Origin of the sequence: Acidaminobacter sp. (genome assembly GCF_030247605.1) — a bacterium.
Classification (GTDB): Bacteria; Bacillota; Clostridia; order Peptostreptococcales; family Acidaminobacteraceae; genus Acidaminobacter.
The window spans coordinates 1-115,343 of record NZ_JAOTSB010000007.1; the positions used below are offsets into that span (position 1 = coordinate 1).

Sequence of the window (115,343 nt, forward strand, 5' to 3'; positions counted from 1 at the left end):
TAGCTTCTCATGGTTTAACATATCAGCACCATCCTTTACCTATTATAGAGGATAGCCTGATTATACCATCTTTTCAAATTGAGTTACTTGCGCAACGCTGTTACCCACTTAATTTAGCGAGGCGCCTTATAAAAGCAGAAAGGAAAAAGTCAGTGCCATTTGGCCTTTGGCCAAGCGCACTGACTTTTTCATGTGTTGTGCTATGCAGTGTGAATTGTTATAATTCTACTGTGTTGAATTTAGACAAATTTTTTTTAGAATAGAGGATAATAAAAATGATTCAAGTAGAAAATCTTTCCTATGCTTTTCCTGCAAAAGACTTATATAAAGACGTTTCGTTTACACTGAAAATGGGCCAGCATTGCGCTTTTATTGGAAGCAACGGCGCCGGAAAATCAACTCTGGTTGATATGATAATTCATCCTGATAAGTACTTGTATGATGGCAGGATCATCAAACACGAAAGCTGCCGTATTGGTTATGCCAGCCAGTTTGCCGTGAGAGATAAGGCGCAGGAATGCACAGTTTTTGAATATCTAAGTGAAAGATTCGTGGAGAATCAGAAAGCGACAGTGGCTGTATGTGAAGAAATGGCAGTGGCTGAGGATGTGGAACCTTTAATTGAGCGATATCAGTCTCTTTTAGATGCCTTTGAGGCCATGGATGGAGATCATTATGAAAACAATATCCGCAAACAGCTGTACGTAGCCGGTATGCGTGAATCAGAAGAAACAAAATTATCACAACTAAGTGGTGGAGAGTATAAATTAATTCAGATTATGAGAGAAATGTTATTAGCTCAAAATCTTCTTGTTTTGGATGAACCGGATGTGTTTCTTGATTTTTCCAACTTGAATAGACTCTGTCAGTTGATTAATGGTTATAAGGGCACATTGTTGGTTATTACTCATAACAGATATTTATTGAATCATTGCTTTGACAAAATTTTGCATTTGGAGAACGGTGATCTTCAGGAATATGAGGGAAATTATACAGAATACCGTTGTTCCCAGCTAAGGGAGAAATTGAAACTCAAACTTCAGAGTATTGAAGAACAGGAAGAAATTGAGCGTACTGAGAAAATGGTTGATATACTTCGCACAAGAGCTTCATTACTCGCCAATCCTGTTATAGGAAGTGCTGTAAATGCAAAGCAAACGCAGCTTGACAGGCTTCGTGCCAGACAAATTAAGGCACCTTTTATTGAACTTCGAGAGCCAAAGATTGAATTGCAGGCGGTAGAAGTTGAAACAAAGCATACTGTCTTAAGCATTACAAATTATAATGTATCATTTGATGAAAGTTTATTGGAAAATATCAATTTTGAATTGCGAGCCGGCGAAAAAATAGCTATCGTTGGTGCAAATGGTACAGGAAAAACTATTTTAATGCGCGATATTTTAAAAAACAACCATCCTTCCATCCATATCAATGAAAATACGAGTTATGCATGTTTATCTCAGCTTCAGGGCGAGAATTTTGATGAAACAAAAACGGTATACGAGGTTATGGAAAACTTAGGTTTTAAATCAAGTGACAGGATTCGTGAGTATCTGGGGAACTATTGTTTGGAAGGTGATACCTTAAAGCAGAAGGTAAGTCAGCTATCCGGCGGAGAAAAGAATTTGCTCCAAATTGCAATGATTGCAAATACGAAGGCAGAACTTCTTATTCTTGATGAACCGACCAGCCATTTAGATATTTACGCACAAATGGCTATGGAAAAGGCCATTTTCGAATACAAAGGGGCTGTACTCATGGTAAGCCATGATTTTTATCTTGTCGCTAATTGTGCAGATTACGTGTTGCTAGTAGATGACAATACGATTCGACGTATGCGTACACGTTCTTTCCGTAAAATGGTATATGATAAATATTTCGATCATAAGTATTTGGAAATTGACAAGAAAAAGCAAGAACTAGAAACCAAAATTACGTTAGCCTTTAAAAAAAATGAGCTGACCAATGTTGAAAAACTTTGCAGCCAGTTAGAAGCACTTAGCGCAAATTAGCGAATAGTATGGAGGAAAAATGACTGAATTATTAGCTCCGGCAGGAAGTATGGAAGCTTTAAAAGCTGCAATTTCTAATGGTTGTGATGCAATATATTTAGGAATGCAAAAATTTGGAGCACGCGCATACTCATCTAACTTTGATCTGGAATCGTTAAAAGAGGCTGTTCAGTATGCGCACCTGAGGAATGTTAAAATCTATGTTACAATGAATACCATCGTTTTCGAGAACGAAGTTGTAGAGATGAAAGCACAGATGAACGAATTAAATGAAATTGGTGTTGATGGCATTATCGTCCAGGACCTGGCTGCTTTAGATTATATAGTTAAAAACTTTCTTGATATGGAATCCCATTGTTCAACTCAAATGGGCATAGACGATTTAGATGGAACTTTATTATTTAAAGAACTTGGTGCCAAGAGGGTTGTTCTGTCCCGTGAGGTTGAGATTGAAAAAGTTAAAGAGATCAAACGGCTAGCTAAAATACCTATAGAAATTTTTGTTCACGGTGCTTTATGTGTCTCTTATTCCGGAAACTGTCTAATGTCCGGATTGATCGGCTATCGAAGCGGAAATCGCGGAAGATGTGTTGGTTCATGTCGTAAGGCTTATGAACTAATTGATAAGACAACCGATACCGCTTTAGGGATAAGCTATATTCTATCTACTAAGGACTTAAACACAATCGATTATATCAATGATTTAAAAGAACTTGATTCTTTAAAAATTGAAGGTCGAATGAAAGAACCTGCTTACGTTGCTAACGTAGTATCAAAATATCGCATGGCCTTAGATCATAAAATTACTGAAGAAGATAAAGAAAATTTGAGCAAAACATTCAATAGAACATTTACTAAAGGATATTTGTTTCACGAAGATATGAAAGATATTACAAACATTTTAAGACCTAATAACGTTGGTTATGAAATTGGCAGAATCAGCAAGATTGTTAAGGACATGTATGAAATAACACTGACGCGACCTTTAAATCAAAACGATATTATCAGGATAAGTCATAACAATGAAGATGTCATTTTAACTGTTGTTAAACTTTACGATAAAGAGGGCAATTTAATCAACAAAGCTGATGATGTCTGCTATATCAAAATCAAAGAAAAGATATCCAAGGGTGATTTAGTCTATATAACTAAGGATAATCTCTATTACAACGAGTTGGAATCATCACTGGATAAAGAATTCAGGCGTTTTAACCTGGATCTTAGGGTGTATGCCTATCCAGATTCAAAGCTGATCATAGATGCGGAGGGCCTAGGCTTTAATTATCTATTTGAGAGCGAGGAAATCCTGGGTGAAGCAATTAATAATCCAACAACAAAAGAGCAGGTCATAAAGCAATTTTCAAGATTAAACGATACTATATTCGAACTTAACCATGTAGATTTTGAGGAGTGCAATGCATTTATTCCGGCTAAATTATTAAATGCAGCAAGAAGAGATATTGTACAAGGCTTATATGACTTAAAGCTCAACAGCCAAAAGAAAAGAACCAAGGCTTTGAAAGCAAAAGAAAAAATAAGCTTTCCCCCCAAAACACCATACCTTACAGCCTCTGTAACAACTAAAGAGCAGTATGATGCTTGTGTGAGCTGTGGCATTGAGGAAATCTATTTCGAAAACGTTGTCAGAAGAAACCAAAACAATTACAAAGAAAAAGACGGTCCGCTGCTAATCGGAGGATATGGCGGAATACATCACTACAGAAAAACTAATCCTTTTGTTGCGGATTATTCTTTAAATGTTGTGAATTCTGCCAGTTGCTATGAATTATATAGATTAGGCGCAAAACGAGTCACGTTATCTTATGAAATGAACAAGAGACAAATTGAAGATTTAATTAATGCCTATTATGAAGAAAACGAAGGCTATCCTGCGCTAGAAATGATTGTATACGGTCGAGCGCCTTTGATGTTTACGAAATATTGTCCCCTTAAAAAAATGAATCAATGCGGTATTTGCAGAACAAAGAACTACGAGATTAAAGATGAGCACGGAACGTTCCCTATTCTATCTCATGATGATTGTTCAACGACAATCCTTAATGGGAAGACCCTTAATCTGTTAGATGAGCTGCAAAGCATAAAAGGGATCGAGGCATTCAGACTAAGCTTCACAATTGAATCAAATGAGCAGGTTGCAAAAACTATCAATATGGCCTTAAGCAAATTAAATGGCAGAGTGAATAAAGCTGTCTTTAATCAGGAAACAGACACAAGAGGACATTTTAATAAAGAGATTTTGTAGGGAAGTTCCAGTTCAAATCTGGGTGTCGCCTCTAAAAATCAACTCCTCAGATCCATTAAAAGTTAAAGCGCTCCTTTGGGTGGTCAAACAAATCCAAAGGAGCGCTTTTCACGTTTTTAGTTTAACTTAGCCTCTCAGTTCGAAAGCTGTACTTATAACCACATGACTGAAATTTGCAAGGTGCCCCATTGATTATAAACCTCTCCTAATGTTCACGACCATACTTCTTAAGGACTTCAACCACAAATTCATAGACGCGCTCGGTCGAAGCCATGTCCAAGCGTTCCTTAGGCGTGTGAACGTCCGACAGGTTCGCGCCTATGGAAACAAAGTCGATTGGTCCGAGCTTTTCTTTCAAAATACCGCATTCGAGACCTGCATGAATGGCGGATACCGTCATTTCCTTTCCGTAAAGCTCTCGGTAAACTGCCATCATGGTATCTCGCATTTGAGACTTAGGCGCATAAGCCCACTCCGGATAATCAGACTGAAGTCTGAGCTCTGCCTCAGTCAGGGTACAGACAATCAGCATTCGATCAATAATCTCCGCTTTCAGTGACCTTACAGAGCTTCGAATCGCACTGTCGATCTCAATATATTCTGCGCCTGTAGTCAGAACTCCAATGTTGTTGGAGCTTTCAACCAATCCCGGAATTCCTGCGCTCATGGTCTGAACGCCATTTGGAAGCAGCCTCAGCAAAGCTGCAGCATTTTCGGCCGTTTCAAGAGAAAAAACATTCTGAATTGGATCAGAAGTATCTTCAAGTGACAATACCAATTTAAGTTCAGGATCCGCCAATTCAAACTCATTTCGAAACCTGGATTCCCAAGCCAGAACGGTTTTTTGAACTTCTTCGAGCCAATCACGTTTGAAACTAAGACGGGCGGTTGCCTTATTGGCAATGGCATTCATTTTCTCACCGCCTTGAATCTGGCTGATTTGAACACCCATCCCAAGAAGATCTCTCATGACCCTTCCAAGGAGGACAATTGCATTCGCACGTCCTTTGTCTATCTCTACGCCGGAATGCCCACCTTTAAGGCCAGTAATGGTCAACCGCGCTCCCTGGCCGTCCTGAACAGGAACCTCCCACTCAATTGGCAAATGAACACTTGCACGAACGCCGCCTGCACAGGAAGCCAGAATGACGCCTTCCTCTTCCGAATCCAGATTGATCAGAGCCTGACCGGATAAATGAGCTGGATTCAGCCTGACAGCGCCGTCCATGCCCGTTTCTTCGGCGACCGTAATCAGCACCTCAAGGGTTGGATGCTCCAGGTTCTGATCCTCCAGTATGGCCAGTGCCATAGCAACAGCAATGCCATTATCTGCACCAAGGGAAGTTTCAGCCGCGGTTAAAAAGTCTCCGTCGACTTTAAGTTGGACAGGATCCTTTGAAAAATCATGCTGACTGTCTTCTGCCCTAACACAAACCATGTCCATGTGACCTTGAAGAATGACAGCCGGTGAACCTTCATAGCCTTTTGATGCCGGCTTTTTGAGAATAATATTCCCACAAGGCTCTTGAATAGCTTCAAGTCCATTCTTCTCTCCAAAGACCATCAGCCAGTCGCTGATGCGTTTCTCGTCACCTGAGCACCTCGGAATCTGATTCATGGCCTCAAACAGCTCCCAGACCCGCTTATACGCTCCATCCCATTGATGCATTGTTATATCCTCCCACTTAATTAGAATTTATTTTTAACTTCCTCGTTCTTTGTAAAAGTGTTGTAAGCCTTGAAGCCTGCGCCGCAAGCTCCAGCCAAATTGCCTAGCTGCGCCTTCTTAAGCTTTGGCTGTGAAATCGCCTTAAAATTGGCCTGATGAAGCGCCATAACTTCCAGCCGCGGCAGCCAATAATCGCCGGCACCTGAAAGCCCACCACCAAACACTATAACTTCAGGATCGTAAAGCATCCTGATATTGTGAACGCCAACCGCCAGTCTCTGAAGCCAGTCGTGGACTACGTTTTCGCAGAAGGGATCGCCGGACTCTGCGCCATCCATGATGATCTTGGCGTCAAATGGCACTCTGGCGGCCAGCCATCCGGAACTTCCCTGTGCTGTCAGCCTGTTGTGGGCGTCCGCCACCAATGCTGTCGCGGATGTTAGGGTCTCAAAACATCCATTTCTGCCACAGGCACAGCGATACATCCCGGTGTCCGAAATGGTCATGTGACCTATTTCCATAGCGAGGCCATGTTGCCCCTCGTAGAGCTTCCCGCCCAGAATGACACCGCCGCCGACACCTGTCCCCAGGGTAATGAGAACCCCCCTATCAATGCCTTTAAGCGCCCCAGACACATGCTCTCCATAAGTCGCTGCCGAGGCGTCATTCATAAAGAGGACATCAAAACCCGCGGCCTTTTTAAGATCTTTTGACAAGTCAACAGCAGCCCATCCCAGGTTGACAACTTCGGATACCTTGCCACTGGTTGGATCCACCGGCCCAGGGATTCCTATTCCAATCCCATTGATGTCCGCAGCTTCCTGCGCTCGTCGAATTAGCTCAAGCAATTTGTCTTTTACTGCATTGTAGCCCTGTTCAGCTTCAGTTTGAACCCGTTCATGCCAAAGGACTCTTTTGCTGCGCCCCACCACAACTGCATCAATGGTAGTACCGCCTATATCGATTCCAATTGCCGCCTTTGCTTTCATGGCACAGGCCTCCTCCTAAAGACGTTTCAATGCCGCCTCGAGCGTTTGTCTGTGAGCCTCGTAGCCCGGTTTGCCCAGGAGGGCGAACATATTTTTCTTGTATGCCTCAACACCTGGCTGATCAAAAGGATTGACGCCCAATAAATACCCGCTGATGCCGCAGGCTTTCATAAAGAAGTAAAGAAGCTGCCCAATATGATAGGCATCAATTTTCTCAAGCTCAATGACCAAATTTGGCGTACCTCCTGCGACATGAGCCAGAAGCGTCCCCTCAAAAGCCTTAAAATTGATCTCCTTAAGAGATTTTCCGGCCAAGAAATTTAGTCCGTCAAGATTTTGCCCATCTTCATTGACTTTGAGACTGCCGTTTTGATCGGTCTCAAGAAGGACGGTTTCAAAAATCATGCGTCTGCCATCCTGTATGTATTGGCCCATGGAATGCAGATCTGAACTGAATTGTACAGAGGCAGGAAAAATTCCTCGCCCATCCTTGCCTTCACTTTCACCATAGAGCTGCTTCCACCATTCAGAAATATATTGCAGCGCTGGATTGTAGTTTGCCAGAATTTCGACAACCTTGCCCTGATCCTGGAGAATTGTTCTCGCAGCTGCATACTTGAAGCAATTGTTTGTCTCAAGCTCAGGATTCAAATACTCCTCATACGCTGCCTTAGCGCCTTCCATCAATGCCCTTATATCCACGCCTGAAACGGCAAGCGGCAACAGGCCAACCGGTGTCAGAACGGAATAGCGCCCGCCAATGTCATCTTCAATGACAAAGGTTTCATACCCCTTCTCATCTGCCAGGGTTCTAAGCGCGCCTCTGGCTTTATCCGTGGTTGCGACGATTCTTTCTTTGGCGCCATCCACGCCATAACGTTTTTCCATATAACTTTTCAGCATTCTGAAGGCAATTGCCGGCTCTGTGGTAGTCCCGGATTTGGATATGACATTGACACAGACTTCCAGCTCATCAATGGCACCAAGCAGCTGTTCCATATATCGCTCTTCAAGATGGTGCCCCGCATATATAATCGTAGGATTTTCCCGGCTGCAAAAGCGTCTGAGGGGTTCCATTGGGTCTTTCAGTGCTTCAGACACTGCGCGTGTTCCCAGATAAGAGCCGCCTATGCCAACGACCACCAGCACATCACATTTCTCTTTTAATCTGGCCGCACAGGCTTCCACCTGATCCATCAAAGCCATGTCAAAAGTTTGAGGCAAGTGGACCCAGCCCGTAAAATCTGATCCTGCACCTGCGCCATTTTCAAGCAGTTGCTGAGCTGCGCGAACCATTTCCTTCATATTATTGAGCTGCGAATCCTGGATCCCCGAATAATTCAAATTTAAATTTAATCCAGCCATAACAATTCCTCCCAAGGATGCAATCTGTCATATCTGATGCTGACGCTTTTTAGGCCTATGTTATTCATACGATAATCTTAACCCATTTAAACAAGCAGATGCAGACTTTTTTGATAATTGTTGGCGGAAAACAACAAAGAAGACACCATGCACCAGAGAGCAAGCTCTCTTATGCATGGGATCCCAATTTTCATCTCACATGCACAGACGTGCACCTCGCTCCGCAATCCCCCTCGCTGCGCTCAGTGTATTGCTGCGCTTCGGTCGCGGGCTGCGCCCTATATAAACAAAGAAGACACCATGCACCAGAGAGCAAGCTCTCTTATGCATGGTGTCTTCTTTGTTTATGCACGTCTTTAGCCTAGCGCGTATGGACTCAGGCAGCGATTCAATATACCTGTTGCATACGCCAACAGCACACCGTAGTTTGTAATAGGCGTGCCCGCTTCCTCACACAGTCGAATCCTGGTCAGCATACTCTTCCGGTTCATCATGCAGGAGCCGCAGTGCACCACCAGGTCGTAAACACTGAGATCCTTTGGCAAGTCATGGCCGGCTTTAAATTCTATAGCCACCCGGCCGCCAAGTTTTTTGTTCAGCATCGCCGGGATTTTGACCCGTCCAATATCCTCGTGGGAGTGATTATGAGTACAGCTTTCCGTGATCAGGATTCTTGCTATGGGCTCACTTCCCGTCACAGACTCTTTCTGACGGCTGAGTGCCCTGGCTTCAAGGGCTTTCACCGCTTGAATCCCCGAGACAAAGACTCGAAGATCCCCTTTATTCCTCGCAAAGACCATGGAAAAGGATGTCAAAGGGATGGTTTCAGGCACCATGTCGGAAACCGCCGCAAACGCCTGGGAATCCGTAATGACCAAATCCACGGACTTCAGCTCAGAAAGCGCTTCAACCAGCTCCGTATCCCTGACCACATGCACTTTCAGCCCGTGATCCAGCGCATCCCGAATCACCTGAACCTGTGGCAGGATCAACCGGCCTTTAGGTGCTTCCGAGTCAATGGGGACCACCAAAACAATGGTGCCCCCCGCCGGCACCAGATCCCCCACCAGCGTCTCATCCTCGGCTTCTCCGCGCAGCGCTTCAATCAGACGGGCTTTGAGATGGTGAATGTCCCCCGGGGTCTGAGCGCTCACCCAGACCGCACCAGGCCATGCCTCTTTTAATTGCTTTAGCTTCAGATGACCATCGGCCTCAGCCATCACTAAATCTACCTTGTTGAACACCAGAAGCTTGGGAATTGAAAATTTCTCAAAATGAGACTGAAGCCGCGCCACCTCGTGAGTCAGCCACTCAGGATTATTCGAAGCTTCCATGGCATCGATGACATGTACAGCAAAATCCGTCCTTTCCAAAATCTTAAGACTCTTAGCCACCCGAAGAGAACCCAGGACATCGTCGTCATCATCAAGACCAGCAGTGTCAATGAAGACAACCGGTCCATAGGGAAGCAGCTCCATGGCTTTGCTCACGGGATCCGTCGTCGTGCCCCGAACTTCTGACACTATGGATAACTCCTGCCCGAGAATCGCGTTCATCAAAGACGACTTGCCCGCGTTCCGGTTGCCAAAGAAAGCAATATGCTTCCGGTTGGCGCTGGGTGTCGAGGACAGGGTGTTCTCAGTCGCCCTCGATCCTGCTTTCGGCATAGGATCTGGTGTTTTCAATGTGTGAGGTTTAGTAGCATGCATAGTCTTCATTTCCCCTTCTAGAGGTACAGGTCGCGTTCGCCGCCGCGAATCCGCTCGAGGTTGCCCGCCAGTAAGTTTTTGATATCCGGGCGTTCAATGGCAGCCAATTCCTTCTCTATCAACTGCTCGCTCTCAACCTTAAGGGCCACGTCACCATAATCCAGAACGAATTCCTGAAGGGTCATCAAAGCATTCGGGGTGCAGACGTTGTGGATCTGACCGGCTTTGGCAAGCTGCATGAATCGGTCCCCGGTACGGCCGGAGCGGTAGCAGGCGGTGCAGTAGGATGGAATGAGACCATCGGCCACCAGTTCTTTGAGCACTTCCAGCGGGGTGCGCTGATCCGAAGCCTCGAACTGATTGATTGTGCCGCTTTTACGATCGCTCTCCTTGTAACCGCCAACGCCGGTGCAGGAGCCCGCTGAAATCTGGGAAACGCCGGCGCGGATCATATCGCGGCGCATCTGTGCACTTTCGCGAGTGGACATGATAATCCCGGTAAAAGGTACAGCGACGCGGAGAATCGCGACAATCTTCTTGAAGGTCTGGTCGTCGATCTGATTGCTGAACTGATCCAGAGTCATGCCTTCCGCTTTCTTGATGCGCGGCACGGAAATGGTGTGGAAGCCCACGCCAAATTTCTCCTCCAGATGCGCATTGTGCATCATGAGAGCCAGCACTTCAAACTTATAATCCGCAAGGCCAAAGAGAACCCCCGCGCCCACGTCGTCCAGCCCCGCCTCCATGGCGCGGTCAAAGGCGGTGAGGTGATAGAGGTAATTTCCCTTGACAGACTTAGGGTGCATCAGGTCATAGGTCGGCTTGTGGTAGGTCTCCTGAAACAGAATGTAGGTGCCAATGCTGGCTTCTTTCAGCTTTTTGTAATTCTCAACCGTTGTGGCGGCTATGTTGACGTTGATGCGGCGGATGGTGCCGTTGTCATTTTTCGTCGTATAGATCGCGTCAATAGCGTCCACCACATAATCAATTGGGCAGTTGACCGGGTCCTCTCCCACTTCCAGGGCAAGGCGCTTATGCCCCATCTTCTCGAGGAGCATGACCTCTTCCTGGATCTCTTCACGGCTCAGTCGTCGGCGCGGAAAGTCGTTGCTGTGCTTATAGCCGCAGTAAGTGCAGTTGTTGACGCAGTAATCGCTAATGTAGAGCGGCGCGAAGACGACAATGCGGTTGCCGTAAATGCGGTCCTTGATGGCCCCGGCAATGCCCATGAGGCGTCCCATATGTTGCTCCGACTTAATTTCCAGCAGCGTCGCAATGTCCAGCTGATCCAGCGGACTTCCAAGCTCTGCCTTAGCCAGGACGGCGTCTATAGCCGCGTCATTGGCACCTGCGGCGAGTTTCAAAGCAGTTTCAATAGCGGCGTGATCGATAAACATTTTAATTCCTCCAGTCTGGGTGATCGCCGCGGGCCATGTCGACCGTAAAACCGGCGTTTTCAATTCGTTTTTGTATGCACTGGCGGCACTCCGCCGCCTCATCGCCCGTACAAATCTTGCCGTCGTACAGGTCGTATTTTTCTCTGACTTCAAGTGGGGACAAGTTTGGCATGACCACATTCGCACCAGCGCGAATCCCAAGCTCCCGGCCTACGGGATTCAGGCTGCCCAGGGCTGTTGTCGCAGGCAGGAGTACCTTTGGAATCATCAGACGCAGAATGGCAAGGAGAACCACCGTCTTTTCCACCGAGCCTGAAGGCTGGTCCGCCAGCGGCGTCTCGTGGTGTGGGATGAACGGCCCAATGCCTATCATATGGGGATCCAGTGTCTTCAAAAACCTCAAATCCTTGACGAGGTGCTGGTTACTCTGACCGGGAAGTCCAACCATAAAACCTGCGCCGACCTGGTAGCCAATAGCTTTCAGGTCTTCAAGACATGCCTTTCGGACGCTGAGGGCCATACCGGGATGAAAACCGGCGTAAAAGCCGTCATCCGCAGTTTCATGTCTTAGCAGATAGCGGTCCGCACCGGCATTGTAGAGGGCCTGATAGCTCTCCCGGCTCCGTTCGCCCAGGGAGAGAGTAATGGCGCAGTCCGGATAAGCCGTTCTGATCTCATGGATGAGTCCCGTCAGGAACGCATCCGTATGCGCATGATCCTCGCCGCCCTGCATGACAAAGGTTCTGTAACCGAGCTCATAGCCAATGCGACAGGATTCCAGTACCTGCTCCAGCGTCAGCCTGTACCGCTCAGCACCGGGATTACCGGCTCTGATCCCGCAATAAACACAGTTTCTCTTACAATAATTTGAGATCTCGATCAATCCCCTGAGAAAAACCCGGTTGCCATAGATCTCCATACGTTTTTGATGGGCCTTTTGAATCAGGTGGTGTCTGACCCTGCCGTCTTGGTCTTGATCCGGGTGATCCAGGTAGTCCAGAAGCTGACACAGCGCGCTGTCACTGAGGTCACTTTCCAGTGCCAGCTGATCCACCAAAGCCATAAACAACTGCGCTTCAGCCGATGGTTCCCCATCCCCAAACGCCGCGTCAGCCTGCAATGTGGTTTGAATGTTCCCTTGAGGCGCAACATTTTTTTTCGTTACATCCTTAACGTGACTCAAGCTTACACTTCCTTTTTTGAAATCGAAGTCTTTACGAAAACATGCTCAATATTGCCGAGCTTACCCGTCAGGGCATTGATCTCATCCGGCTCCCCTATCAAAGTGATGGAAATGACCGAAATCCCGTGCTCATCCATGGGAATCCCCATTCGACCTTTAATAATCCCCTTGAATGACGCGACCACGTCGTTGAAACGATGCTGACACAGCTCCGGATGCTCCAAAATGGCGCTGATGACCGCCACTTTTGCCATAAAAAAACCTCCCTTTCAATTTGAAAGAGAGGATGGTTTTTTTCCCGTGATGGCTGCACACCAAAAACACAGGTGCAGACAAACTCGCAGCGCGCCACTACAGCGGCTGTGCCTTCGCTCCCTTTCGGTTCAGCAGTCTGATAACTTTACCGTCAGGTGATGTCGATTTTATTGTAATCTCGTCGGGAACACATGAAAAAGGAAGCGCCTCAAGAGCGCAGACCTGAACCAAATGAACTCTGACAGGATTGATTGTTAATAGATTATCAATACAATGAGGGTCTGTCAATGCTTTTATTTTAGAACAATCCCTATCCTCGGGCAAACGTTTCCTGAATGTCCAGCACCACCGCATCAGCCAACTGCATGCCCTGACGGCTCAATCGCCCTAAATTTGAAATCGTCTCTTCTATAGTCCGGCCCACCAAACCATTTCCGGCCGGAACCCGTATGCCGTCTACTGCCAGTGCAGCCGTCTCAACGGCTGTTGAAGCCGCCGTTGCCAGTTTTAGAGCGCAGCCCAGTTTAGCGCCGTCACACACCATCCCACTGAGGTTTGCCATCATGTTTGTCATAGTACTCTCCACAATCTCAGGATCCCGGGTGTCAAGCCACGCGATAGCCGCAGACGCGCCGGTAGCTGCCGCGATGCCGCAGCTGCACAGCGCTGACAGCCTGCCTATCTCCGCTTTTATATAACTGTTTATCAGATGGCTGAGCGCCAAAGCCCTGATCTGATCTGCCCGATCTGTCCCTTTTAACTCAAAATAGGCGACCAGCGGCATTATGGCTGTGATGCCATTATTTCCACTGCCGTTTGAGCTCATGACCGGCAAATCCACACCTGCCATTCTGGCATCAGAAGCGCCTGCAGTCATTGTCATTGCCAGTCTTGCCAGGTCCTTCATCTGACCGTTTTTAGAATACCTTTGCTTCAGAGCAAACGCTGTGCCGAGTCCCACCGGCGACGCCATGCCGACCTCTGCCATAGTTTGATTCATTGCAATGCCATCAAGAAGAAATGCCAAGGGTTCAGGATCGATTTCATCAATCACTGTTACCAGGTCCTTAAGTTTCATAGAATAAAATCTATTGAACCCTGCATTTGATTTCTCAGTCACTGAATTCTTTTCTTCCATTTTTTCAAGACAAACTCCATCCCTGAACACCTCGACAATCCGGTCGTGCCTGCCGCTAATGATTACTCTGGCATGGTGAGCTCTGTCTTCTGACCACTGTTCTGCCTGGATCATCACTTTTTCCTCAGTATCAATCAACTCAATTCGAATTTTTCCCTCTGCCAACCTTTGTCTCGCTATTCGTATTTCTTCCTCAGACAGATGGTTCAGCACGTCCAAGCCCCTCACCGCGCTGGCACGGGCAGAACCTAGCGCCGCAGCAAGATCCAGTCCAGCTTCCATTACACCTGGCAGCATGACAGCAAAGCCGTTCTTATATATATTAGGGCTCACGCCTATGACAAGCTCACTCATGGAATTATTTAGAACCTCTGAAACCTTAGCTGCCGCCAGCGCCACTGCCACTGGCTCTGTACAGCCCGCAGCAGGCTTAACTTCCTCGCGAAGCAGTTCAATAATCCAATGGTTTGTTTCTTGATTGACTGGTGCTATGTAAGTCATCTTATTTTCTGTTAACGTTCTGTTCATTTTGCATCCCCCTCGTCAATGACGGCGCTTCCCAATTTATAATGCTGCTTGACAATGGTATACTGCAAAAGTCATGCCAATAAAAAAACCGCTGTTTCCAACGGTTTTAAATATTTCAGCAAAATTATTCTCATTTTGAGATTAAAATATCTAGTTTAATTCTCATTTTGAGATTATTTTTCCATTACAAATTATAATCCTTAAACTTTCTGTAAAGCGTTGCCCTGCTGATCCCCAAACGCGCTGTCATAGCTTCAATCCCAGCTTTGGACTTGCCATACGCCTGAATAGCTCTGCGAATTTCGGCCGCCTCCAGCGCGTTCAGCGAACGTATGCCAGCCGTCTCAGCTATGCCAGGCTCATCTTCATCGAATCCCCGATCTGCATTGTCGGGCAATCCTGGCGCCTCAAAAGCCCTATCGAGCGCACCCGCCCTGAGACGCTTTGGCAGATCTCCCGAACACAGAAGTTTTCTTGTAGAAACATGCACGGCATATTCAATGGCATTTTCAAGTTCTCTGACATTTCCCGGCCAGGCGTAACTCATCATTACCTTCAAAGCTTCGAGCTCAATCCCCTCAACTTTTTTGCCAATCCGCTGGCTGTGCTTTTTCAGAAAAATACTTGAAAGGCTTTCCAAATCCCCCATCCGATCTCTCAGCGGCGAAATATGGATGGGAATCACGTTGATGCGATAATACAGGTCTTCCCTAAATTCCCCATCCCTGACCATTTCCTCAAGGGGTTTATTGGTGGCGGCGATCAGCCTGACATCCACAGGAATCGCACCACGACCGCCAACCTTGTAAATCTGCTGGTCCTGCAGGACTCGCAATAACTTTGCCTGCAGGTGGAGCGGCAAGTCACCAATTTCATCCAGAAAAAGTGTACCACGGTGGGCTTGCTCGAAGCGCCCAATGCGCCCGCCGGTGACCGCACCTGTAAAAGCGCCTTCCTCATACCCAAAGAGCTCGCTTTCCAGCAGTGCCTCCGGTATGGCCGCGCAGTTTACCGGAATAAATCCACGGTCCTTCCTGTCGCTTTCACTGTGAATGGAACGGGCGAACAGCTCTTTGCCTGTCCCGCTTTCCCCTAATATCAAAACCGTAGATTTGCTCTTTGAAACACGTCTTGCCAAATCAATAGCTTCATTTAGGTTTTGATCTTTACCGAATATGTCTTCAAACTTTGTTGGCTGCTGCTCAGCGAACATTTTATTGAACCGACGGATCACGTCTTTCAAAGGACTTAACTGCAGCACGTACCTGACTGTTTTGTCCGCATGCGTCACCGGATGAACTTGTATGGAGAATCTGCGCTTTAGTCCTGCTTCGAGCTGTGTTCTGCCGCTTTGAATGGCATCCAATACACCACCGCCCAAAACCTCATTGATACCAGCACCTTCCGTCAGCCCATCTATCCATCTGCGCGCAGCATCATTCGCGCCAACTAAAGCCCCTTCAGAGGTCATGGACAATATAGGCGTTTCAATGGCGTCTATCAACACTTCCAGTTCTTTATTCCTACGGTTTTCAGCGACTTTTGAAGCGATCAGATTGCCCATCTTTTCTAGAAAATCGAGCAATGCGCCGCGGTTATTCAGCAGTTTCAGCTTTTCCTCTGAATCAAACGCGATCAGTCCTATGACGCCAACTACAGCACCCTCGACCAAAATGGGCGAGCAGACTTCCGCGCTTTCTCTGCAGCGTTCCCGGTCTGAACATGACAAACAAGCCGCATCAGTGCCAGGGGACTCCACAATGTAGGGTATGCCATTTTGGACCGCTTTTTCAAAAACGGATCCTGCAGCAATTTTTTTGCCCACTTCCATGCCATATTGACCGGTACCAGCGACGCGCAGCCTCTGACGGTCGACAATAGTGGCTTCGACCCCCAGCACGCTGTGTATTGCCTGTACGACGTCCTGCAGCATTGGGGCAATTTCTGAGATCTCTGAATGCAAGGTACATACCCTCCTATTCGCCCATCTCCCGGTCCAGGGCATCGAAAAAGTCTTTCATGAGACTTGCCCGCTCACGTGCCAAAGCCCTTCCCGCCTCTGTAATAAGTCGGTCAGGGATGTATTTGAGTTTGACCATATATTCAACGTTGGGTGCGTGATCTTCCTGATTCTGGATCCTGCCGTTCTCGGTCAAATTTTCAGCGGTGTAAGTATCCAGGTCGACTTTCCTGTACAGTCTTGCACCTTCCTGTCCAGCCATCATAAACGTCCTCGCAATGCCAACTGCCCCTATGGCATCCAGTTTGTCCGCATCATAAAGGATTGCCGCCTCCAGAGATGCCGGACCTTGTCCGCTTCTGTAACGGTGCGTCACTATGGCTTTTTGAATCTCACAGATAACGTCTTCGCGAATTTCCATGTGCTCAAGGATCGCCCTGGCCTTCGCAGCGCCCACAATTGCATGGTCTGTCCTGCCGGTCAGGTCCAGATCCTCCTCTCGTCTGCCAATGTCATGCAAGAGCACCGCTGGAATCAGCACCTCATAATTGACCTCCGGATAATTTCCGGCGATCTGCAGCGCCAGCTTGTAAACGCGCCTGACATGATCAATGTCATGGGCGGAGCAGGATAAAGCTTCTTCCACCATCATCCACAGCAAGTCCTCGTATTGCTGCTCGGTAATGCCTTTGATCTCGGCAGCAGGCAACTGCGCCGTTTTTCGCTGAATAGCTGTCGTTTGATTCATGCCGGTGGTCTCCTAACTCAAAATTGACAAGATGATGGAACTGTTGCTGTAAAAGCAATTTGATGTCCTTATTGCAGATATGCCTCTTCCATGGCATCAAAAATGGCTGTCCGTGCGGCATTGACGCGTTCAGACTGCTTGTAGCCTTCTTCACGGGCGACTTGCTTGAAGGCCTCAAAAGCATTATAAATTGGACTTTCCGAATCAAAGGCATGGGATTCATAAAATGTGATGCGTTCTTCACTCATAGCATTTGTATCATAGGCGTAGACGGGTGTATTATTACCGCCGTAAACCAATGCGTTCATCATCATGATAAAATACTGCTGCAATCTTTGATGAGCATCTTCGAGCTCAAGGGATAATGTTTCTTTTTGAACGCGGAAGAACAGTGATTCCGCCGCAGTAACTCTTTCCCACATTTCATCAAGTGGGATCACCATGGCTGCGTCGCTGAAAGTTTTAGCGGATAACTCTCTCGCCATGACTTTAAGATACTCAGAATACCATTCACTGACTTGTGTCTGATACGCCAAATATTTGTTGTAGTCGACAACCAGATAATACATCCCTTCTTGGGTTTCTATGGTGTAAAAGGCATTCTTGTACCCCTGGATCTCTTCTGTTAATGCTGCGTCACCAATGCTTTGAGGATCATCCATAAGTTTGGTCAAGTCGGCTTTGGCAAAAATTTTATTCTCATAAAGCTTTGCCGCGAGCCCATCACTCACTCCGCCATAGCGCTCATCTTGTTCCAGGGCCTTAATCTGGGCCGTCTCAAACAAACTGAGAAGCCGCTCTGTGAATTCCGGTGAAAGCGACTCAATCTGGTCCTTCAGGATTACAGCAAGCTCATTCATCCCTTCTATGCCTGGGTTCTCGGCAATAGATTGCTTAAAGGCGTCAAGAATTTGCTGCTGCTCTGCCTCACTTGACCCGGCAGGTATTTCATTGGATGGCGTCTCAACCTCACCAGGCGGCGTCTGATCCACGGGCGGCGCCTCAGTGTTTGTTCCGCACGCCGTCAGCGCAGCTGCCGAAAGCACTGCCACTGCTAGGACAGAGACCGTTTTTAGATCAAGGTATTTTTTAAATTTCAACATAGTAAAGCCTCCTTATGACCAAAGTTTACCATGAGAATCTTAAGCAGACCTTGATCTTAGATTACAAAACAGCGCCAAAATTACTCATCTTCATCTTCATCTAAATTGAAATCATAATCACTCATTTCAGCGACCTTTGCCTCAATCTCTTCTTCTGTATAGCCAAGGACTGTCATTTTTCTTAAGCAGAGTGCCACAAACTCATCTAAACCAAGGCGCTCTACGAAGCTTCTGGTTTTTTCGTAAACCTTTAATCCCAGCCATTCCTTCCACGGCATGATTTCGAGTCCAAAAGGCTCGTCAGTGCCTTCTTCAATGCCAAAGACATCAAATGGATAGCGGCCGACATATTCGCTGGTCAACTGCGCCAGGAACAGGTATACCGGCGGCTCGACCGCCTCAGGTTCCAGGGTCATTAAGTGCTGATAGACTAGTCGAAGCTGGTCTACTCCCTTGTCCGGCTCTTTAAAAGTGCCATAAAGCTTTTTCTCCACAGCCCTGAAATCAATTGCTTTTACGCAAGCTTGAAAAGTCTCCGGCACTTGATACGCCGTCGTTAAATCTGTCTCTGCTTCTTCAGTTTCCGATTCCGAGAAAATACCTCTGTCAGCTGCAACGGCTTTAGCGGCTTCCAAGGCCTCCTCCGTATAATCTGCATATTGGATCCAGATCACCTCGCGGAGTTGATCATCTGTCATTTTTTCCATCCGTGCCAAAAAAGGATTTTGCGCCATTGCTAAAACCTCCCGAAATTTTTTGAAACCTTTCTTCTATTATAAACTATGCTGGAGTGTCCAGCAAATTCAAAACTAAAACATATTTATCGAGCAAGTGCCCATACCGGACGTACCCATAAGAAAAAGGGGTCCAATGTCGGACCCCTTTTGCGGGATGATACGGTTTACTACTGTCAGAGTATTTACTTCGCTCTTTTAAGTGCTTTTCTCTTATTGATGGCATCCCAAACTTCTGCATTTTTGATACCAAGTTTCTTTGGATCAAAGGTAGGCTTTACAATACCAGCTTTGAGCTGATCTTCGTAGTCCTTGAGAACGAGAAGTCCAGGCTTGGTCAGGATGATAATGCCGATGATATTGAGCCATGCCATCATACCGACCGCGATGTCACCAAGACCCCATGCAAGGTCTGCAGTACGGATCGTGCCATAGAATGTCATGAAGAGGAAAATGATCATAGCGCCGTGGAAAACGGTCTTCTGATTCATTTTGGAGCCTCTGAACAAATAGGCAATTGCAGATTCTGAGTAGTAATAGTAAGCCATCAAAGTTGTGAAAACGAAGAAGAACAATGCAATGGCTACGAAACCGGACCCGAATCCTGGAATCAGAGTATCAACTGCCATTTGCGTGTACGCAGGACCATATTGTACGCCCGGAATGTTCTCAACAATAAATGTTCCATCCGGTCTGACCGTGTTGTACATGCCAGTGATCAGAATCATAAATGCAGTCGCGGAACAAACGAAGAGTGTGTCGACATAGACAGAGAATGCCTGAACGAGGCCTTGCTCCGCAGGGTGATCAACTTCAGACGCCGCAGCAGCCATAGGACCAGTGCCCTGACCGGCTTCGTTGGAGTAAACGCCGCGCTTGACGCCCCACATGATTGCAGTACCGAGAATAGATCCGAACGCAGCATCCATACCGAAAGCTGAGCGGAAGATAAGAGCAATAACGCCAGGAAGCTGGCCAATATTAACAACGATAATAATAAGAGCGATAATGATGTAGCCGATCGCCATAAAAGGAACGATCAATTCAGCAGTTTTACCAATCCGCTTGACGCCACCGAAGATGATAAGCGCAAGAACCGCAACGAGACCAGCACCTGTTACAGCTGGCGGAATTGCAAACGCCTTGGTCAGAGCTGTTGCGATACTGTTGGATTGAACGCCTGGGAGGAAAAGGCCGCAAGAAACAACGACAGCTACAGCAAAGACCATACCATACCATTTAGCATTGAGACCTTTTTCAAAATAGTATGCAGGGCCGCCGCGATATTCGCCGTTGACTTCTTCTTTCCAAACTTGTGCTAATGCCGCTTCGATAAAAGCTGAGCCGGCGCCGAGGAATGCGATTGCCCACATCCAGAATACTGCGCCAGGACCGCCCATTGCGATTGCAGTTGCAACACCAGCGATGTTACCAGTGCCTACGCGGCCGCCGAGTGCCATTGCGAAGCTCTGGAAGGAAGAAACGCCTGTTTCGGACGCTTCATTGCCAATAAGCAGCTTGACCATACGTTTTACGTGTCGAACTTGAGGAAATCTCATGAGAACTGAAAAATAGACACCTGCGCCGAGGCAAAGATAAACGAGTGCGTTGGACCAGATTATACCATTCGCCGCATTGACTAAAGCCATTAAATCCAAATAAATTCCTCCTTCAGTTTGACAGTTTGTCTGGTTTAGTTCATCCCGCAATTCACTAAACCTGTTATCATGTTATCAAAGCCGTGAAACTGTGTCAATTCAAAGGATTCATCTATCTGAAAATTCACGGAGGATTTCCTCATGTTTTTTAAGTTTTTATGCGTTTTTTTGAAGTTTTTTAAATTTAAAAAGTCTTCATCTTGTAATTAATTCATAATTTTTTAATCATTCTAATAATTTGGTTGACCAAGGTGTTTTTTTATTATTTGTTCCTTTTTTTAGTTTAACCAATTTGTAACCAATAATATTTTAGTCCCAAAACAATTATTTCGCTTTTACAATATATTCTTTCATTTGTTCACCTTGTTATACAATTTGCACCGTTACAATAATTTAATAATTTCGACAAAATTATTGATCTTAGTTAAAGAAATCACACTATATCAGCTCCAACAAGCCAATTATAACATTCGCAAGCCCTAATCCCCAATCTTCCACAGCGCAGCTTCTTTATGAAGACCCGGAATTACTTTTTTTGTACCAATGCAGTCAAAACTAACCCATTCTGAATCAAGATGCTCATCACTTAACAGCACTTTCATGTCCTCACTCTCCAAGACACATAAAAAGGTGATCCCAACTACCTGTGTATCAATATCCCGCCTTGCGTCAAACACATTCAAAGGCCTGAGAACACTGATCTTAAGTCCGGTTTCTTCAAAGACTTCCCTCTTGACCGCGTCCTCATAACACTCACCTAAGTTCATCCGACCACCAGGGAGCTCCCAGAAGCCATATTCCCCCTTACTCGGGCGGCTTCTCAACAGAAGGAGAATTTTACCCTGATGAAAAATTGCCGCTCTAAGCGCAATGCCAAAACCTACCTCATTTTGAGTCTGTGCTTCGTTCATAACGACCTCCTACTATCTGTTTATTTTTTATCAAATAGGGATTTGTACTGGCCATACCCTTCCTGTAGCAACTGATCAGAGGCTATGAACCTGAGTGACGCGGAATTGATGCAGTATCTGGTACCCAGCGGCGGCGGCCCATCATTGAAGACGTGGCCAAGATGAGAATCTGCATGTTTGCTCCTTACTTCAGTCCTTATCATGAAATGCGAACGGTCTGTTTTTTCAATGACATTTTCCGCTTCCAAGGGTTTTGTAAAACTAGGCCATCCGCAGCTGGAGTCAAATTTGTCCAAAGAACTGAACAGTGCCTCGCCTGACACTATATCTACATAGATCCCCTCTTCGAAAAAATTCCAAAACGCGTTGTTGAAAGGGCTTTCCGTTCCGTTTTTCTGGGTGATTTGAAAGACATGGGGATCCAAAGTCTGCTTCTTTTTTTCTAGTTGGACCGGATCAAAGGTAATTTCATTTTTATTCATGGTCTCTCCACTCCTTTGAGTCTGTTTTGTAATTCGGAAAGCGCCTCACTTAATGACATAATATTCTGAATTAGATTGGTTTAGTATATGCCCCAAATTGTACATTCAAAATCATATATAACTATTCTCAAAATGAACATTCCAAACAAAAATGCTATACTGAAATCAGACTTAGGCTATGGAGGGATCCCATTGAAACCGCTTGAAAGCATTGAATTTCAAACAAAGAAACAAATGTACGACTTTATGGCCGTGCGGCTTAAGGCCTATCTGGATGAAGCGCCGGACTGGTGCTCAGCTCTGGGAAACGCTTCTGCACTTTTCAACGCCCTTCTCAAAAATATCAACTGGGCTGGGTTTTATCTTATGAAAAACCAGGAATTGATCCTCGGGCCATTTCAGGGTAAGCCTGCCTGTGTCCGGATTGAAATGGGCAAAGGCGTCTGCGGCACTGCGGCACTGCAGCAGACAACACAACTGGTGCCTGACGTGCATGCATTTGATGGTCACATTGCCTGTGACAGCGCTTCCAACTCAGAGCTGGTCGTTCCAATCATATTGAACAGCAGTACGGTTGCCGTCATAGATCTCGACAGCCCGCTCATTAATCGTTTTGACGAAGAGGATGCGCTCGGTTTTGAAAAAATCGCGAAGCTCCTATCCAGTCAGCTCGACTGGCAAACAGTGTTGAATCGCTGATTCATTAAACGGGGAGGAAAAATCATGTCTGAACCATTAGTCAACGTGATCCGCGGTGGACGCGTCGAGTCCATTCACCGCGGCGACTGGGTCCTGGTGGATGTTTCGGGCCGTATACTGGCCCATAAGGGCGATCCAATGAAGCGGACGTTCTGGAGATCATCGGCTAAACCTTTTCAAGCCCTGCCAACCCTTGAGGCGGGAGCTGCAGAAAAATTTTCCATGACCACTGAAGAAATATCTCTGCTATGCGCCAGCCACAACGGTGAACCGCGCCACGTCGAAACCGCGCTGGGGTTGCTGCACAAAATGGGGCTGGACGAATCCGCTCTTGACTGCGGTACTGCCCAACCTATGCTTCTCGAAGCGGCTTTTGAAACAATTGGCCGCGGGGAATCCTTCACTCAGCTGCAAAACCCATGTTCCGGCAAACACAGCGGCATGCTGGCGCTTTGCCTCTTGAATGGCTGGCCGCTGGAAAACTACATCATGAGGGATCACCCTGTACAGAAGGAAATGCTGAAATCCATAGCCCATGCCGTCTCAATGGAGGAAAAGGACATAGGCATAGCCATTGACGGCTGCGGCGTCCCTGTTTTTGAACTGCCGCTGTACAACATGGCACTGGCTTATGCCCGCCTCAGCCTGCCGGAGGCCTTCTTCGAAGGTGCCGGGTTGAGTGCCGCGAAAACTGTCGCACACGCCATGACAACCGCACCATTCTTTGTCGCAGGCACCAAGCGTCTGGATACAAATCTCATGGAAGCCACCCAAGGCCGCATTCTCGCCAAACTCGGCGCTGAATCCGTCTATTGTGTCAGCCTCATGACAAAAGGCGTTGCTTTAGTCCTAAAAATTGAAGACGGTTCCTACAGAGCTATTGATCCCGTTGTTATTGATTTGCTGTCGCGCATGGGCGAACTTTCGGAATCTGAACTGGAGGCGCTCTCCTATCACCGTAAACCATTGCTGCGCAACCAAAGAAAAGAAATCATTGGTCATTTGGAGTGCGTTGACCCAGAAGTGAATTTTGACTTTGACGCCACTTGGTCACCTAATGTCGACAAGGTCATGCTGTAGACACAGATTGCTCTAAAGACACTGCTGCAAATAAACAACGAAAGACCGCCCCCGGAAGCGGACTGCAGATCGCACATTCTGCAGTCACACTTTCGAGGTGCGGTCTTTTTTAAGTTTCCATATAAAGAAGCAGCAGGGTGATGTCTTCATCCAGCGATAACCGGACTTCTTTCAGCGCTTTTACCGGGCCGCTGAGCCTGAGGTAATCCCCCTGGTTTAAAAGGACATTGCGGGAATCAAAACCAACTTGCAGCGCTGCCTCTTCACCAGCTTGGGCTTTGTCAGCGACGGATGTGCCTTCAGGCCAATAGACCGCAAGATGCCCCAGGTTTTCAGGGCGGCGGTCAGACAGCCACTTCTCGATCAATTTCGGATCTGCTTGCGGACCTATTGACAATGCCAACATATTCCCAACCAAACCCTTGCGCAGCATCAAATTGAAGTCGCGGGCCTCACCAACGGATTTGGTTGGCATCCCCCCGTCAAAGCTGTGTATTTCAAGTGGCTGGAGTTCAAGTCTTTCAAGTTCCTCCGGGCCTGTCTCCTGACCATGTTCCAGCACGACCGGTCCGCTCAGCATGGTGATCCAGCGCTGATAGTCAGGCAGCGCTGTAAACTGTGAGGGACTTTCTTCAATGGTGGCGCTGCTGACCCTGAAAAGAAAATCGCGGGACCCATAAGTTGAGCCCTCGGGAAAAATATCGATTTGGGTGGTAGTTCCACCCGACCATCGACTTGCTGTCATCTGCTGTTTTTTGATCAATAAGGTTTGAATCATAAATCAACGCCCCTAACGCTTCAGGTTTGTGCCGGTCAGTTTCAGCTTGATGCCGCTCAGATCCAGACAACTCGTATTGCCTTGAATGCGGATTGGCTTCGTCTGCTGCAGATGGAAAATCCTATACAAAGCATAACTCTCCGTCACCGGATACTCCGACTTTTCAAGAACGCGCCTCAGGACGTCCGTCAGCTTGACGGTTTTATGGTCAATGGCGCAGGAGATCCAGTGGTCAAAATAGTCCTCATCCGCCTCAATGATCTCACCTTCGCTGAGAAACCTCAGCACACTCCGGGTTTCGACTAGGCGGTCCCAATCCAGCATCAGATCAACGAGTCTCTGATCTGTCATGGCTGTCCTCTGATCCAAAAGCAGGGTGAGCCAGAGCGGATCCAGCTGGGACAGAGCGCTTGGGATGTATTTTCCCCGGCGTGCATCCCGAGTCTCAATAGCCGAGACATCGACTTCATATAAGGAGACGTTTTCCCTGGAGAGTATGGACGCCACATAGCGAAGCGCAACCTGGTCGTTGACATTCATGCCGTGCCAAAGAATAACCGAGGTTTCATTAGGAATAAAATATAGTTTTTCGTGGAATTTGACCATCTGCTCTTCATAGTCCAGATCGTCAAAACCTTCGTAAATCGTGGCATAGTAGCTGCTCATCCACTCGCGGCGATCCATATACCCCTGTATCGTATCCAGTGCGGTGACAGGTCCTACTGAAAAATCCTCTGTCAGACTCAGGATCTTGTCGCACTTGTTAGGCTGCAGCGCTTGTCTCAAACTGGCAGCGGCGGGCTCACTAAAAGTGATATGAATATTCATGCTCATCTGTCCACCCCGTTTCTGCGGCCGCATATCCCAATCTCATTCTGTCAACATTGTCGCGTAATTAGATCACACACTCATATGAATTGTCACAAAATGAACTTTGTTGCCGGTCGCCTTAAGAAAATTTTTAAAATCCTCGCATGCCATATTGAGGGTCATGGTATTGACGTTGGGATGAAAATTCACATAACCTTCATTCATGATCTCCTCATCAATATAGACCACGACCACTTTATTGGCATCATTGATGAGGCCAAAGGGCGATACTGAACCCGGCTGCAGTCCCAGATACTTCTCCATGCGCTCCGGAGAGGCGAAGCTGAGCTTATCCAGACCAAAATGTTCAGAAAACCATTTCATATTCAAAGGCTTGTCCTGCTCCAGGACTATCAGATAGTGCTTTTTGCCCTTTTGATCCCTGACAAACAGATTTTTCGCCTTTGATCCACGAATGTGATCCCAGTGATCCTTAGCTTCCTCCACCGTAGCCACCGGCGGGTGGGAAAACACTTCATACTTGAGATCCATTGCGTCCAAGGCGTCAAATACCTTTTGAGCGCGATCTTCATCCGTCACTTTTATCATCAACCTTTCAGTTAAACTTTAAACCCGGTGCGTGTTTTAGCCGATGGTCATTTAACCCATCACCCTTCAACGCGCCAACCGCTTGATCCTATTTACCCTTCAATATAGATCCGAGGAGCCCTCTCGCCAGCTGCGTACCGAGCGACCTGCCAACAGAGGTCATCATGGACTTAGCCATTTTTTCCATAGGTGTATCCGACGACCTTCTTCGTGCAGTCCCTTGGGACCTCGTCGTTTTACGAGTCGTTCTGCTGCGTCTTTCTTCCTCATCAAAAGCCGCCTTGCGTTCCTCAAGCTCCAGTTCCAGAGCTTCCTTCTGAGCTTCCTCTTCCTTCAGCCGCTGTGCCCGTCTGATCAAAATTTCATAGGCGGACTCCCGGTCCAGAGCATCTTCATATCGCCCATGCAGTGAAGAAGACTCAATCAGCTTCTGAACCTTTTCAGGCAGCGCGGGACCAATCATGCTCTTTGGCGGGAGAATAAAGGCGCGCTGAACTACAGACGGTCGACCCTTTTCATCCAGGAAGGACACCAGCGCTTCGCCGACACCCAGGTCGAGAATTGCCGTTTCCACATCCAGGTCTGGATTGACACGGAAGGTTTGCGCTGCCGCTTTGACAGCCTTCTGATCCCTAGGGGTGAACGCCCTGAGCGCATGCTGAACCCGGTTTCCAAGCTGACCGAGTACCGTATCCGGTATGTCGACAGGATTTTGAGTGATGAAGTAGACCCCTACACCCTTGGAGCGAATCAGACGCACCACCTGCTCAATCTTGTCGAGCAGGATTTTGGGAACATCCTTAAAAAGAAGATGGGCTTCATCAAAGAAAAAAATCATCTTTGGCTTTTCAAGATCTCCAACCTCAGGAAGCTCTTCAAACAGCTCAGACAGCATCCATAGCAAAAAGGTCGAATAAAGCGCAGGGTACTGGTACAGCACATTCGCCGCCAGAATGTTGACCACCCCGCGGCCATCCTGCACCGTCATCATCAGATCCTTGATGTCCAGCGAAGGTTCACCGAAAAAATGCTCCGCGTTCTGCTCTTCCAGAACGAGGATTCCCCTCTGGATTGCGCCTATGCTCGCTTTGCTGATGTTGCCATACTGAGTTGTGAACTCTGATGCATTGTCTCCAACGTATTGCAGCATCGCTCGGAGATCCTTGAGGTCCAGCAGCAGCATCCCGTTGTCATCCGCGATTCTGAAAACCATATTTAGGATGGCGCTTTGCGTATCATTCAGATCGAGAAGTCTGGAGAGCAGCAGAGGCCCCATCTCCGAAACTGTAGCACGAACCGGGTGTCCTTGTTTTCCAAAGACGTCCCAAAATCTTACCGGTGAGGAATGAAATTCAAATCCTTCGATTCCCAGACTCTGAATTCGCTCCGTAATTTTGGGCTTTGCTTCGCCGGATTCGCTCATTCCCGACAAGTCGCCTTTGACGTCGGCAAGGAAAACCGGTACGCCAATTTCGCTGAAAGCTTCTGCCAGCACCATGAGTGTTACGGTTTTTCCCGTTCCTGTGGCACCGGCAATCAAGCCATGCCGGTTTGCCATTTCTGCTCTGAGATGAAGTTCAAGCTCGTTTTTGGCAATCCATAAATTATGCTGTGTCATCAATCCCTCTCCCTTATCTGCGGCTCTGATGCGGGTGACCACCCCAAAGTGCTGGGGCCGCTCACTGTGACGACCATAATTCTCCAATTCTTTCTGTCATTATAGCATAATGGCGCATAAAATAATCGATTGAAAACAATTATCAATGGGTATTTATAGCGTAATTCCAATCAGCTTCAACTGGCTTTCTTATGTGAAACCTGACACACATTTAATACACGGATAGGAGGCGTTGTTATGAAAACCTTAAGGCAAAATCGTACCTGGATGCTGATGGGACTGCTGCTGCTGTCCCTGGTTCTGGTTACCGCCTGTTCTCAGCCTGCGGCAAACTCTGAGGAACCGGCCGCTGAGCCTGTTGAAATGACCGCAGATGAGCTAAGCGCTTTTAACGGCAAAGACGGACAGCCAGCATATATTGCAGTGGATGGTGTCATTTATGATGTCACCGAGGTCTCATTTTGGAAAAATGGGGACCACAACGGCTTTGAAGCCGGTCAGGATCTGACTGAAGAGATCAAGTCCGTTTCCCCTCACGGCGTATCAAAACTGAAGGGTATTCCGGTTGTTGGAACCCTTGTAAATTAACTTTCAGATTTCGGAAACGGATTTTTTATAAAATTTTTGTGGAAGTCCTCTAAATTTTCGGAATTTTTCGTGAATAGCGTTGACTTTTGTCCGATTTCTTGATATTGTACATTTTATAATATTCAAATCGATGACAGAGAACGAAGACGAGAGCCTTCAGTTACAGAGAGCCGGCGGCGCTGAGAGCCGGTACTGATTCCCGTTTGAACATCCCTCTGGAGTGAACAGCTGAAATTTTGAAGAGTAGGCTGATTCCGCTTTCCGGCGTTACAGGAAGCTTGTTTTCGAAGAAAATGAGCATAGAGTGGTACGCGTCAACGCGCGTACTAACAAGGTGGTACCGCGGTAAAACGCCCTTGTGCAGAGATGCGCAGGGGCTTTTTTATTGAATCATGCAGCGCGCAGTCTTGAAAGGCAAACAAAACCCATCAAACAACTACGAGGAGGAAGATTTATGTATCAGGACAGCTTAAATTATGAAGAGTATTCAACCGTGAAGGAAACAAAATCGACAGAAACGGCTTTGACAGAAGCGCAATACCTCTATGAGATGCAAACCACTTTGAATTTCTTTGGCGCAGGCCGCATGGATGATCTTTTTTAATTGTTTCGCTGAAGTACCCAGTACTGATCCCTATGAATTCAATGGCCTAATAGTGTGTTTTAGTACGAATCAGGGAGGTATCCAAAGTGTCAGATCTTCCAGGCGACATTAGCCGCGAGATGCATGACTTAAACGAGTAACGACCTTAAAGCGAGAAGAATGCTTTAAGGTCGTTTGCTTTTTTTGATTGTTTGATGGAAGATGGTGTCTGACACCTTTTCCACTGTTTCAAGACAGAAGACGGGGTCAACAGGCTAAAGCCGCCGACACCGTCCTCCACATCAATTATCCAATCTGCTTAAGCGCCATCTCCAAATTGGGGTAAAAATGTTCCGCTCCAATTTTTTCAATAACGCCTGCTTTTTCAAGCACTGACCACGGCTGCTCGTTGATGCCTATGATATAAAGCGCCACCTTGCGGCGATTGCACATCTGTTTAAAAGATCTGAAAGCGAACAGCGCTGTTGCGTCCATGGCCGGCACCCTGGTCATAATCAGCAGCACCGCTTTGGCATGAGCATCCAGATCTGTCAGGTTGTCCAGAAACTTATCCGCTGCGCCAAAGAAAAACGGTCCGCTGATTTCGTAAGCTATGACACCCTTTGGAAGGGAGAGCCCTTCACGGAAACTGAGCCCCGCTTTTCCCCGGCTCTCTGTATCCTGGTCTGTCTCTTCGCCGGAATCCAAAACCACTGAATTGACTTCAGCGACATCGCTCATACGTTTCATGAACAGGAACGCGGCGAGGACCATGCCAATCTCAATGGCCAGTACAAGATCAAAGATCACCGTGATGAAAAAGGTCGTTAGCAGTACCAAGAGGTCGCTTTTAGGAGCATGAAAATATTCGATAAACTCACGCCAGTCACTCATGTTGTAGGCGACTATAATCAGGATCGCCGCCAGGGCAGCAAGCGGGATCATTTTGGCCAGCGGCATAAAGAGCAGCATAATGAGCAGCAGCACTACCGCATGCACCATACCTGCAACCGGCGTTGAACCGCCATTTTTGATATTGGCCACGGTTCTTGCGATTGCCCCCGTTGCCGGTATGCCGCCAAAAAGCCCGGAAGCAATATTCGCGACCCCCTGAGCTACAAGCTCCATGTTGGACCGGTGCTTAGAACCAATAATGCCATCTGCCACCACTGCCGACAGCAAGGACTCAATAGAACCCAGAATCGCAATTGTAAAGGCAGGTCCAATCAGCATGCGCATCTCTGACAGGGATACAGTTGGAATCTGCGGTGTTGGTATTTTGGAAGACAATTCCCCAAAGGTTGATCCAATAGTCGCGACATCCATCCCCGTTACCTGAACCACCACAGTTGCCACAATCAGCGCGATCAGGCTCCCCGGCACCTTGCGGCTTACTTTGGGCCAGAAGATGAGGATCGCCAGCGACAGCGCGCCAATCAGGACGCTGTTCCAATTTACTGTATCTATATGTTCCGCGTAAACTGAGACTTTCTCAAGAAACTCCGCGGGATTATGTTCTAATTGAAGACCTAAAAAGTCTTTGATTTGCGATGTAAAGATGGTGACTGCAATACCTGTAGTGAATCCTGTCGTTATAGGATAAGGGATAAATTTGATAATGCTTCCAAGTCGTAAGAATCCCATGGCCATCATCATAACGCCTGCCATAAGGGTGGCGGTAATCAAGCCATTCATGCCAAATTCCATGACAATGCCATACACAATGACCATGAACGCGCCGGTCGGGCCGCCAATCTGTACCCTGCTGCCGCCCAGCATTGAAATAAGGAATCCGGCGATTATTGCCGTAAACAAACCCTGCTCAGGTGTAACGCCGGAAGCTATGCCCAGGGCAATGGACAACGGCAGCGCAATGATCGCAACAATCACACCGGCTGTCAAATCCTTGATAAACAATTCCTTGGTATAGCTCTTTAAAGTCGTAAATAATTTGGGTGTAAATACGGACACATTAGGCACCTTCTTTTCAAAATAAAAAATGCGGCTGAAACTCCGACAAGGACTTTCAACCGCATTTCCTGTAAGCCGCTGAAAAGCCGCTCAAGCTATTTATTTAAAATTAACTCAATGTTGTTTTGAATCATGCATTCTATATCATGTATACAGTACAACACTTTTTTAAAAATTATGCCTTGCTGCCAGTCTCGGAAAGGACAGCCCTCTTAGCAGCGCCAAATTTGACAGGCTTTCCAACAGGCAATACCACGCGCTTAAACATGTGGTTGATGACATTTGCCGCCACACCATAGAAGGAAATGAAGGAAATTATAAGTTCGGAGTAAGCTGCAAGATTATGCATTGTATGCTCTGCTATGCCAAGGGTACTGAAGCCGAGACCAATGAAAAGGAGATCAATAAAAATGAAGTCAAGCAAAAGCACTTTGTTGGTTTGCGTTGCGCCAACCGTCATGATCACCGAGAAAATAAGATACCCGAAAAATGCGTAACCTAACTGGTGTGTGTCCACAGCGCCTTTTAAAGTTTCGCCGAAAACGCCGAGATTAATCAGCCAGCTGGATGCTACTGCAAGCCAAAAGAATCCATAAGCGCAAAAAGCTGTGCCGCCAAAAAGGTTGTCTTTTTTATAATCGAAAACACCGGCCATCAACTGCGCAAAGGCACCAAGGAAGATTGCCCAAGGGATAACATAGGAAAGGCCTGTAGTGACACCCATCTTTTGGGTTGATGCTACCAGCGTTACCATTGCGAGGCCAAAAAGACCTAACGCGCTTGGGTCTGCGACCTTAACCATCACTGACTGTACTTCTTGTTTGCTCACTCATTTCCGTTCCATCCGTTTTTCAATCGAATGAAAACGTTCCCTCCTTTATTCGTATACTTTGACAGAAAAAGACGCCTCTCAAGTACAAGAAGCGCGACGAATTCTGCTTCCCTATCATCTCACAATGTTTAAGAAATAACAAGTGAAAACTGCTAAATAACTGTATAAACATTTGCATTTTTTTTGATTTTATAAAAGATTTTTTCGAGCTTAAGGTTACAAATAATAATATTATGTTTCAACTTCCTAAATTTGTAGTAAGAATAAGACAAATACATTTTGGAGGTGTAGTTATGGCATCACTCAGCATCATTGAAGGCGTTGGAGAAGCTTTTGAAGCGAAACTGAAAGCCGCGGGCGTCAGCTCTACTTCAACACTGATGGAAAAAGGCGCTACAAAGAAAGGGAGAGCCGCACTCGCAGCAGAATGTGACATTTCTGAGAAGCTCATTCTAAAATGGGTTAACCATGTGGACCTCATGCGCGTCAAAGGGATTGGCGGCGAATACGCTGAATTGCTCGAAGCCGCTGGCGTTGATACAGTTCCTGAGCTCGCTCAGAGAAAGCCTGAAAATCTCCTCGTTAAAATGACCGAGATCAACGAAGCTAAAAATTTAGTCAGGAAACTACCTGTTCTTAAGCAAGTGGAAGACTGGGTTGCTCAAGCCAAAGAGCTTCCTAAGGTCGTTTCACATTAACTAAAGTGCGAAAAAGGCACTGATAACGGATAAAAACGCCGTTACCGGTGCCTTTTTATTTTGTGACTGAAAGAACAAAACCTGTGTTTTCGCCTAATGGCCTGTTTTTCCGCTCGACATTCAAACCATTTAAGCGCATCAGAAATCATCCAATCCAGGAAACCAAGCCCTGTACCCGCGGCGCCGCTTTGGGTTCTGCACCCGAGGTATATCCCACAGCAACGGCATAGAGCGGATTGTGTCCTTCCGGGATCAGCAGTGCCGACTTCAGTTCTGCCCCATGCTCAGAATCAAACGCCGGTCTGAAGGAGGCAATATAGCATGATCCCAGACCGAGGGCAGTCGCCGCCAGACTGGCGTAGACGGCGGCGTTGGCACAATCTGCCAGGGCATGTTTGGCTTCCGGCGCTGAAATAAATATAACGGCCGGCGCGTTATAGAAATTGCTGAAATTCGGATCTTCCGCACTCGCCTTCAGACGCTCATCTCCGGAAGAAAGTGCAATCTCGCGATTCACACCGCTGATCCGCTTTAAAAGTTCAGCATCTGTCACCACGCTGAAATGCCATGGCTGAGCGCCTCTTGCAGACGGCGCGAAAACTGTGGTTTCCATGATGCGCTCGAGTACATTCTTGGGTACCGGATCAGGTCTGTAACTTCGTACAGATCGCCGGTTCATCAGCATTTGAAATGCATAATTCATTGCTCAACCTCCCCGATTCATAAGATGAGTTCATAATAGGCAACTATTCATCGCTATAAATAAATACCCGGATAGAAACCTCTAAATCAGAAAGTCCGTTAAGATTTAGTCGATCTCGTCTAGATTATATGGCGTTTCTTGATAGACGAAATAGTTCAGCCAGTTGGAAAAGAAAAGGTGGGCGTGACTCCGCCACCGGACAACCGGTGCTCGAGAAGGGTCGTCATCCGGAAAATAATTGGCAGGCGTTCGGATGTCCATGCCTTTATTCACATCTCGAAAATATTCAGCCCCCAGGGTCTCCGGGTCATACTCCAGATGCCCTGTCGCGTAGATTTCTCTTCCGTTTTTTGACACAATCAGACCGATCCCCGACGCTTCAGATGTCGCAACGATTTCAAGGGAATCGATCCGTCTGACGTCCTCTACGCTGACGGTGGTATGCCTGGACTGCGGAATGTAGAAGACATCATCAAAGCCCCTCAGCAGCTTGCAGTTTTGTACCGTGGCCTTATGCTCAAAGACACCGAAGCACTTTTCCGGAAGAGGCAGCTTAGGAATGCCGTAATGCTGGTATAATGCCGCCTGCGCGCCCCAGCAGATATGCAATGTGGCGAAGCCGTGATGCCGGCTCCAGTCCAGAATTTTGGCGAGCTCCGGCCAGTAGCCCACTTCCTCAAATTCCAGGTTTTCGACCGGGGCGCCGGTAATAATCAGCCCGTCAAACTTCTGGTGCTCAATCTGGGAAAAAGGCACATAGAAGCGGTCCAGATATTCAGAGGACGTGTTTTTGTATTCATGGGACTCCAGTCGCACCAGGACGACCTCCGTCTGGATAGGTGAATTTCCAAGCACTCTGAGGAGCTGCGTCTCTGTGGTCTCGCGGGTTGGCATCAGGTTCAGGATCGCGATGCGAAGGGGTCGTATGTCCTGATGGGTCGCGCGAAACTCCGTCATGGTAAAAATATTTTCAGCCGCAAGGATACTCGCGGCGGGCAAATCGTTTGGAATGATGACAGGCATTGGGTCGCCTCCTAGATTTTAGGCAATAACCGCGTCGGAAATTGGCCAAATTCAAGCCCGGCCGCGCGGCAGATTGCAGGTTAGGATTAAAAGATAATTTTTGCCAATGGTTTCGAAACCCGGGAATGCCGGCTTCGCGACCATCGGCAGCAGTACTTTATACGTTCATGGACGCCTTCAGAGCCTGGTCCAAATCCTCGATCAGATCCTGCGCGTTTTCAATGCCAATTGAGATCCTGAACAGATCCGGCGTGACGCCCGCCGCCTTTTGGGCATCCGGATCCAGCTGAGCATGAGTCGTGCTGGCCGGGTGGATAATCAGGGACTTCGCGTCTGCCACGTTAGCAAGCAGAGAAAACAGCTTGAGACTTTCAATGAACTTGACGCCCGCCTCGAGGCCGCCCTTGATGGCAAAGGTGAAGATGGAGCCGCAGCCCCGCGGGAAGTAGGTCTTCGCAAGGCCATGGTACGGATTGCTCTCCAGGTCTGGATGGCTGACCCAGCTGACCAGCGGATGGGCTTCGAGGAATCTGGCGATCTTCTGGGCGTTCTCAACGTGGCGCTCCACGCGCAGGGACAAGGTCTCAAGGCCCTGGAGCAGCAGGAACGAGTTGAACGGGCTGATGCAGGCGCCGGTGTCTCTGAGGAGCTGGACTCTGGCTTTGATGATATACGCCGCAGGCCCGACATCTGACGCGTAGCGTATGCCGTTGTAGCTCGGATCCGGCTCAGTCAGTCCCGGGAACTTCCCGGAAGCCGCCCAGTCAAACTTGCCCGAGTCCACAATCAGTCCGCCGATGGTCGTCCCATGGCCGCCTATAAACTTCGTCGCCGAGTGGATAATGATGTCCGCGCCGTAGTCGAAGGGCCTGAACAGGTAAGGCGTCGCGAAGGTGTTGTCCACAATCAGCGGCAGTCCGTGCTCGTGGGCAATGGCCGCCACGGCTTTGAAATCGATCAGGTTAATACCCGGGTTGCCGATGGACTCAATATAAATCGCCTTCGTCTTCTCGTTGATGGCCGCTCTGAAGTTCTCAGGGTCGTCCGGCTGGACAAAGCGGGTCACGATGCCGTATTTAGGGAAAGTCAGCTTGAAAAGGTTATACGTGCCGCCGTAGAGCGTCGCTGCCGAGACAATCTCGTCCCCTGCCTGGGCAATATTCATGATGGCATAGGTGACTGCCGCTGATCCGGAGGCGACCGCCAAAGCGCCAATGCCGCCCTCCAGGGCTGCAATGCGCTTTTCGAGGACATCCGTCGTAGGGTTCATGATGCGCGTATAGATGTTGCCGGCTTCCTTCAAAGCGAAGAGATCTGCTGCGTGGTTCACATCCCTGAAGACATAGGACGAGGTTTGATAAATGGGCACGGCTCTGGAGCCAGTAACCGGGTCCGGTTCCTGACCCGCGTGGACCTGAAGGGTTTCGAATCTGTAAGTTGTGTCTGTCATGTTCATTTCTCCTTTTTGTGATTTTTCCAAATAAAAAGACCCCTTTGATGAAAGAGGTCGATAATCACATGGTCGGATCCTCACTCATCTGTCAGCGAAAATACTTTCGCTGCAGGAATTAGCACCATGCATGACTGCTGGTTGCCGGGCTTCACAGGGCCTGTCCCTCCGCCGCTCTTGATAAGAGTGTCTCGATATTTGGTTGAATTGAATCTTAGCATATTGACAGTCAGAACGTCAACTGAAATTTCGACAATTTTCTGCCAATTTGAATTTTGGTAATATTGTACACGGGATCTGGGGGCGGAAACTGGGTGTCGGCGGGAACTGGGTGTCGGCGGGAACTGGGTGTCGGCGGGAACTGGGTGTCGGCGGGAACTGGGTGTCGGCGGGAACTGGGTGTCGGCGGGAACTGGGTGTCGGCGGGAACTGGGTGTCAGACACCCGGATTCAAAAAAAGAGAAACCGGGTGTCTGACACCCAGTTTCCTTTCCTAGAATTCTGCCGCCTTGGCATAGATGCCCGCCTTCTCCTCTGCAGTGAGCATGCGGTCTACCACCAGCGTGATGATGAAAATGCCTGCCAGGCTTGCGGCCAGCCGCGTCAACGCAAAGGTTCTCCCCAGAGAGGAAATCTCGAAAAGGACCATCGGAATTTTTGTGGTGGACCATGCACCCATAAAGATCATGACGTTCTTGAAGCTCGCGCCCTTTTTCATGAGCACCGCTGCGACCGGAAACGCTCCGTAGAGCGGCCCTGCAGCTGCAGAACCAATCAGAATTCCAAGAAGAACGCCGCGCAGACCCGAGCCGGGTCCCATATAACGGATGAGCAGTTCTCTCGGCACCCAGACGTCCAATAGCCCAAGCAGCAGAAAAATTGGCGGAATGATGGTCAGCATTTCCAGAAGACTTTTGCCTGTCATTAACGCAGCGGTCTCACCCTGGGCGGGACTGACCAGGAATAAAACAATGAGGAGAGCAGCAGTCACCAGGAAAAAAGCATACCGTTTGATCAGCGGCACCTTTTTTTGCGGCTGACCTCCGGGGCCTTGATCTGATCCTTGAGTTGTGTTTTTCTTCATCTTCTCCTCCATTAAAACTCACCCATGACCTTTCCTATGACAATTGCGACCAGGAAAGAAAAAACGAAGGCGGACAGATTCCGGATCAGAGCCGCTTTCCTGCTGAAATATCTGCTCTCAATGGAAAATGTCATCACGCCCACCATCATCAGGGACGAAATGAACGCTGCAATCTGCATGTAGCCGGCACCCCGCTCCAGCAGCATCGCCGCCGTGGGGAAGGCAATGAAGCCCGGAATCAGCGTGATCCCGCCTACCAGCGCCGCAGCCGTCACGCCAATCCAGCCGGAGTCGCCGCCAATCAAACGGCTGATCACCTCGGGATTGAGAAGCGCCAGCATGACCCCGACCAGGGTGATGACGCCCAAAATCTGAGGTAAAATGTTTTCAAAGGATTTCAGCGCTTTTTTGAGCGCCATTTTAGTCTTTTTCTTGTCCTTCTTCCAGGAAAATGCCAGCAGCCCTAAAGCGGTCAGATATAAGATCCAGGTTTGCATTGCATTACCTGCCTTTCATTGATTTTGATTTTTGTTTTGGTTTTGGTTTTGGATTGTCGCCGTGGCTCAAACCGGATGGCCTTAGAAGATGGCTGACCTTCTCCTTGGCCGCCTTCCGCCTGGCCACGGAAAACCCAAAGCTGCCAATAGGCTTCCCGCCAAGGGCATAATAGGTTCCGTGCAGATAGGTGATAGGATTGCCCTTTTCCATGTGAATCTTGCCGTCCCCATCGATCAAAGCCTGATCTACCTTGTTTTTCAATACCTCCACGAGAAACAGGTCATGGGTCCCCAGCGGTGTCACACTGCGCACCACACACTCCAGTGCTATTGGGCAAGACTGGATCGAGGGCACGCTCACCGCGATGCCGGGTTCAAGTTCAAATTTACAATGCGCAATCTTATCGACCTGAACCGCACTTCTGACGCCGCAGAAATCCACCGCCTGCACCATCTCCCGGGTTGGGAGATTGACCACGCATTCGGGATGACGCATCAGGTTGCCATGGGACGCCCGCTCTTTTCGAATTGCTATGGACAGCATAGGCGGCTTCGTGCACGCCACGCCAATCCACCCCACCGTAAACACATTAGGTTCCCCTTTTTCGCCGATGGTCGTGACAAGGGCCACCGGAACGGGTCCAAAAAGGATGCTCCCCTTAAATACTTCCTTTTGCATATTGGTCCTCCTGAAATTTAAGCTTTCGTAACCAATAGTTACATTATAACAATATAACATTTTTGACGCCAAATTGTATGGCGATTTCAAAAAAGCGACTTAAGTCTCACCTCTGATTGTCGCTTGGCAACGGTTTAATATACATTCAAGGGGTGTATAATGGTCTTAAACCATTGAACCGGGAGGCGGAGCGTTTGAATTTGGAGAAGGAGTTTTTGGAAGCGACTATTGAACGCCTACATGAAGCTATGAGGGCAGGCAGGCTGACGTGTGAGGCACTTGTCCGCATGTATCTCGAACGGATCGAGCGCTATGATCAAAAGGGTCCAAAAATCAACGCGGTAATTCAGGTAAATCCTCTGGTCCTGGATCAGGCCAAGGCACTGGACGCAGCCTTTGAGCGGGGTGGGCTGACAGGGCCGCTCCACGGGATTCCGGTGCTGCTGAAAGACAACGTGGATACCAGCTTTATGCCCACAACAGCAGGCTGTAAAGCACTTGTGGGGGTGACGCCGGATGAGGATGGCTGGATTGTGAAACGGCTGCAGGCGGCAGGGGCTGTCATTCTCGCCAAAATGAACCTGCACGAGTTCGCAGTATGGGGTGAAACGGTAAGCTCCGTGTTGGGACAGACACTGAATCCTTATGATCTAACGCGGACACCGGGGGGATCCAGCGGCGGGACAGGTGCTGGCATTGCTGCAAATTTCGGAGTGATTGGCATTGGGACAGATACTGTAAATTCTGTTCGGTCGCCGGCGAGCGCCTGCTGTCTGGTGGGATTCAGGCCAACGCTTGGGCTGGTAAGCCGAAGCGGCATAGTGCCCTATTCATTGACACAGGATACGGCGGGGCCAATAACAAGGACAGTGGAGGACGCAGTTAAGACCTTGGATGCTCTGGTAGGCTGTGATCCCTTGGATCCACTGACAGAGACGTCTCTTGGCAAAAGTCCGGCGGAATCTTCCTACACTGCTTTTTTGACGCCAAACGGGCTGCGGGGTAAAACTATAGGCGTCTTGAGAAGCTTCTTCGGCAACGAAGCTGTGCACGCGCCGGTAAACCGCGTCATGACTGAGGCTTTAAAGGTCTTGGAAACGGAAGGCGCGCGGCTTTTAGAGCTGGATGCCCCGCTGGATTCCGGCAGGCTGATTTCCGAAACCAGCGTTCACCTCTATGACTTGAAGCGGGACCTTGGGGCTTATCTTGAGGGACTCGGCGACAAAACACCATATCATTCCATAGAGGCGCTTCTACAAAGCGGCCTTTACGATCCGGGCATTGAAGAGAACTTGAAAACTGCAGCGACACTTTCAACCGATAGTGAGGAATACCGTATACGGATGGATCAGCGGCGCCGGCTACAGGATCAGGTTTTGGCGCTCATGGCACAGCATGGCCTCGACCTGATTGTCTTCCCGCATCAAAAGCGCCTTGTAGTGCCCGTAGGCGGCTCACAGGTGGATCGAAACGGGGTCCTCGGGGCTGTGACCGGCTTCCCGTCTGTCGTGGTGCCTGCCGGCTTCTCCGAGCCTACAGACACAGCGCCAATTGGCGTGCCTGTGGGCATAGAGCTCTTTGCCCGGCCATGGTGTGAACCCGTCCTGATTGAGGCAGCCTACGGGTTTGAACAGGCGACAAAGGTTAGAAAAACACCGGTTTTAGAAAAATAGTAAGGTTGGGGACGCGGACAAAAACGAATTTGGGGACGGGGGTGCTTATGTAATATAACCGTTCACTTTTGGCCGCAGCGAGAATTATTATCGCATGCTCTGGCACAAAAAATATTACCGTCCGCGTGGCCAGCTCAAAAGTTGTCCGCGTCCCCTTCCACTTGAAAAGAAGGCCGTCACTCCCGTGACGGCCTTCCTCATTTATCACTCAATACAGCCTTACTCCACATCTTCTTTAATTGCTTCCAGGGGTGTTTCGAGTAGCGTCAGATCTTCGAGGTACTTTTTCGCCAGCTTGAACGTGTTGGCGAAATAGAGACCGTCGCATAATCTTTCATCCAAGACATACCCAAGCTCACAGACGGATTTTTCTACGACGACATCATTTTCAACGATTGGCATTTTTTTAATTTTGCCCAATGCAATAAAGACGCCGGTGGTTCCAAAATCATAAAGATGGTGATAGATATAATCGAGCTTGATCGACTTTAAATAAGTAAAAAACAAGCTCGTATGAAACGGACTGGCCTTGATGATCCCTGCCGGCATGAGATTATGCCGGTCAAGCCATTTTACCGTCCTCACAGCAGCTTTGACCATGGGGCCAGGCAACGACATGAATTTTGCCGCCAGTTGATCTGTCTCGTTTTGTGTGTCCCCAAGATTTTCACGGATGACGTCATCTACAATCTGCGCAATTTCAAAAATGGACTCTTTACCGGTAAACATGAATTTAACCGTGGTTTCTTCTCCATCATCATGCAGGGAGCGCTTAACGGCCATTGAGATTGAAATATGGTTCCTGGCATAATAGCGGCCATTCATGACGAATCGGTTGATTTGAGGCCGTTGTGCCAGGACACGGACAAAAACCGCAATAAAGACATGCATATAATTCATTTTGACGCCGCTTTCGCGTTTGGCGTGAATGTAGTCGTCTATGTGCTCCGTTACAAGGGTTTGCTTGTGGTAGATCAAAGCATCGCTCCTGCGTTCCATGATATAGGGCATTATTTTTACAAAAGGACTGAGACTTTTAATGCGGCGGCCATCAGAACGCGGCATGGGGATTCCTCCTCGAACTGCATATTCACTTAGCTTTAGCAATTAATCCATGGTTATTCGAATGCTTACTAGATTAATACTATTCGACGTTGATCTGAGAAACTCCTTCATGCGCCTAAATTAATACAGGGCGAAGACAGTGAAGCCTCCAGTAGATAAACACACAATTATTAACACGCGAGAAAACATGCTAATAAGCACGTTAATTAACATTGTTTTTCAACAGCACATAGTCTACAATTAATATAGGGAGTTGATATTAATGCCTAAAATCAGACCAATTTCAGACTTGAGAAATTACTCTGAAGTACTTAACGAAGTACGAGAGGACAGCCCGGTTTATTTAACGAGAAACGGCAGAGGCGAATATGCAATAATAAAAATTGACGAGTTGGAAAAACTAAAAGCAACTATCAGACTGTTATCAAAGCTGGAAGAAGGCGAAAAATCCGCTAGAGAAAAAGGATGGCTTTCACCTGAAGATGTAGATGCAGCTTTAGGTTTATAGCATGATTATAATCGAATATTCACCATCAGCGCTTGAGGATTTACAGCAACTTATTGAGTATCTCACCATTCAGCATAGCGAAAACACAGCAAAAAAGATTTTGAAACAGATCACATCCGACATTTCCCGTCTTGAGATTTTCCCATTGTCTGGTGCTTCTTTAAGTAAAATGATAGATGCACCAACTGACTATTATTATATATTTACGGAAAAAAATTTTGTTTTTTACAGGACAAGTTTGAACAGCGTCAGAATAATTCGGATCTTAAACGAAAAGCAGAACTATCTCATCCATTTGTTTAAAGACTCAGTCCACGATACAGAATAATAATCGAAATCCCAATAACAATAAAATTCCCTCCTTCCAAATGGTTGAGGGATTTTTTTTGCGCCTTCAGCCATCCGGACTTAAGCCCATTCAGTTCAAAAAACAACAAATTTTAAACTATTATCAATAATTATATATTGTTTTTCGATATATTCGTGTTAAAATAAACTCACCAAATACTTGTGAGGTGACTTTATGAAACGTTATTCTACGCTTTACCTGAGGATCGCCGTGGTCCTCATTGGCCTGCCAGTGCTGGCAATCTGCCTGTTTTGGCTGCCGCATGCCATAGATTATCTGCGTGTGCCAGTCACCATAGGCGCTTACCTGGCGGCAGGTTTGTTTTTCGCCATACTTTTCAAAGCCTTTCGTCTGCTGAGTTATATCGACCAGAACAAAGCGTTCTCCTCACTGTCTGTCACTGTTCTGAAACAGATCAAGCAATTTGCCTTTTCCATCAGCTTGATCTACGCGGTACTGATCCCGTTTCTCATTCCAATCGCGGATGCAGATGACGCACCGGGGCTCATGGGACTGCCTTTAATTTTCATCTTCGCCTCATCCGTGGTGGGCGTCTTTGCCGCGGTGCTGGAGCGATTGCTCCAGGATGCTATTGATATCAAAGAAGAAAATGACTTGACAGTGTGAGGTGATGGACATGGCAATTATTATTAATATCGATGTAATGTTGGCCAAACGAAAAATGAGTGTAACAGAGCTGACTGAAAAAGTCGGCATTACCATGGCCAACCTCTCCATCTTAAAGAACGGCAAAGCAAAAGCCATCCGGTTTTCCACGCTGGAGGCCATCTGTAAAGCTCTGGACTGCCAACCGGGAGATATTCTGGAGTTTAGGGCGGATTGACAATTCTGTCAGGCTGTCATTTTCAAAAAATACCTTTCAACCAACCTCATAATTTTGAGATGCTCCCCCGGAGGCTTTTATGAAAATCAAATTAATCCAACCCGCCATGCTGCCGCGGCCCATGGATACCCAGCTTAAAACGAGAATGGCACCGTCCCTGGCGCTCCTTACCCTGGCAAATCTGACACCTGAGACCCATGAGATCGTCATTGAAAACGAAAATGTAGAGACCCTAAATTTTGACGACCCTGCAGATCTGGTCGCCATCACGGTCACTGTCGACGTCATGAACCGGGCCGCTGAAATTTCAAAAGCCTTCCGCGCCCGAGGCATACCCGTCATTGCTGGCGGGATTCACATCACCTCAGATCCGGAGAGCGCAGCAGACAGCTTCGATGCCATTTGCATAGGCATGGCAGAGCGCGTCTGGCCAATAATACTAAAAGATGCAGAACGCAAAACACTTAAAAAAACCTACCACGACAAAGACAACCTGCCCGCCGGTGACATTGCCTCACCCGGTTATGACTGCGTCGATCCGGACAAATACCTCTATACCAATATCATCACTTCAAGCCGCGGGTGCCCCTTCAAATGCGACTTCTGCTACAACAGCTGCCAGCATGCAGAGAAGGTATTTCTCAACAGGCCTGTGGAGGATGTCCTGCGGGATATAGCAGCGCTTAAAACCAGGCACATCATGTTCATTGATGACAATTTCATAGGCAATCCAGCCTGGACCAAACATTTCATCAGTGCGATCAAACCGCTGAAACTGAAATGGAGCGCCGCTGTCTCTTCCAACATTGTGGACATGCCCGACCTCCTGGACGACATGAGGGACACCGGCTGCAAAAGCCTGTTTATAGGCTTTGAAAGCATAAACAGCGCCGCTGTAGGCGCTGTCCATAAGACGCAAAATTGTGTGTCAAACTATGAGCGGTTGGTGGAAGCCCTCCACAATAGAGGCATCATGGTCAACGCCAGCTTTGTCTTTGGCCTGGATGAAGACGACCAAACGGTATTTGAAAACACCTTAGAGTGGATCGTCCGAAACAAAATAGAGACGGTCACCTCACATATTCTGACACCCTACCCGGGCACGAAACTGCACGACGCTTTCATGAACCAAAATAGAATCACAGATTTCAACCTATCCCACTACAACACCTCCCATGTGGTTTATAAACCAAAAAACATGACTCCAGAGGAGTTATACAGCGGCTATCTGTGGATTTACAAAGAAGTCTACAGTTTCAAAAACATCTTCAAGCGCCTTCCCAGACACAAGAGGCAGTGGATCCCATATTTGGCCTTTAACCTATTTTACAGGAAATTTGGCAAGCTGACTGAATGGTTGTGCTTGAAGCTGACTTTTAATACCATCGGCAAACTCTTCAGGCGGCTCGCCTACTTGACAAAGTAATGACTCAGCGGCCGGATCCGGCCGCCCCGCCAGTATTTACAGACGCTTTGATCTCCCCATCAGACAAAAAATCCGCCAGCAGAAGATCCACCATGCGTCCGTAGCTCTTGACGCCGTCCGCCTGCCGGTTGGTTTTCAGATAGGTATCATTGATCTGATCCGCGGTGTCGTTGACTTTCCCCTGATAGGGTTTCCAAAAGGCGCTGTAGGCTGCCAGATCCTTGCTCAGCCCCTCTCCGTAGCGCTGCCTCAGATCGAAATAGGCATCCGGATCTTCACGGTAAAGCGCATTGGTGGCATGGATCAGCGCCAGCACCGTCCCGGAATATTGAAAGTCCGCATCCGGGTGACTCATACAGGCAAGATACGCGGCGTAGTTGGCCTCATCTTCTCTGGCAATGCCCATTTGGTGGGCTTTTTCATGCATGGCGTTCGCAGGCAGCAGCAGGTCCGGCACGCGGCTGTTGACGTTGGCTTCGCCGGTAAATGGCATAAAGATCCCGGTTATACCCGTGTACAGCATAGCCTCAGACAGCCACACAGACTTGGGCGGCCCCCAGCTTCCGCGAAAAATTGCTTCAGTCGCGCCGAGCTGATCATAGCCCAGCACCGTTCTTGAAAATAAATCTTGTCGATCAGACGCCAATTTCATGACGCCCTCATCATTTATGGGCTGATCCTTCCTCAGTACATTGGCCTGATTCACCAGCTGCTCTGAAAGCGCGTAAAGCTCCTCCACCGCATAAGGCCTGACTTCCAGGCCGATGGTCACTGCAAGCGGCTGCCGGCTGTAATTCAGCCCCCAGATCAGCATAAACAAGACATAAACCGCTGAGAGATACACAACTGCCTGATAAAGCAGTTTAAGTGCACCGCCCTTTACCAGACGAACCGCCAGCGTTACAATCAATACCACTAAATCAATCCCATGCCCCACAAACAAAATCTCCGCCAGTGAAAATGGCAGCAACCCAGTCGCAGTGCTGATTCCCTGCATCACACTCTTTTGCACTGAACCGGCATAATATTTTTCGAGCGCCTCAGGATGCCCCTCCAGCAAATGCCCCAGCCCGTAAAATACGGGTACCAACAGGATCCAGATCAAGCTCTTTGGCAGTTTTTTAAAACGAAAAAGGACGTCTCTCATAGGGTTTCACCTCTTCTGAAACCATTGTATGAGACGTCCTTTCCTGCGTCAAGAGATCGACACATTATGGATTATTTCGTTGGATCGTTGAGCACACCAATAAAGAGCGGCGTGGCAGTCTCTGTATCAAGAATGGCATAGACGAAAGGTCTGTCAAAGCTGATGGCTTCATCAAACATTGGCATGGAGGTAAGTGAGGCCTCTACTGAAGTGACCGCCGCAGCTTCTGTGCCCTTCTCATCCGCACGGATGAAAGTCTTATGCTGAACCGCGCTGATAAACAAATCTTTTGCGCGACTTGGCTGCATCAGTGAAAAGTCCGCTTCGCCAGGAACAAAGGCTTTACCCATGCCAAGCTTCTCAAGTTCATCCAAAAGGCTGTCCTCATAGCGGGTTTCGAATTTAGGGAATGACAAGTCAACAGTTTTTGAGGCCGCCGTATTCATTAAAGCTTTAAAAGTTTCGGGATCCATGGATTGGATCCACGCCTCAGGACTCATGCCCTCTTCAGGAAGTATTGCCAGCATGGCCACTCTCGGATTCACATACGGCATTAAGACACCTTTTCCCAAGTCGCTTTCAACGACCTCAAGACTCATGAGTTTGTGCATAAAGTCTGTTTCCTTGCTGCCTTCAGGTGTCTCAAAAGGTTGTGGAAAAGTACTTTCCGGCGAGAATTGTGACTGCCAGTCCGCCTTGAAATAGATGGCGTTGATGAGATACATCACCACTGCAGGATCGATTTCATCCACGATCTGATCGATTGTCTCACGAGTGGCTTCACTCACCCAGTTGTTGATTGCTTTTGCAGCATCCGGATTATCGAAGTCGAGGCTGCGTACTGCTGCTCCAAAATAGTCCGCATTTTTCTGAAGAAAGTCCGGATCCGCTTCAAAGCCGTCTCTGAGCCAAATGCTGTTCGCAATGCTGAGGGTGAAGCCCTCACTTTCTGTCGTAATAAGCTTCAAATAATTGCCTGCGAAAGTATTGACGATTTCCGGTGACAAGTCAGAGGCTGACAGCGCTTCCAACATGGCGGTTCGAGTCTCCCCGTCCGCGCCATTCAAAGTCATGGCCAGCGCCAGATAAACGGAAACCGGTGAAATCATCCTGTTCTGTTGGTCCTCCGGCATAGCCTGGATTAACTTCCATGTAAAAGCGTTCAGGCTGTCGAGCACTGCCTGATCCTGCTCTGCCGTTTGACCCGCTGGTGTTTTAGGCACCACACCTTCCATCAAATCTGCGCCTGAAGACGTATTCACTGGCAAGCCACAGCCTGTCACAATCAGAGATAATCCTACCAGAGCCGCTGTGAGTTGCCCCAGCTTCCACTTATGTTGAATTCTCATGAGATGTCCCCTCCTCTATGCTAAGTCGCTTAGTTGTATGACTTATACCCTTAAGACGTCGTACAGAGGAAAAGGGTTCCGTGTGTCAATATTAAACCCTACAATATCTCATTCACAACTTGCATCATCTCATCCGCGCTGCTGACCGACTTTGAGCTGAGCTGATAAGCCCGCTGCGTCATCAGCAGCTGTGTCATTTCATCCAGCAAATCAACATTAGAACGTTCAAGGCTCTTAGGAAAGATCTTTCCAAATGCTTCCGGTCTATCACTGCTGTTAAAGATTTCTTCAGGGGCTATAGCTTTAAAAGAACTTTTTCCAGCTCCTAGCAGCCGATTATGATTCTGAATATCAAAAAGCTGAATCTTAGCCATCAGCGTTAACTCTCCAGAATCATCGTCTCGACTAAACACTTCTCCGTTTTCTGAAAGACTCAATTTCTCAATATCCCAAGTTGATGGATCAGAATGAAAGATCATATCCAATCTTCGACCACTAGCATCACTCATGACACCTTGATTTAAGGTAAATTCGCCTTGGCGAGTCAGAAATAATTGATCTGATTGATCTCTTACACCAAAAAAACCAGGACCTTCAATCGCCATATGAAAAAAATCATCCGAGTGCACAAGAGTGCCTTGACGAAAATCAGTGAAATTCCTAACTGTTTTAGTACCAAGAGAGATGCTCCTTCGATCCTCAGGAACTTCTGCAGAAAGACTCACTGAATCCGCAGACATAGAATGGCGCATTTGTTCTGAAAACGAAGTTGTCATTTTTTTGAAGCCCACTGTTTGAAGATTAGCTATGTTTCCAGAAAGAGTCCCTAATTTCTGTTGTTGAGCCAATAGGCCGCTTTTTCCGATCTGCAGCATTTTATTCAACAATGATCCCACCTTTTATAGTTTGCCAATCTCATTCGCTGCCCGATTCATTGTCTCATCAAGAGTGTTTAAAATGCGTTGCTGTGTTTGTAGTAATCTTCCCGTTGACATCATGTCTATTAAGGCTTCAGCAGCCTCAACATTAGATGTTTCAAGGGCGCCTTGATAGATTGTCGTCTTGTCAGAATCTTCCAAATTATCAATACCCGTACGGTAAAACCCACTATCCATAGTTTCAACTCGTTCGTTTTGAATTGGTCGAACAACTATCAATCTCCCAATTCGCTGCTGGTCTGCAAAAATGCTTCCATTAGCGGTCACTACTATGCTTTGTCCAGGTTCTGTCTGAATATACTCTAAATTACCAGAATCTCCGTTCTTCAGTAATTTCAAACCAGATTTATTTGTCCAGATACCATCGCTGTTTTGCTGAAGCTCGCCATCTCTAGACAACAACACTCCGAGCGGTGATTCAAACTTGAAGAAACCCTCTCCTTCAAGTGCGAAATCCATAGCATTACCCGTCTGAAGTATAACACCTTGTTCCCAGTCCGTATCATAGCCAGAGATACTCGTACCCAAGGGCAGTGAACCTAACTCAAATGCCGATTTCCCATTTCCTGATGCATGATTAGCCAGCACCTCAGAAAAAGAAGCTTCAGTTAATATTTCTTTAGACTTGAATCCAACAGTGGATATATTTGCCATATTGTTAGCATTGTTTTCTTGTTTTTTTTGTTGTACAAGCATACTCATTGCAGTTTTGTATACAGAGCGTATCAATTGACTCACCCCCCTAGATCCTTAGATCGTCACATGCTCAATTGCATAAGTAGTGCGCCGAGCCAAAGACCAGCGCCAAAAAAAACCATGGGGATCCCTGATTTATTTATGATTTTTTTGAAAGATTGAAGAGTAATTGGACTTCCCCCTTATGCATTTTCAGTTTTTTTGCAATTTCATCTAATGAGATGCCACGATCTGTCATTCTCGTGATCTGATCTATCTGAGACTGGTATCTATCGGAAAAAACTTTATCACGTTCAATGGTCGTTCCACTGGATGATAAATGTGAGGTGTCTTTAATGATCTGATCTGCTAACACTTCAAGAACGTGCTCAATTTTTAATAACCTTTGATCCATCTGCTTCCAGAGAATCTTTTCTATTGAGTCAATTTCATTATCTATAACATCTTTTTCAGGCAACACATTCTTTTTTGAATGGTTCCACAAAAGGAAACCCGATGTTATAAGTACAAATGACCCTGCAGAGATGTAGCCAAACATGCTCAATCACCTCCAAGCTTCCAGAACGTTTCTCAGTTCTGCTATAGCACGCGTATGCAATTGTGAGACTCTCGGTACAGAAACATCAAGAATTAATGCAATTTCTTTGAATGTTAATTCTTCAACATAGTATAACTGTAAAATCAATTGATCACGATCTGAAAGTTTGAAAATAGCTTTGCTCAGGGCATCACTTAAAGCCTCTTTCAATATGGTTTCCTCAGGTAAAGGTGAATCTTGAGAGGAAATTTTATCAAGCAAACTAAAATCTGAATCTTCGCTAAATAACAATTCATCTAACGATATGATTGGCAATAAAGCCATTGTCTGATATAGTACACCCAATTGCTGTACAGAGATTTCCATGTTATTGCAAAGTTCAAAATCACTTAAATGTCTCTGATACTGCTGCTCAAGCAATGATTTATGTTCATTGAATTTCTTCAATGAGGCTATCCGCTCTTTAGAAAGGGATCCATTTTTTCTTAACGCATCTAAAATACTACCTCTAATTCTTATCCCCGCATAATGCTCAAAGGGGACACCATGTTTTTCATCAAATTTATCAATTGCGTCCATTAACCCAATTATTCCTGTATTAACAAGATCATCCCGTTCAAACTCTAACTTGGATATTCTGATTCGATTGACTACTTTGTTGACCAGCGGAAGATGCTCCATGATCAATTGCTGTCGGTCAGTATATATCATAGCTTCCAATCACTAGCCTCCTCTGGTCACATCTATCACAGGTCATATTGTCGATTTTGTCTTATTTTTGCAAAGACATAACGAATAATCCTATCCTCGAAAGAAGGTTTCAATCCAGAAAAAGAGATCCCATAAGTGTATCCTGTCTTCCCTGATTGCATTCTTAATTCGCGATAACAAATATCACCAATAAGGGTCAGTGTATGATCCTCTAATTCAAATCTAAGAACAACAGATTGACCCGCATCAATTTTTTCCTCAATACTCAAACAAACACCACTTGCGCTTAAATTTAGAATCCAGCCATCACAAATATCACAGTCCTGTAGTTTAAACAAATCTAAGCTTTCTGAGTGAACCATTTGCTTTTCAATCTCTTTCACATCATTTAACATAGCAACATAATGCACAGGCAAATTCACAATGGCTCTAACATGCTGTCTGCGCTGCAATTCCCCCAAACATCTATTCACTCTCAAGGTATACATAGGGAGATCATCTTGTGTTCTATGAACGATCTCGGTCTCAAGTGTGTAGACCCGCTCCTCACCATATAGAAGTATTGTATATTTTGCCCCTTTCTCCAATAATCGTTCTATTCCATTTTGAACTGGTGGTCCTATCATGAGTTGATCTTCTTCAAAATCTTGTATAAAACTTCGAGAAGATGTCATATCTTGCAGAATAATATCTACTTTCTGATATATTTTTATGCTTGATTTCCACTTTTCCTTCACCTTGACCTCCTGACAGACCTCAATTAGGCCCCAAATACTTTAATGAATCTAAACACTAAATCACCCAATGAACTCCATGAAAATTCGCTGTTTCTTTCAAGCATTCGGTCACAAAGTGTCGTAATATTTCTGCTGGCCAAAGTGACGGGATATGCAATCAGAAATGGAATCTGTCTTGAAACAGCATCACGAACCTTCATATCTGTAGCGACATATCCTAACAGCTCGATTTTGGCATTTAAAAACGTACCAATCACCTTATCGAGTCTTTCATAGGTTTCTTGTGCTTGTTTTTGTCCGGACACTTGATTCACAATTAGATGAATACGGTGCTTAATTTCAAAAACAGATAATATTTTAACCAAGCTGTAGGCATCTGCCATTGCAGTCGGTTCAGGAACTGTTACCAAAATGACTTCATGAGCGACTGAAGCAAAAGAAATCAATTTAGCGTCAACGCCTGCGCCTGCGTCAATCATGATCACATCATATCTTCCACTTCCAATCAGGGAGGTAATAAACTCCTTAATGACTTCATCCTGGCTGTTCTGAAGGGAAAGCATTCCACTTCCTCCAGGCAGTATGTCAAGTCCATCCTGATAATGTATGAGTATATCATCAATAGGTTTTCCACTTTCAAAAAAATCCATTAAAGTACTGCGACTGGCAACACCCGCTAATATATCCAAATTAGCCATTCCGAGGTCGCCATCAATTAATAGGACTGATTTCCCTGACTGATTTAATGCTATCCCCAAATTAATAGTGATGTTTGATTTGCCAACACCACCCTTTCCACTCACAACAGCGTAAACTGTCACATTTTTTGAGGGCTGAAGCATTTTTTGTTTCAATTCATGCGCTTGGTCTTTCATCATGCTCTACACCCTCCCAGAGATATGACAGTAATGCTTTGCTGTCTGCACGCACTAAATCATCAGGTACGTTTTGTCCAGTTGTAATGTAGGCTAAAGGTTCTGACATACGGCGCACATAAGAAAATAAACGAGTTTGATTATCCATCTCATCCAGTTTTGTTAATATCGTACAATCAATGCCAATTTCGCGGTAAGTATCTAAGGTTTTTTCAAATATTTCCAAATCCAGCGTAGCGGGTACAACTGCGACTTTATTCAAGTGTTCAATTTCATTAAGATATCGGCATATGTCTTCAATTTGTTGTTGATTACGGTAACTCGTTCCAAGTGTGTCAATTAAAATCAAGTCACACGTCTTGGATAATTTTAAATAACTCGGCTTCATTTCAATTGGTGTCATGACAGTCATCATTGACAAATCCATAATATCAGCATAAATCTTTAACTGTTCGACCGCTCCAATTCTATAAGTGTCAATAGTGATTAATCCGACCTTTTTCGAATGCTTCAATTTGGCGTGTGCTGCAATTTTTGCTATAGTTGTAGTTTTACCTACACCTGTCGATCCAACAAAAGCAACACAGCCCGAATCTACAATATCGGAAAAAGTCAACTGATCTAATGTCTCTTGCAGAAAATGGCGAATCAGCATGTTTTTTAACTTTAAATCCTGCATGGTAGCTAGGCGATTCACAGAAGCAAACCGCCTGAATTCTTCAATACTTTCCAATTCTCTCGTCAGCATTGAATCTTTTGCTGCCGATCCCGCCCATAGATCCTCTTGAATCTGCGGCAAAGGCGTTTTAGCTGATAATCCGGCCGTTGAAACCGCACCCACGGATTTTTTATTTATTGGTCGCTGTTCAATTGCCATAGTAACTTCAAGTTGCTTTGGCTTAAAAAAACCCCAAAAACCTTTCTGTCGAATAATCCTTTGTGTCAGAAGAATGGCGTCATCTCCCAATGACGCTTTGCCGCGCTCAAACGCTTCAGCCATATCTCTTACTATGTATTTTTCAATTATCATGTATATCCACCATCCCAACCGATATCAAATCTACGCGGTGATGAATTTCTCCTAGTGACAGCACTGCCAATTTGGGTAGACTTCCCGAAATCAGGTTCTTAAGTGCTGCTCTTATTCGAGGGGCAGCAAGGACAACCACTTGATCTGTTGTCAGTGTTCCTATTTCCGCCTGAACCTGAATATCGGCAATCAATTGTGATGCCATTTCTGGATCTAATGCCGGAAATGATCCCTGCAACGATTTCTGTATGTGTGCATAAATCAAATCTTCAAGCCTGCCACTCAACGTAATCACATGCAGTTTTCCATCTGAAGATAACCAGCGACTTACTATTGAACGACTCAATGTATGCCTCACATATTCTGTTAATACTTCAATGTCTTTGGACATTGTGCCATAATCCGCGAGTGTCTCCAGGATTGTTCCTAAGTCATTAATCGCTACGCCTTCCCTGACAAGATTTTGAAGAATTTTTTGAACTTCGCCAAGTGACATGATTCCTGGGATTAGCTCATCTATGACAACGCTATACTGCTCTTTTACATCCTCCAGCAGCTTTTGTACTTCCTGTCTGCCAATCAACTCATCTGCATGCATCATAATGGTTTCTTTTAAGTGTGTCACCATTACAGTTGTCGCGTCCACCACCGTGTAGCCGTGCATCTCAGCATTTGACTTTTCCGCTGACTCGATCCATAATGCTTTGATCCCAAAGGTTGGTTCTATTGTTTCAATGCCTTCCACAAGAAAGGTACCATTGCCGGGATCCATAACCATAAGTTTATTCGCGTATATTTCACCATGCGCAATAGGATTTCCTCTAAGAAGAATATCATAGGCATTGGGCTGGAGACTTAAATTATCGCGTATCCTTATGGGTGCTACCACAAAACCCATTTCGGAGGCGCACTGCTTTCGGACCATCAGAATACGCTCCAATAGATCCCCGGAGTCTGCACCGCTGTCAACTAATGTTAAAAGCCCGTACCCAATCTCAATGGCCAGTACATCTTTCTGCTTTGCAATTACCTGATGATCTGGCTGTCGTTCCGAGTGAGTCATTGCTGACTCGCGTTCTGTGACCACGGCCTGTATCTTCCGTTCATTATCTCTTAGCTGCCATCCTACGATTGCGCTTAAAAATGACATAATTAAAAACGGAAACGTTGGGAATGCGGGCACAAGGCCAAACATGAAGAGTACAACAGAAGAAACCATCATGACTTTGGGCTTAGCAAACAACTGATTGCCTAAATCTTTTCCAAAACCATCACGACTGGCAGATCTCGTCACCAAAATACCTGCGGCTACCGAAACCAAAACGGCTGGCACCTGTGAAACCAGTCCGTCGCCGATTGTCAATTTTCCGAATTGATCAATTGCTTCACCAATGCCTAAACCCTTTTGACCAGCAAAAATTGCAATGCCACCTACAAAATTTATAAGGGTTATGATGATACCTGCGATCGCATCCCCTTTTACGAATTTCGACGATCCATCCATTGCTCCATAAAAATCAGCCTCACGTTGTAGGTTTAGTCTCCTTTGTCTTGCTTCCTCTTCTTGAATCATTCCTGCGTTTAGATCCGCATCAATTGCCATTTGTTTTCCCGGCATCGCGTCCAGTGTAAATCTCGCTCCAACTTCAGCTACGCGGGTTGCGCCGCTCGTGATGACAATCAACTGAATGATAATGATGATCACAAAGACAACTGCACCAACAATATAGCTGTCACCAGTTACAAATCCAGCAAAGGCATTTATGACTTGGCCAGCATTGCCCTGACCGAGAATCAGCTTTGTACTGGATAGGTTTAATCCAAGTCTATAAAGTGTTAGAAGCAGCAAAAGCGTGGGAAACGCTGAGAATTCAAGTACATCCCTGGTGAATAATGTTAAAAGCAGCACCGTCACAGAGAGTGAGATATTAACGACAAGCAAAAAATCAAGCAATCCAGGTGGTACAGGTAAAAGAATGATGCTAATAATGCCAACGACGGCGAAAGCCAATATGACATCCATATTTTTTCCAAAGAAACTTGACCATCTGTCATTTGGTATTTCCATCAGGCTTTGCCTCACTTCCTTTTAGAATTCTCGCGATATATCAGCGCCAGCACTTCCGCCATGGCTTGATATAGAACAGCAGGAACTTCCTGCCCAACTTCGATTTGCTTGTAAAGCTGTTGTGCCAATGGTTTATCCTCGACAAATGGGATCTGATGCTGATTAGCGATCCTTTTAATATTCTCCGCTACGAAATCCAACCCTTTCGCAATGACTATAGGTGCTTGATCCTTTTTGTCATCGTAGCGTATTGCAACGGCATAATGTGTCGGGTTGGTAATAATCACTGTAGCCTCAGGTACCTGCTGCATCATTCGCTGCTGTGCCAACTGCTTCTGCTTCTGACGTCTAAAGGATTTAACCAACGGATCGCCTTCAAGCGACTTATACTCCTCTTTAACTTCCTGTTTTGTCATACGCATGCTTTTTCGAAAGTCAAAGCGCTGATAAAAATAATCTGCACCTCCCAAAACAACCATCAAAATCGCTACGTTGATAAGAAGTCCGCCTAACAAACCAGTAAAGAGTCCGAATAGTTTACCTGTGTCCATCTGGGATGCTCTCATCAGGTCATCCAATTGGCTTATCAGTGTATTCCACATCACCAATCCAACCAATGTCAGTTTAAGCAAATTCTTTATTAATCCTACAAATGCCTTTTGAGAAAAAATATTTTTAAACCCTTGAATGGGATTTAATCGCTTAATATCAGGCTTTAACGGATCTGTGGTTATCAGAAATTGTGACTGAAACAAGCCGCCTATAACCCCTGCGGTCATCATAATGAGCGCTATGGGCGCAGTCATGAGAGCCGCTTCAGATAAATAAGATTTAAAAAGTACGCCAGATGCTTGACCTGCGAGTTCAGCGTATAGTCTGTTACTAAGTGCATTCCTGAACATAATAATTGATTGCTCATACAGCAATGTTAGTAGGACAGTGAGTAATACGGCCATTATTGCCAGTGAGATGGCAGCGCTTAGATCTTGACTTTTCGGAATCTGGCCCTTCTTTTTTGCATCCTCTAGCTTCTTATGAGAAGGTGCTTCGGTTCGGCTATCTTTTTCTGAAGCATCTGAAAACCAAAACATACCCGGTCGATCAATACTTCCCACGCCTGATAATACCAGCCGATTTGAAACTATTATTGGCAGTCCAAGCTTATTCATAAAACTTTGCGAAATCAGTCTCCAGTCATCATGATACACTTGCTTGCTCCTCTTCGACTTATTATGACGCCAACGAGATCCATTGCTCTAAGTATGGCATCATATCACCCACTACTTTGATCAAATTTCTAATTAGAATTGGCAGCGCCATGGCAGAAAAAAACAGTCCTGTGAGTGTTTTTAAAGGCATCCCAAGCATAAGCACATTTAGTGAGGGAATTGTGCGTGAGACCAAACCCATCACTAAATCTGTCATAATTAAAACCAGAACAATAGGGATTGCAAGTTGGAATGCCACTGCAAAAAAATAACTAAAGGTTTCAATAATCCAATTTAAACCGCTTGATAATGGAAACTGCTTTCCAAGGGGTATGATCTCGAATGACTTATAGAACGTCGCTAAAAGAAGGTGATGCGTATTTGTAATAAATATCAAAACCAATGCAGTCATTGCGTATAGTCGGCCCATAATGGCCTGGTTCATACCTGACATTGGATTATAAACAGCACTCATTGAAAAACCTATTTGGAAATCCACCAATTGACCTGCAATTTGAACAGAAGCAAAAACTAATTGCACAACAAAGCCCATGGCCAATCCCATGACTATTTCCCTGATCGCATACAGCAAATAAAGGGAATCCGATAGCTTTGGGTCTGCAGTTCCTGAAAATGCGTAAAAATAGATGCTAAGACTCAGAACAACTGACAGAAGTACTTTTAATGATAAAGGAATACCACGGTTAGAGAAAGGAGGCGCAGTAGCGACGAACGACCCTGTTCTTAGCAGAATAAGCATTATAATTAGAAGATTCCAGTCAGAGGGGATCATTTACTGAATCTCCGCGATCATCAGAATCACCTTCTGTGTGAAACTTAGCAGTAAATTCAACATATAACTTCCAAAAATTATCAATCCTACAAAAACAGCGATCATTTTGGGAACAAAGCTCAATGTCTGTTCCTGTATTTGTGTTGTTGCTTGCAAAACACTTATTATTAGACCAACCACCAATGCAATTAAAAGCACAGGCAATGAGACTTTTAGCATTGTCATCAGCGCTTCATTAAACACATCAAGTACCACAGATTCTGACATAACTACCTCCTATCTGAAGCCTTCAATTAACGAAGTCACCACCAAATGCCAACCATCTACCATTACAAATAAAAGTAATTTAAACGGCAGTGAAATCATCACAGGCGGAAGCATAAACATCCCCATAGACATTAAAATACTTGATACTACTAAATCAATGACAATAAACGGAAGAAATAGCAAAAATCCTATTTGGAAGGCAACCCTGAGTTCGCTGATAACAAAAGCCGGCGTCAATGTCACTAGAGAAACCTCCTCAGGCGTATCCGGATAGGTATCGGATAGTTTAATAAAAAGCGCTAAATCCTTTTCACGAGTGTTTGACAGCATAAATCTTTTAACTGGAATCACCGCTTTTTCAATAGCTTCTTCTTGTGTTATTGAGCCGGCAGTAAACGGTTTCAGCGCTTCCTCATTCACTTCAGTATATACAGGAGCCATCACAAAAAAAGTCAGGAATAAAGCCAATCCAATTACAACTTGATTTGGTGGTGCTTGCTGGGTGCCGAGAGCACTCCTCAAAAAAGACATGACCACCATAATTCTGGTAAAAGCACTGGTCAATATTAAGAAAGAGGGGGCCAGGCTCAGTATGGTGAGTAAAACCATAAGACCCAGTACTCCGGTAGGCCCTCCTCCTCCTTCAATTCGAAGTGCATTGCCAAGATCTACTTCCAACGTCGTAGCAAAGGCAATCCCCAATGACATTATAAAACATTGTATCAACATTATGAAAACAACTAATCGATAGATCCTGTCTTTCATGATGTTCTCCTTAATTTTTCTACCGCTCCAGATAAATATTTACTAAAAACATCATTTTTATCCATTTCCGAATCAATGAGTTCTGCCGGATCTATATCTCTTAGAATAGCAACACTTTTTTCACTCGATGCCAGCAGATGATGATGATCTCCAACTTTGACAATAAACAATAATTGGTTTTTTCCGATAGATATTTTTTCTATAATATGTATATTTTTGCTTTTCATATTCATCGCTGTCATTTTTGCTGTTAGTCGAAGACTTAGATACGCCAATAAAACAACCGCGGGCAAGGCTACGATTAATTTTAATGCGTTGATCCAGAAGGTTTGATCTGTCATTCCTTAACCTCTCTTTTGTGGTAATGTTCTATTCTTTTCATTGACTTCAATATCATTGAATTAAAAAATCAGTGAAATACAGGTTATATAGAATATCTTGTTCAAACAACTGATTAAGTTGATCCAACAGATCTAGCCTAATAATTTCTAACGTTTGAGCTTCTGAAATTTCGCTCTTCGACAGCCCTCTCAAATGCTGAATCACAACATCTCGAATCTGCGGCATGCGAAGATCAATGATGGCTTTTGATTCATCATCTAAAATTGAAAGTGTGATGCTTGTTTTAAGAAAGTGGGTGGTACGCTCATCTTTTAAGTTCACCAGAAAACTGTCCAATGGGATCATCTGCTCTATCTGAGGTTTCTCCAGGAATTTTTGCATCCCAAATGGCCATTGACCCGTTTTAAAGTATAGCCCGCCAATTATTGAAGCCAATATAATAAAAAGGAGAATTCCAACGACTGGAATCCATTTCATCCTTTTTCTCTTGACGGACTTGGAAAATTTTTTTTCTTCAGCATTAAGTCGTTCTTCCATTGGATCCTCCTGTTTCGTGATCAATTATGATCAGAAGATTGACTCGCCGATTTAAAGCACGATTCTCATATGTGGAATTTGGAACCAATGGCTGAAATTCTGCGAATCCTGCTGCTTTTAACCTATCAGGCTCAATCTGATGTCTTTGAACAAAGTATCGTGTCACTTGAACCGCGCGGTCCACTGATAATTCCCAGTTAGTTGGATACTTATCCGTTTGAATAGGCTGATTATCAGTGTGACCTTGAATTTCAATATCATTATCTATGGTGGTAAGAAGTTTAGAAATTGTATCAAGGAGCATTTGACCATCAGTTTTGATTTCCGCTTTACCAGACTCAAATAGGACAGCTTCACTGATATTAACTAAAACACCTTTTGCGTTATAAGTCACTTCAAGATCCGCACTCAGACCATTTTCTTTGATAAACGCCTGGATCATCTCGAACATCTCCACGATTTCTGAGTCCAGGGTGGTCTGATCCTTACTTTGGGGAACCTGCATCTGTACCATAGGGTCAAATGGCAATTGATCAGCACCTGAGGGTGTCTCATTGAAAATCATCGTAGATGGATTGCCTGACAGCACAGATTGAAGCGAGGCTGCTGCTTGTTTAAATTTGATGATGTCCAACGTGGAGAAAGAATAAAGAAGAATAAAGAAGGTCAACAACAAAGTCATTAAATCAGAAAAAGTAACAATCCATCCTTGCGACCCGCTGGATGCTTCATCGAAATTTTTTTTCCTCCTTCTCGCCATTAAGCAGCCTCATTCCGCTTCAGTTCCAAATAAGCCTTTCGCTCCTTTGGATTCAGGTAGGTCATGATGATTTCTTCAACGACCCGTGGATTTGTGCCTGCTTGAATTTCAAGTATGCCAACTACAATCATCTCACGTCTGTAAATCTCACTTTTTGTTTTGATTCTTAAGTTGGTGGCAATTGGCACCAGAACCAGATTCGCAAAAAAAGATCCATAAAAGGTAGTGATCAAAGCAACTGCCATACCGGAGCCAATGCTGGAAGCATCCTGAAGCTGACTAAGCATGACAATAAGACCTATCAATGTCCCAAGCATACCAAATGCCGGCGCCAGTTCTCCCCAGGTTTGAAAAATATCTTGAGAAACTTTATGACGGTTTTTGGTGGTCTCTATCTCTATTTCCATAACATCCCGGATGACTTCGGGATCCATCCCATCAATGACCATTCGTATGCACCTTACGATAAAATCATCATCAATGTCATCTAATTGATCTTCTAAAGCCAGTAACCCATCTTTTCGGGACTTTCTAGACATAGCAGTGAAAAGTTCGACCAAGTGAAGCAGGTTTTCTTCAGTATTCTCAGTGATTTTTTTAAGGGCAACCGGGATATTCTTCAAATCATCAAGCGGATAACTGATTGTCAGCGCACAGAATGAACCAAACAATGTAATGATGACAGAGGACAAACTCCAGAAACTCTTTAAATTGCCCGCGAGGGCAATTGAGACGATGATCAGCGTTACCCCCGCGAACATAGCTATTAATGGAATGTTGTTTTTTTTCATTTTCGATCCTCCGAATGAACGAGCCGCAGCACGCCCCCAATCGACCGCTGATAAACTCGGATCCGTTCGATAATTTCAGACGGCGTCTCCTGAACTCTGATTCTATTACCATCTGTTAAAGTTATAAGCGTGTCTGGAACCAAATCGATTCTGTAAACCAACATCTCATTCAGAAAAAAAATATCACCTTTAAGCGTAGTTAATTCAATCACGCACCATCAGCTACCTTTTCAAATTCAGTAGTTCTTGCAGCATTTCGTCAGAGGTTGTAATCGTTCTGGAGTTTGCTTGATAAGAGCGGCTGGTTATGATCATTTCAGTAAATTCATTAGCTAAGTCAACATTGGACATTTCGAGATAACCCTTCCGAATGATTCCAAAGCCATTCTGTCCTGAATTTCCAAAAGAAGCATTACCTGAATTTTGAGACTGTCCATAGGTATTGCCGCCTTGTTTTTCAAGACCGCCGGCATTTGCAAAACGAATAACCGGGACCTGTCCGAGTTCGCGGTTGACACCGTCAGAATATCTTACCATCACCTTTCCTGAGCCATCAATGGTAAAAGATACTAACGATCTGATCTCGCCTTCTATATTGATGCTGTCCGGAATGACGATTGGCTTAAGATCTTCAGCTTCGACCTCTTCCATATTGATATCAGCTCCAACTGCTAACGTCGCGCCGGAATCATCCAGCGTAACATTACTGATCCCCATTAAACGAAAACCACTGCCCATGATTAAATTACCTGTGCTGTCTCGCAGGAATGAGCCATCTCGTGTAAATCTAAGCTCGTCCAGAGCTTGGATCGATTCAGATTCACACACTGCAAAAAAACCATTGCCTTCCAGCGCAAAATCAAGCTCTCTGCCAGTCGGCTGCAGTGATCCGTTTGTCATATTAGTGGAAATTTTTCCGACACTGACACCAAGACCGATCTGCTGTGGATTAATGCCGCCAAGGCCACCCTGAATCGGAGATTGACCGCTGTTGATCATCTCGCTGAGCAAGTCTTGGAATTGAGCAGTCCCTGATTTAAATGCAGTTGTACCTACATTGGCTATGTTATTCCCTATAACGTCCATTTTCGTTTGATAACTTCTCATACCACTGACACCGGAATACATGGATCTTAACATTTACATAACCTCCTGGTTTAGTATGGCTGCTTCCGTCGATCGGCAGCCTGGGCTTCCTCAATGAGGTCCGGCCCTTGATTTAGGTTCACTTAATGGTTACCGCGCTGTCAATCTGTGTTAAAATATTAATCTCATCCTGGACGGGTATAGCTGTTATAATCGTTCTATTCCCGACATTGGCTATGAATGCCGTTTCTTTAAAAAACATCACAGTATTTCTGCCGCCCTTCTTCTCAAGTTCATTCAATGCATATTTCATTTTATCAACATCTTCCGGATTTAACTTGATATTGCGTTGCTCAAGCCTTTGTTGAGCGTGAGCTGAAAATTTTAGTTCACTGGTTTGGTTTAAAAGCTGCCTGTCAAGTAGAGCTTTAAACCCACCGTGTTCTTGAGCCGTCGCTTGTGTTTTAAGCCCTGAGGTCTGCGTCTTTTTCGTCTCTATAATAGGCGGCTGCTGCACTCGAATCGCCATTAAAAAACACTCCCTTCCCATGCAGCCTTGCTCACTCAATCACCTGAACCGGACTTCCAACGCTCAGCACTTTTGGATAAGCATAAGTCTCACCATTCACGACATATTTGATTCCCTGCTGAGATATTTCAACCCGTTCAAGAATGCCTGAAACAACTCCTGTTTCCAAAGTTTCCAGATCAACCTGTTTTCCAATCATTGACATAGCATGATTCGTGGAATTCAAATTGTAAAGTGTGTTGAGTTGATCTGCCAAATTCTCGAGCTTTTCAATCATTGCGAATTGAGACATCTGTGCGATATATTCGCTGTTGTCTCCACCTGACATTGGGTCTTGGTACTTCAATTGAGCAGATAAAATTTTAAAAAAATCGTTTTTACCAATAAAGCTGCTTTGATCTGTCAAACTTTGCTTCTGCTGTGTTGATGCTGCTGTATTGGCAAAAATGTTCGTATTCTGAATATCCATAAATTCACCTCCTGTACAGTTACGCCCACAGATCAAGTTGATTTCGAATCCTAAGCTGCGCAATCACTTCGCCAGGTTCAGCTGTCATGTCGGTTTCTCTGTTTCGAAAAAATTTTTCTTGTGGGAATCGTTGATTTTTTTGGTGGAAAGCTTGTTCTTCCCGCCCGCTCTGACCGAATTCGAATCCACTGGTAATATTCAATTGTGTCTCAAAATTTCCTGATGTGATTCTTTGCTCAGTTAGCGATGTCGTCAGATTTACCAATTGCTTCTGGAGGATCGTCCGGGCAGCCTCTGAATCGACTTTTACCAACCCGGAAATAATCCCATCTTTTAACCTGATGTGAATCTCGATCTTTCCAAGGGTCTCAGGATGCAAGGTCATTTTCAGCACTCTGGTTTCACCCTCTTTGATGAGCTTCGCGTGTTCAGTAACCTGTTGTGGAATTTCAACTGGCCTTATTCTATCGGGCAACGCTTGTGCTTGATAAGTTTTTGGCGGTGCATCACCTATAAGCAATCCTTTTGATGACTCCTGATCTGATTTCAATTGGCTGCGATGCTTTGCTGCATCTTCTGGCACCTCACCTTCCATTAGAACGTTCGAATCAATACTATTCGAATGGTCTAAGCGCCTGGTTTGTTTAAGCCCCTGAAGGTTCTCTCCAAAATTTGGCGGAATTATTGTTTCGCGCATTTCACTGTCAGAGAGCTCTGACAAAAATAGATGACTCAGAGCGCTTTTAGAGGATGGGACGGCCACATTCTCAGATATAGAGTTCTTAGATATATTTCCAGTAGTTACTTTTGGGTCAAAATCCGCAGCCGGCTTATACGCCTTCGATGAAAGTTCAATTGATTCACTTCTAACAAAAGCGTTTAATCTGCCTCTTTCATTTTCCGCGATTAATTGTGTGTCAGACTGTTTGGTCATTTCAATACCCTCATAGTTCTGAGCTTTGGCAGATGCCTTATTCCTCATCATCACCGTGTCAGCATTCATTTCAAGGGGCCTTCCCGGGGACATGTCAAGCGGCTCTTTAATAACCTCACACTGCACTTCTTTTAAATTCTTCAGTATTGTCTCCGGATTAATACTTTCCCCTTGTGAGTTTATCTTCGAACACTGGTTTTCATTTAAGATCTTCCTTTGATCCAAAACACCGAGCAAGCATTCAGAAAAGGACAGCGTCTCAGAAAAAGACACTTCATCATCTGATTTACATGTATTTCTACAAGAACTTGCAGTTTTATGGTGTTGAACCGTACTGTTTATTTCTGTTGCTGATATTTGTAACACCTTTATTTTCACCTCCTCTTCTCCAGAATTCTATAATCTTCACCACCTCCTTAACGTCTTCTATGATAAAGGTTCACTGCAATTTCATCCAATGTACTTTGTGTCAGACGATCCTGATGGTCAGAAAAAGACTTCTGCTCATTCTCCCTATGACGCTCCAGCATTCTTACTTCCAATTGACCTTCAATCCAGCGTTGCTTTGCTGCAGCCAAGTCCTTAGCAGCCTTCTCTTCTCTGCTAAGGACCTCGTTCAAGCTGCTTCTTAAAAAATCGCGGTATGCATAGGTTAATTGAATATCAGCAGGTTTCAAATAATTCTCTTGAGACCCTAATTTTAAGCTGTTCTGATATCGCTGTTTGTGATTTTCACTTTCAATGCGAGTATTCTCATAAACGTCAGTCAATTCAGCAAGTTCTTTTTTTAATTGGGTTGCTCTGAAGTTTTTATGTTCTAATACTTTAGCCAAGCTGTATGATGGCTTCTTCAAAGGTAACACCCTCTTAATCGAAATTTTGAAGTAATTGATCAATTTTTTCCCAAGTAGATTGACAATGACTAAACTCATCAATCCTCTGTTTTAAAAATTGATCCAACTTAGGCTTTGTCTCAATCGCACGATCAACGGCCTGACTTGAACCAGGCTTGTAGGCACCTATCTGAATCAGATCTTCCGCCTCTTTATAAATGCCCATCATATGTCTCAATTTAGAAATCTGTTCCTTTTGATCATGTGAAACCAAGTCATTCATCAATCGGCTAATACTTTGAGTCACATCAATAGCAGGATAATGATTTTTTGCCGCAAGTTCCCGGCTCAATACAATATGACCATCAAGTATGCCTCGAACCGCATCAGTAATTGGCTCGTTCATATCATCTCCCTCTACAAGAACTGTATAGAAAGCAGTGATGCTGCCTCGGTTTGAAGTGCCACTTCGCTCAAGGAGCTTTGGCAGTAACGCAAACACAGAAGGTGTATACCCTTTTGTTGCTGGTGCCTCCCCAGCTGCCAAGGCAACTTCCCTTTGAGCCATTGCAAACCGCGTTACAGAATCCATCATCAGGAGGACATGCTTGCCTTGATCCCTAAAATATTCTGCTATAGCTGTTGCAAGAAATGCCCCTTTCAATCTGACCAACGGTGGCTGTTCTGACGTCGCACAGATGATCACCGATTTCTTAAGACCCTCTTCTCCTAAATCCTTTTCCAAGAAAGCTTTTACTTCACGACCACGTTCTCCAATAAGAGCAATTACGTTGATGTCAGCATCACTGTAACGGCTGATCATGCCAAGAAGAGTGCTTTTTCCAACGCCGCTTCCAGCGAAAACGCCTAATCTTTGACCATGACCGCAAGTTAAAAATGCATCTATTGCTTTAATACCTGTATGCATGATTTGTGAAATAGCTTTTCGCTGCAATGGATTTGGCGGACTCCTATATAGTGGAATCTCAGTATGACAATGATTTAGATTTTGATTCAACAGCATTGGCTTTCCCAACCCATCCAAAACCATACCCAACATACTTTCTCCAACATTTATAGTCATCGCCTTTCCAGTTGGTATGACAGGGCATCCTGTCATTATGCCATCCAACTCTCCCAAGGGCATCAAAATAACACTGTCACCCCTAAAACCAATAACTTCTGCCGAAATTGAATGTTGACTTGGTAAAATGATGTTGCAGATTTCGCCTACAAAAGACTTCATGCTTTTTACTTCAATAGTCAGGCCAATAACTTGGTCGACTTTTCCCGAATACTCAAATGGCTGAAATCTTTCCAAAACGTTTTGAAACCGCGAATAAGGTATCATATCGGTATAGCCTCTTGACTTGCTTTATGTAATGATAAGATTTCCGCCATCAGTTTTTCAATCTGCCTGCCTGGATGAAAAGCGATGATCTTGGCTTCGGTCTCGCAATGAATAGCATTTTTATCAATTTCATTGTTTTCCACAAACACCAATTTGCTTTCCGGGCAAAGATCCTGAAAGTTTCTTATGGTTGCATCCATTATCTCATAATCTTCCGGATGGAAATTACATACAATCCTATTGGATTGTGACAGTTCCTTCAACATTTGCCTAAGAGGCACTTTTAGATTTTCGGCTGACATATGAGACTGAACGAAGGTAGAAGCGACTTGAAAAGCCAACTGTATCAAATGCTCTTCATGGGTTTTCTCCAATAAAGTCAATAAGCTGTGGGTTGACTTCAAAAGCTCAACGGATTGGGTGGAAATCTCAGTAAGCTTCTGTTCCAAGCTTGCTGCAGCCTGGTTTAAACCTTCATTATAGCCTTCTTCAAAACCGCTCTGCCTTGCCTGGAATCTTATGCTTTGAGCTTCTGCACGCGCTTGGTCCAAGACAGCTTTTTCATATAGCTCCAGTTCTTCTAAAAAAGAGTCCGTAAGAAGTTCAGAATCCCTTAATTCTTTGTGTGGCATTTTGATAGAAATTTGATCTGAATGCTTCAGAACGGGCTGCTTGATGACATTATAAGATGATGGCATCCTCATCCGCCCTTCCTAAAATAATTTCCCCACTTTCTTCCAGTCGTCTGATGTGACCAACAATCTTTTTCTGAGCATCTTCAACCATTGAAAGCCGAACCGGACCTAAAAATTCAATGTCGTCTTTGAGTGTCTCAGCAGCGCGTTTCGATACATTGTTGAAGATTATTGAAGCCACTTCTGTTGAGGCGCCTTTCATTGCCAGTGTTAAATCTTCATTGTTAACTTCTCTCAACACTCTTTGTATCGCGCTGCGATCCAGAGTAACGATATCCTCAAAGACAAAAAGATTTGCACGGATTTGCTCAACTAATTCAGGGTGATCAACACCGAGTTCATCTAAAATTCGCTTTTCAGTACCTCTGTCGGCGGCATTTAGAATGTCAACAAGGGATTTCACCCCACCTACAGATTCCATTTCATTATCCACCACATTTGAAAGTTTGCTTTCTAAGACTTCTTCAATTTTTTTGACAACTGCTGGTGAGGTACTATGAATTGAGGCAATACGATGTGCTACTTCCGTCTGAAGTTCATCCGGCAATTCGGAAAGAACTTGCGCGGACTTGTCTGGTTGTAAATAACAAAGAACAAGCGCTATTGTTTGAGGTTGTTCGTGTACAAGCAGTGTAGATAAGTGATGGGAATCTGCTTTTCGCGCGATTGAGAACGGCTTTTCATTATGTGCCATTTGGCTTAATGTTTCGATAATGCCTTGAGCACGTTGAGCTCCCAGTGCCTTGTTCAGAAGATTTTTCGCATAATCGAGTCCGCCATCCATATTAAACCTGCGTTTGGAAACAAGTTCCATGAATTCTTTTGTAACCTTATCACTTACACTCGGCTCAATCTGCTTGAGATTGGCAATTTCATATGTAATTCGCTGAATTGTATTTTCTGGCAAATGGCGCAAAACTGATGCTGAAGCCTCAGGGCCGAGGCTCATTAAAAGGATCGCGGCTTTCTTTATACCGTCATTCTGCTCTTTCAATATCTTGCTCAAAAGCCTCACCTCTTATAAATTTGCTTAAGATTCTCTAACCCAGTTTTTCAAAAGCTCTGCAATTTCCTGCGGACGCTCTGATGCAAATTCTTGAAGAGAATTCCCTGGTTTTTCAATGGCTCCAAAAAGATCATTCAAAGTTGGTGAAGCTGGTATCCCTTCCTCATCTGTCACATTAATAGTTCGGTATCCTTTTGGAGCAGATGCCAAAGCACCATTTTTTGAGTAAGTAGCCTCTGCCGTGATCCCTGCTACATCTCTCCTGCCTCTCAGCAAGACCGCAATCAGTATCGAACCGAAAACCAAAGCCGCTATACTTTTAAAAATGGTAATCAGAAGCTCTTTATCCATTCCCAGCAATTTACCTTCAGCTTCTTGAATCCGCTTTGCTTCCTCCAAATCCGCCACTAAGGATTCCTCATAACTTCTATCAAACACCAATCCTTCAATATTGATCTTGTCACCACGGTCACGATCGATTCCCGCAGCAGCCTCAACCATGCTCTGGATGCGGTTTTTCATATCATCACTCATTACCCCGTCATATACTACAGAAACGTTCAACCTGCTAATCACACCGACTGCTTTAACTGAAGAAATCTCGGTACGGTCGATCTCATACTCAGAATAGGCGTCAAAGGTTTGAAGGACCCCATTTTCATCTTGTAAAACTAAGTTCTGGGTATTGTTGTCTATCGGTCCAGCCGAGAGCGCTGCTTGAATTCCTTCTCCGCTGTAACTTTCCTGACGGCTTTTCACAACAGGTGTTTCCCCATAGATAACCTTATAAATTTCCTCATTGTCAAAATTGACTTCAGCAAAAACTGAGACGACCACCTTATCCCGTCCTAATGCTTTTTCAAGCATATCATTCACATTCGCTGCGATTTTCGATTCAATACCATTGCGCAGGTCCAACTGAGAGGATGTTGTGTTTTGGGTTTCAGTTGCAGTTTTTACCTGGAAAGCAGCACTTAACAAATTTGCTTTAGTATCCAGAACTGTGACATTTTCCTTTGGAAGATTTTTAACCGCGCCACTTACTAATGATAAAATGCCTCCTACCTGATCTTGTGTTAAGCTTCTACCTGGTTCAAACTCAATTACCACAGTGGCTGTTGATTTTTGTATTTCCTTTTCAAAAAGAGAACTTTCTGACATATTTAAATGTACCCGTGCGAAACGGACCTCTTCAAGGGCTCGGATTGTTCGTTCCAGTTCACCTTGAATTGCGCGTTGATACATGATTTTTCGATCTTGATCCGTCACCATAAGCCCTTGGTTGTCAAATAGCTCAAAGCCGGTTGTGGTATCCGGCAAGTTACCATTTATGGCCAGTTTTAACCTGAGATCGTTGACGACCTTTTCATCCACCAGAATAGTCGTTCCACCATCTTCTAACTTATACCGGATGTCGCCTGTACCTTCAATTTCCTCTACGATTGCGGCTGCGTGAGCTAACTCCAACCGGCTGAATAAAACCACATAATTGACTCTTCCAAGTACCAGATAATATAATGCAAAAAACAAAACAAAAGAAAACACTGCGGCTATCAGCATTTTCTTCACTCCATTGCTTAAATTGTTGTATTTTTCTTTAATTGTCGCAATCTGGTTATTGAGAGCCGCCATAAGTTATTCTCCTTTAAAGTTGCATATTCATCATCTCTTTATAAGCTTCCATCACTTTATTGCGAACCTGCATGGTTAATTCCAGCATGAGTCTAGCCTCTTCAGTCGCGATCAGTACCTCGTGAAGCTCCACTTTTCCACCTGTCATCATTTCTTGAGTGAGTGCATCTGCTTTGATTTGAGATTGTTCAACCTTTTGCAATTGCGATTTAAGCATGGCACTGAAGCTTTCTGTTCCAGCCTCTGGCTTTGTCGCTTGGTTTGACAGCGGAGTCAATAATGGAAGTCCGGGATTGATTTTCATTTGTCGCTCTCCTTTATTTATTTTCCAATTTCCAGCGTTTTTAGAAGCATGCCTTTGGTTGCATTGAGAGCTGTCACATTGGCTTCATAAGCGCGTCTCGAAATCATCATATCAATCATTTCCGTCAGCAGATTTACATTGGGCATCCTAACATTTCCATTTTCATCCGCATCCGGATGCCCAGGATTATAAACCAATGGCGTTTCCTCCGATGAATCTCTCACCGCGACGGCTTTAACGCCAGCACTTTGAATCTGAGGCCCTCCATTTTTTGAAATGGTTTTTTCCAAATGTTCCTGGAATACAGCGATTTTCCTTATATACGGCCCGCCATTTTCAGTCCGGGTGGTTTCAGCATTCGCAATATTGGCGGATATAGTATCCATCCTTAGCCTTTCAGCCGTCAATCCGCTTGTGTGAATGTTCATAGCGCTAAACATGCCCATGGCTAACGTCTCCCTTCATGGATCACATAACTCGCCATTCGGTATTTTTGATTAATTTGTTGGATCAACGACTGGTAAAGTATCTGATTAGCAGCCAATTGACTCATTTCAAGATCTAAATCCACATTGTTGCCGTCATTGTTCATACTTCCGGAATAATCTTTTCGCACTTTGGGTTCAACCGCAGAAATGTTTTTTTTCATTTCATCCAGTTCTCCCGCAGCCTTATTTCCTTCTATGACTTTTTTCAATTCGACTTCGAAATTTACTTTATTGGCTTTAAATCCTTTTGTATTCAAATTGGAAAGGTTTGAAGCAATTGCTTCCTGTCTTAGCTGAGTACCATCTATGGCCTTTTTCAGCAATAAATACGTCATATCATTCTGTATCATACGCACACTCCTGCAACCGAAAACGCGGCAGCCCGGACTCACCTGCCTTTCTCATGTCAGTTTGGCATATTCAGCCATTATACATTCTGTTTCTTAACTGTTTTTTCAAAATAACTACAAAAAACTTTTCCGGAGCTATTCAGCATCTTGCTGAATTAAATCAGTAAACACCCTGTTTCATTACAGGTGTTTGTTCAGATTCTCATCAGACTTGCCATTCGCAGAAAAGTAAAATTGTGGATTTGAATAGCTAACTTAACGGAGTCCAGTTTCGTTCATCAAAAATCGAAAATAATAAACTGGGATGCGTAATCAGCATTAAAATATCAAATCGAATATATAGTTTTCGAAATATGTAATAGAGCGATGAAAAAAATGACTAACACTTGCAATATGAAAGTTTCTCAACACTTGACATAATAAATATTATTTATTTAATGATACCATATCTAGTGAAGTAATCAAATGATAATCACTTATTTTCAGTATTATTTTTTGAATCAAAAATGCTCATTCTACAGTTTTAATTAATAACTATGGCCATTCTACGGATTACACCTTCTTATCAAAAATACCTGGTTCTGATCCACCAGTGCGTCTCATTTGAGCGGACAACTCTCTTGCTTTCTTTACCTCGCGCATTTCATCAATCAGAGCCTGCCTTTTGGCATTCAGCATCACCTGATATCCCTGATGCAGCGTCAAAATCTCTGCCATCAGTTTCAAATTGGCTTCTCTCAGCTCTGACAATACCGCTGAGGATGAACTGTCATTTTTCATCCAAGACAAATTAAACCTTTGATCCAAAGCATCTATCTGGCTCAAACACTCATCAATCTGATCCGATTTGCTTTCCTCAGCACTCTGATCAAGTCCATATATTAACCTCCAGGACTCGAGGAATACCAGTCTCTGTCTTAGGTAGTCTATTACACTATCCTGGTTCATCCCCTTCACTCCAATCAAAGATGCTGCCAGCTTGACCTAAGCTCCTCAAGGTATGTCCGAACTTCAGCCACAAGGACTGAATCCTTTTTCACATTAGCTTGGACCAGGCTCCAGTGAAAATAATCATATAACTGATACAATTGGCCAGCAATTTCTCCGCCTGCGTCGAAATTCAGAGTGGCCATCAGTTCTACCAGAATATCCTGGGTTTTTACCAATTTATGATGAACTGTTTCATAGTCTTTGCTTTCAATCGCTTTCTCAGCGACCATCAAATTGGTGACAGCACCGTCATATAACATCAGGAGAAGTTTTTTTTGAGGAGCTGTGCTGATCTGAGCACCGCCATAAGCATTGCTCGCCTGTTTCAGTGCTGCGCCGTAACTTGTCATTGGACTACACTCCCTTTAAACTATGTTGACTGCATACCGCCTAGCTGCGCGCTAAGCCAGTTCGCCTGGGCCTCAGACTTCTGGAGAGCTACGTCCAGCTTTGAAAACATATCCACATAATACGCTTCCTTTTTAAGCATTTTCTCTTCAAATGCCTCCATTCTTCGGTCCAAATCTCTGATCGCCCGTTCAATGGTTTGGTTCTTCCCAGCAATGGTGCCCTTGGATTTGTCAGTGAAAGCCAGGACCAGCGCTTCCAATTGGACGCCCATGCCCACCTTAGTAAGGACAGGACTTTCTGCCGATGGTTGTTCCACAGTGTCTGAGAAGAATTGATGTATACTTTGCGGATTCTCAGCGAAGGCTTTTCGAAACTTCGCGTCATCCAGTTTCAATGTTCCTTCTCGGTCTGCCGTGGTTAGACCTATTTCAGAAAGGTTTTTCATACCGGAAGCTGTTTCTGTCAGGTTGGAAGTGATGGCCTGGCGAAGCGCGTTTTGTAGACGGACCAATGCATTTTCACCATACAGCTTGCCCTGGCTGCCAGCCACTTCTTTGCTGCCCGCAGCGGTTTGAGTTTTCAGGAAGGATACTGTGGAATTGTATTGTTCAACAAAGGCTTTGAATGCCTCCACAGCCTTGTCCTGATCCTCCGTCACCGTTATTTCCAGGGACTCGCTTTCGCCTGTTGCCGACTTGAGCTGAAGGGTCATGCCCAGCACGGCATCTGTAATGGTATTGGTCTCACGAACCATTTCATGCCCATTGACGCTGAACTGTGATTGAAGTCCCAACGAGAGGCTACCCTCTTGAAGACCAAGATTCTCAAGAACGCCGATGTCCGTTGATTCAGCCGTGATCGCCTGGCTGCCATAACTCGCAGCGGAAAGTACCAGCCTCCCATCTATCACACTGGCTTCAACCCCGCTGGCCTGACTCTGTCGGTTGATGCTTCTGACAATGGTCCGGAGGGATTGATTCGCTTCGATTTGAATAGTGGCTGTCGAGGTTTCGGAGGTGCTGAGAGTCAGACTGCCTGACAGTCCCAAGGCCACATCTGGATTTTTCTCAGTCATGGACGTACCCGTCAGTGTTGAGCGTGTAGCCAACCGGGTAATTTTCACCTCATAGCTGCCTGCCGGTGCATCTGAGCCACCGCTGACGCTAAGCTTTGCAGAGTCTGAGGAGGAAAGCGTTCTTGAGTAATAGGTTTCCTCCTTTGACAAAGACTTAAGCTTTTCCATCAGATTATCAAGCCGGCTCATGACGTCCTTCCAGGCGCTTTTCTGACTTTCGATCGCGGACTTTTTCTGGGTCATCAGCGTCAGCGGTCTTTTTTCAACTGCTATCAGCTTATCTATGACGGACTGATCCATGCCTGAATACGATCCAATAAAATTAATGCCTGCCATACAGCACCTCCGACTCTCTTACGCGCGTTTATCCACCAGTACGCCCACCAGATCCCACAAACTGTCCATAATCTCAATAAGTTTCTCTGGTGGAATTTCTTTAACCACTTCTTTGGTCTCATTATTGACGAGTTTGATGACGACATCCCCGGTTTTCTCGTGGATTTCAAACTGAAAATGGGTGTCTTTTCCAAAGATGACGGCATTGGCTTCATCAATAATTTTTTCCAGCTGCTCCGCAGATTTTTTGTTAGAATCTCCTTTAGCCGGTTGGTGATGTGCCTGCCCAAATTCTTTGTCAATTTTCTTTTTACTGTCTTCAATTGGGGTCCGCTGCCCTTGCTCTTGTAATACCTTGAGCACGGGACTGGTGTGATGTAACCGATCAATCCGGTGATCCATCCGGGTTCCCTCCACTTCACTCACTTACTTATGGGATCCTGATCCATGTTCAAAACTAAGAAAAGAGCCGGCAGCAGCACCGGCTCTCTCAATCTCCATTCGTCTCTCAATTAGCGAAGAAGCTGGAGTACAGCCTGAGGCTGCTGATTTGCCTGAGCCAGCATGCTCGTGGAAGCTTGGGTCAGGATGTTGTTCTTTGTAAATTCCATCATTTCCTTGGCCATGTCCACGTCACGGATGCGTGATTCAGCAGCAGTGAGGTTTTCAGAAGCGGTGCCCAGGTTGTTGATGGTATGCTCGAGGCGGTTTTGGGTGGCGCCTAAATCAGCACGGTGAGTTGAAACATCATTAATAGCTGTATCAAGAGCAGTTAGATCTGATGCTGCAGTAACTGACAAACCTGTTGCTGTCATATTAGCCATTGTGATAGTCATAGTATCACCGGTATTTGCACCGATTTGCAAATCCACACCATTGGTATTATTAAGTAAATCGATTCCGTTGAATTTGGTTTGATTCCCAATTCTGTCCATTTCAGCAACAAGCTGCGTTTTTTCAGCAGTAATCGCAGCTAAATCCTCAGTGCTATTGGTTTCATTTCCCGACTGAACAGTTAATTCTCTCATTCTTTGCAAAATACTATGTGTCTCATTCAACGCACCTTCAGCTGTCTGAATCAAAGAAATGCCGTCTTGCGCGTTTCTTGAAGCCTGATTCAAACCTTTGATCTGGCCTCTCATCTTTTCTGAAATCGCGAGACCTGCTGCGTCATCACCGGCGCGGTTGATTCTCAGACCTGAGGAGAGCTTCTGGAGCGATTTGCCTTGTGCTTCTGTTGCTGCGGTGAGTCTGGAGTGTGTGTTGAGCGCGGATAAATTATTGTTGATTCTCATGATTTTTCCTCCCTGAAGGGTATATTTGGCATCCATGCCGTTGGGTTTGCGGACTTACGATCTGTACGGCCGTTACAGTTCTTCGCCCTTAATGTCTATATCGCCGTTTCCTGCGAAACGTTAAGACCTTTTTTCTATTTTTTTAAAAATTTTCTTGCGGCCTCCAAAGCTGCCTTGTTTTCCTGTGATACCGCCTCCAAAATTTCCTTCCGGTGTACTTTTACCTCAGGTGGCGCGGAAATGCCAATCCGCACCTTGCCCTCCTCCACACCAAGGATTACAACCTCAATCTTGCCGTCAATGATCAATGCCTCGTCCAGTTTTCTAGTCAAGACCAGCATCTTTGGCCTCCCCGCCTCGTCTCAGAGGCTCCCGGGTCGTGAAAACCGGATGGCTTAAAACCACTTGGCTGGCACTTCGTGTCTTAAGATTGATGACTAAAGGGGCGATAAGATTCATGGTCGAAGCTTCAACCGGATTCTGAAGGGTAACAACCGCAAGGACCTGGACATCCTCCTCAGTGCTCAGTTCAAGGCTATGGCAGACAGACTCCGGGATATCGATTTCATAGTCCTCTATCCAATTCCAGGGGCTGGTTAGAATGAAGCCGACATGCTCCTCTTCCAGCGACATCAGGCCAAGAAAAGAGGTCTCAGGGATGTAAACCAATTCGAAATTTCTCAGAGTCTCAAACCCAGGAAGTCCCTCAGAAAACACTACCCGGCCAACTTCATTATATCTGGAGGTCGGTTCAGAATGTATTTGAGCTTGCATGTTTTTATGCCTCCCTATGGGTTATAGATAGTCAAGCAGCGTCGGTTGAAGGATCTTAGCGCCTGTGGACAGCGATGCCTTATAGGTGTTTTCAAGCATAGCGAATTCCATGACCTTTTCAGCAAAGTCAATGTCTTCCGTTTTGGAGAGCAACTCCGTCAAACGCAGGGACTCCGAACTATTGAGCTCCATCATAGCCTCCAGACGGTTGGAGGTAGCGCCGTTGCTGGTTCTGAGACTGAGGAGGGTATCAATTTGCCCATCCAGCTGTTTTAGAATCTCGCCGCCTAGGTGCGAACGTTCCGGCGACACAGGATCCTTCAAACCTGTCACAAGTCGGTTCAGTGTACCTGCAAGGCTGGCAGGTGAGGCTGAATCCTCACTTCCCATTATTGATTTCCCGGTGATGTTCATCTTAATGGTGACTCCAGTGAGAATTTCTCGCTCAAGAACACCTTCATCCCCGTTAAATGTCAACAACCCGGAAGTCTGGTCCACCGAAAAAGGCGGGGTCGTGGTTTTCATGCCTCCAAAAATATATCGGCCATCAAAATTTGTATTCCCAATAGATGCGAGACCTTCAATGATCTGACCCACTTCTGCCTCAATAGCCTTGAATTCAGAGGCACCCATGGTGCCATTGGCTGCGGCGATAGTCAGCTCTCTGAGTCTGATCAGGCTGGTTCCCATCTGCCCTAAAGCGCCATCTGTGGTCTCAACCCAGCCATAAGCATCCTCCATGTTTCGGCGGTATTGTGTATTATTGCCAACGGCAGACTCAAGCATCATAGCTTTTGAAACCATGGCCGGCTGATCAGATGGCCTGGAATATAATTTGCCGGAAGCCAGCTGATTCTGGGCCTTTTGCATGTTTCTCATATTTCGTCGGAGGTGAATCAGAAAATCTTCTCCCATCATGCGGTTAGTGACTCTCATTATTCTTTTCCTCCCTATCTTCCCATGTTGATCAGGGTATCCAGCATGGTAACCAGCGTACTCATGACACGGGCATTGGCCTGATAGCCATTTTGAAACTTGATCAGCGCTGCGATTTCTTCATCTATAGATACCCCCATAACCGATTCCCGGCGTTGATGGAGCTGATTTAAAAGCGCTGTTTCATTGTCTTGCATGCTTCTGCTGTAGTTGGAAGAAACGCCCAGTTGTGTAACCAAAGCACGGTATCTGCCGTCTGCGGACTCTCCGTTTGATGCCGTGAAGCTCATCGTTTCCGGGTCATAGGTACTGAGTTCTGTGTTTAATCCCACGTTGCGCAGGGCCGCAACGGCCAGCGCTCTGGATCCATCCCCCGCAGGCCCGTCCAAATCCTTTCCGGCTTGAAGGCTCCAGGGATCATCTCTCAGTTCTTGGTTAACCCTGATATTATCTGCGCGAATCACTCCGCTGTCATCACCTGCAGTAAAGAATTCAGTGCCGGAATCCTCTCCGTAGACCTGATTGACCAGACCCGCTAATCCGGATGCCACTTCATCAAGCTGACGGGCGTAACCCGCCGTCTCATCCAACATGCTTTGAAGGCCTTGGATGCGTCCGATGCTGAATTCGACAGGACGATACTCCAAAAAATCACCTTGTGTTTCCCTTGATGTGACAACCGCTGATCCCACTTTCCATTCAGCACCCTCATATTCAGATGCTGGAATCATTAAAGTTCGAAGTTCGTTCGAGCTTCCGCCGGCTGCCAGAATTACAGAGACATAGGCCGGCTCGTCACCATCGGCAGGGATCATTTCTGTAGACTGCACTACACTGAAAACGTCATTGGCAGGTCTGCGAATCAATTCTATACCATTTGTTTTTAAGGAAATCCCACCATCCTGGTTTTCCTGTACCTCAAACGTCACAAACCCTGAGAGTTGATCCAGCATTAAATCCCGTTGGTCCATCAAGTCATTTGGCGCGATGCCTCTGTTGACGGATTCCATAATTTGCTCGTCAACGGCTTTCAACTGCTCCAGTCTGGTATTGACTTCAAAAACATTCTGTGAAATCTGGTTTAGAATATCAGATTCCAGCCCCTTAAGCTGAGAGGCAGTATGGTTGAATCGATCCGCCAACGTCACAGACTGTTCCAGTACTAACGTTCTGGAAGTAGTACTCTCCGGGGTCTTGCTCAGTTCCTGCCATGCGTTCCAGGTGTCTCTCATGGCGGCGCTGATGCCAGTACTGGATGGCTCTGAGAAAATGATTTCCAACTGGTCGTTGACCTCATTCTGAGAGGCAAAAGTTTCGTATCGGCTGGTTTCCAGTCTTACCTGTGTATCAATAAAGGCATCACGAATCCGCATAACACCCTCAGTTCTGACGCCGGTACTGATCTCTCCTATACCGGGAATCTGCTGGGGCACATTGGTCACCAGATTAACACGTTTTCTGGCGTAGCCCTCAGTCTGTGCATTGGCAATATTATTAGAGGCCGTGTTGACAGATTCCTGCATGGCGCGCATGCCACTATTGGCAATATTCATGGTGCTGTATATTCCTGACATGATCAAGCCCCTTTTCTGGCGGTTGTGAATCTTGCAACTTAAATGGATTTATCCAACCAGCCTGGCTGGTCGCTCAACGTCTGACGCTTTTCGCCTGATTCGGCATAAGTCGCCGGCACATCATTGTTTCTTATTGGAAGCAGGGCTTCCCTCAGAGCCGCTAAATAAGCTATAGACTGGCGGGCGAGCAACCCGTTGGTTTCCTGCAAAATACGAATCTGTTCCGCATACGTCCTTAACTCTTTTTTTACTTCTTTGTCCAAAGTTGACATTTGATTTGAATCCACCATTAACTGATTCAATGCTATGGTCAGGCGTGTTTTTTTTTCTACCAAAGGGTCTAACCGTTCATAATCCAATTGAGTCATACAGTCTTTTTCTTGTTCCATCACGTTCAAAAGTCCTTGAAGGCGTTCAACGAGCTGCATCTCGAAATTATTCATTCTTTCAATGACCTTTCCTGAAGAATTATATCCGCCAACCGACCCGCAAGACGGTCTACTGAAAAATCATACGTACCCGAACTCAACATATCTTTGATTTCAAGGGCACGCACTGAGATTTCTTCAACATCAGCACCGTCTTTTATCAATGCAGTGAGGGCCTTGGCGGCACCAGAAAGTTCTAATCCGTCTTTGCCTTGCAGAGTCGAACTTTCCGGTTTTGAAGCGATTTTCGATTCTGATTTACTTAAAGTCTTATAAGCCAGATGCACATTAGGTGTAGTTATTTTCATAGGAATCCCTCCTTATAGAGCACGAGCAAAGTTTTGCTGTTATCTATTATCGTCGAGTTTTTTCTTTTGTTAAGTGCTTTTCATTTTTATTTCTTCAAAACACGGATTGCACAAAAAAACCTCTTTCAAAATTGAAAAAGGTTTGATAGATCTTTGTATTATTTAAAATTTTCTACACGTTTCTGAACATCCAAAATATTTGTGATCCGTATACCAAAATTTTCATTAATCACAACCACTTCACCACGCGCAATCAGTTTGTCATTAACATAAACGTGAAGAGGCTCTTCAGCAAATTTATCAAGTTCCACAATGGATCCGCGGCTTAATGATAAAATCTCCTGAATGGTCTTTTTCGTCTTCCCCAAGACAACCGATACCTCCAGGGACACATCCATTATTAAATCGATATTGGATAGGCTGTTTTCTATTATGCCCGGTTCAAAGGATTCGTAAATAGGTTTTCGGATCCAAGGCGATGCATCTTCTGTTTTTGAAGATTGACCAACACCCAAGTTGCTGTCAGAAGCTGAAGCATCCTCCACCCGGGTCTGTTGCTCTTGAAATCCGCTGGAATCGGTTTCGTGATAATCCTTTTTTTCAAGCAACATGGTGATTTCCTCTTGGGTCAGTATCCTCTCATTCATGTTCAAGCCGCCTTTCTCTAATCTGCGATATTTTAACAGCGATTTTTTGTTTTCGCAATCCAAGATAACCCTTGAACTTCAGGCGATCTTCCACATAAACAGAAAGGGGTTCATCAATTCTATTATCAAGTATAACAACATCCCCAACACTTAGATTTACAAAATCCTTAATATAAAGCCTTGCTTTTCCCAGTTCAGCCACCACTTCCACATGGGCATCCTGTAAATTAGTTTGTATTTGCGCAGCATGGGCATCATCATCTGCAATAATATCATGTTGAAACCAGCTGTGAACGCTTAATTTATGAACCACCGACTCAATTGAAATGAAAGGAATGCAGAGGTTGATTTTCCCGTTTTTACCGGCAATTAATGTTTTTATTGAAATTATAGCCACTGATTCATTTGGCGCAATGGTTTGTTCCAAAGAAGGCAGTTTGTCGATCGCCTCAATTTCAGGATTGATGCTGACCACTTCATCCCAAGAAGTCTTCATAGTGCGTGTCAACGTTTCAACCACTTCATGCACGACGCAAAGCTCAATGTCTGTCAAGCCAACATTTTTTTCCATAATCTTTGCCATTCCACCACACAACAAATCCACCACTTGATAAGCAAACATAGGGTTAAGTTCCATAAAAATTTTTCCGGGACAACTCTTTAAATTTAAGGTGGTCAATACCGTTGGACTCCACAATGATTTCAAGTACTCTTCATATGTCCGCTGTTCGATGCTTTCAAAAATTAGAGATACCGAGGTTCTAAGCTGGCCTGACAAGTAGCTTGCGGAAACTCTCGCGTACTCCTCGTAAATCATTTGCAGCGTTGACATATGATCCTTGGAAAATTTATTTGGTCGCTTAAAATCATAAGTTTTGTATTTCGATTCATCCGCTGAAACATCAGCTTCGTTTTTCATACCACCCGTTTGGATGGCTTTGAGCAGAACATCGATATCTTTTTGGGTCAATAACTCCGCCAATTTTCCACCTCATCCAAACTTGCTTAGTTTCTCTGTGCCGACCATTTTAGTATAGCATGAACAAGGTAGACCATGAATATCTTTTTGCGACGTTGATATTTAATAATTCAAGCACGATATCCCCTGTTTTTTACCACTTATTAACAATTCGTGTCAACCTATGATTTTTGTCAAATCAATACCTGCAACCTTTGGAATCATGAAATATGATTGCGAATATCTTCTTCAGCCTCACCGACAGGAGGGATGGTAATTCGCTATTGCACCTCGACTTCTGTCGCGCTGACCTGCACCGGGTAACTTTCCCTGATGGCTGGCATAATCACCACTTTAACTTTGGTCTCTGGCTTCAAATCTTCAAGTGACAGCGGATTGCCTTGTCGGTCTAAAATACTTGCTCCAGGCATAAAATCCACCCAAGCTGTGTCAAAGAGATCATAGTCTATGGTTTCAATCAAAAGCCGGTTCCCTTCAACGGATTCAATAATGCCTTCAAACTCAAGGGTCGTTTCAGATTCCAGCACTGACAGCAAAGCCTCTCTTACAAACTGCTGTTGAGCTTCACCGGAAATCTCAGCCGTCAAGTCATCCTTCTGAGGACCATAACTTCCAAATTGGGCATGATTCCCGCCCGTTACCATGATCACTTTTGAATGCGCAGGCATCAGTGCTTGCCACTTTGAAATTTCATTACTATTTACCAGTCCGTCTCTGGTTGCGAAGAAAGCGAGCACCTCACCGCCGTAATCATTTAACGGCTTGCTGTCTTGAGGATAAGCCGCCATTAAGATCAGCGCAGAAATCAGATCCGGATGTTCATAGACAAAGTCTGCCGCCATAGCGCCACCCAGAGAATGACCCGCAAGCCACCAAGTGGTGATTTCTGGATGCTCATTTATGATCTTAAGGGCTGCATCCGGGTTAAAGACCGCCAGATTGAATGGCATGTCGGGCAAAAACAGGCTTATGCCATGATCCAGCAGGGGCAGAATCAAAGGGCCGTAAGCCTCCGCCTGTACCTTGCCGCCCTGGTAGAAGATCAGACCAACACCTGTCGGTTCGACGGGCTGCCAGTGGACGTAACCATCGGCAGACTGCTTTTGATTTTCGTAGCCCGCGTTGATCCCAAGGGCTTCCGGTGTTGGCTGTGAGCTTCCCGAAAGGTAAAGGCCTGCCGCAGCCACCGCGACCGCGAGCAGCGCCGCCAGGACCAATAATAAACGTCTGCCGGTTCGTGCGCGTCCCATAGGATCCTCCCTTTCAGATTACATCATTCGGATTGCGAAATGCGGGCAGGCTGAGATGCAGTAACCGCACTGGATACATTTTTCGGGATCAATCCAGGCCTTGCCGTCTTCCTCGAAGGAAATCGCGTCGCTGTGGCAGGCGTCAAAACAGGTGCCGCAGGCTTTGCAGACAAGTTTGAAGACAAAGATTTTTTTCTCCTGGAGTTCCAGCGGCACGTCCTTATAGGTTGGATCATTTTTGAAAAATTTGAGATTGTAGTTGACCTCGTCCATCCGGATCATGCCCAGGGCGACCGGATAATCTCCGAGACCGCGGGCGTAGGCCATGCTTCTTTCATATTCTGCGGACAGGGTGCCGCCGCCGAGGACTTTCATAAGGTAGACGCCTTTCCCATGGCTATGGCAAAGGGCAATGGCATCTTCCATTTCTTCCTGCGTGCCGTTGTAGATGCCTCGACCAGCGACGTTGATCAGGGCGAAGACCACATCAATGTCCTCTCTTAAAGCCGCTGCGGCGATCACCTTTGGATTATGGGTGGAGATGCCGGTCGCGCGGATTACGCCTTTTTTCTTATAATCTATCAAGCACTCCAGTGCCCCGCTTCTGAGTTCAAAGACATCCGTCTCGACCTTAGCCGCATGAAGGTGGAAAATGTCGATCCTACTGACGCCCATGGCTTCCAGGGCCTCGTGTATGGCTGCCTCCATGGCTTCATAAGTGCTAGCGCCTGATTTTGAAGCGATCACCGGCAACGTGTCTACTTTTTCCAGGGCTCTTTTGATGTGAGGATAGGTGCCGTACATTTGAGCTGTGTCTATGAAGTCGACCCCTTGTCGGAGGGCTTCCGCAATGATTTCGGACGCCTCTTCCACGGGTACGTTTTTCTGCAGCGGTCCAATAGGAAGAATACCGAGGCACAGCTCACCAACTTCGATGCCGCTGTTGCCAAGGGCCATGCGTTTGATCTGCATAGGTTAAACGCCTCCTCAACTAGTCTATCGTCTAATTGTGTCAATTGTTTAGTTTTTGTTTGTCACTGATCTGTTTAGTTAGCCACGGCATTTTTTGAGTTCTTGTGTACACTTCGCCGCGAACAAAGCGCTGTCCAGGGATATTGCCACATATTTGAAGCCCTGCTCAATCCGTTGTCTTGCAATTTCTCCGTTGCCAGCGATGGTTCCGCAGAGTTTGCCGTGGCGCCGGGTAATTTCAAGCGCCTTCTGAACTGCTGCCTCGACGCGCTCGTGGTTCACCTGTCCGGTGAGACCCAGGGATTGAGACATGTCGTAAGGTCCTACGAAGATGACGTCGATCTCCGGATTCTGACAAATTTCATCCAGATTTTCGAGGCATTCAATGTTCTCGCAGTGGATGACAATGAGGGTTTCCTCATTTGCCTTGGCGAAATATTGGTCCGGCTCTGTCATCCCATAGTTCGAAGACCTCATAAACGCCACACCGCGCCGCCCGACAGGATAGTACTTGGCGTTCCTGACAACAGCCGCCGCTGTCTCGGCGGTGTTGACCTGGGGCACTTGAATACCGTGTGCGCCAATGTCCAGAAAATGAAGGATGGTGCTTTCCATAGTGCTTGGCACCCTGACAATAGGCGTCAGGCCTCTGCGTTCAGCTGCCCGGATCAGGGTCAGAGCACTTTCCGGCCCCATGGGACCATGTTCACAGTCTATGATGGCAAAGTCAAAGCCCGCCAGACCCAATATTTCTATAACGTCCGGCGAATTCATGACGGCGAAAATCCCGACTGCCGCTTCTCCTTGCTTAAGTCGTGCCTTAAGTGTGTTGTGGAACATGTTTTGACATCCTCCTCTGACGCTCTGTTAAATGGACGCCTCCGAACCAATTGAAAGGAAGCGGTGACCCAGTACACTTGGATGACAGCAGGTTCGTGTTCAATTAGAAGTTTTAGGTTTTAGGCCTGCGCCATGCCTAGGCCAATCTCCTCAGCCACAGTTTTCATGCCTTCCAGCGTGTGCAGAATCACGTCGTCCAGCGTCCAGTTCATCATGACAGCGCCCTTTTCAATGACGTCTCTGGAGACGCCTGCCGCAAAGCTTGGGGTCTTGTATTTTTTCTTTATGGATTTGACCTCCATGTCCAGGACGCTCTTGGAGGGACGCATGAGGGCAGTGGCGTGGATCAAGCCTGTAAGCTCATCAATAGTGAACAGCACTTTTTCCATAGGATGCTCCGGGGCAATATCGACACACTGGCCATAACCATGGCTGGCAGCAGCGCGAATCAACCGCTCGTCGAAGCCGTGTTCTCTCATGATTTCCTGGGATTTGACACAGTGGGCCTCCGGATACTTTTCAAAATCCAGGTCGTGCAGCAGCCCGACAACGCCCCAGAATTCTACATCTTCTTCATTTAAGTGCTTAGCGAAATAACGCATGACCCCCTCCACTGCCATAGCATGTTTTTGGAGATAGGCGTCCTGATTATATTCTGTAAGTAGTGCCCAGGCTTCTTCCCGGGTTGGCATATGAGACATTCTGGTTTCCTCCTGCGAATCAACATTTTATTTATATTTAGTATCTTTTCTTTACAACATCACATTTTCAAAAAAATCCGACTCATGAGAAATCTCAAACCGGATCTTTGAGTTTTCCTGAATCGCGTCCGTAAAAACGGAAATCAGTTGAACCCCATAGGCCCCAAGACTTTGATACAGCGCCTCACTGTGGATCAGACGGATGATGAGCGGATCACTCCAGGTGCTGAGCAGATCCCAAAGCGCATCAAGATTATTGCCGTAATAGTCCGGAAAGTCGAATTGCTGCTTGAGATGCGCATGCGCCGTATCTCTCGACGTCATCAGCGCGCCATCCAAAACCACATGTTGAACCTCGTTTTCAGCATACATCCGGCAAACACTGCTCCTCTCAATAGAACTGGATAAAAGTCTCGTAGTGGTCATCCGTGTAGAAAATCAATCCGTCATTGGAATACACAAGTCGCTCAGCACCGCGGTAGCCGCCCTCGTAGCTGACGTCGCATTCATACCATCGGCGGCTATCCTGGTCAGGCAGGCGCCCCTCGCGGTTGCCAAAGTTGTCCCCGCCAATGCTCATTTCATCTGTGACGTCCCAAAGATTTCCCTTATTGCTTTCCCAGCCAAGATCTGCCGCTTTCCGCTTGGTGATAAAGTTTTCCGGCAGTTCATTGAAAAGGTGAAGGTAAGCCGCGACGTCCTCCGGCGCGGTATATCTGCCGCCTTCCTCAACATAGCTTTCAGCTTCTGCTAAAAGCGCTTCCAGTTCTGTCAGAGGCGCTGGCGTTTCTTCGACTGCTTCACCTTCGGTTTCTATTTCTGTTTCCGCCGGCTGCTCTACAGCTTCAGGGGCTTCACTCTCAGGCTCCGTAGTTAACGGTGCCCCGCCGCAGCCCGAAAGGACCAGCATAAACATCAGCAGCCATACAGCCAGCCAAGTCCATTTCATGCCGCGCAGTTTACTTAATTGTTCACTCAGAATAGTCACCTCATTTCAAAACTATAGAACCGACTAATCCGCTTCAAGGTTAGAATCCAAGTTCTTCTCCAACAATCAGCACTGTCATATCTGTCAGCGAAGGCTTCTTATTCAAAATAGTCGTCACATTGCAGATCCGGGTCGGACTGCTGCAATCCGTACAGACTCCCGTCTTTACACACGGATTCGGACGGTTCAGCCTTTTGTTGTTCAGCGGCGCCGCAATGGTCTTGATTCTGACTTCAGCTGCGTCGAGATTCTCCACCAGTTTGTTCACTCCTGCCACAATGATGACCTTCTTTGGTCCAAAGATCATAGCCGCAACACGGTTTCCAACCCCATCACGATTGACAATTTCACCCTTCATGGTAATGGCATTGGCACTGGTCAGAAAAACATCACAGGACAGCTGGCCATGTCTGTAGGCTGCGCTTTGCTCCGGTGTCAGACCTGGCTCATTGTGCCACAACACCGTATTGCCCCTGTCTTTCAGGAGCTCCGAAAGCCCAAGGGATTCAATAGTTTTAGAACCGCCTATGCCCACAACAGCACCTTCAGGGATCATGCTTAAAATCTGACGTACCGCTTCATGCCCGCCCGGCACGTAAGCCGCTTCAAAGCGATTGGATTTCAGCGCCTCAACCGCTGCTTCACCCATTTCCTCCGGTGTTTTCGTTATCATTTCAATCATGTCATTCGCCTCCTCACGGTCTTGATTACTAAATATAATCCTTCACATTGCATCGATCCCGGATCACGCCGCGAATCAATGGCTTTTTGCTGGTCATCAGGATCATTATACCCGGGCCATGACCCATTTTAACACAGTCGCTGTGAACGACAACACCGACGCTGACAGATCCCTTTAAATAGGCCCTTCCAAAAGTATTGTCGCAGTCCTGAAGCACGACAAAGTCTCCAAATCTGAGGGTATCAATGCCCAGTGTCCTGATGACCTCTTCATCCTGAGTCATGATGTCATAATCCCCGGTAAAGGCATGGGCTGAACCTATGCCGGAGCCCATCAGGTGTGCCGGTACAATAGCCGCCACCGGAAACTCAATGACGCCGCCTTCGGTTTTGAGATCCATGCGCTCGAGCAGTTCAGGATCCATATTCATGACGGTGACCTCAGGAAAATCCAGCAGTTTCAGTCCTTGTCCGCAGCCTTTGATCTGAATTTTATCGTCTATAGCGAGTTTCTCCATGGTCTCTTCTGAAAATTCGACAATGACGTGTTCAATCCCGCCGTGGGCGCCCAAAACGTAGCCGGTCTCCCCCTTCGCGTCCCCCGTCACGACTTTGGCCTGATTTCCCAGACAGGACAGCACCATCAGAGCATCATTTTCCGCTGTAATTTCATTGCGGATGGAGACGCTGGGTTCAATGTGATCCCCCGCCAGCCCAAAGGCCGGGTCCCCCACATGAATGCCATAAGTAATCGACCCTGTCGATGGCAAAATCATAGCCTCGCCATTCTGATTAATCCTAAAGGTCTTCGTATTGATGGGATGATGGATCTTCCCCATTACGGCCTGTGCAACGACGCTTTTTTTGTTGGTTTTAAGCATGCAGATCCTCCCTGGTTCGTCAGTTTGCCAGTGTCAGTGTCAGTATTGGATTCTGATTCCATTTTAAACAAAATTACCGTGAAAAAGAATAGGTCGGGATGAAATATATTCAAATGAGGAAGCGTTAATCAGGCATTATAATGGTTCGATTATGTGTTTTGAGGTGTGAAGAAATCAAATGACCATCGACAGAGACATTTGACACTTCATCGATACACAAATGAATCAGGGATCAAACCTCTTATTATTGAGAAATGATCCCTGTTTGATTTTTAATTTTTGATCAACTTCACCGTATGGATCTGATCATCTCAAGTGAAAATATAACCTTAACGACTTATTAATGTTATTGTCATATGCAAATCGCAGCTCTTAAATCAGATTGCACACAACCTAATTCACTTTCTCCATACACTGCCCTGACAACCCCTATCCTCCAAGCTTCGAAATAACCCCTTCCACAAATTTCTTTATGCTGACCTTCCCCCGCTCTTTGGTCAGTCCGTCAAGATATTTCATCTCCTGCCTGACCTGAGGGAAATCAAAAAGAAGGGTGCCGTATTCCGTAAACTTGGTGTTGTAAGGATCCTCCTGACCCAGCGCTGCCAAATTGGCCAGAGCCTTCTGAATGGTCCTGCGAATCCGCTGTTCAACTGCCCGGGTATTGACCGCGCTGCCTTCTGTTCCCAACTCTGCCTCAGCGATCTCCTTATAAATTTCCTGGAGTTGGTAGGTACCAGAGGCTGAAGACTGACTGATCCGCATGATGAGCCGCGTCAAGTCCTTGCAGCCGCTGTCGCCTACGATGCCTAAGTCAGAATAAATGGCTGTGAGCCTTGCGCTTGGATCCTGCGGCTGAGTTGCCGACTGGGCCTGAGCACGCCCCACAAACTGAAGGGCGTTCTGAATCAGGGACATGGAACGCTCGAGCTCGAGGTTGTGTGCTACGCCCCGGATGACGTTGATCACCTCGATCCGGTTGACGGGTTTCCCAATGAAGAAGACTATGCCGGCGGTGTAGGCTTTTGAGACCATCGGCTCATCCTCTACTTGAGAAATCATGATGAATTTGCCCTTATATCCCTGCCGCAGTGCGGCCTCCATCACGGCGACCCCATCCACGCCCGGGAGCAGATAGTCGATCAGCACCATGTCCGGGTGATAGAACGCAATCTCTTCCGCTGCATGGGTGCCGGAGGACAGATCTGCCACGACTCTGCCCAGCTGGTTTTTTTCGATGATCTGCCGGAGCATCACTCGAACGCTGGGATCGTCATCGATAATCATAAAGGTGTGGGGCACCTGGTTCTGGGCGCCCATCCCGGAAAACAACTCGTTTTGCGATTGCGACATGACCTATTCCTCCAGTGCCTGACGTGGGATCGTCAGAATAAATGCGGTGCCTTTACCCACTTCAGTTTCAATGTCAATGCGTCCGCCCAGTGTATCCAGCAAATTTTTCACATGGGAGAGCCCAATGCCCGTCGAGGCTGCCCCAGTCTCTTCGTTGTATTTCGTCGTGAAGCCAGGCGTAAAAAGCACCGGCAGCACGTAGTCCTCAATACCCTCACCTGTGTCCCGAACCATGAAACGCGCCACTTGTGCTTCCAAGTCGACATCCAGGGTCACCATAATGTCACCCTCTTTGCCGCAGGCGTCCATGGCGTTCACGATCAGGTTGTTGAGGATGGTGAACACGCTGTGATAGTGTTTGACCTGGATCGAGTTCCCTACCTCAAGCCTGAAAGTGATGGCACTGCCCATTTCCTCCAGAATCCGCCGGGCGTTGATCTCAATGATGGACGCAATGTCCTTCAGACTCATGGCCCCGTCCTTCTCGAAATTCTTGACCAGGCTCTCAAAACCCCGCAGCACCCGGTAGTAATCCTTCTTAATCTCGTGGACATCCCGGGCTATGGTCAGCGCCTCATCCCGCACGCCGGGATTGTCCTTGTGGGCCTCGTACAGGCCGTGACTGCGGCTCATGACGCTTTCGATCTCGCCCATGGACTTCTTCAGGTAAAACAATTCCGCCTGAATGTTGGCCATGACCGCGTTCAACTGGGCGTACCGCTTCTGGTGCTCCCGTTTCATAATCAGAAGCTCCTGGCTTCGGTACAGGAAGTAGACAAAATAGGCTAAAATACTGCGCGCTATGCCTATGCTCACAATAAGCACGCTCAGATTCACAATATTCGTTCCGCCTACAAGGGCTTCTATGAGGTTACAGGTTATGTCCACAACAGCCAGGGTTGCCATGGTCAAAAACGGCTGTTCTTTCCTGGACCTGAGGCGCAGCACCTTTGCCAGGATTCCAAAGGAAAGGTAGTACACGCCCGCAGGCAGGTTTTCTATGACCAAATCCAGAAACGGCAGTTCTGTCAGATACAGACGTATGGCAGTTCTGAGCACGACAATAGCGCCGGCGGATAAGGCAGCTGTCCCTATTTCAGAAGTATCCTCCCGTATAAGAAAAATCAGGCTCAGCGCCAAAACGCCCGCAGAAAACCTGAAGGTAGACTGAAACGGGTAGAAATAGATTTGGCCAAAGAAGGCAACGACCGCCATTAACAAGAGATAGGTTCTGAGCTTAGGTTTTCGGCTCGGGATCACGGCGAGGTCCTCCTTTGGCTCCTGATTTTGCATTTTCAAAATAAGCGGTTATTTAAGCTGCTTTATCACTTTTCTTCTGTTATTTACAAAATACACGAATCCTGAAGGAACTTCAATATTCGCAGGATGACTTGGCGGCTGGCTGGTCCATGGAGCAAGACATGGCCGGCCGGTTCGAAATATTCAAGGGTCACTTCAGGATTGGGATTAATGCTGCGAAGGCCTTTTTTGATCTGTTCTGCGCTTTTCCAGTGGACGGTGTCGTCATCCAGTCCCTGTAAAATGAGACTTGGGCAACTCAGCTGACCAAACCTGGACTTTGTCCTGATTTGAATGCGTTTAAACTCAAGCAGGGCTCTTAACGGGAATTTGACGGTACTTTTCATATAATAGCGCAAATGGTCAGCGCGGCTCCGCCTCCAGTCCTCTGTTAAATTGGCCATCACCCGCTTCAGATCCCAGTGTCTGACGGGAACGCTCATGAAGATGAGTGCCGCTGGTTTATAGTTCAGTGCGAGATGCACTGCGATCAGACCTCCCGTGGAAAACCCGGCCAGAACAATGTTGTCTGATTGTTTTCTGAGGGCCTTGTAGGCTTGCTCTGCGGCATTGATCCAGTCCTCATAGGAGTGGCGTCCCATCTCTCTTCGACTGCTTCCGGACAGACCGCGGATGGTCGGCGCTGCAACCAGACAGCCCTCGGCTCTGAGGGCTTCCGCCAAGGGTTCAACCTCCCAGGGGCCGCCGCCAAAGCCATGAAGGAGGAGAACGGCCGGCGCTTGTTGAGGTGATGCATTTTTGTGTGACATGCCAGACCGCTCCTTTCGATTTTTTCAGCTGTTACCATTCTACCACATTCCCCTCGAAATTCATCATCGCAGAACTCGCAGATCTGAAATTGACACAGTGATTTTGCCGAATTGAAGCCGGTGTCTGACACCAACTTCTTCTCATCATTTTCATCAGATTGCCGCGTCAACTGATTACAATTTGGCTATGCCACTTGATTCAGCCCACAGATGTGCTAGAATCTTGAAGGGAATTCATTTGACAGGAGATATGATATGGACCGTACTTGGATTGCACTTATATTATTCTCACCTTTTACAGCCTGGATCCCTGCCGTTGGCGCGGCCATGGCTGCCTACCGAAAGAAAATGACGATTTGGCTGACGCCAATGACCATCGGCATAGCACTTCTTTTTAATTGGGCTCTGTTGACCGGGATCTACAATCACTCCCTCAGGGAGATTCTGGTGTCCTTTGGCATCTTATTTTATCTGGGTTGGACCATTTTTCTGCAGAACAGCGTGACGCGTACCCACCAGGTTGAGGCGCTGCTGGAAAAAGTATGGCGGCTGGGGTTGATTGCGGCGGGGTTGGGACTGGTTGAGAAACTGCTGTCCTTCTTCATGGACCTGAGTTTCATCTCGGAAATTTTTTGGAGTCCTACTTACATACCAACGCGAACCGCCTACAGAATCTACAGCACTTTTGGCAATCCTAACGTTGCCGGGGACTGGTTCGCCGCGCTGTTCCTGATTGGACTTTTCTGGATCAGCCATTCCACCGGCGAAAAAAGAAAGACCTACATAACTGGAAGTCTTCTGTATCTGCTGGCGACACTGCTCACCGGGTCAAAAGGCGCTGTTCTGGGTCTGGAGCTCGGCCTGATTGCCTATGGCCTCTTCAGCGGCAGCCGACTGGGGCGTCTCAGTGCCTTACTATCCTCTGCGGGGCTTCTGATCCTGGCACTGGTCATGCCTGAGGTCAACCATTTGACCAACTCAAGATCCGCCCTATGGCTCGAAGCCATAAACCTGATTCAATTCAAACCTGTCTTTGGATGGGGACTCCTCGGATTTTTCAGACAGACTGGTGAGATCCACGCCCACAATCTCTGGCTCTCCGTGACGGTTATGCTGGGGGTCGGAGGCTTGATTGTCTCCTCAATCATTCTGTCACACAGCCTGCACCTGGCTTTCGTCCTGAAAAAAGCCGGCAATCACCTCGCACCGCTACTGACTGGACTGCTGGTGCTCATGCTGGGCCACAGTCTGTTCGACTTTACTGTCATGACACCTCAGGGCGGCATGCTGTTTTTCAGCATAGTTGGAATCATGAGTGCCTTAGCCCTCGAGCACGAATTCTATTACAGTGTGGATCCGGAATCTATGGCCAATTTGAAAGAGGACCTCAGATGGCAAATTGCCGGACACCCCACCAAACTGATTAAGTAAGCGTTGAATAAAGTTGTTCAAACTAAAAAGGTGTGGAAGCGGGGGCTGGAGCTTGAGCCTATTGACCCTGCTTTCGCACCTTCTTTCATCATCGTCAAAAAAAGTTGTAGGCAAATCCCAAAATCATTTCTATAATGGTAGAGGATGCTAATGCAGCCAATTCTTCTATAAAGGAGCACATCAACATGAATTTTCTGGGTGAATCCGCTGCCTTCGCGACGGCCATTTGCTGGACCCTGACCGGCATCAGCTTTGAACAGGCCGGCAAGCGCGTCGGTTCCTTTGCTGTCAATTTACTGAGGTTGATTATCGCCCTGCTGATGATGACCATCTTCAACTACATCACCCGAGGAACGCTGATCCCCATGGACGCAACCCCCATCACCTGGCTCTGGCTCTCCATCTCCGGGCTGATTGGCTTCGTTTTAGGCGACTTGTTCCTCTTCCAATCTTACCTCTTGATTGGCGTACGCGTCGCTATGGTCATCATGGCCAGCTCACCGATTTTCGCAGCGCTGATGGGCTTCGTCATTTTTGGAGAAAGACTGACGCTTCTGAGCTTCCTAGGCATGCTCATCACCCTTCTAGGGATTGCGCTGGTCGTTTTTTTAAGGAGCAAAGGACGCGAAGATCAGGAGACAAAGAAGCTGACCTCACTCCCCCTCAGAGGACTGTTCTATGCGTTTATTGGCGCTTTTGGACAGGCATCCGGGCTTATTCTCAGCAAGCTGGGCATGGGTGCGGATTACAGTCCCCTCGCCGCGACGCAGATTCGCCTGATGGCAGGTCTTGCGGGATTCCTGGTCTTGTACGCCATAGGCAACCGCTGGTCAGAAGCGAAAGTCGCGCTGAAGAATCCCGGAGCAATGGGGTTCATTACCATGGGCGCATTCTTTGGGCCTTTCATGGGTGTTTCCTTCTCGTTGATCGCCGTCCAGTTGACCAAAGCCGCCATAGCATCTACCATCATGGCACTGGTGCCCATCATGGTCATTCCGTTTTCCATCTATCTCTACAAGGAACGCGTCAGTTTTCGTGAAATCTTTGGCGCCGTTTTAACCGTCACTGGTGTGGCGGTGATGGTGTTTGGGCAGTGACCTTATAATGAGTAATAGCCAGCAGGCAAAATGCGCCTGCTAGCTATTATTTTTTTGAAAAAAATCTATGTGTTCTCAGTGCCGACTTTGAATTCGCCCGCTTCATAGCTGCAGTTTTTCACACCTTCATAACCAAACACCTTGCAGAAATAAGCCGCGACGAGCTCTGTCGTGCGCGCGTAGTCCTGAGTTTCTCCCGTCAGCATTTCCAGGGAGGTCACCCCCCGGTCCGCAATGCCGCAAGGGACAATCAGCTGAAAGTGCGACATGTTGGTATTGACGTTGAAGGCGAAGCCATGCATGGTGACGCCGCGTTTGACTGCGAGGCCAATCGCTGTAATTTTGCTGCCGTTCACCCAGACACCGGTATGGACGGGATCCTTGCCGGCTGGGATGTCGAACTCTTCCTTTAAGAGACGTATAAACAGCTGCTCCAGATTCTCAACAAAGGTTCGGATGCCTATGCCGCCGTGCTTGATGTCAAAGATAGGGTAACCTACAATCTGGCCGGGACCGTGATAGGTAACATCTCCGCCGCGTTCGATCTTGTGGATTTCGACGCCCTGTTCCCTGAGGTAGTCCTCGGCAAAGAGAATATGGCCATCCTCTGCGGATTTGCCCAGGGTGATGACCGGCGGGTGTTCGACGAGGATCAGCGTATCTTCAATCTCGCTCTTTTGACGTTTAGCCACCAGGTCGAGCTGAATCTGATAGGCGCTCAGGTAGTCACAGACGCCCAAATTTAGGATTTGTAGTGGTTTCAATGCTCTAACCTCCATTACGCCAGGTTGAGGATCATCAGATCTTTGTCTGTCCTCAGCTCACCCAATTGCGGAACGTACAATTTGAAATGCGGCGCCTGGAAGTGGGCTTCAAGATGCGCCTTGCTTTCCCAAGTCTCCACGAATACCAGCATATTTGGGTTTTTCTCATCTTCGAAAAGCGCGTAATCAATGCAGCCTTCTTCTTTGACGGTTTCTACTGTCATCTTGGCCGCAAGGGCTTTGAAGGCTTCTATATTTTCAGCTGGAACATGGTTTTTGGAAATGACTTTAATCATGTGTGTGCCTCCTCTGTAGACTCATTTAGGAGATATTATATCATTGAATAGGCTGTTAATGTGTAAACAATCTGGCATCATCCTCTTCGAATCAAAAAAACAAGCTGAAAGTCACCAGCGCGGTGAACTTTCAGCTTGTTTTAATTTTTTTGCAGAAGTCAGCTGCAGTGAGATGAATTCCCACCTGATCTTAATTTATTTAATTTTCGGCCGCTTCCCCATTACCGGCTAAAACGCCGCAAACTCGTGATCCTGAAGATCTGTTATGAACATATAGCCAGGGGCATGCGTCAGCATGATTGGCGGTTTGGACTGCATGGCTACTGCTTGAGGCGTGACGCCGCAGGCCCAAAAGACCGGAACTTCACCAGGCTTGATTTCAACGGCGTCGCCGAAGTCAGGCTTTGAAATGTCCTTGATCCCAATTTGCGCCGGATCGCCAATGTGTACCGGCGCGCCGTGGACCGCTGGAAAACGGGCTGTAATCTGCGCCGCTTTAACGACCTGGTGGTAAGGGATTGGGCGCATGCTGACGACCGTAGGCCCGGAAAAAACGCCTGCAGGACGGCACTGCATATTGGTAATGTACATAGGAACATTGCTGCCGGCCGCAATGTGGCGCACTTCAATGTTGGACTGCATGAGGGCGGCTTCGAAGCTGAAGCTGCACCCAAGGAGGAAGGCAACGAAATCGTCGCGCCATATACCGGACACATCCTCAAGTTCCTGAACATAAACGCCGTTTTCATAAACCCGGTATTTGGGAATATCACGGGCAATGTCGGAGCCCGGCGCGACTATGGCCATTTCGCGGCTGCCTACTTCTGTGACGTCAAGGATTGGACACGGTTTAGGATTCCGCTGGGCGAACAGCAGGAAGTCGTAGGCCAAATCTTTGGGCAGGACGACGAGATTGCCTTGTGCATAACCCGGGCAGAGACCTGCGGTTGGTTTGACAAACTCGCCGTTTCGGATCGCGAGCCGCATTTCTGCCGGGGTTGCGGTTTTAAGCGGTATCAAGATTTAACGCCTCCTTTTCATACTCTAACTTCTTCGACTTTCACATCATAAACGGCACCGGCGACGTTTAGCCGGAACAGACGTGTACTGATAATTTCGGCATTCATCGAGCTCAGTGAAACAACCGCGTCAATAGGCTGCGCCGCTGCCATCTCAGAAATCTCACTGTAAAAGTCTTCGCGGGCCTTCAGCAGCTCATGCGCTTCCTCCAGGGAGACCCTCTTGAAGCGAATCTGATCACCTGGTTTGGATTGGGCTAAAAGCGGCAGGTCTACGGAAATGACACCGGCAATTTTTGTGTATCCCCCAGTGGTCTGGCGGTCTGCCATCATAATGATGGGTTTGCCATGACCAGGGACCTGGACCGCACCAAAGGCAATGCCATCTGAAATTATGTCCCCGCCTTTGACATGTTCAATGGAAGGCCCCTCCAAGCGGTAGCCCATGCGGTCGCATTCATTGGTGACAGTATAAACACTGTCGAGAAAAGTCTGAAGTCCCGCGTTCGTAAAGGCATCATTCTGAGGACCCAGAACAATACGAACCGTTTTCGAAACCGAATAAACAGGTACAAGTTCAGCAGGAATTGCCAGCATCGCAGCAGGCCTCTCAGCCTCAGCACTGCCCACCGGCACCTGATCTCCCGCTTTCAGCGCCCGACCTTCAAATCCGCCCAGAGCGGCTTTAGTGTACGTAGAGCGGCTGTTCATAACCAATGGCGTATCAATGCCTCCGGCGACGGCCAAATAGCCTCTCAGCCCAGACTTCAGGCCTCCAAAGCTAAGGACATCCCCGGCTTGAACCTCCAGAGTCTGCCACATAGCCACAGGTGAACCGTTGATCTTAGGTCCCAGATCCGCACCGGTCAGGGCAACGCAGCCCTTAAATCCAATCTTGAGCTCAGGACCAAGCATCATCATTTCAAGTACAGCGTCTGACCTGTCATTGCCCACGAGAAGGTTCGCCGCTGCCGCCGCGAACTGGTCCATGGCGCCCGCTACAGGCACACCGAATTGCTGATAGCCATAGCGGCCAAGATCTTGAACCAGTGTCAGCATACCAGGCTTGATGACTTCAATAAATCGTCCTACTGACATCCCTACACCCTCCCCTCTGTGGTCCCACTGCGACCTTCGCGACTTAAGCGGTCAAAAGTTGCCTGGTCAATTGGGACAAAGCGGATGGATTCTCCCGCTTTCAACAAAATGGGTTCGTCGCTGAGGGGATCATATAGGGCCACGGGTGTGCGTCCAATAATCTGCCAGCCACCCGGACTGTCGATGGGATAAATCCCCGTCTGAGCGCCAGCGATGCCCACTGAGCCGCCGGCGATCTTGGTCCGCGGCGTTTCCAGCCGAGGCGTTGCGATGCGTTCATCCATACCACCCAAGTATGGGAAGCCCGGGGTAAAGCCGAGCATATAAATTCTGTAGGTTCCCGATGTGTGAATCTTAATTACCTCGTCCACCGTCAAACCGTTGTGTTTTGCCACATAGTCCAGGTCAGGGCCATAGTCTCCACCGTAGAGGGTTGGAATTTCAATGACCATCGGCTCAGGAAGCTCTATGTCATCCAGAGCGCCCAAGGTATCACGAACCTTCCCGCACAAAGCTTCATATCCAATGCGCAGCGGATCATAGTGAATCATAAGGGAACAGTAAGTGGGTGTCATTTCGACAATTCCATCCACTTTGACTTTTTCGAGGGCCAGCATCAACCCTCTGACCTTCGTGTTCAGCGCCTCGGAAATTTCGTTCCCAAAGCTGGCCACCAGGGCGAGATCGCCGGATGGCGCCAGTCGGAGCTCATTTTCCAAAAGCCCTCACCTCCATTCATTTAAACAGGTACAACTAACCAAACAGCGCGGTGATGCTCTTCAGTGCTGTAATTCCAGCATAACTTGCCACGACGACAATAACAATACCAAACACGATCATCCAAGTTGGGTGTTTGTAATCGCCCACGATATCCTTGCGTCTGGACGCCAGGAGAATGGTGCCGATGGTGATTGGAAGAATCAATCCGTTGAGAGAGCCCGCGAGGACGAGTAAGTTGGCAGGTTTACCGATCGTTGCCATAATCATGGTTGAAGCGACAATAAAGGCAATGATGAACTGTTTCTCATATTTCATGATAAACGGATTCAAAGTTTTGAGGAAGGAGACAGACGTATAAGCTGCACCTACGACAGAAGTAATCGCTGCACACCAAAGGACTACACCAAAGAATTTGTAGCCAATCATGCCTGCACCGTGCTGGAACGCAGAAGCTGCAGGGTTCGCTGCGTCAAGCTCAAGGCCTTTGCTGACAACGCCGAGAACCGCAAGGAACAGGAAGATCCGCATAATGGAAGCAATGACAATGCCAGTGACAGAACTGCGAGTGATCTGACCAAGATTCTCAACGCCAGTGACACCGGCATCAATCAGACGGTGACCGCCTGCAAAAGTTATGTAACCACCAACTGTACCGCCAAGGAGTGTAATAATTGGGAAAACCAATCCGCCTGGATTTTCAGGCGAGACGCTTCGGACAATAGCTTCACCAACCGGAGGCTGAGTTCTGAATGCCACATAAGCCACAATAGCAATCATAAGGCCGCCGAGGATTTTAACGAAGCGGTCAATGACCGATCCAGCGTCCTTGGAAAGAAAAATCGCGATGCCTAAAATACCGCTGATAATTGCGGCGACCGTGAGATCCATGCCGAACAAAACGTTAAGGCCAAGGGCTGCGCCACCGACGTTGCCTATGTTGAATGCCAGACCGCCCAATGCAACCAGGACGGCGACGAAAATGCCGAGTCCAGGCAGAACTTTATTCGCAATATCCTGTCCTCTTAAGCCAGAGACGCCTATAATTCTCCATACGTTCATCTGAGCGCCAATATCCAGAATAACAGAAATCAGAATGACGAACGCAAAGCTGGCACCGAAATCCTGCGTAAATTTCGCAGTTTGCGTCAGAAAGCCGGGACCAATTGCAGAAGTTGCCATGATGAATGCGGCGCCTAAAATAGCGCTGGAACTTCCAGATTTAATGACCTTTTTAGTTGTTGCTTTAACATCAGCCATGTGAATCCTCCCAAATAGTCTTATTTTTTCTTAAGGTCTAACCAATCACGTTTTTTAAAGCTGTCACAGTAACGCCTTCGCTTTCAAGTGTTGATTTAATACGTTTCACGAACTCGACCGCTTCCGGATTATCGCCATGAACGCAGATCGAATCTGCTTTCATTTCGACTTTTTCGCCGGTGATGGCTGTTACCTCGCCCTTCTTGACCATGGTTACGACGCGCGCGATCGCTTCCTCAGCATCATGAATGACTGCGCCCGGCTGACTTCTTGGCACCAGAGTGCCGTTTGCCTGATAGGCGCGGTCCGCGAAGACCTCCTGAGCGACTTTGAGCCCGATCCCTTTGCCTGCTTTGATCATCTCACTGTTTGCGAGCCCTAAAAGAATGACTTCCGGCGCTGCCTCATAAATGGCTTCCGCTATGGCTTGCGCAAGTTTTGCGTCTGTCGCTGCCATATTGTACATGGCGCCGTGGGGTTTCAAATGCTGTAAATTTCCTTTTGCCGCCTTGACAAATGCCTGTAGGGCCCCCAATTGATAAAGGGTGTAAGCCTTAACCTCGGCCGGTGTAACAGCTAAATTCCTGCGGCCGAAGCCCATTAAGTCCGGATACCCAGGGTGTGCCCCCAGTCCGGCACCGTTTGCCATTGCCGACTTGACCGTCTCCGCCATTACCAGCGGGTCCCCGGCGTGCCAGCCACAAGCAATATTAACAGAAGAAACATAAGGAATAATAGCGTGATCCATGCCGATGGTATAACTGCCAAAGCTTTCGCCCAAGTCACTGTTCAAATCCACTTTGAACATTTGCCTCACCTCCTGCCAAATTATAAAGCAATTTTGATGCCAAAAATGCAGACGTTGAAATTGCAACCTTCTCAAGATTGAGTATTCAAAATTGTTAGTCAAATTGTTCGATTTCGCACATATGAAACGAGCGATTTCGCACAAAGTGCGAAATCGCTCATCATTATCCTTTCTCAAGCTTCCGTTTCAGCGCAAACCGGCTGATGCCTAAAAGATCTGCTGCTTTGGAAATCTGTTGATTACTGAGTGCAAGCGCCACTTCAATATACTGACGCTCCATGAAACCGACCTCTTCTTCCAGTGAAAAGACGCCGCTTGTCAGTCTTGCGAGCAAGACCTCATAATTATTTGCAGCTTTATTTTGAATTTCCTCACCTTCCACAAGCCTCAGCTTCGAAATCTCAGGCGGCAAATGGATTGGCTCGAGGCGCTGCTGAGGATACAGCAAAATTGTCCTTTCAACGACATTTTTAAGCTCCCGAACATTCCCCGGCCATTGATAGGTCAGCATGCACCTTTTTGCTTCTTCTGTCAATTCAGGTACCGGACGCTGATGTTTCTTTGCCTCATTCTCAAAGAAAAACCGAGTCAGCAGAAGAATATCCTCACCTCTTTGCCTCAGAGGCGGCAGCTGAATTGGAAACACATGCAGCCTATAGTAAAGGTCCTCCCTGAAATATTTTTCCTCAATGGCCTGCTTCAAGTCCCTGTTTGTGGCAGCGAGGACGCGCACGTCCACCTCGAGATCTTCAAGGCCGCCAACGCGTTTAAATTTTCGGTCCTCTAAAAATCTGAGCAGTTTTGATTGAAGCTCTAGGGGCAGCTCACCGATCTCATCCAGAAAGACAGTGCCGCCGTCTGCCAGTTCCAAAAGTCCTTTCTTTCTCGCGGCGGCGCCAGTAAAAGCATTTTTTTCAAATCCAAACAATTCGCTTTCCATAAGGTTTTGAGGAATTGCCCCACAATTGATCTTTACAAACGGCAGCGCCGACCTGGGCGATAGCCTGTGGATGGCTTCTGCCACCAACTCTTTACCAGTTCCCGTCTCCCCTTGAATCAAGACTGTAGTCCGCTCACTGGGCGCAACGACCTCTACTCTGTGCATGACCGCTTTCAGAAGTTCATGCTCGCCAATCATGTATTTTCCACGGTGCAGCTTTTCATCTTCATACAGCGTCAGACGGTTCATGGCTTTGAGGTGATCAATACCCTTTTGTATGAGGATATCCAGCTCGTCAAACTCAAAGGGCTTGTGAAGATAATCAAAAGCGCCGGCCTTAATCGCAGCCACCGCCGTCTTGACATCTCCGTAAGCCGTCATCATAAAGGCTACCAAATCAGAATCAATTTTCTTAAGTTCCGGCAGCAGCTCCAGACCATTGTCCTTGCCAAGTCTGAGATCCAAAAGCGCAATGTGAGGCTTAAAAGCGGCCATCTGTTTGACAGCCTCTGCAGCATTTGAAGCCGACTGCGTCTGATAGCCCAAATCCCCTAACCCTTCACATAATGAATGACTCAAAGACTTTTCGTCATCGATGACTAAAATGCGGTAAATCATCTAACCGCCTCCTTATTTAAGGTGCTGGGAATTTGAGCATCACCGTTGTCCCAACCCCTTCTTTGCTGACCATTTGAATTTCCCCGCCCAGATCCGTCATGAGCTTTTGAACGACAGACAGGCCCAGGCCCGTTCCTGTGGCGTGCGTTGTGAAGAAGGGATCAAATACTTTATCGAGATCCTCTTCCGCAATGCCTCTTCCTTCATCCTGCACAATGACTTGAACGGTTTTATCAAATTCAGAAGACCTCGGCTCAATCCTGATCACAATCCGGTCGTGGGCTGAGGAGGCATTGATAGCGTTGGAAATGACGTTCAGCAAGATCTGTTCCGTCTGATTTTCATCTGCTTTGATTTCAACCGGCTCAGACTCTTGCACATAGGCGAGCGCGATCTGATGCTCTTCCGCTGTGGGAGAGATCAATGTTAAAGTCCTCTCAAGCACCGCTCTCAAGTCAATTTTTCTCAAGTCAGGAAAATGTGGCTTTGCAAAATCCAGGAGCTCCGAGACCAGCTTATTCAACCGGTCAATTTCGTGCAGCACGTTGTCGAACAGCGCGCCGTTTCGGTCTTCCTCTGTTGTCACCAGACGCCGCTTCAGCACCTGAATGCTGGTCTTCATGCCCGCCAGTGGATTTCTGATCTCGTGGGCGAGACCCGACGCCAGCTGGCCGGTATACGCCATGCGGTTGACCCGCTCCATCCGCATCTCCAGCCGCTTCCTCTCGGTGATATCATTAAAGCTGAAAATAGCGCCGGTGGTTGCCCCCAGACTGTTGGTCAGCGGTGCGGCAGACGTAGCGAAATAGCGCTTTTCGTCTCCGGCCGTCTCCTGCAGAACGTACAATTGGTCAATAGTCCGGGACATCTGAAGCAAGTCATCCAGCTGCTCTTTGAGGAGTGTCACAAATGCCTTATTCGTACCCTGCTCGCTCAAAGAAGGGCTCAACAGTCTCTGGGCCGCCTCGTTTTGGTTGAGTACTGCACCCTCCTGATCCATGACCAGGACCCCCGTCGTCAGGCTCCTCAATATATCCTCGTTAAATTGCTTGGCTTCCAGAAGCTTTTTTGCGTTGTCCTGAAGTCTGCGGATCATCTGATTGAACGACTGCGCCAGGACCCCGATCTCATCCTGACGGTCCATCTCAAGCTGCGTCTCCAGGTCTCCCGCGGACATCTGGTTGCACTGCTCCGCCAGGTACCGCACCGGCCGCGACAGGTGGTGAGCGATCAGAATTGTCGCCTGCATGGATAAAATGAGGGAAATGATTGCGACCAGAATAGAATACTTCTGGGCGTCAATGAGCTCCCCGGCGAGAATTTTCTTTTCCCCGGCGACGGCCACCGTCCATCCCGACCTCTCATCGTTCTCATAAGAGATCATCAGCGCGTCGTCTTCGTAGACCCCTTGCCTCTGGTTTGGGTCGATGCGGTCTTTAATAACCGTGGGCACAAGGATCCCGGAACCCTCTGGCAGGTGGTTGATCAGCACCTGATCCCCCTCAAAGACATAAAGCCCCTGCCGATGGTACCCCGACAAATACCCCACCGCTTCCTGCACCTCAGCCTCGCTGTCAAAGTTGACCCCGCCCAGATGGTACACCACTTCAGACACCGTCTGATCCTGTTCGTACCGCTGATTATTCAGAAGCAGGCGGTAGCCATTCCAGTAGGAAATCAGCCCCAGCACCGCAATGGAAAACGCGATCAGCACCATAAAGGGAATCAGGATCTTGTTTTCGATGTCCATTTTGATCATGACGCGTCCCTCCCCGAAAATAACCCGAAGCCAAAGAAGAGAATCGCGGCCACAATAACGCCAGGAAACGCAGGATGGATCAGATGCCCCGGAGTGCCGTACAACCCACGATCCAACACTGCCGCAATGGTCATGGTCAGCACTCCGCCATAAGCAGAAAATAGCGCCCCTTTCCGATTTGCTTTCTTCCAGAATAGTCCGCCATAAAACGGAAACAGGAACGCCACCGCGAACAGACCATAGACATACCCTCCAAAATTAAGCAAGCTGGTGGGCGGATTAATGGACATGATGAGGGAAACTGTGCCGGCTGCCAGAACAAAAATCCTATTTTTGGTGATCATTTTCTCGTCATTTAACTTTGTGTCAACGGTATACCCGAAGAGATCGTAGGTGAATCCGCTTGCCAGAATCAGAAATTGAGAGTTTGCCGTGGAGACCGCCGCCGCCGCCATGCCAATCAGCACAATCCCGCTGAGTCGGCTGAAGAGCGCGTAATTGATCATGTACGGAAAGACCTCGTCCACCGAGTTGATGCTTTGAATCGTTGGCTGCAGTACCCTGGATCCGAGACCTATGACAATCAGATAGAGATAGAGCACGGTTAAAAAAATCAGTGAATAAGTAATCATTTTGTAAGCCGTTTTTTGGTCCTTAGCGGCTAGAATGCGGATGGCATATTGAGGGTTTGCCGCGAAGCCCAGCCCCCAGCCTACAAACCCTGTCAGGATCATGAGGGGCGGATAGGCGTCTGTGGAAAAAGAGTCCAGCATAGTGCCCGGCACCGTCTGACCCGCTGTTACAAACGGCGTGGTCCCAATCAGCGCGACTTGCTCGAAAATCTGGCCAAGTCCGCCAGTTGCGTTCAGGACCAGACCTGCAGAAAAAACGACCCCAAAAAAGATGAGGATGAAATTGAGACCATCCGTTCTGGCCACTGAAAACAGCCCGCCAAAGGTCGTGTAAATAATAAACATGAACACCAGAAGCGTCGCCAAAGTATAGTGAATGTCGAGCAGTTCGCTCATGACGACGCCAAAGCCGCGGATCTGAATGGTCATGTACAAGGTGAACGCGAAGACTATGACTATGCCCCCCAGCCTCTGCAGGGCAACGCTCTTGTAGCGGACGCGAAAATATTCCGGCAGAGTCATGATGTTGTGACATCTCAGCCTCGGCACCAGGAAATAAAGAAAAATGGTGCCCAGATACCAGGGAATGACCGAATACCAGACGCTGGATAATCCGTAGGCGAAGATCGAACCAGTCAAACCTTGCATGGACGCGGCACTGAACCAGGTTGCAGTAAAGGTGAAGACAGAGGCCCAGAGCCCCAGACTGTTGCCTGCCAGAAAAAAATCCCTAAGATTTCTCGTTTTTTTGATGCCGCTTTTTCCGAACCACAATAACAAAACTGTGTATAAGGTGAAATAAAGAAGATATTCAACCGATTTATTCAAACAGCAGCCCCCATTCTATAGGTAAACTGGTCTTTTCCATTCAATTCTATGTTAACTTTTTTTGAAACGACTTACAAGAATCAGAAGGCCGTCGCATGACAGTCCAAATTCTGACCGGTCTGATCCTCCAAACTGCCCTGACCCCGATGAAGTTGCTTAAACTGCCAATTTTGAGGTATAGATAGACTAAATTAACCAGCGGAGGTGAAGCGTATGAAGCACATTCCGAATATATTGACCGTTATACGTTTGTTCCTCGTGCCTGTCTTCGCTTTCCTTTATTTTTCTGAAGCTCCAAATGCCCATTTCTATGCGCTGGCTGTTTTTATCCTGGCCGGCGTGACAGACGTCCTGGATGGCGCGATAGCCCGAAAGTACAACCTTGTTTCTGTAGTCGGTACGGTTTTGGATCCTCTGGCTGATAAGCTCATGCTGCTGACCGCCCTGATCTGCCTTACCGTGGACGGCATTATGCCGCTTTGGGCTATGGCCATCATGCTCGTGAAGGAACTGTTCATGATCACAGGCGGGCTCATCATGTACTTCAGAAAGGAGAAGTCGGTCATCCCAGCCAACAAGTTCGGGAAGCTGGCCACCGTCCTGTTTTCGCTGGCGGTATTCCTGATGATTGTTCAGCCCGGAACCTGGTACACCATGGCTGTACTCGTCGTCGCAATCGCTTCCAAGCTGTCTGCATTTACCTCTTACGCAAGGCATTATTATCATAATGTAAGACTGAAGAGAGAGTGAAAATGGTTCAAAAAACCGCCTGACATGTGCCAGGCGGTTTTTTTGTTTAGATGAAACCGGGGGTTGATAGGCGTAACCGCTGACACCGAGTTTCTCTGACACCGAGTTTCTCTCCCTCACTTCACCATCTTTAACCGAGGGATCCCAAAATTGGAAATCAACAGCCCTACTATTATAACCAGGCACCCCAGCCATTGAACGTCCGTCAGCTGTTCCCCAAGAACCACCTGGGCAGTAAAAAGCCCTGTCACCGGTACCAACAGGGACAAAGGCGCCACCTTCCCCGTTGGATACTTGTCAAACAGCATGGTCCAAACCCCATAGCCGAACAAGGTTGCCAGAAACGCCAGGTAAAATGCTGAAAACACTGAGATCCATTTGAGATTCGTCAGCGCGTGCAGGATCTCTTGAGGCGAATCCACCAGGAGAGCCAAGAGCATCAAAGGTATTGGCGGTACAAGGCTGGACCAGACCACCAGCCCCAGCATATCAAGCTTTTCACCGTGCTTTTGGGCATCTCTGGTCGCAAATCTTGTAACAATGTTGGAAATCGACCAAAACAAAGCCGCTGAAATGGTAAGTATAAAGGGTACCATAGGCACGGACGAAATCCCCCCGGCCTTATAGGCACCACTGATGAGAAGCAGGCCAGCCGCCATGATGAACAGCCCGACGATCTGCTGTCGCTTAACCGCCTCCCCCAACATTACCGCTGCCAGAAGGACCGTGAAGAACGGCTGAGTCTGAAGGACTATGGAAGCAATCCCTGCGGGCATCCCAATTTCTATGGCATAAAACAGAAGTCCAAATTGACCTACACCCAGTGTTAAGCCATAAGCAATAATGTACTTCCAATGAAGCTTGGGCTTTTTGACAAAGAAGATTGCGGTCACAGAAACTATAAAAAACCTGGATGCTGCCAGAACCAGCGAAGGCACCCCGCTAAGTCCCAGCTTTATAACTGTAAAATTCGCGCCCCAAACAATAACCAGCAGCAGCGCAAGTAATAGATCTCTCTTACTCATAGTGTCACCGACCTTTTTAGAATGAAACTTCAGCTTGCACCATACAACTGCTCCATGGTTTCCTCATTCACTATGTTAGCACGCTTTCCAATTACATACAAAATTTTTCGAATTCTCGAATCTAAGATGGCAGGACTCCCTTTTAGTTTGCCGATGGTTATTTTTCATGACACGAAAGCGCTACACCAAAATCTGCCTTCTTTTTAAAATTTGTTCCATTTATAGAATTCATTTTCTCGTTTTGCAAGTTTCGTATGAATTTATTTCATTCGCAACTTGCAACAATTTTTCGTAACCTACGCCGCGCAAAATTGTATATATATCCATACAATTCTCAAATTTTAATCAGCGTTTTCAACTTTTTGTTTAACTTAAAATATTATATAAAATCTCTAAATCCATATAATTAGCCATTTTCAAAGATTTAACCACTTTTGAATTCCCCTTATTTTGTACTGAAATAAAAACAGTATATTTATCTGTTTTTACTGTTGACATTAACATGTTTCAATCGTATAATCGTATACAATAAAGCAGAAAAGGAGTGACAATTGCAGTGAAAAAATTATATTCTTGCAAAAAGATCAGCAACACCAATTTAAAGGGCGTTTACTTCCCCAACCAGAATTCAAACTTGCAGTGTCACCCAGGTACGCTGCTGAACGATCTTAACGCCAACGTCGGCTTGAACCTTAACTTAACCGTCAGCCTGGTCTCTGATGACAGTTTCAAATTCGATCCGCATTTTTATCAAAGAGCGTCCTACTTACGTACCAGCGTCGTAGTTGCCGGCAGTCAATGCGGCGCTTCAGAAAGCACCTCGAGTACATTACTTTCTGAAAGCTGCAAAGGCGTAAAAGCAGTGATCGCGAAGTCCTATAGCACTCTATTCAGACAACAATTACTTAACGCCGGCATTCTGCCACTTGAATTTACTAACACAGATGATTTCGACAAAATTTCGCTTTATGACACTTTATATCTGGAGCAGCTCGAAGCAGCTTTGAAGCCTGATGCCTGGATGATTTACAACCGCTCGACTGAAGAATTCTACGAAGCCGCAATGCACTATGATGCAGGTTGTCACAAAACCTCGGCCAGAATCGGCTTTGAAACTGCATTGACCATCGGCTAAGCCCTTATAACATGAAGAACCCATATACAGAACGGAGGTGCACCATGTGTCTGGCCACTGATTTCACAGAATACTTCGACCACCTGACCCAAATGGCGTACGACAACAACGTGACTGCCGGTGAGGTCTACGAAAAATATGACGTCAAGCGCGGTCTCAGAAACACCAACGGCACAGGGGTCCTCGTCGGTTTGACCCGAATTGCGGATGTCTACGGTTACAAGCTTGAAAACGGCGTCAAAATCCCGGATGAAGGCCGACTTTCTTACCGCGGCATCGATATTCGCGACTTGGTAGAGGGGTTCCAGCAGGAAAAACGCAGAGGCTTTGAAGAATCCGTGTTTCTGCTGCTGTTCGGAAAACTTCCAACCCAGAGCGAGCTGGCAGACTTCAACGCGCTGCTCGACGACTACAGAGCGCTCCCGCCCGGCTACACCGAGAGCATGATCCTGAAGATCCCAAGCAAGGACATCATGAACAAACTCATGCGCAGCGTCCTGGTCCTTTATTCCCACGACGACGACCCTGACAACACGAGTATAGAAAACGTCCTGAGACAAAGCATCCAGATGATCGCCCGCTTCCCGACCATCATCTCATACGGTTACCAGGCGAAGGCCCATTACATCGACGGTAAATCCCTGTTTATCCACGCCCCACGCAGAGGCGTCGGCACAGCTGAAAACGTCCTTCACATGATCCGCAGCGACAACCGTTATTCCAGAACCGAAGCTGAAACCCTGGACCTTCTCCTCGCCCTGCATGCAGATCACGGCGGCGGCAACAACTCCGCTTTCGCGACGCACGTGGTTTCCTCCTCCGGTACGGATACTTATTCTGCACTGGCAGCGGCTATCGGTTCCCTGAAAGGGCCTAAGCACGGCGGCGCCAACAAAATGGTCATCGAGATGGTCGCAGACATTAAAGCGAACGTCGAAGACTGGAGTGACGTCGAACAGCTCAAGACTTACCTGAAAAAAATCCTTAAAAAACAAGCTTTTGACGGTCAAGGCCTGATCTACGGAATGGGTCATGCGGTTTACACCTTATCGGATCCAAGAGCGGTCTTATTAAAGAAGAAAGCCTTTGAACTGGCGCTCGAAAAAAATGCCATGAAGGAATTTGAACTCTTCTCCAATATCGAAGCACTGACCAAAGAACTGTTCAAGGAAATGAAAGGCTCAGACGTCGCGATTGCTGCGAATGTCGACCTCTATTCAGGCTTCGTCTACGAGATGCTGAATATTCCTGCAGACCTCTACACGCCGCTGTTCGCCGTGGCAAGGGTTGCCGGATGGTGCGCACACCGCATTGAGCAAATTGTCAGCGACACCAAAATCATGAGACCGGCTTACAAGAACATTCTTGAGCCACAGCCTTATATCCGAATTAAGAATCGTTGATTTGATTATTTCAATACAGCCATCATTTATAATTAAATCCAGGAAAAAGGATCCGCTGACTGCGTCATGTCGACGCCGCTTGCGGATCCTTTTTCCATTCTATTTTGAAATAAATTTCAAAATTTTTAGAAATTTATTTCATTATGTATTTGACGCATACCTCAAAACATTGTAAATTGCCCATTCCTTTAGTTGGCACGACACTTGCTTATAAGTATAGTATCGAATCTAAAGGAGGACTAAAATGAAAGCAAGAATGCCTTATCTTTACGAATCCATCACCACCTTTGCTCTGCTGATCGCCACAATGGGGATCGGAATCGCAGTCTATGGCGCGAACCCGCACATCCCAATGTTGATTGGCGTCGCCTTCGCGACCCTGATGGCACTTCGGATCGGACACAAATGGAATGACATTGAGCAGTACATGTTTGACGGCATCCGCCAGGCACTTCAAGCTATCATAATTCTCGCGATCATAGGCGTCCTCATTGGCGTCTGGCTCCTTTCCGGCGTTGTTCCGACCATGATTTACTACGGACTCGGCATCCTGTCTCCAAAGATCTTCCTTGTCGCGACGCTCCTTATAGCGTCTGTTACTTCCCTGGCGACCGGAACGAGCTGGGGCACGGCAGGAACCATCGGCATAGCACTTATGGGTATTTCTACAGGCCTTGGCATTCCGGCGCCAATCGCGGCCGGCGCGGTCATCTCAGGCGCCTACTTTGGTGATAAGATGTCGCCGCTTTCCGACACGACCAACCTCGCGCCTGCCATGGCCGGCACGGATGTCTTCACACACATCAAGTTCATGCTGAAACCAACGATTATCGCTTATACCATTTCACTTATCTTCTTCGCAGTCCTCGGCATGCGCTATGGTGGTGCCGATGTCGACCTCACCGCCATCAGCGCCATGAGAGAAGGCCTCGCGGCATCCTTCACCATTTCACCGGTACTCTTGATCCCGCCGCTCGCAGTTATTGTTTTGATCGCTAAAAAAATGCCGGCAATTCCAGGCATCTTTGTAGGCATCATCCTGGGCGCCATCCTCGCGCCAATCTTCCAGGGCTCCAGCTTCGGCGACATCCTGAATGTGGCTTACAGCGGCTTTGAGTCCAACACCGGCGTCACTGCAATCGATGACCTTCTTTCTTCCGGCGGCCTCAGCAACATGATGTACTCCATTTCCCTCACCATCATCGCTATGATGTTCGGCGGCATTATGGAGAAGACCGGCCAGCTCGAAGTCATAGTCAACAAGCTCCTCAAGCGCGTCAAGACGCCTCAGGGTTTGATCGCACTGACAGAAGCCACTTGCCTCGGCTCCAACATGACTATGCCTGAGCAGTACATCTCCATTGTCGTCCCGGGCCGCATGTATGCCAAAGCTTACAAAGACATGGGACTTCACCCTAAAACCCTGTCCAACGCCCTCGAATCCACCGGCACGCTGACCTCTGCACTGATTCCTTGGAACACCTGCGGCGTCTTCCTCTTCGGCGTCCTCGGCGTCACCACTATGGAATACCTGCCGTACGCCATCTTCAACTACACAATGCCGCTTGTTGTTATTGCTTTGAGTTTCGTCGGTGTCACAATCGCGAAGCTCACGCCTGAAGAACTGGCTGCACAGGAAATCGAAGACAAACTGTCAGCCTAGCGCCTGGCGGGGCAGATCAAGGCTTTGTTTTGTAAAGCCGCCTTCGAAGCGACAGTTTCATTTGCATTGTAATTTCATTAACGATAAACTAGACGCTGGGAGGAAACGGGGATTACCCCTTTCTCCCGGGGTCTTTTTTTTACGGGACTTGAAACTCGGGGTTGATAGGCGCCAGCCGCTGACACTTGGTGTTGAAACTGGGTGTCAGACACCGAGTTTCAAGTCCTGTAAACTGGGTGTCAGACACCGAGTTTCACCCTCAACCCCCAGTTTCACTCTTTTTCACATCTAAGGAGGTGCGCCATGCGAAAACTCGCCTTAATCATCTTCACCGCGACGCTGCTGTTAATCGTCAATTATATCAACGAGGTCGTCAGAATTGATTATGACCTGAATCTCGTGGAGTACTTCGAATATTCCAGAGAATTTACAGTGGACGAGCGTCGGCTCCTGGACAACTACGGCATGCTGATCTTTGGCGGCAACATCAACGACCCGCCCCTGGGCCGATATTACGAAGAAACCGAGCAGCACCTCGGCCTGACTGTGGATATTGTCAACGCTCTGGCTATTGAGCTTCAGACCAACATTGCCACCAAGGCAATGGTTTGGAGCGACGCTGTTGAAGCGTTGAAAAACGAAGATACCAACATGATTGATATGGTTCCCTCTGATGCCCGGGCCGTGGACTTCGCGTTTTCAAACCCCATATACCGCCTCAGCGGCGCCGTCCTCACGCCGGGAAAAAACTCGGACATAGAGACGCTGCGCGACTTGAACGGACGCGTCGTCGCCGTACAGCGCGCAGACGTCGTCATAGACAAGCTTTGGGAGCAGAACATTTTTCCTGAATTCGTTTACGCGGACCACCTTTACGAAGCCATGCGGCTGCTGGAGTCCGGACAGGTCGAAGCCCTCGCCGGCGACGAGCCGGTGATTCGCATGATCCTGAGCGAGCTGCGGCCTACCGGGAGCTTTAGGATTCTTGAAGAAAAGGTCTATAATGCCCATACGGCGCTGGCCGTTCCAAAATCCCAGAAAGAACTGATTCCGGTTCTCAATAAGGGCATCCTTCGCCTTCGCAAATCCGGCGTCATGACCAACATTGAAGAAAAATGGCTGGGGATGGGCGCCGCAGAAGTTCAGCGCCGCTCTTACGAAAAAATGAAGCATTTGTGGCTGCCGCTTCTTGGAACCATCGGCATGCTCTTTTATTTGATTTATCTTTGGAACCTCCGGTTGAAAACTTTGGTCGCACGTCGCACAGAAGAGCTCACGGTCATCACCGACGAGCTGGAGAGCGTGTTCGACTCGATCCAGTCCGGGATTGTCCTCGTGGATCGACAAGGCACACTCAAGAAGGTCAATGCCGTCTTCACAAACTGGTCCGGACTGACTGAAGGGGAACCGCTGGACGCCAGTCGATTCGGAAAACCCTTTGCCGAACTTCTGAAGGAAGCGGATTTTCAAGGCTGCGAATCCGCCAGTCCAGTCAGTGCCGGGAATTTGGGAATGCCGCCCTACGACGACGCTTTGACTCAATCCCCCCTCGATAGCGGCCACGCTGCGCCCGAACTTCGCAGAGAGCTCCGGCTGCAGAACAAAATTTTCGACTGCCGCCTCTCCACAATTCAGACCATGGAAGGGCTTTTTCTGATGAACATCGAGGACATCACCCTGGAAAAGCTGCAGTCTGAAAAGCTGGTGCACAGCAATAAAATGGAAGCGATTGGCCGTCTCGCTGCCGGCATAGCCCATGAGCTCAGGAATCCACTGGGCACCATTCGGAATTCCAGCTATCTCCTGGGCTCCATTCAGGCAGCGGATGCAGATACCCTGGCTGCGACGGCCGCGATCAACCGGGCTGTAACCCGTGCCGGCAAAATCATTGACAACCTGCTCAACTATTCCCGGCTGAGCACCGACGAAATTCTTGATTTTTCTGTATCGGATCTCGTGTTCGAAACGCTGTCCTTTTACAAGAAAGCCATGTCTGAAAACGGCATCTCCACAGATTATAAGCACGACGGGCCGCCCCTGGCCGCTTCCAACCCCAGCGCCCTGCGCCACGTGCTCATGAATCTGATTCACAACGCCATTGACTCAATGCCTTCAGGCGGTTCAATCACGCTGCGCTCCGCGAACTCACCAGATACTCTGACCTTCAGTGTCTCAGACACCGGGACGGGCATCGCACCCGAGCGCCTGGGCAAAATTTTCGAGCCTTTTTACACTGAAAAACCTGTTGGGCAAGGCACAGGCCTTGGTCTCTACATCGTTTACACCGAAATCGAAAACCTGGGCGGCGACATCCAGGTCCAGAGCTCCCAAACCCAAGATGATGCCGCAGCCAGCGGAACAATCTTCACCTTTCGCGTGCCCAACCACACGGCCACGCCATCTCCCGAGGAGGCATAAGACATGCGCAGACTCAAACTGCTTCTGATCGACGACGAGGCGGATTTCCTGGAACTCCTGAGAATGATCCTGACCCGCAAAGGCTATGACGTCTTAACCGCCAGGACTGGTGCCGATGGTCTTGGCACCCTCCGTACCGCCGGCGGCATCGACGTAGTTCTCACCGACCTTTTGATGGAGGGCATGACCGGCCTCGAAGTTCTCGCTCAAGTGAAAGCGGAGTTCCCGGACACCGAGGTCCTCATCATGACGGCTTACGGCAGCATCGAAACTGCAGTAGACGCCATGAAGCAAGGCGCATTTTCTTACTACATCAAAAGTAATGACCCGGAAGAGATCCTGATGTCGCTGGAAAAGATTGATAAAATCCGCCAGCTTGAATCCAGAAACGCCGCACTGAGCGCTGCTTCAGAAAGCGAAAGCGGCGCTATGCTCGCCAGCCGTAGCCCGGCTTTCAAGCGCGCCCTGGATCACGCCCTCAAAGCTGCCGGTACGGATGTGAACGTCCTTCTCCTCGGCGAGTCCGGCGTGGGCAAGGAAGTCTTTGCCAGATTTATCCACGAAAGCAGCGCCCGTCGCCGGGAAATTTTTCTCCCTGTGAATAGTTATGCTTTTTCAGACAGCATGCTCGAATCCGAACTCTACGGCCACGAAAAAGGCGCATTCACCGGGTCACTAGGTCAGCGTGCCGGCCGATTTGAAGCGGCGGACAAAGGCACTCTGTTTCTCGATGAGATTGGCGACCTGCCGCTGACCACCCAGGTCAAGATCCTGCGGACCATTGAAACCCGGGAAATCTCGAGAATTGGCAGCAACACTGTGATCCCAACGGATTTCAGGCTGCTCAGCGCCACCAACCGAAATCTTGCGGAGGCAATCAGTGATAAGACTTTCCGGGAAGACCTCTATTACCGTATCAGCACCATGGTTATAGAAATTCCGCCACTCCGGGAACGACCTGAAGATATACCGCTGCTGTTTGAGCATTTCCTGGCCAAAGCCCAGCGAGAAATCAAGAAGACGATTACCAAAGTGGATGAAGAGCTGAAAGAGCGTTTATATCACTATGCGTTTCCAGGCAACGTAAGAGAACTGAAAAATACCGTCGAGCGCCTGGTGGTTCTGTCGGAGAACGGCGTGCTCAAAGACCAGGGGCTGTTTGAGAAGGCGGCTGCTGCCGGCATGACATTACAGCGTTCACCCGTCGATCAGACCTTGCGACAGGTCCGCCAGAGAGCAGAGCGCCAGCATATTCTCACTGTCATAGAGCACCATAACGGAGATTTGCCGATGGCCGCCAGTACACTGGACATCAGCCTCCGCCAACTCTACAACAAACTGAATGAGTATGGCATTGAGAAGTGAAAAGGATTGGACTCGATGTGAACTTGGTGTCAGACACCAAGTTCATTTTTTGTGGGGGATACTGTGCACTATTATGTCAAATAAGGGTATATAAAAAAGACAATCTTCAAAATGACATAGATAAAGAAAGGGCGATTCCAATGAATCAACCTGTGCACCCGGATTGCTGCAAGTCTTTATTCGAAAATGCTTATGACGCAATATTCATTATTGATGACCTCGGTCGGATCCACTATGCAAATCCTGCTTCTTGCCAATTGCTGAAGAAGACAGCCGATGAGTTGATACAATCTTCATTTCACGACCTCTTCGCTCGCGAGGAAGTCTATCAGACTGCGCTTTTTTTCAGCTTGATTAAAGAGGTCAATTCCCGAAGCCTAATGCACTTTAAGGCATCAGATGGTGTGGAAATTGACGGGGAGTGGACAAGTTCAAAGTTTACAGACAAATCCGGCGCGCCGCGGATCTTGCTGATTCTTAGAGACGTCAGTAACTTTATTGAGGCTCAAAGGGAGCTCAAGGAAGCAGAAATTTTCGCCACAGAGCTGGCGACTCATGATTTTCTGACCGGTCTTTTAAATCGACGCGGCTTTGAAGAATTTATGGAGCACGAGCTCGACCGGGCAAAACGCTCAGGCAAGCCCACCGGACTGATTATGATGGACATTGATCACTTCAAGCAAATCAACGACAAATTCGGCCATACGGGCGGCGACTGGCTGCTTAGAGAGTTTGCCACTGTCATGTCGACGAGCATCCGGGATTATGACGTCTTCGCCCGCTTTGCCGGCGACGAATTTATTTTGCTCTTACCCGAAACTTTACAAGGTGAAAGCATGATGATCGCCGAACGGCTTCGACTCATAATCGAGTCTCATCCCATCAAGTATAGCGGCGAACACTTTAAAATCACCGCAAGCCTGGGCGTGATCAGTGTGCCGTCAAGCTACGACGGGCCTATGGAGGATCTCATTGCATTGGTGGATAAAGCGCTCTACCTCGCTAAAGGCAACCGCAACAGCGTATATTTTCAGACGCTGGATGTGGAAGTGGGTGTCTGACCCCCGCTTCCACATAAAAAAACACCCTGGATCCGGTCGGATTCAGGGTGTTTTAACGTCTTTAATTATTGAAGATGATACTCAATGATAGATTCTTTGTTGAAGCCTTCGAGCATCATATTGTCTGCGAGGCAAGCGACGACAGCGTCAAAGTCGTTGTCAGCGCCAGTGTAGCCAAGGGCTTTCGCAGAGTCGAGGAGGTACTGGTGCTTAACCGGTCCTACGATTTGAGTCGCGATGACTTTTGTTCCGCGCTTGTCAGCTTCTTTGGTGATGAACTCTTTGAGCATTGCGAGCGGTGTGCTTGCTGCATCAAAGACGTTCATGGATACAGCTGTACCAACATGACCTTCATCTTTAAAGCCGATTCCTTTGATGGATGTCCAGCCTGTTTCAGCATTCTTGACAACTTTTGCAATGTCGTTGGCAACAGTCGCATCTTCCGTCTCAACGAAAACGTTGTAAGCGGTAAGACCTTCGTAGTCAGAGCTGACAGTGCAGCCACCCATAGTTGAGCTGAGCTTGCCGTCAACTGAAAGGTCAGGCTTTCTTGTTTCGAGATCAGGATGGTCAGGCGTTTCGAGAAGTGCCTTAAGGCCTTCATACTGACCTTTACGGATATTTGTATTGGATTTTTTGAAATCTGTGCGTGCATTGAGGCCGGAGAAGTATACCGGAACTTTGTAAGTCTCGTGAAGCGCAACGCCAATTTCCTCTGCGAGGGCTTTAACTTCTTCAATGTCCATGTTCTGGAGCGGGAATACCGGCGCAGTGTCGAGTGCACCTATACGTGGGTGGTCGCCTTTTTGGACTTCCATGTTGACGTACTGGTAAACAGCGCCAGCGAGTTTCAACATAGCTTCTTTGACGAACTGAGGCTCACAGATGTAAGTGAGAACTGTACGGTTGAAGTTGGCCTCTGGCTCAACTGCGACAATTTTGACAGACTCAACAGCTTTAACAGCGTTTACAGCAGCATCGATGGCTTCCTTGTTGCGGCCTTCGCTAAAGTTAGGGACGGCGAGAACATATTTCTTACTCATAACGGAAATACACATCCTCTCAATAGTCTAAATTCTAATTAGATCATATCAAAAATCAAGAAGAATGTCATTTCTGTTTTACTAAAGAAATAGCGCAAATTTCAAGCAAATACAGGGCTAAACTTGTGTACTTTATCCAAAAAGTCTACCTGTCGCATAAATTAGATTGATCCGATCGTGAAATTAGTTTAATAATGTTAAAATTTACTCGGCGTTTTTAATCTGAATGCTAATTTTGGCAGCTGTATTTTCAGTGGCTGTTTTATATTCGGTTCCGGTTTCCGTTTCTGTTTCAGAAGTCAGCTCGGGTAGGATTTTGCCGAAAAATTCCATCGGCACAAAAGTTCTGCCTTCCCTGAGTTCAGGCGCAGCACCTAGCGATTGTGGGGCCATTCTCGCGAAAGCATAGGCATCCTTGCCAATAACCAGTGAGGCTTTGCCGACCATGACAGTCTGGCTCTCTTCCAGCCAGGTGACCTCATAACCCAATGCCTCTGCGGTAGCCCGAAGGGGTACCATGACGGTTTTGTCTTCTTTGACAAAGGACGACAAGGCATGCACCACTTTTCCATTGACTAAGACCGGGATCTCGCCGGCCGGGGTCAGCCATTTTTGATCCTCTACAACATAGATTGATTCCGGTACGGTCTGCGCCGGGATGCTTCGCGTTGAAAATTTATAGTTCACGAGCAGATGTTTCCCTGAAAGGCTTTCTGTGTATAGCTTCCCTTCGCTGTCCCACAGTTTTAGGCTGCCCTCTTGCTGCAGATTGAGCTTCAGCATGCCGTCGGCGCTGGTCAGGGTCTCGTCAAAATAGTCGACTTTTTGTGTGGTGCCCTCTGATGGCATTGTCACCAGTTCAACATTATACTGTGGCGGGTAGATCAGGATCATAGGTTTTCTGGCGTCATACCAGCCTGTGATGGTCTTTCCTATTTCGACCTGGACGTTGTCAGCGAGGACAGTGTCCTTTGACAGGACAAAATCTGCGATGGCTTCTCCTTCGCCATGGACGCGGATCATTTTTGCGTCAGGAATACTGTGGTGAGGCTCGATGCTTTCGATAGTTCCTTCAAAAAAGCCGTAATGAGCGAATTTCATCTGCGATTCCCAGATCTCCTCTCCGTAAGGCATTGCTGTTTGGTCAACACCGTCTGCCAGCGAGGCAAGTGGTGATCCCCCTATGGCCATGGCCGTGATCAGTAGTCCGGTGGTGAGGTTTTTCATAGTGTTCATTTTCATCTTCTTATGCAGCATCATGATGCTCCTTTCAATTTTAGGTTCTGGCAGTAAGACGCCGAACCTCTACAAAGGGTTCCACAAATAACCATTAAGAAAGCGTAACAAAGCATTTAAGGGTCGGGGCTGCGCCATATACAAACAACGATGATCCACACCTAAGGGAGCAAGTTCTCAAAGCGCCATTGTCCTAAGGTACACCTCACGCTAACAGACGTGCACCTCGCGGCTGGCGCCTATTGCTTCGCCTCAAAACACGCTCCGCGTGTTTCAAGGCTGCGCTTCGGTGTTGGGCTGCGCCCTATACAAACAACGATGATCCACACCTAAGGGAGCAAGTTCTCAAAGCGCCGTTGTCCTAAGGTACACCTCACGCTAACAGACGTGCACCTCGCTTCGCCTCAAAACACGCTCCGCGTGTTTCAAGGCTGCGCTTCGGTGTCGGGCTGCGCCCTATACAAACAATGATGAAACCGCGGGTCGGAAAGTAAACTTTCCGACCCGCGGTTTCATCATTGTTTGTGCACGTCTGTTAGCATTGTACAGGTTGTGTAGCATTCAATACGAACATGAACTCCTCGCCAGTCATGGTTTCCTTTTCCAGCAGGCATTTTGTCAGTTCATGCAGCTTTGCCTTATTCTCCAC

Annotated in this window: 119 protein-coding genes, 1 pseudogene, 1 riboswitch and 1 other annotated feature (1 of these 122 running past the window's edge); of the genes and pseudogenes, 23 read left to right on the forward strand and 97 right to left on the reverse strand. The window is 47.0% G+C overall.

All coding sequences use genetic code 11. The features are described from left to right. The 3 genes from OEL90_RS04955 to OEL90_RS04965 form a co-directional block, all read left to right on the forward strand. On the forward strand, positions 1-263 hold a 263-nt coding region (locus tag OEL90_RS04955; RefSeq protein ID WP_300687362.1), incomplete at its 5' end, for a hypothetical protein. Between the two features lie 12 nt (positions 264-275). Next, positions 276-2,012, forward strand: a complete 1,737-nt coding sequence (locus tag OEL90_RS04960; protein WP_291403039.1) for an ABC-F family ATP-binding cassette domain-containing protein — start codon at positions 276-278, stop codon at positions 2,010-2,012. 19 nt (positions 2,013-2,031) lie between these two features. Beyond that, positions 2,032-4,275, forward strand: a complete 2,244-nt coding sequence (locus tag OEL90_RS04965; RefSeq protein WP_300687364.1) for a U32 family peptidase — start codon at positions 2,032-2,034, stop codon at positions 4,273-4,275. A 205-nt stretch (positions 4,276-4,480) separates the two neighbouring features. Here the strand turns inward: OEL90_RS04965 and OEL90_RS04970 are convergent, their stop codons facing one another. From OEL90_RS04970 to msrB, 15 genes and pseudogenes are all read right to left on the reverse strand, one after another. Continuing rightward, positions 4,481-5,944: an aminoacyl-histidine dipeptidase gene (locus OEL90_RS04970; protein WP_291403611.1), complete on the reverse strand. Its 1,464-nt coding sequence runs from the start codon at positions 5,942-5,944 to the stop codon at positions 4,481-4,483. Positions 5,945-5,964: 20 nt separating this feature from the next. After that, entirely contained in the window at positions 5,965-6,933 is a 969-nt protein-coding gene (locus tag OEL90_RS04975) for an ROK family protein (protein ID WP_291403613.1), read from the reverse strand. Positions 6,934-6,948: 15 nt separating this feature from the next. Then, positions 6,949-8,298, reverse strand: a complete 1,350-nt coding sequence (locus tag OEL90_RS04980) for a glucose-6-phosphate isomerase (RefSeq protein WP_291403615.1) — start codon at positions 8,296-8,298, stop codon at positions 6,949-6,951. A 356-nt stretch (positions 8,299-8,654) separates the two neighbouring features. Continuing rightward, a complete protein-coding gene (gene hydF, locus OEL90_RS04985; protein WP_330583757.1) occupies positions 8,655-10,007 on the reverse strand; it encodes a [FeFe] hydrogenase H-cluster maturation GTPase HydF in 1,353 nt (450 codons plus the stop codon). 17 nt (positions 10,008-10,024) lie between these two features. Then, positions 10,025-11,404: a [FeFe] hydrogenase H-cluster radical SAM maturase HydG gene (gene hydG / locus OEL90_RS04990; RefSeq protein ID WP_300687369.1), complete on the reverse strand. Its 1,380-nt coding sequence runs from the start codon at positions 11,402-11,404 to the stop codon at positions 10,025-10,027. Between the two features lies 1 nt (position 11,405). After that, positions 11,406-12,467: a [FeFe] hydrogenase H-cluster radical SAM maturase HydE gene (gene hydE, locus OEL90_RS04995; protein WP_291403651.1), complete on the reverse strand. Its 1,062-nt coding sequence runs from the start codon at positions 12,465-12,467 to the stop codon at positions 11,406-11,408. Positions 12,468-12,589: 122 nt separating this feature from the next. Beyond that, complete coding sequence (locus OEL90_RS05000; RefSeq protein WP_291403619.1) at positions 12,590-12,841, reverse strand: TM1266 family iron-only hydrogenase system putative regulator; 252 nt, start codon at positions 12,839-12,841, stop codon at positions 12,590-12,592. Positions 12,842-13,152: 311 nt separating this feature from the next. Continuing rightward, positions 13,153-14,508, reverse strand: a complete 1,356-nt coding sequence (locus OEL90_RS05005) for a serine dehydratase subunit alpha family protein (protein WP_300687371.1) — start codon at positions 14,506-14,508, stop codon at positions 13,153-13,155. Positions 14,509-14,692: 184 nt separating this feature from the next. Continuing rightward, complete coding sequence (locus OEL90_RS05010; protein ID WP_300687372.1) at positions 14,693-16,471, reverse strand: sigma-54 interaction domain-containing protein; 1,779 nt, start codon at positions 16,469-16,471, stop codon at positions 14,693-14,695. A 13-nt stretch (positions 16,472-16,484) separates the two neighbouring features. Next, complete coding sequence (locus OEL90_RS05015; protein ID WP_291403625.1) at positions 16,485-17,216, reverse strand: HD domain-containing protein; 732 nt, start codon at positions 17,214-17,216, stop codon at positions 16,485-16,487. 68 nt (positions 17,217-17,284) lie between these two features. Further along, complete coding sequence (locus tag OEL90_RS05020) at positions 17,285-18,319, reverse strand: hypothetical protein (protein WP_300687374.1); 1,035 nt, start codon at positions 18,317-18,319, stop codon at positions 17,285-17,287. A gap of 80 nt (positions 18,320-18,399) precedes the next feature. After that, positions 18,400-19,053 (reverse strand): DUF6557 family protein, encoded by a 654-nt coding sequence (locus tag OEL90_RS05025; protein WP_291403629.1) that lies wholly within the window; start codon positions 19,051-19,053, stop codon positions 18,400-18,402. A 185-nt stretch (positions 19,054-19,238) separates the two neighbouring features. Continuing rightward, positions 19,239-20,702: an alanine/glycine:cation symporter family protein gene (locus tag OEL90_RS05030; protein WP_300687413.1), complete on the reverse strand. Its 1,464-nt coding sequence runs from the start codon at positions 20,700-20,702 to the stop codon at positions 19,239-19,241. A gap of 488 nt (positions 20,703-21,190) precedes the next feature. After that, positions 21,191-21,622: an NUDIX hydrolase gene (locus OEL90_RS05035; RefSeq protein ID WP_291403631.1), complete on the reverse strand. Its 432-nt coding sequence runs from the start codon at positions 21,620-21,622 to the stop codon at positions 21,191-21,193. A gap of 20 nt (positions 21,623-21,642) precedes the next feature. Next, positions 21,643-22,056: pseudogene (msrB, locus tag OEL90_RS05040) on the reverse strand (peptide-methionine (R)-S-oxide reductase MsrB); the annotation flags it as partial. Positions 22,057-22,296: 240 nt separating this feature from the next. On the opposite strand from msrB, the gene OEL90_RS05045 reads away from it, so the two are divergent. Next, positions 22,297-22,803, forward strand: coding sequence for a GAF domain-containing protein (locus OEL90_RS05045; RefSeq protein WP_300687376.1), 507 nt, complete (start codon positions 22,297-22,299; stop codon positions 22,801-22,803). A gap of 24 nt (positions 22,804-22,827) precedes the next feature. Continuing rightward, positions 22,828-23,883, forward strand: a complete 1,056-nt coding sequence (locus OEL90_RS05050; protein WP_300687378.1) for an asparaginase — start codon at positions 22,828-22,830, stop codon at positions 23,881-23,883. A 109-nt stretch (positions 23,884-23,992) separates the two neighbouring features. Here the strand turns inward: OEL90_RS05050 and OEL90_RS05055 are convergent, their stop codons facing one another. The 4 genes from OEL90_RS05055 to OEL90_RS05070 all read right to left on the reverse strand — a co-directional run bounded on the left by OEL90_RS05055 (position 23,993) and on the right by OEL90_RS05070 (position 27,698). After that, positions 23,993-24,661: a HutD family protein gene (locus tag OEL90_RS05055; RefSeq protein ID WP_300687380.1), complete on the reverse strand. Its 669-nt coding sequence runs from the start codon at positions 24,659-24,661 to the stop codon at positions 23,993-23,995. Between the two features lie 12 nt (positions 24,662-24,673). Beyond that, on the reverse strand, positions 24,674-25,489 hold the full coding sequence (locus tag OEL90_RS05060; protein ID WP_291403638.1) for a DUF1835 domain-containing protein: 816 nt from the start codon (positions 25,487-25,489) through the stop codon (positions 24,674-24,676). 72 nt (positions 25,490-25,561) lie between these two features. Further along, positions 25,562-26,071: a prolyl-tRNA synthetase associated domain-containing protein gene (locus tag OEL90_RS05065; protein ID WP_300687382.1), complete on the reverse strand. Its 510-nt coding sequence runs from the start codon at positions 26,069-26,071 to the stop codon at positions 25,562-25,564. A 97-nt stretch (positions 26,072-26,168) separates the two neighbouring features. Then, the gene (locus OEL90_RS05070; protein ID WP_300687383.1) at positions 26,169-27,698 is read right to left on the reverse strand and encodes a helicase HerA-like domain-containing protein; all 1,530 of its coding nucleotides are present in this window, start codon (positions 27,696-27,698) and stop codon (positions 26,169-26,171) included. A 237-nt stretch (positions 27,699-27,935) separates the two neighbouring features. On the opposite strand from OEL90_RS05070, the gene OEL90_RS05075 reads away from it, so the two are divergent. Together OEL90_RS05075 and OEL90_RS05080 are read left to right on the forward strand one after the other, a co-directional pair. Further along, positions 27,936-28,286, forward strand: coding sequence for a cytochrome b5 domain-containing protein (locus OEL90_RS05075; protein WP_300687384.1), 351 nt, complete (start codon positions 27,936-27,938; stop codon positions 28,284-28,286). A 121-nt stretch (positions 28,287-28,407) separates the two neighbouring features. Beyond that, positions 28,408-28,647 (forward strand) — a binding site (T-box leader). A gap of 93 nt (positions 28,648-28,740) precedes the next feature. Continuing rightward, positions 28,741-28,890 (forward strand): hypothetical protein, encoded by a 150-nt coding sequence (locus OEL90_RS05080; RefSeq protein WP_300687385.1) that lies wholly within the window; start codon positions 28,741-28,743, stop codon positions 28,888-28,890. A 285-nt stretch (positions 28,891-29,175) separates the two neighbouring features. On the opposite strand, the gene OEL90_RS05085 is transcribed toward OEL90_RS05080, so the two are convergent. Continuing rightward, positions 29,176-30,840, reverse strand: coding sequence for a SulP family inorganic anion transporter (locus tag OEL90_RS05085; RefSeq protein ID WP_300687386.1), 1,665 nt, complete (start codon positions 30,838-30,840; stop codon positions 29,176-29,178). A 175-nt stretch (positions 30,841-31,015) separates the two neighbouring features. Continuing rightward, a complete protein-coding gene (locus OEL90_RS05090; protein ID WP_331488107.1) occupies positions 31,016-31,669 on the reverse strand; it encodes an acetate uptake transporter in 654 nt (217 codons plus the stop codon). Positions 31,670-31,965: 296 nt separating this feature from the next. Between OEL90_RS05090 and OEL90_RS05095 the strand changes: the two genes are divergently transcribed. Further along, the gene (locus OEL90_RS05095) at positions 31,966-32,370 is read left to right on the forward strand and encodes a DUF4332 domain-containing protein (protein ID WP_291399941.1); all 405 of its coding nucleotides are present in this window, start codon (positions 31,966-31,968) and stop codon (positions 32,368-32,370) included. A gap of 145 nt (positions 32,371-32,515) precedes the next feature. Here the strand turns inward: OEL90_RS05095 and OEL90_RS05100 are convergent, their stop codons facing one another. The 6 genes from OEL90_RS05100 to OEL90_RS05125 form a co-directional block, all read right to left on the reverse strand. Further along, positions 32,516-33,073 (reverse strand): nitroreductase family protein, encoded by a 558-nt coding sequence (locus OEL90_RS05100; RefSeq protein ID WP_300687387.1) that lies wholly within the window; start codon positions 33,071-33,073, stop codon positions 32,516-32,518. A gap of 105 nt (positions 33,074-33,178) precedes the next feature. Further along, positions 33,179-34,096, reverse strand: coding sequence for a homoserine O-acetyltransferase MetA (gene metA, locus OEL90_RS05105; RefSeq protein WP_291399945.1), 918 nt, complete (start codon positions 34,094-34,096; stop codon positions 33,179-33,181). Positions 34,097-34,253: 157 nt separating this feature from the next. Beyond that, positions 34,254-35,546: a homocysteine synthase gene (locus tag OEL90_RS05110; RefSeq protein ID WP_300687390.1), complete on the reverse strand. Its 1,293-nt coding sequence runs from the start codon at positions 35,544-35,546 to the stop codon at positions 34,254-34,256. An 81-nt stretch (positions 35,547-35,627) separates the two neighbouring features. After that, positions 35,628-35,733, reverse strand: a riboswitch (SAM riboswitch). Between the two features lie 306 nt (positions 35,734-36,039). Beyond that, positions 36,040-36,630, reverse strand: coding sequence for a permease (locus OEL90_RS05115; protein WP_291401052.1), 591 nt, complete (start codon positions 36,628-36,630; stop codon positions 36,040-36,042). An 11-nt stretch (positions 36,631-36,641) separates the two neighbouring features. Further along, positions 36,642-37,127: a permease gene (locus tag OEL90_RS05120; protein WP_291401050.1), complete on the reverse strand. Its 486-nt coding sequence runs from the start codon at positions 37,125-37,127 to the stop codon at positions 36,642-36,644. A gap of 4 nt (positions 37,128-37,131) precedes the next feature. Then, positions 37,132-37,806 carry a flavin reductase family protein gene (locus OEL90_RS05125; protein ID WP_291401048.1) on the reverse strand — a complete coding sequence of 225 codons (675 nt, stop codon included), beginning with the start codon at positions 37,804-37,806 and terminating at the stop codon, positions 37,132-37,134. Positions 37,807-38,000: 194 nt separating this feature from the next. Between OEL90_RS05125 and OEL90_RS05130 the strand changes: the two genes are divergently transcribed. Then, positions 38,001-39,479, forward strand: a complete 1,479-nt coding sequence (locus OEL90_RS05130; protein ID WP_291401046.1) for an amidase family protein — start codon at positions 38,001-38,003, stop codon at positions 39,477-39,479. Positions 39,480-39,698: 219 nt separating this feature from the next. On the opposite strand, the gene OEL90_RS05135 is transcribed toward OEL90_RS05130, so the two are convergent. Continuing rightward, a complete protein-coding gene (locus OEL90_RS05135) occupies positions 39,699-40,544 on the reverse strand; it encodes a 2-oxo acid dehydrogenase subunit E2 (RefSeq protein ID WP_291401044.1) in 846 nt (281 codons plus the stop codon). Positions 40,545-40,806: 262 nt separating this feature from the next. Between OEL90_RS05135 and OEL90_RS05140 the strand changes: the two genes are divergently transcribed. From OEL90_RS05140 to OEL90_RS05155, 5 genes are all read left to right on the forward strand, one after another. Further along, complete coding sequence (locus OEL90_RS05140; RefSeq protein ID WP_291401042.1) at positions 40,807-41,052, forward strand: type II toxin-antitoxin system prevent-host-death family antitoxin; 246 nt, start codon at positions 40,807-40,809, stop codon at positions 41,050-41,052. 1 nt (position 41,053) lies between these two features. Then, positions 41,054-41,380: a type II toxin-antitoxin system RelE/ParE family toxin gene (locus tag OEL90_RS15215; protein WP_414635016.1), complete on the forward strand. Its 327-nt coding sequence runs from the start codon at positions 41,054-41,056 to the stop codon at positions 41,378-41,380. A 195-nt stretch (positions 41,381-41,575) separates the two neighbouring features. Further along, positions 41,576-42,028, forward strand: a complete 453-nt coding sequence (locus OEL90_RS05145) for a DUF2975 domain-containing protein (RefSeq protein WP_291401040.1) — start codon at positions 41,576-41,578, stop codon at positions 42,026-42,028. 10 nt (positions 42,029-42,038) lie between these two features. Next, positions 42,039-42,245 (forward strand): helix-turn-helix domain-containing protein, encoded by a 207-nt coding sequence (locus OEL90_RS05150; protein WP_291401039.1) that lies wholly within the window; start codon positions 42,039-42,041, stop codon positions 42,243-42,245. A gap of 79 nt (positions 42,246-42,324) precedes the next feature. Beyond that, a complete protein-coding gene (locus OEL90_RS05155) occupies positions 42,325-43,671 on the forward strand; it encodes a B12-binding domain-containing radical SAM protein (protein ID WP_291401037.1) in 1,347 nt (448 codons plus the stop codon). A 4-nt stretch (positions 43,672-43,675) separates the two neighbouring features. On the opposite strand, the gene OEL90_RS05160 is transcribed toward OEL90_RS05155, so the two are convergent. The 55 genes from OEL90_RS05160 to OEL90_RS05430 form a co-directional block, all read right to left on the reverse strand. After that, positions 43,676-44,818, reverse strand: a complete 1,143-nt coding sequence (locus tag OEL90_RS05160; RefSeq protein ID WP_291401035.1) for a DUF3810 domain-containing protein — start codon at positions 44,816-44,818, stop codon at positions 43,676-43,678. A gap of 71 nt (positions 44,819-44,889) precedes the next feature. After that, positions 44,890-46,167: a serpin family protein gene (locus OEL90_RS05165; RefSeq protein ID WP_291401034.1), complete on the reverse strand. Its 1,278-nt coding sequence runs from the start codon at positions 46,165-46,167 to the stop codon at positions 44,890-44,892. A 98-nt stretch (positions 46,168-46,265) separates the two neighbouring features. Further along, on the reverse strand, positions 46,266-47,042 hold the full coding sequence (locus tag OEL90_RS05170) for a flagellar hook-basal body protein (RefSeq protein ID WP_291401058.1): 777 nt from the start codon (positions 47,040-47,042) through the stop codon (positions 46,266-46,268). Between the two features lie 24 nt (positions 47,043-47,066). Further along, complete coding sequence (locus OEL90_RS05175; RefSeq protein ID WP_291401032.1) at positions 47,067-47,834, reverse strand: flagellar hook-basal body protein; 768 nt, start codon at positions 47,832-47,834, stop codon at positions 47,067-47,069. A gap of 106 nt (positions 47,835-47,940) precedes the next feature. Next, complete coding sequence (locus tag OEL90_RS05180; RefSeq protein WP_291401030.1) at positions 47,941-48,339, reverse strand: hypothetical protein; 399 nt, start codon at positions 48,337-48,339, stop codon at positions 47,941-47,943. Between the two features lie 6 nt (positions 48,340-48,345). Then, positions 48,346-49,050 (reverse strand): sigma-70 family RNA polymerase sigma factor, encoded by a 705-nt coding sequence (locus OEL90_RS05185; protein WP_291401056.1) that lies wholly within the window; start codon positions 49,048-49,050, stop codon positions 48,346-48,348. Positions 49,051-49,085: 35 nt separating this feature from the next. Beyond that, entirely contained in the window at positions 49,086-49,787 is a 702-nt protein-coding gene (locus tag OEL90_RS15130; RefSeq protein WP_291401028.1) for a flagellar brake protein, read from the reverse strand. Between the two features lie 23 nt (positions 49,788-49,810). Continuing rightward, positions 49,811-50,665 (reverse strand): MinD/ParA family protein, encoded by an 855-nt coding sequence (locus tag OEL90_RS05195; protein WP_291401026.1) that lies wholly within the window; start codon positions 50,663-50,665, stop codon positions 49,811-49,813. Beyond that, positions 50,643-51,692, reverse strand: coding sequence for a hypothetical protein (locus OEL90_RS05200; RefSeq protein WP_291401024.1), 1,050 nt, complete (start codon positions 51,690-51,692; stop codon positions 50,643-50,645). The genes OEL90_RS05195 and OEL90_RS05200 overlap by 23 nt, the downstream gene beginning before the upstream one ends. Further along, on the reverse strand, positions 51,682-53,760 hold the full coding sequence (gene flhA / locus OEL90_RS05205) for a flagellar biosynthesis protein FlhA (protein WP_291401022.1): 2,079 nt from the start codon (positions 53,758-53,760) through the stop codon (positions 51,682-51,684). The genes OEL90_RS05200 and flhA overlap by 11 nt, the downstream gene beginning before the upstream one ends. A gap of 11 nt (positions 53,761-53,771) precedes the next feature. Then, entirely contained in the window at positions 53,772-54,968 is a 1,197-nt protein-coding gene (gene flhB, locus OEL90_RS05210) for a flagellar biosynthesis protein FlhB (protein ID WP_291401020.1), read from the reverse strand. Positions 54,969-54,990: 22 nt separating this feature from the next. Beyond that, a complete protein-coding gene (fliR, locus tag OEL90_RS05215; RefSeq protein ID WP_291401018.1) occupies positions 54,991-55,761 on the reverse strand; it encodes a flagellar biosynthetic protein FliR in 771 nt (256 codons plus the stop codon). Further along, a complete protein-coding gene (fliQ, locus tag OEL90_RS05220) occupies positions 55,762-56,028 on the reverse strand; it encodes a flagellar biosynthesis protein FliQ (RefSeq protein ID WP_291401016.1) in 267 nt (88 codons plus the stop codon). Positions 56,029-56,037: 9 nt separating this feature from the next. After that, positions 56,038-56,637 (reverse strand): flagellar type III secretion system pore protein FliP, encoded by a 600-nt coding sequence (fliP, locus tag OEL90_RS05225; protein ID WP_414635017.1) that lies wholly within the window; start codon positions 56,635-56,637, stop codon positions 56,038-56,040. A 152-nt stretch (positions 56,638-56,789) separates the two neighbouring features. Beyond that, positions 56,790-57,134 carry a FliO/MopB family protein gene (locus OEL90_RS05230; protein ID WP_291401012.1) on the reverse strand — a complete coding sequence of 115 codons (345 nt, stop codon included), beginning with the start codon at positions 57,132-57,134 and terminating at the stop codon, positions 56,790-56,792. Between the two features lie 52 nt (positions 57,135-57,186). Further along, on the reverse strand, positions 57,187-57,672 hold the full coding sequence (locus OEL90_RS05235) for a flagellar basal body-associated FliL family protein (RefSeq protein WP_291401010.1): 486 nt from the start codon (positions 57,670-57,672) through the stop codon (positions 57,187-57,189). Beyond that, the gene (locus OEL90_RS05240; RefSeq protein ID WP_291401008.1) at positions 57,656-58,432 is read right to left on the reverse strand and encodes a flagellar motor protein MotB; all 777 of its coding nucleotides are present in this window, start codon (positions 58,430-58,432) and stop codon (positions 57,656-57,658) included. The genes OEL90_RS05235 and OEL90_RS05240 overlap by 17 nt, the downstream gene beginning before the upstream one ends. Continuing rightward, on the reverse strand, positions 58,432-59,223 hold the full coding sequence (locus OEL90_RS05245; RefSeq protein ID WP_291401006.1) for a motility protein A: 792 nt from the start codon (positions 59,221-59,223) through the stop codon (positions 58,432-58,434). The genes OEL90_RS05240 and OEL90_RS05245 overlap by 1 nt, the downstream gene beginning before the upstream one ends. After that, positions 59,220-59,435: a flagellar FlbD family protein gene (locus OEL90_RS05250; protein ID WP_291401004.1), complete on the reverse strand. Its 216-nt coding sequence runs from the start codon at positions 59,433-59,435 to the stop codon at positions 59,220-59,222. The genes OEL90_RS05245 and OEL90_RS05250 overlap by 4 nt, the downstream gene beginning before the upstream one ends. 10 nt (positions 59,436-59,445) lie before the next feature. After that, positions 59,446-60,363, reverse strand: a complete 918-nt coding sequence (locus OEL90_RS05255) for a flagellar hook-basal body complex protein (protein ID WP_291401002.1) — start codon at positions 60,361-60,363, stop codon at positions 59,446-59,448. Between the two features lie 85 nt (positions 60,364-60,448). Next, positions 60,449-60,838 carry a hypothetical protein gene (locus OEL90_RS05260; RefSeq protein WP_291401000.1) on the reverse strand — a complete coding sequence of 130 codons (390 nt, stop codon included), beginning with the start codon at positions 60,836-60,838 and terminating at the stop codon, positions 60,449-60,451. A gap of 31 nt (positions 60,839-60,869) precedes the next feature. Further along, positions 60,870-61,307, reverse strand: a complete 438-nt coding sequence (locus OEL90_RS05265; RefSeq protein WP_291400998.1) for a flagellar hook capping FlgD N-terminal domain-containing protein — start codon at positions 61,305-61,307, stop codon at positions 60,870-60,872. Between the two features lie 19 nt (positions 61,308-61,326). Further along, positions 61,327-62,619 carry a flagellar hook-length control protein FliK gene (locus tag OEL90_RS05270; RefSeq protein ID WP_291400996.1) on the reverse strand — a complete coding sequence of 431 codons (1,293 nt, stop codon included), beginning with the start codon at positions 62,617-62,619 and terminating at the stop codon, positions 61,327-61,329. Between the two features lie 38 nt (positions 62,620-62,657). After that, positions 62,658-63,095 carry a flagellar FliJ family protein gene (locus OEL90_RS05275; RefSeq protein WP_291400994.1) on the reverse strand — a complete coding sequence of 146 codons (438 nt, stop codon included), beginning with the start codon at positions 63,093-63,095 and terminating at the stop codon, positions 62,658-62,660. A gap of 13 nt (positions 63,096-63,108) precedes the next feature. Continuing rightward, positions 63,109-64,425, reverse strand: coding sequence for a flagellar protein export ATPase FliI (gene fliI, locus OEL90_RS05280; RefSeq protein ID WP_291400992.1), 1,317 nt, complete (start codon positions 64,423-64,425; stop codon positions 63,109-63,111). Then, positions 64,422-65,123 (reverse strand): FliH/SctL family protein, encoded by a 702-nt coding sequence (locus OEL90_RS05285; protein ID WP_291400990.1) that lies wholly within the window; start codon positions 65,121-65,123, stop codon positions 64,422-64,424. The genes fliI and OEL90_RS05285 overlap by 4 nt, the downstream gene beginning before the upstream one ends. Then, on the reverse strand, positions 65,107-66,135 hold the full coding sequence (gene fliG, locus OEL90_RS05290) for a flagellar motor switch protein FliG (RefSeq protein ID WP_334296984.1): 1,029 nt from the start codon (positions 66,133-66,135) through the stop codon (positions 65,107-65,109). The genes OEL90_RS05285 and fliG overlap by 17 nt, the downstream gene beginning before the upstream one ends. A 15-nt stretch (positions 66,136-66,150) precedes the next feature. Continuing rightward, a complete protein-coding gene (gene fliF / locus OEL90_RS05295) occupies positions 66,151-67,758 on the reverse strand; it encodes a flagellar basal-body MS-ring/collar protein FliF (protein WP_291400988.1) in 1,608 nt (535 codons plus the stop codon). A gap of 13 nt (positions 67,759-67,771) precedes the next feature. Beyond that, positions 67,772-68,062 (reverse strand): flagellar hook-basal body complex protein FliE, encoded by a 291-nt coding sequence (fliE, locus tag OEL90_RS05300; RefSeq protein ID WP_291400986.1) that lies wholly within the window; start codon positions 68,060-68,062, stop codon positions 67,772-67,774. A gap of 17 nt (positions 68,063-68,079) precedes the next feature. Next, positions 68,080-68,508: a flagellar basal body rod protein FlgC gene (gene flgC, locus OEL90_RS05305; protein ID WP_291400984.1), complete on the reverse strand. Its 429-nt coding sequence runs from the start codon at positions 68,506-68,508 to the stop codon at positions 68,080-68,082. 2 nt (positions 68,509-68,510) lie between these two features. After that, the gene (flgB, locus tag OEL90_RS05310) at positions 68,511-68,900 is read right to left on the reverse strand and encodes a flagellar basal body rod protein FlgB (protein ID WP_291400982.1); all 390 of its coding nucleotides are present in this window, start codon (positions 68,898-68,900) and stop codon (positions 68,511-68,513) included. Positions 68,901-69,452: 552 nt separating this feature from the next. Continuing rightward, on the reverse strand, positions 69,453-69,848 hold the full coding sequence (locus OEL90_RS05315) for a hypothetical protein (RefSeq protein WP_291400980.1): 396 nt from the start codon (positions 69,846-69,848) through the stop codon (positions 69,453-69,455). A 14-nt stretch (positions 69,849-69,862) separates the two neighbouring features. Then, on the reverse strand, positions 69,863-70,240 hold the full coding sequence (fliS, locus tag OEL90_RS05320; RefSeq protein WP_291400978.1) for a flagellar export chaperone FliS: 378 nt from the start codon (positions 70,238-70,240) through the stop codon (positions 69,863-69,865). A gap of 20 nt (positions 70,241-70,260) precedes the next feature. Then, positions 70,261-71,652, reverse strand: a complete 1,392-nt coding sequence (gene fliD, locus OEL90_RS05325) for a flagellar filament capping protein FliD (RefSeq protein WP_291400976.1) — start codon at positions 71,650-71,652, stop codon at positions 70,261-70,263. An 18-nt stretch (positions 71,653-71,670) separates the two neighbouring features. Continuing rightward, positions 71,671-72,054 carry a flagellar protein FlaG gene (locus tag OEL90_RS05330; protein WP_291400973.1) on the reverse strand — a complete coding sequence of 128 codons (384 nt, stop codon included), beginning with the start codon at positions 72,052-72,054 and terminating at the stop codon, positions 71,671-71,673. 110 nt (positions 72,055-72,164) lie between these two features. After that, positions 72,165-72,947 (reverse strand): flagellin, encoded by a 783-nt coding sequence (locus OEL90_RS05335; RefSeq protein WP_291400971.1) that lies wholly within the window; start codon positions 72,945-72,947, stop codon positions 72,165-72,167. A 134-nt stretch (positions 72,948-73,081) separates the two neighbouring features. After that, on the reverse strand, positions 73,082-73,288 hold the full coding sequence (gene csrA / locus OEL90_RS05340) for a carbon storage regulator CsrA (RefSeq protein WP_291400970.1): 207 nt from the start codon (positions 73,286-73,288) through the stop codon (positions 73,082-73,084). Continuing rightward, entirely contained in the window at positions 73,272-73,721 is a 450-nt protein-coding gene (gene fliW, locus OEL90_RS05345; protein ID WP_291400968.1) for a flagellar assembly protein FliW, read from the reverse strand. The genes csrA and fliW overlap by 17 nt, the downstream gene beginning before the upstream one ends. A gap of 21 nt (positions 73,722-73,742) precedes the next feature. Then, positions 73,743-74,657, reverse strand: coding sequence for a flagellar hook-associated protein FlgL (flgL, locus tag OEL90_RS05350; protein WP_291400966.1), 915 nt, complete (start codon positions 74,655-74,657; stop codon positions 73,743-73,745). 14 nt (positions 74,658-74,671) lie between these two features. Further along, positions 74,672-76,231, reverse strand: a complete 1,560-nt coding sequence (gene flgK, locus OEL90_RS05355; protein WP_291400964.1) for a flagellar hook-associated protein FlgK — start codon at positions 76,229-76,231, stop codon at positions 74,672-74,674. Positions 76,232-76,269: 38 nt separating this feature from the next. Then, positions 76,270-76,674, reverse strand: a complete 405-nt coding sequence (locus tag OEL90_RS05360) for a hypothetical protein (RefSeq protein ID WP_291400963.1) — start codon at positions 76,672-76,674, stop codon at positions 76,270-76,272. Next, a complete protein-coding gene (locus tag OEL90_RS05365) occupies positions 76,671-76,967 on the reverse strand; it encodes a flagellar biosynthesis anti-sigma factor FlgM (RefSeq protein WP_291400961.1) in 297 nt (98 codons plus the stop codon). The genes OEL90_RS05360 and OEL90_RS05365 overlap by 4 nt, the downstream gene beginning before the upstream one ends. A 158-nt stretch (positions 76,968-77,125) precedes the next feature. Further along, positions 77,126-77,614: a flagellar motor switch protein FliN gene (fliN, locus tag OEL90_RS15160; protein WP_330583712.1), complete on the reverse strand. Its 489-nt coding sequence runs from the start codon at positions 77,612-77,614 to the stop codon at positions 77,126-77,128. Further along, positions 77,607-78,596, reverse strand: coding sequence for a flagellar motor switch protein FliM (gene fliM, locus OEL90_RS05375; protein WP_291400959.1), 990 nt, complete (start codon positions 78,594-78,596; stop codon positions 77,607-77,609). Before fliM ends, fliN begins: the two co-directional genes overlap by 8 nt. 257 nt (positions 78,597-78,853) lie before the next feature. Beyond that, positions 78,854-79,843, reverse strand: a complete 990-nt coding sequence (locus OEL90_RS05380; protein ID WP_291400957.1) for an alpha/beta hydrolase — start codon at positions 79,841-79,843, stop codon at positions 78,854-78,856. An 18-nt stretch (positions 79,844-79,861) separates the two neighbouring features. After that, positions 79,862-80,815, reverse strand: a complete 954-nt coding sequence (locus OEL90_RS05385; protein WP_291400955.1) for an aldo/keto reductase — start codon at positions 80,813-80,815, stop codon at positions 79,862-79,864. A gap of 78 nt (positions 80,816-80,893) precedes the next feature. Beyond that, positions 80,894-81,655, reverse strand: coding sequence for an HpcH/HpaI aldolase family protein (locus tag OEL90_RS05390; protein ID WP_291400953.1), 762 nt, complete (start codon positions 81,653-81,655; stop codon positions 80,894-80,896). 119 nt (positions 81,656-81,774) lie between these two features. Then, positions 81,775-82,356, reverse strand: coding sequence for an HDIG domain-containing metalloprotein (locus OEL90_RS05395; protein WP_291400951.1), 582 nt, complete (start codon positions 82,354-82,356; stop codon positions 81,775-81,777). Positions 82,357-82,407: 51 nt separating this feature from the next. Continuing rightward, positions 82,408-82,728 (reverse strand): barstar family protein, encoded by a 321-nt coding sequence (locus OEL90_RS05400; protein WP_291400949.1) that lies wholly within the window; start codon positions 82,726-82,728, stop codon positions 82,408-82,410. A 19-nt stretch (positions 82,729-82,747) separates the two neighbouring features. Then, positions 82,748-83,305, reverse strand: a complete 558-nt coding sequence (locus OEL90_RS05405) for a ribonuclease domain-containing protein (protein ID WP_291400947.1) — start codon at positions 83,303-83,305, stop codon at positions 82,748-82,750. Positions 83,306-83,384: 79 nt separating this feature from the next. Beyond that, positions 83,385-84,026, reverse strand: coding sequence for a lactate utilization protein (locus OEL90_RS05410; RefSeq protein WP_291400945.1), 642 nt, complete (start codon positions 84,024-84,026; stop codon positions 83,385-83,387). Positions 84,027-84,054: 28 nt separating this feature from the next. Continuing rightward, complete coding sequence (locus tag OEL90_RS05415; RefSeq protein ID WP_291400944.1) at positions 84,055-84,906, reverse strand: DUF4438 domain-containing protein; 852 nt, start codon at positions 84,904-84,906, stop codon at positions 84,055-84,057. Between the two features lie 429 nt (positions 84,907-85,335). Next, positions 85,336-86,259, reverse strand: coding sequence for a response regulator (locus tag OEL90_RS05420; RefSeq protein ID WP_291400943.1), 924 nt, complete (start codon positions 86,257-86,259; stop codon positions 85,336-85,338). Between the two features lie 3 nt (positions 86,260-86,262). Further along, complete coding sequence (locus OEL90_RS05425; protein WP_291400942.1) at positions 86,263-87,519, reverse strand: ATP-binding protein; 1,257 nt, start codon at positions 87,517-87,519, stop codon at positions 86,263-86,265. Between the two features lie 83 nt (positions 87,520-87,602). Next, complete coding sequence (locus OEL90_RS05430) at positions 87,603-88,328, reverse strand: alpha/beta hydrolase (RefSeq protein ID WP_291400941.1); 726 nt, start codon at positions 88,326-88,328, stop codon at positions 87,603-87,605. A gap of 255 nt (positions 88,329-88,583) precedes the next feature. Between OEL90_RS05430 and OEL90_RS05435 the strand changes: the two genes are divergently transcribed. After that, positions 88,584-89,759: an O-antigen ligase family protein gene (locus OEL90_RS05435; RefSeq protein WP_300687402.1), complete on the forward strand. Its 1,176-nt coding sequence runs from the start codon at positions 88,584-88,586 to the stop codon at positions 89,757-89,759. 185 nt (positions 89,760-89,944) lie between these two features. Beyond that, complete coding sequence (locus OEL90_RS05440) at positions 89,945-90,856, forward strand: DMT family transporter (RefSeq protein WP_291400202.1); 912 nt, start codon at positions 89,945-89,947, stop codon at positions 90,854-90,856. 65 nt (positions 90,857-90,921) lie between these two features. Here OEL90_RS05440 and lipB read toward each other — a convergent pair whose 3' ends face one another. The 10 genes from lipB to OEL90_RS05490 all read right to left on the reverse strand — a co-directional run bounded on the left by lipB (position 90,922) and on the right by OEL90_RS05490 (position 101,595). Continuing rightward, positions 90,922-91,620, reverse strand: a complete 699-nt coding sequence (gene lipB, locus OEL90_RS05445; protein WP_291400200.1) for a lipoyl(octanoyl) transferase LipB — start codon at positions 91,618-91,620, stop codon at positions 90,922-90,924. Between the two features lie 14 nt (positions 91,621-91,634). After that, positions 91,635-91,916, reverse strand: a complete 282-nt coding sequence (locus OEL90_RS05450; RefSeq protein WP_291400198.1) for a putative quinol monooxygenase — start codon at positions 91,914-91,916, stop codon at positions 91,635-91,637. Between the two features lie 228 nt (positions 91,917-92,144). Next, positions 92,145-92,936: a putative hydro-lyase gene (locus OEL90_RS05455; protein ID WP_307730872.1), complete on the reverse strand. Its 792-nt coding sequence runs from the start codon at positions 92,934-92,936 to the stop codon at positions 92,145-92,147. Between the two features lie 17 nt (positions 92,937-92,953). Next, the gene (locus tag OEL90_RS05460; RefSeq protein WP_291400196.1) at positions 92,954-94,033 is read right to left on the reverse strand and encodes a biotin-dependent carboxyltransferase family protein; all 1,080 of its coding nucleotides are present in this window, start codon (positions 94,031-94,033) and stop codon (positions 92,954-92,956) included. Positions 94,034-94,035: 2 nt separating this feature from the next. Further along, positions 94,036-94,752, reverse strand: coding sequence for a 5-oxoprolinase subunit PxpB (pxpB, locus tag OEL90_RS05465; RefSeq protein WP_291400194.1), 717 nt, complete (start codon positions 94,750-94,752; stop codon positions 94,036-94,038). Positions 94,753-94,786: 34 nt separating this feature from the next. Continuing rightward, positions 94,787-96,010, reverse strand: coding sequence for an NRAMP family divalent metal transporter (locus tag OEL90_RS05470; RefSeq protein ID WP_291400192.1), 1,224 nt, complete (start codon positions 96,008-96,010; stop codon positions 94,787-94,789). 37 nt (positions 96,011-96,047) lie between these two features. Next, entirely contained in the window at positions 96,048-96,818 is a 771-nt protein-coding gene (locus OEL90_RS05475) for a LamB/YcsF family protein (RefSeq protein WP_291400190.1), read from the reverse strand. 163 nt (positions 96,819-96,981) lie between these two features. Next, positions 96,982-98,376, reverse strand: a complete 1,395-nt coding sequence (locus OEL90_RS05480) for a sigma-54-dependent transcriptional regulator (RefSeq protein WP_291400188.1) — start codon at positions 98,374-98,376, stop codon at positions 96,982-96,984. A gap of 16 nt (positions 98,377-98,392) precedes the next feature. Continuing rightward, positions 98,393-100,135 carry a sensor histidine kinase gene (locus OEL90_RS05485; protein WP_291400186.1) on the reverse strand — a complete coding sequence of 581 codons (1,743 nt, stop codon included), beginning with the start codon at positions 100,133-100,135 and terminating at the stop codon, positions 98,393-98,395. Further along, complete coding sequence (locus tag OEL90_RS05490; RefSeq protein WP_291400184.1) at positions 100,132-101,595, reverse strand: sodium:solute symporter family protein; 1,464 nt, start codon at positions 101,593-101,595, stop codon at positions 100,132-100,134. Before OEL90_RS05490 ends, OEL90_RS05485 begins: the two co-directional genes overlap by 4 nt. A gap of 213 nt (positions 101,596-101,808) precedes the next feature. Here OEL90_RS05490 and pgsA point away from each other — a divergent pair, with 213 nt between their 5' ends. Continuing rightward, a complete protein-coding gene (gene pgsA, locus OEL90_RS05495) occupies positions 101,809-102,345 on the forward strand; it encodes a CDP-diacylglycerol--glycerol-3-phosphate 3-phosphatidyltransferase (protein ID WP_291400182.1) in 537 nt (178 codons plus the stop codon). A gap of 116 nt (positions 102,346-102,461) precedes the next feature. Here pgsA and OEL90_RS05500 read toward each other — a convergent pair whose 3' ends face one another. Beyond that, positions 102,462-103,370: an EamA family transporter gene (locus tag OEL90_RS05500; RefSeq protein WP_291400180.1), complete on the reverse strand. Its 909-nt coding sequence runs from the start codon at positions 103,368-103,370 to the stop codon at positions 102,462-102,464. Positions 103,371-103,926: 556 nt separating this feature from the next. On the opposite strand from OEL90_RS05500, the gene OEL90_RS05505 reads away from it, so the two are divergent. The 6 genes from OEL90_RS05505 to OEL90_RS05530 all read left to right on the forward strand — a co-directional run bounded on the left by OEL90_RS05505 (position 103,927) and on the right by OEL90_RS05530 (position 112,415). Then, entirely contained in the window at positions 103,927-104,505 is a 579-nt protein-coding gene (locus tag OEL90_RS05505) for a hypothetical protein (protein ID WP_291400179.1), read from the forward strand. A gap of 44 nt (positions 104,506-104,549) precedes the next feature. Beyond that, entirely contained in the window at positions 104,550-105,908 is a 1,359-nt protein-coding gene (locus tag OEL90_RS05510; RefSeq protein WP_300687408.1) for a citrate/2-methylcitrate synthase, read from the forward strand. Between the two features lie 244 nt (positions 105,909-106,152). Then, entirely contained in the window at positions 106,153-107,571 is a 1,419-nt protein-coding gene (gene nhaC, locus OEL90_RS05515; protein ID WP_291400175.1) for a Na+/H+ antiporter NhaC, read from the forward strand. Between the two features lie 303 nt (positions 107,572-107,874). After that, positions 107,875-109,989, forward strand: a complete 2,115-nt coding sequence (locus tag OEL90_RS05520; RefSeq protein ID WP_291400173.1) for an ATP-binding protein — start codon at positions 107,875-107,877, stop codon at positions 109,987-109,989. A 3-nt stretch (positions 109,990-109,992) separates the two neighbouring features. Next, positions 109,993-111,354, forward strand: coding sequence for a sigma-54-dependent transcriptional regulator (locus tag OEL90_RS05525; protein WP_291400170.1), 1,362 nt, complete (start codon positions 109,993-109,995; stop codon positions 111,352-111,354). Between the two features lie 140 nt (positions 111,355-111,494). Further along, on the forward strand, positions 111,495-112,415 hold the full coding sequence (locus OEL90_RS05530) for a sensor domain-containing diguanylate cyclase (RefSeq protein WP_291400168.1): 921 nt from the start codon (positions 111,495-111,497) through the stop codon (positions 112,413-112,415). Positions 112,416-112,480: 65 nt separating this feature from the next. On the opposite strand, the gene OEL90_RS05535 is transcribed toward OEL90_RS05530, so the two are convergent. From OEL90_RS05535 to ftsH, 3 genes are all read right to left on the reverse strand, one after another. After that, positions 112,481-113,458: a glutamate formimidoyltransferase gene (locus OEL90_RS05535; protein WP_291400166.1), complete on the reverse strand. Its 978-nt coding sequence runs from the start codon at positions 113,456-113,458 to the stop codon at positions 112,481-112,483. Between the two features lie 204 nt (positions 113,459-113,662). After that, positions 113,663-114,715, reverse strand: coding sequence for a copper amine oxidase N-terminal domain-containing protein (locus OEL90_RS05540; protein ID WP_291400164.1), 1,053 nt, complete (start codon positions 114,713-114,715; stop codon positions 113,663-113,665). A 514-nt stretch (positions 114,716-115,229) separates the two neighbouring features. After that, positions 115,230-115,343, reverse strand: the final stretch of a protein-coding gene (gene ftsH, locus OEL90_RS05545) for an ATP-dependent zinc metalloprotease FtsH (RefSeq protein ID WP_291400162.1). The gene runs 1,719 nt beyond the window's last position; only the last 114 of its 1,833 coding nucleotides appear in the window; its start codon lies beyond the right edge, outside the window; its stop codon occupies positions 115,230-115,232.

What these genes read in the sequence shown, in the direction of transcription:
- OEL90_RS04975 (WP_291403613.1), bottom strand. Translation starts at nt 6,933, where the DNA reads ATGAAAGCAAAGGCGGCAATTGGAATCGATATAGGCGGTACTACCATT.
- OEL90_RS05510 (WP_300687408.1), top strand. Translation starts at nt 104,550, where the DNA reads ATGTGTCTGGCCACTGATTTCACAGAATACTTCGACCACCTGACCCAA.
- fliD (WP_291400976.1), bottom strand. Translation starts at nt 71,652, where the DNA reads ATGGCAGGCATTAATTTTATTGGATCGTATTCAGGCATGGATCAGTCC.
- OEL90_RS05335 (WP_291400971.1), bottom strand. Translation starts at nt 72,947, where the DNA reads ATGAGAATCAACAATAATTTATCCGCGCTCAACACACACTCCAGACTC.
- OEL90_RS05500 (WP_291400180.1), bottom strand. Translation starts at nt 103,370, where the DNA reads ATGAGTAAGAGAGATCTATTACTTGCGCTGCTGCTGGTTATTGTTTGG.
- fliP (WP_414635017.1), bottom strand. Translation starts at nt 56,637, where the DNA reads ATGGTTTTACTCACCATACTGAGCCTGGCCCCCTCTTTCTTAATATTG.
- OEL90_RS05265 (WP_291400998.1), bottom strand. Translation starts at nt 61,307, where the DNA reads ATGGATATTCAGAATACGAACATTTTTGCCAATACAGCAGCATCAACA.
- OEL90_RS05110 (WP_300687390.1), bottom strand. Translation starts at nt 35,546, where the DNA reads ATGACAGACACAACTTACAGATTCGAAACCCTTCAGGTCCACGCGGGT.
- OEL90_RS15215 (WP_414635016.1), top strand. Translation starts at nt 41,054, where the DNA reads ATGATTATAATCGAATATTCACCATCAGCGCTTGAGGATTTACAGCAA.
- OEL90_RS05400 (WP_291400949.1), bottom strand. Translation starts at nt 82,728, where the DNA reads ATGTATGCTGAAAACGAGGTTCAACATGTGGTTTTGGATGGCGCGCTG.
- OEL90_RS05150 (WP_291401039.1), top strand. Translation starts at nt 42,039, where the DNA reads ATGGCAATTATTATTAATATCGATGTAATGTTGGCCAAACGAAAAATG.
- OEL90_RS05535 (WP_291400166.1), bottom strand. Translation starts at nt 113,458, where the DNA reads ATGAGTAAGAAATATGTTCTCGCCGTCCCTAACTTTAGCGAAGGCCGC.
- OEL90_RS04965 (WP_300687364.1), top strand. Translation starts at nt 2,032, where the DNA reads ATGACTGAATTATTAGCTCCGGCAGGAAGTATGGAAGCTTTAAAAGCT.
- flgK (WP_291400964.1), bottom strand. Translation starts at nt 76,231, where the DNA reads ATGTCAGGAATATACAGCACCATGAATATTGCCAATAGTGGCATGCGC.
- OEL90_RS05145 (WP_291401040.1), top strand. Translation starts at nt 41,576, where the DNA reads ATGAAACGTTATTCTACGCTTTACCTGAGGATCGCCGTGGTCCTCATT.
- OEL90_RS05435 (WP_300687402.1), top strand. Translation starts at nt 88,584, where the DNA reads ATGGACCGTACTTGGATTGCACTTATATTATTCTCACCTTTTACAGCC.
- fliQ (WP_291401016.1), bottom strand. Translation starts at nt 56,028, where the DNA reads ATGTCAGAATCTGTGGTACTTGATGTGTTTAATGAAGCGCTGATGACA.
- OEL90_RS05410 (WP_291400945.1), bottom strand. Translation starts at nt 84,026, where the DNA reads ATGATTGAAATGATAACGAAAACACCGGAGGAAATGGGTGAAGCAGCG.
- OEL90_RS05120 (WP_291401050.1), bottom strand. Translation starts at nt 37,127, where the DNA reads ATGCAAACCTGGATCTTATATCTGACCGCTTTAGGGCTGCTGGCATTT.
- OEL90_RS05075 (WP_300687384.1), top strand. Translation starts at nt 27,936, where the DNA reads ATGAAAACCTTAAGGCAAAATCGTACCTGGATGCTGATGGGACTGCTG.
- OEL90_RS05395 (WP_291400951.1), bottom strand. Translation starts at nt 82,356, where the DNA reads ATGTCTCATATGCCAACCCGGGAAGAAGCCTGGGCACTACTTACAGAA.
- OEL90_RS05230 (WP_291401012.1), bottom strand. Translation starts at nt 57,134, where the DNA reads ATGACAGATCAAACCTTCTGGATCAACGCATTAAAATTAATCGTAGCC.
- OEL90_RS05390 (WP_291400953.1), bottom strand. Translation starts at nt 81,655, where the DNA reads ATGTTCCACAACACACTTAAGGCACGACTTAAGCAAGGAGAAGCGGCA.
- OEL90_RS05060 (WP_291403638.1), bottom strand. Translation starts at nt 25,489, where the DNA reads ATGAATATTCATATCACTTTTAGTGAGCCCGCCGCTGCCAGTTTGAGA.
- nhaC (WP_291400175.1), top strand. Translation starts at nt 106,153, where the DNA reads ATGAAAGCAAGAATGCCTTATCTTTACGAATCCATCACCACCTTTGCT.
- OEL90_RS05200 (WP_291401024.1), bottom strand. Translation starts at nt 51,692, where the DNA reads ATGATAATTGAAAAATACATAGTAAGAGATATGGCTGAAGCGTTTGAG.
- OEL90_RS05030 (WP_300687413.1), bottom strand. Translation starts at nt 20,702, where the DNA reads ATGGCTTTAGTCAATGCGGCGAATGGTATAATCTGGTCCAACGCACTC.
- OEL90_RS05245 (WP_291401006.1), bottom strand. Translation starts at nt 59,223, where the DNA reads ATGAAAAAAAACAACATTCCATTAATAGCTATGTTCGCGGGGGTAACG.
- fliE (WP_291400986.1), bottom strand. Translation starts at nt 68,062, where the DNA reads ATGAAAATCAATCCCGGACTTCCATTATTGACTCCGCTGTCAAACCAA.
- hydE (WP_291403651.1), bottom strand. Translation starts at nt 12,467, where the DNA reads ATGGCTTTGGTGGATCAGCTGGCACTGGAAAGTGACCTCAGTGACAGC.
- OEL90_RS05100 (WP_300687387.1), bottom strand. Translation starts at nt 33,073, where the DNA reads ATGAATTATGCATTTCAAATGCTGATGAACCGGCGATCTGTACGAAGT.
- OEL90_RS05360 (WP_291400963.1), bottom strand. Translation starts at nt 76,674, where the DNA reads ATGAATAATTTCGAGATGCAGCTCGTTGAACGCCTTCAAGGACTTTTG.
- OEL90_RS05140 (WP_291401042.1), top strand. Translation starts at nt 40,807, where the DNA reads ATGCCTAAAATCAGACCAATTTCAGACTTGAGAAATTACTCTGAAGTA.
- OEL90_RS05035 (WP_291403631.1), bottom strand. Translation starts at nt 21,622, where the DNA reads ATGAACGAAGCACAGACTCAAAATGAGGTAGGTTTTGGCATTGCGCTT.
- OEL90_RS05525 (WP_291400170.1), top strand. Translation starts at nt 109,993, where the DNA reads ATGCGCAGACTCAAACTGCTTCTGATCGACGACGAGGCGGATTTCCTG.
- fliW (WP_291400968.1), bottom strand. Translation starts at nt 73,721, where the DNA reads ATGCAAGCTCAAATACATTCTGAACCGACCTCCAGATATAATGAAGTT.
- OEL90_RS05470 (WP_291400192.1), bottom strand. Translation starts at nt 96,010, where the DNA reads ATGGCTGATGTTAAAGCAACAACTAAAAAGGTCATTAAATCTGGAAGT.
- OEL90_RS05000 (WP_291403619.1), bottom strand. Translation starts at nt 12,841, where the DNA reads ATGGCAAAAGTGGCGGTCATCAGCGCCATTTTGGAGCATCCGGAGCTG.
- OEL90_RS05530 (WP_291400168.1), top strand. Translation starts at nt 111,495, where the DNA reads ATGAATCAACCTGTGCACCCGGATTGCTGCAAGTCTTTATTCGAAAAT.
- OEL90_RS05450 (WP_291400198.1), bottom strand. Translation starts at nt 91,916, where the DNA reads ATGATTAAAGTCATTTCCAAAAACCATGTTCCAGCTGAAAATATAGAA.
- fliF (WP_291400988.1), bottom strand. Translation starts at nt 67,758, where the DNA reads ATGGCGGCTCTCAATAACCAGATTGCGACAATTAAAGAAAAATACAAC.
- OEL90_RS05160 (WP_291401035.1), bottom strand. Translation starts at nt 44,818, where the DNA reads ATGAGAGACGTCCTTTTTCGTTTTAAAAAACTGCCAAAGAGCTTGATC.
- OEL90_RS05365 (WP_291400961.1), bottom strand. Translation starts at nt 76,967, where the DNA reads ATGAAAATAACTACACCTAATGTGCATCTGGCTTATAAGACTTTAAGT.
- flgC (WP_291400984.1), bottom strand. Translation starts at nt 68,508, where the DNA reads ATGGGCATGTTTAGCGCTATGAACATTCACACAAGCGGATTGACGGCT.
- OEL90_RS05475 (WP_291400190.1), bottom strand. Translation starts at nt 96,818, where the DNA reads ATGTTCAAAGTGGATTTGAACAGTGACTTGGGCGAAAGCTTTGGCAGT.
- OEL90_RS05460 (WP_291400196.1), bottom strand. Translation starts at nt 94,033, where the DNA reads ATGTCAGTAGGACGATTTATTGAAGTCATCAAGCCTGGTATGCTGACA.
- OEL90_RS05020 (WP_300687374.1), bottom strand. Translation starts at nt 18,319, where the DNA reads ATGTTGAAATTTAAAAAATACCTTGATCTAAAAACGGTCTCTGTCCTA.
- OEL90_RS05420 (WP_291400943.1), bottom strand. Translation starts at nt 86,259, where the DNA reads ATGTCGCAATCGCAAAACGAGTTGTTTTCCGGGATGGGCGCCCAGAAC.
- OEL90_RS05185 (WP_291401056.1), bottom strand. Translation starts at nt 49,050, where the DNA reads ATGATATATACTGACCGACAGCAATTGATCATGGAGCATCTTCCGCTG.
- fliI (WP_291400992.1), bottom strand. Translation starts at nt 64,425, where the DNA reads ATGATACCTTATTCGCGGTTTCAAAACGTTTTGGAAAGATTTCAGCCA.
- OEL90_RS05135 (WP_291401044.1), bottom strand. Translation starts at nt 40,544, where the DNA reads ATGCCGCGTTCTGATGGCCGCCGCATTAAAAGTCTCAGTCCTTTTGTA.
- OEL90_RS04980 (WP_291403615.1), bottom strand. Translation starts at nt 8,298, where the DNA reads ATGGCTGGATTAAATTTAAATTTGAATTATTCGGGGATCCAGGATTCG.
- OEL90_RS04970 (WP_291403611.1), bottom strand. Translation starts at nt 5,944, where the DNA reads ATGCATCAATGGGATGGAGCGTATAAGCGGGTCTGGGAGCTGTTTGAG.
- OEL90_RS05055 (WP_300687380.1), bottom strand. Translation starts at nt 24,661, where the DNA reads ATGATTCAAACCTTATTGATCAAAAAACAGCAGATGACAGCAAGTCGA.
- OEL90_RS05520 (WP_291400173.1), top strand. Translation starts at nt 107,875, where the DNA reads ATGCGAAAACTCGCCTTAATCATCTTCACCGCGACGCTGCTGTTAATC.
- fliN (WP_330583712.1), bottom strand. Translation starts at nt 77,614, where the DNA reads ATGAATGAGAGGATACTGACCCAAGAGGAAATCACCATGTTGCTTGAA.
- flgL (WP_291400966.1), bottom strand. Translation starts at nt 74,657, where the DNA reads ATGAGAGTCACTAACCGCATGATGGGAGAAGATTTTCTGATTCACCTC.
- OEL90_RS05260 (WP_291401000.1), bottom strand. Translation starts at nt 60,838, where the DNA reads ATGGCGATTCGAGTGCAGCAGCCGCCTATTATAGAGACGAAAAAGACG.
- OEL90_RS05155 (WP_291401037.1), top strand. Translation starts at nt 42,325, where the DNA reads ATGAAAATCAAATTAATCCAACCCGCCATGCTGCCGCGGCCCATGGAT.
- OEL90_RS05240 (WP_291401008.1), bottom strand. Translation starts at nt 58,432, where the DNA reads ATGGCGAGAAGGAGGAAAAAAAATTTCGATGAAGCATCCAGCGGGTCG.
- fliS (WP_291400978.1), bottom strand. Translation starts at nt 70,240, where the DNA reads ATGACAAGTTACGGCGCAGCACTGAAACAGGCGAGCAATGCTTATGGC.
- flgB (WP_291400982.1), bottom strand. Translation starts at nt 68,900, where the DNA reads ATGATACAGAATGATATGACGTATTTATTGCTGAAAAAGGCCATAGAT.
- OEL90_RS05195 (WP_291401026.1), bottom strand. Translation starts at nt 50,665, where the DNA reads ATGATGAAAGACCAAGCGCATGAATTGAAACAAAAAATGCTTCAGCCC.
- OEL90_RS05440 (WP_291400202.1), top strand. Translation starts at nt 89,945, where the DNA reads ATGAATTTTCTGGGTGAATCCGCTGCCTTCGCGACGGCCATTTGCTGG.
- OEL90_RS05050 (WP_300687378.1), top strand. Translation starts at nt 22,828, where the DNA reads ATGTCTGAACCATTAGTCAACGTGATCCGCGGTGGACGCGTCGAGTCC.
- OEL90_RS05025 (WP_291403629.1), bottom strand. Translation starts at nt 19,053, where the DNA reads ATGGCGCAAAATCCTTTTTTGGCACGGATGGAAAAAATGACAGATGAT.
- OEL90_RS05430 (WP_291400941.1), bottom strand. Translation starts at nt 88,328, where the DNA reads ATGTCACACAAAAATGCATCACCTCAACAAGCGCCGGCCGTTCTCCTC.
- OEL90_RS05070 (WP_300687383.1), bottom strand. Translation starts at nt 27,698, where the DNA reads ATGACACAGCATAATTTATGGATTGCCAAAAACGAGCTTGAACTTCAT.
- OEL90_RS05405 (WP_291400947.1), bottom strand. Translation starts at nt 83,305, where the DNA reads ATGAAATGGACTTGGCTGGCTGTATGGCTGCTGATGTTTATGCTGGTC.
- OEL90_RS05380 (WP_291400957.1), bottom strand. Translation starts at nt 79,843, where the DNA reads ATGGGACGCGCACGAACCGGCAGACGTTTATTATTGGTCCTGGCGGCG.
- hydF (WP_330583757.1), bottom strand. Translation starts at nt 10,007, where the DNA reads ATGCATGCTACTAAACCTCACACATTGAAAACACCAGATCCTATGCCG.
- OEL90_RS05180 (WP_291401030.1), bottom strand. Translation starts at nt 48,339, where the DNA reads ATGTTTGGCTACATCTCTGCAGGGTCATTTGTACTTATAACATCGGGT.
- pgsA (WP_291400182.1), top strand. Translation starts at nt 101,809, where the DNA reads ATGAAGCACATTCCGAATATATTGACCGTTATACGTTTGTTCCTCGTG.
- OEL90_RS05480 (WP_291400188.1), bottom strand. Translation starts at nt 98,376, where the DNA reads ATGATTTACCGCATTTTAGTCATCGATGACGAAAAGTCTTTGAGTCAT.
- OEL90_RS04960 (WP_291403039.1), top strand. Translation starts at nt 276, where the DNA reads ATGATTCAAGTAGAAAATCTTTCCTATGCTTTTCCTGCAAAAGACTTA.
- hydG (WP_300687369.1), bottom strand. Translation starts at nt 11,404, where the DNA reads ATGTTTATCGATCACGCCGCTATTGAAACTGCTTTGAAACTCGCCGCA.
- OEL90_RS05330 (WP_291400973.1), bottom strand. Translation starts at nt 72,054, where the DNA reads ATGGATCACCGGATTGATCGGTTACATCACACCAGTCCCGTGCTCAAG.
- OEL90_RS05285 (WP_291400990.1), bottom strand. Translation starts at nt 65,123, where the DNA reads ATGCCATCATCTTATAATGTCATCAAGCAGCCCGTTCTGAAGCATTCA.
- OEL90_RS05125 (WP_291401048.1), bottom strand. Translation starts at nt 37,806, where the DNA reads ATGCAAAAGGAAGTATTTAAGGGGAGCATCCTTTTTGGACCCGTTCCG.
- OEL90_RS05255 (WP_291401002.1), bottom strand. Translation starts at nt 60,363, where the DNA reads ATGTTAAGATCCATGTATTCCGGTGTCAGTGGTATGAGAAGTTATCAA.
- OEL90_RS05385 (WP_291400955.1), bottom strand. Translation starts at nt 80,815, where the DNA reads ATGCAGATCAAACGCATGGCCCTTGGCAACAGCGGCATCGAAGTTGGT.
- OEL90_RS05315 (WP_291400980.1), bottom strand. Translation starts at nt 69,848, where the DNA reads ATGAACCAGGATAGTGTAATAGACTACCTAAGACAGAGACTGGTATTC.
- OEL90_RS05485 (WP_291400186.1), bottom strand. Translation starts at nt 100,135, where the DNA reads ATGATCAAAATGGACATCGAAAACAAGATCCTGATTCCCTTTATGGTG.
- OEL90_RS05415 (WP_291400944.1), bottom strand. Translation starts at nt 84,906, where the DNA reads ATGCTTAAAACCAACAAAAAAAGCGTCGTTGCACAGGCCGTAATGGGG.
- OEL90_RS05080 (WP_300687385.1), top strand. Translation starts at nt 28,741, where the DNA reads ATGTATCAGGACAGCTTAAATTATGAAGAGTATTCAACCGTGAAGGAA.
- metA (WP_291399945.1), bottom strand. Translation starts at nt 34,096, where the DNA reads ATGCCTGTCATCATTCCAAACGATTTGCCCGCCGCGAGTATCCTTGCG.
- OEL90_RS05095 (WP_291399941.1), top strand. Translation starts at nt 31,966, where the DNA reads ATGGCATCACTCAGCATCATTGAAGGCGTTGGAGAAGCTTTTGAAGCG.
- flhA (WP_291401022.1), bottom strand. Translation starts at nt 53,760, where the DNA reads ATGGAAATACCAAATGACAGATGGTCAAGTTTCTTTGGAAAAAATATG.
- OEL90_RS05235 (WP_291401010.1), bottom strand. Translation starts at nt 57,672, where the DNA reads ATGGAAGAACGACTTAATGCTGAAGAAAAAAAATTTTCCAAGTCCGTC.
- csrA (WP_291400970.1), bottom strand. Translation starts at nt 73,288, where the DNA reads ATGCTGGTCTTGACTAGAAAACTGGACGAGGCATTGATCATTGACGGC.
- OEL90_RS05165 (WP_291401034.1), bottom strand. Translation starts at nt 46,167, where the DNA reads ATGAGAATTCAACATAAGTGGAAGCTGGGGCAACTCACAGCGGCTCTG.
- OEL90_RS05015 (WP_291403625.1), bottom strand. Translation starts at nt 17,216, where the DNA reads ATGAATCAAACGACAGCTATTCAGCGAAAAACGGCGCAGTTGCCTGCT.
- OEL90_RS05540 (WP_291400164.1), bottom strand. Translation starts at nt 114,715, where the DNA reads ATGCTGCATAAGAAGATGAAAATGAACACTATGAAAAACCTCACCACC.
- OEL90_RS05170 (WP_291401058.1), bottom strand. Translation starts at nt 47,042, where the DNA reads ATGCTGCAGATCGGAAAAAGCGGCCTATTGGCTCAACAACAGAAATTA.
- fliR (WP_291401018.1), bottom strand. Translation starts at nt 55,761, where the DNA reads ATGATCCCCTCTGACTGGAATCTTCTAATTATAATGCTTATTCTGCTA.
- OEL90_RS05115 (WP_291401052.1), bottom strand. Translation starts at nt 36,630, where the DNA reads ATGAAGAAAAACACAACTCAAGGATCAGATCAAGGCCCCGGAGGTCAG.
- OEL90_RS05005 (WP_300687371.1), bottom strand. Translation starts at nt 14,508, where the DNA reads ATGAACAGAACGTTAACAGAAAATAAGATGACTTACATAGCACCAGTC.